The sequence below is a fragment of the Metapseudomonas cellulosilytica genome, from assembly GCF_049334135.1.
Classification (GTDB): Bacteria; Pseudomonadota; Gammaproteobacteria; order Pseudomonadales; family Pseudomonadaceae; genus Metapseudomonas.
In genome coordinates this window covers 57672-173014 of record NZ_JBHZGN010000002.1, presented here as the reverse complement: position 1 = coordinate 173014, position 115343 = coordinate 57672, and the positions used below count along the sequence as shown (strand labels likewise).

99 protein-coding genes (1 of these 99 only partly in view) are annotated in these 115343 nt (G+C 61.6%); 72 read left to right on the top strand and 27 right to left on the bottom strand.

Features of this window, described 5'->3' with window-relative positions; genetic code table 11:
• From ppc to ACFW0H_RS02895, 7 genes are all read left to right on the top strand, one after another.
• Nucleotides 1-601, top strand: the 3' end of a protein-coding gene (gene ppc, locus ACFW0H_RS02925; protein ID WP_422912399.1) for a phosphoenolpyruvate carboxylase. It extends 2036 nt beyond the left edge of the window; only the last 601 of its 2637 coding nucleotides appear in the window; its start codon lies beyond the left edge, outside the window; its stop codon occupies nt 599-601.
• 162 nt (nt 602-763) lie between these two features.
• Nucleotides 764-1411, top strand: a complete 648-nt coding sequence (gene adk, locus ACFW0H_RS02920) for an adenylate kinase (RefSeq protein ID WP_422912398.1) — start codon at nt 764-766, stop codon at nt 1409-1411.
• Nucleotides 1412-1497: 86 nt separating this feature from the next.
• Nucleotides 1498-2178, top strand: a complete 681-nt coding sequence (gene tsaB / locus ACFW0H_RS02915) for a tRNA (adenosine(37)-N6)-threonylcarbamoyltransferase complex dimerization subunit type 1 TsaB (RefSeq protein WP_422912397.1) — start codon at nt 1498-1500, stop codon at nt 2176-2178.
• Nucleotides 2179-2282: 104 nt separating this feature from the next.
• Complete coding sequence (locus ACFW0H_RS02910; RefSeq protein ID WP_422912396.1) at nt 2283-2624, top strand: hypothetical protein; 342 nt, start codon at nt 2283-2285, stop codon at nt 2622-2624.
• Nucleotides 2624-3478, top strand: a complete 855-nt coding sequence (locus ACFW0H_RS02905) for a DUF72 domain-containing protein (protein WP_422912395.1) — start codon at nt 2624-2626, stop codon at nt 3476-3478. Before ACFW0H_RS02910 ends, ACFW0H_RS02905 begins: the two co-directional genes overlap by 1 nt.
• Before the next feature lie 48 nt (nt 3479-3526).
• Nucleotides 3527-4354: an isocitrate lyase/PEP mutase family protein gene (locus tag ACFW0H_RS02900; protein ID WP_422912394.1), complete on the top strand. Its 828-nt coding sequence runs from the start codon at nt 3527-3529 to the stop codon at nt 4352-4354.
• Nucleotides 4355-4449: 95 nt separating this feature from the next.
• The gene (locus tag ACFW0H_RS02895) at nt 4450-5229 is read left to right on the top strand and encodes a class I SAM-dependent methyltransferase (RefSeq protein ID WP_422912393.1); all 780 of its coding nucleotides are present in this window, start codon (nt 4450-4452) and stop codon (nt 5227-5229) included.
• Nucleotides 5230-5271: 42 nt separating this feature from the next.
• Here ACFW0H_RS02895 and ACFW0H_RS02890 read toward each other — a convergent pair whose 3' ends face one another.
• A complete protein-coding gene (locus ACFW0H_RS02890; RefSeq protein ID WP_422912392.1) occupies nt 5272-5907 on the bottom strand; it encodes a TetR/AcrR family transcriptional regulator in 636 nt (211 codons plus the stop codon).
• Between the two features lie 92 nt (nt 5908-5999).
• Between ACFW0H_RS02890 and ACFW0H_RS02885 the strand changes: the two genes are divergently transcribed.
• The 3 genes from ACFW0H_RS02885 (at nt 6000) to ACFW0H_RS02875 (ending at nt 11538) form a co-directional block, all read left to right on the top strand.
• The gene (locus ACFW0H_RS02885) at nt 6000-7103 is read left to right on the top strand and encodes an efflux RND transporter periplasmic adaptor subunit (protein ID WP_422912391.1); all 1104 of its coding nucleotides are present in this window, start codon (nt 6000-6002) and stop codon (nt 7101-7103) included.
• Nucleotides 7104-7109: 6 nt separating this feature from the next.
• Nucleotides 7110-10226, top strand: a complete 3117-nt coding sequence (locus tag ACFW0H_RS02880) for an efflux RND transporter permease subunit (protein ID WP_422912390.1) — start codon at nt 7110-7112, stop codon at nt 10224-10226.
• A 154-nt stretch (nt 10227-10380) separates the two neighbouring features.
• A complete protein-coding gene (locus ACFW0H_RS02875) occupies nt 10381-11538 on the top strand; it encodes an aromatic ring-hydroxylating oxygenase subunit alpha (RefSeq protein ID WP_422912389.1) in 1158 nt (385 codons plus the stop codon).
• 582 nt (nt 11539-12120) lie between these two features.
• Here the strand turns inward: ACFW0H_RS02875 and ACFW0H_RS02870 are convergent.
• From ACFW0H_RS02870 to plsB, 5 genes are all read right to left on the bottom strand, one after another.
• Nucleotides 12121-12798, bottom strand: coding sequence for a DUF4197 domain-containing protein (locus ACFW0H_RS02870; protein WP_422912388.1), 678 nt, complete (start codon nt 12796-12798; stop codon nt 12121-12123).
• 29 nt (nt 12799-12827) lie between these two features.
• A complete protein-coding gene (locus tag ACFW0H_RS02865) occupies nt 12828-13226 on the bottom strand; it encodes a YbaY family lipoprotein (protein ID WP_422912387.1) in 399 nt (132 codons plus the stop codon).
• A 122-nt stretch (nt 13227-13348) separates the two neighbouring features.
• Nucleotides 13349-14704, bottom strand: coding sequence for a hypothetical protein (locus ACFW0H_RS02860; RefSeq protein WP_422912386.1), 1356 nt, complete (start codon nt 14702-14704; stop codon nt 13349-13351).
• The gene (locus ACFW0H_RS02855; protein ID WP_422912385.1) at nt 14701-14967 is read right to left on the bottom strand and encodes a hypothetical protein; all 267 of its coding nucleotides are present in this window, start codon (nt 14965-14967) and stop codon (nt 14701-14703) included. The genes ACFW0H_RS02860 and ACFW0H_RS02855 overlap by 4 nt, the downstream gene beginning before the upstream one ends.
• A 178-nt stretch (nt 14968-15145) precedes the next feature.
• Nucleotides 15146-17644, bottom strand: a complete 2499-nt coding sequence (gene plsB / locus ACFW0H_RS02850; RefSeq protein WP_422912384.1) for a glycerol-3-phosphate 1-O-acyltransferase PlsB — start codon at nt 17642-17644, stop codon at nt 15146-15148.
• A gap of 229 nt (nt 17645-17873) precedes the next feature.
• On the opposite strand from plsB, the gene ACFW0H_RS02845 reads away from it, so the two are divergent.
• From ACFW0H_RS02845 to ACFW0H_RS02825, 5 genes are all read left to right on the top strand, one after another.
• On the top strand, nt 17874-18797 hold the full coding sequence (locus tag ACFW0H_RS02845) for an ABC transporter ATP-binding protein (protein ID WP_422912383.1): 924 nt from the start codon (nt 17874-17876) through the stop codon (nt 18795-18797).
• Complete coding sequence (locus ACFW0H_RS02840; RefSeq protein ID WP_422912382.1) at nt 18794-19528, top strand: ABC transporter permease subunit; 735 nt, start codon at nt 18794-18796, stop codon at nt 19526-19528. Before ACFW0H_RS02845 ends, ACFW0H_RS02840 begins: the two co-directional genes overlap by 4 nt.
• A 2-nt stretch (nt 19529-19530) precedes the next feature.
• On the top strand, nt 19531-21366 hold the full coding sequence (locus ACFW0H_RS02835) for a GldG family protein (RefSeq protein ID WP_422912381.1): 1836 nt from the start codon (nt 19531-19533) through the stop codon (nt 21364-21366).
• Nucleotides 21367-21376: 10 nt separating this feature from the next.
• Nucleotides 21377-22366: a DUF4340 domain-containing protein gene (locus tag ACFW0H_RS02830; RefSeq protein WP_422912380.1), complete on the top strand. Its 990-nt coding sequence runs from the start codon at nt 21377-21379 to the stop codon at nt 22364-22366.
• A 328-nt stretch (nt 22367-22694) separates the two neighbouring features.
• Entirely contained in the window at nt 22695-22904 is a 210-nt protein-coding gene (locus ACFW0H_RS02825) for a cold-shock protein (protein ID WP_004421058.1), read from the top strand.
• Between the two features lie 90 nt (nt 22905-22994).
• Here the strand turns inward: ACFW0H_RS02825 and ACFW0H_RS02820 are convergent, their stop codons facing one another.
• From ACFW0H_RS02820 to ACFW0H_RS02800, 5 genes are all read right to left on the bottom strand, one after another.
• Nucleotides 22995-23366: a hypothetical protein gene (locus tag ACFW0H_RS02820; RefSeq protein WP_422912379.1), complete on the bottom strand. Its 372-nt coding sequence runs from the start codon at nt 23364-23366 to the stop codon at nt 22995-22997.
• 12 nt (nt 23367-23378) lie between these two features.
• The gene (locus ACFW0H_RS02815) at nt 23379-24185 is read right to left on the bottom strand and encodes a putative RNA methyltransferase (RefSeq protein ID WP_422912378.1); all 807 of its coding nucleotides are present in this window, start codon (nt 24183-24185) and stop codon (nt 23379-23381) included.
• The gene (dapE, locus tag ACFW0H_RS02810) at nt 24182-25324 is read right to left on the bottom strand and encodes a succinyl-diaminopimelate desuccinylase (protein ID WP_422912377.1); all 1143 of its coding nucleotides are present in this window, start codon (nt 25322-25324) and stop codon (nt 24182-24184) included. Before dapE ends, ACFW0H_RS02815 begins: the two co-directional genes overlap by 4 nt.
• 103 nt (nt 25325-25427) lie before the next feature.
• On the bottom strand, nt 25428-28022 hold the full coding sequence (locus ACFW0H_RS02805; RefSeq protein WP_422912376.1) for a glycosyltransferase: 2595 nt from the start codon (nt 28020-28022) through the stop codon (nt 25428-25430).
• Between the two features lie 208 nt (nt 28023-28230).
• Nucleotides 28231-29382 (bottom strand): iron-containing alcohol dehydrogenase, encoded by a 1152-nt coding sequence (locus ACFW0H_RS02800; RefSeq protein WP_422912375.1) that lies wholly within the window; start codon nt 29380-29382, stop codon nt 28231-28233.
• A gap of 152 nt (nt 29383-29534) precedes the next feature.
• On the opposite strand from ACFW0H_RS02800, the gene tcdA reads away from it, so the two are divergent.
• A complete protein-coding gene (tcdA, locus tag ACFW0H_RS02795; RefSeq protein ID WP_422912374.1) occupies nt 29535-30338 on the top strand; it encodes a tRNA cyclic N6-threonylcarbamoyladenosine(37) synthase TcdA in 804 nt (267 codons plus the stop codon).
• Nucleotides 30339-30532: 194 nt separating this feature from the next.
• Here the strand turns inward: tcdA and ACFW0H_RS02790 are convergent, their stop codons facing one another.
• The 8 genes from ACFW0H_RS02790 to map all read right to left on the bottom strand — a co-directional run bounded on the left by ACFW0H_RS02790 (nt 30533) and on the right by map (nt 39077).
• Entirely contained in the window at nt 30533-30940 is a 408-nt protein-coding gene (locus ACFW0H_RS02790) for a SufE family protein (RefSeq protein ID WP_422912373.1), read from the bottom strand.
• Complete coding sequence (locus ACFW0H_RS02785; RefSeq protein ID WP_422912372.1) at nt 30937-32142, bottom strand: aminotransferase class V-fold PLP-dependent enzyme; 1206 nt, start codon at nt 32140-32142, stop codon at nt 30937-30939. The genes ACFW0H_RS02790 and ACFW0H_RS02785 overlap by 4 nt, the downstream gene beginning before the upstream one ends.
• Before the next feature lie 90 nt (nt 32143-32232).
• Complete coding sequence (gene dapD, locus ACFW0H_RS02780) at nt 32233-33267, bottom strand: 2,3,4,5-tetrahydropyridine-2,6-dicarboxylate N-succinyltransferase (RefSeq protein WP_422912371.1); 1035 nt, start codon at nt 33265-33267, stop codon at nt 32233-32235.
• Between the two features lie 28 nt (nt 33268-33295).
• Nucleotides 33296-33919, bottom strand: coding sequence for a LysE family translocator (locus tag ACFW0H_RS02775; RefSeq protein ID WP_422912370.1), 624 nt, complete (start codon nt 33917-33919; stop codon nt 33296-33298).
• Nucleotides 33920-33921: 2 nt separating this feature from the next.
• The gene (locus ACFW0H_RS02770; RefSeq protein WP_422912369.1) at nt 33922-34269 is read right to left on the bottom strand and encodes an ArsC family reductase; all 348 of its coding nucleotides are present in this window, start codon (nt 34267-34269) and stop codon (nt 33922-33924) included.
• A gap of 20 nt (nt 34270-34289) precedes the next feature.
• Nucleotides 34290-35486: a succinyldiaminopimelate transaminase gene (dapC, locus tag ACFW0H_RS02765; RefSeq protein WP_422912368.1), complete on the bottom strand. Its 1197-nt coding sequence runs from the start codon at nt 35484-35486 to the stop codon at nt 34290-34292.
• A 76-nt stretch (nt 35487-35562) separates the two neighbouring features.
• On the bottom strand, nt 35563-38265 hold the full coding sequence (locus ACFW0H_RS02760) for a [protein-PII] uridylyltransferase (RefSeq protein WP_422912367.1): 2703 nt from the start codon (nt 38263-38265) through the stop codon (nt 35563-35565).
• Nucleotides 38266-38294: 29 nt separating this feature from the next.
• Nucleotides 38295-39077 (bottom strand): type I methionyl aminopeptidase, encoded by a 783-nt coding sequence (map, locus tag ACFW0H_RS02755; RefSeq protein ID WP_422912366.1) that lies wholly within the window; start codon nt 39075-39077, stop codon nt 38295-38297.
• Nucleotides 39078-39341: 264 nt separating this feature from the next.
• Here map and rpsB point away from each other — a divergent pair, with 264 nt between their 5' ends.
• The 23 genes from rpsB to ispD all read left to right on the top strand — a co-directional run bounded on the left by rpsB (nt 39342) and on the right by ispD (nt 65144).
• A complete protein-coding gene (rpsB, locus tag ACFW0H_RS02750; protein WP_422912365.1) occupies nt 39342-40082 on the top strand; it encodes a 30S ribosomal protein S2 in 741 nt (246 codons plus the stop codon).
• A gap of 126 nt (nt 40083-40208) precedes the next feature.
• Nucleotides 40209-41078, top strand: a complete 870-nt coding sequence (gene tsf / locus ACFW0H_RS02745; protein ID WP_422912364.1) for a translation elongation factor Ts — start codon at nt 40209-40211, stop codon at nt 41076-41078.
• A 201-nt stretch (nt 41079-41279) separates the two neighbouring features.
• Entirely contained in the window at nt 41280-42023 is a 744-nt protein-coding gene (gene pyrH / locus ACFW0H_RS02740; protein ID WP_271408919.1) for a UMP kinase, read from the top strand.
• Nucleotides 42020-42577 carry a ribosome recycling factor gene (gene frr, locus ACFW0H_RS02735; RefSeq protein ID WP_377695411.1) on the top strand — a complete coding sequence of 186 codons (558 nt, stop codon included), beginning with the start codon at nt 42020-42022 and terminating at the stop codon, nt 42575-42577. Before pyrH ends, frr begins: the two co-directional genes overlap by 4 nt.
• A gap of 14 nt (nt 42578-42591) precedes the next feature.
• On the top strand, nt 42592-43353 hold the full coding sequence (gene uppS / locus ACFW0H_RS02730) for a polyprenyl diphosphate synthase (protein ID WP_422912363.1): 762 nt from the start codon (nt 42592-42594) through the stop codon (nt 43351-43353).
• Entirely contained in the window at nt 43347-44162 is an 816-nt protein-coding gene (locus tag ACFW0H_RS02725; protein WP_422912362.1) for a phosphatidate cytidylyltransferase, read from the top strand. Before uppS ends, ACFW0H_RS02725 begins: the two co-directional genes overlap by 7 nt.
• Nucleotides 44159-45349: a 1-deoxy-D-xylulose-5-phosphate reductoisomerase gene (gene ispC / locus ACFW0H_RS02720; protein ID WP_422912361.1), complete on the top strand. Its 1191-nt coding sequence runs from the start codon at nt 44159-44161 to the stop codon at nt 45347-45349. Before ACFW0H_RS02725 ends, ispC begins: the two co-directional genes overlap by 4 nt.
• Before the next feature lie 15 nt (nt 45350-45364).
• Nucleotides 45365-46717, top strand: coding sequence for an RIP metalloprotease RseP (gene rseP, locus ACFW0H_RS02715; protein WP_422912360.1), 1353 nt, complete (start codon nt 45365-45367; stop codon nt 46715-46717).
• Between the two features lie 74 nt (nt 46718-46791).
• Nucleotides 46792-49143 carry an outer membrane protein assembly factor BamA gene (gene bamA, locus ACFW0H_RS02710; RefSeq protein WP_422912359.1) on the top strand — a complete coding sequence of 784 codons (2352 nt, stop codon included), beginning with the start codon at nt 46792-46794 and terminating at the stop codon, nt 49141-49143.
• A 42-nt stretch (nt 49144-49185) separates the two neighbouring features.
• Nucleotides 49186-49689, top strand: coding sequence for an OmpH/Skp family outer membrane protein (locus ACFW0H_RS02705; RefSeq protein ID WP_422912358.1), 504 nt, complete (start codon nt 49186-49188; stop codon nt 49687-49689).
• The gene (gene lpxD, locus ACFW0H_RS02700; RefSeq protein ID WP_422912357.1) at nt 49689-50750 is read left to right on the top strand and encodes a UDP-3-O-(3-hydroxymyristoyl)glucosamine N-acyltransferase; all 1062 of its coding nucleotides are present in this window, start codon (nt 49689-49691) and stop codon (nt 50748-50750) included. Before ACFW0H_RS02705 ends, lpxD begins: the two co-directional genes overlap by 1 nt.
• A gap of 48 nt (nt 50751-50798) precedes the next feature.
• Nucleotides 50799-51239 carry a 3-hydroxyacyl-ACP dehydratase FabZ gene (fabZ, locus tag ACFW0H_RS02695; RefSeq protein WP_422912356.1) on the top strand — a complete coding sequence of 147 codons (441 nt, stop codon included), beginning with the start codon at nt 50799-50801 and terminating at the stop codon, nt 51237-51239.
• Nucleotides 51236-52012: an acyl-ACP--UDP-N-acetylglucosamine O-acyltransferase gene (gene lpxA / locus ACFW0H_RS02690; RefSeq protein WP_422912355.1), complete on the top strand. Its 777-nt coding sequence runs from the start codon at nt 51236-51238 to the stop codon at nt 52010-52012. The genes fabZ and lpxA overlap by 4 nt, the downstream gene beginning before the upstream one ends.
• Nucleotides 52013-52016: 4 nt before the next feature.
• Nucleotides 52017-53150 (top strand): lipid-A-disaccharide synthase, encoded by a 1134-nt coding sequence (gene lpxB / locus ACFW0H_RS02685; RefSeq protein ID WP_422912354.1) that lies wholly within the window; start codon nt 52017-52019, stop codon nt 53148-53150.
• The gene (gene rnhB / locus ACFW0H_RS02680) at nt 53150-53752 is read left to right on the top strand and encodes a ribonuclease HII (protein WP_422912353.1); all 603 of its coding nucleotides are present in this window, start codon (nt 53150-53152) and stop codon (nt 53750-53752) included. Before lpxB ends, rnhB begins: the two co-directional genes overlap by 1 nt.
• A 107-nt stretch (nt 53753-53859) precedes the next feature.
• Nucleotides 53860-57384: a DNA polymerase III subunit alpha gene (gene dnaE, locus ACFW0H_RS02675; protein ID WP_422912352.1), complete on the top strand. Its 3525-nt coding sequence runs from the start codon at nt 53860-53862 to the stop codon at nt 57382-57384.
• A 127-nt stretch (nt 57385-57511) separates the two neighbouring features.
• Nucleotides 57512-58462 (top strand): acetyl-CoA carboxylase carboxyl transferase subunit alpha, encoded by a 951-nt coding sequence (accA, locus tag ACFW0H_RS02670; protein ID WP_422912351.1) that lies wholly within the window; start codon nt 57512-57514, stop codon nt 58460-58462.
• 69 nt (nt 58463-58531) lie between these two features.
• On the top strand, nt 58532-59848 hold the full coding sequence (gene tilS / locus ACFW0H_RS02665) for a tRNA lysidine(34) synthetase TilS (RefSeq protein ID WP_422912350.1): 1317 nt from the start codon (nt 58532-58534) through the stop codon (nt 59846-59848).
• A gap of 171 nt (nt 59849-60019) precedes the next feature.
• A complete protein-coding gene (locus ACFW0H_RS02660; protein WP_422912349.1) occupies nt 60020-61651 on the top strand; it encodes a CTP synthase in 1632 nt (543 codons plus the stop codon).
• 3 nt (nt 61652-61654) lie between these two features.
• Complete coding sequence (gene kdsA, locus ACFW0H_RS02655; protein WP_044873783.1) at nt 61655-62500, top strand: 3-deoxy-8-phosphooctulonate synthase; 846 nt, start codon at nt 61655-61657, stop codon at nt 62498-62500.
• A 144-nt stretch (nt 62501-62644) separates the two neighbouring features.
• On the top strand, nt 62645-63934 hold the full coding sequence (gene eno, locus ACFW0H_RS02650) for a phosphopyruvate hydratase (protein ID WP_422912348.1): 1290 nt from the start codon (nt 62645-62647) through the stop codon (nt 63932-63934).
• 218 nt (nt 63935-64152) lie between these two features.
• Nucleotides 64153-64437 carry a cell division protein FtsB gene (ftsB, locus tag ACFW0H_RS02645; protein ID WP_422912347.1) on the top strand — a complete coding sequence of 95 codons (285 nt, stop codon included), beginning with the start codon at nt 64153-64155 and terminating at the stop codon, nt 64435-64437.
• Nucleotides 64434-65144: a 2-C-methyl-D-erythritol 4-phosphate cytidylyltransferase gene (gene ispD / locus ACFW0H_RS02640; protein WP_422912346.1), complete on the top strand. Its 711-nt coding sequence runs from the start codon at nt 64434-64436 to the stop codon at nt 65142-65144. Before ftsB ends, ispD begins: the two co-directional genes overlap by 4 nt.
• On the opposite strand, the gene ACFW0H_RS02635 is transcribed toward ispD, so the two are convergent.
• Nucleotides 65120-66034, bottom strand: coding sequence for a LysR substrate-binding domain-containing protein (locus tag ACFW0H_RS02635; protein WP_422912345.1), 915 nt, complete (start codon nt 66032-66034; stop codon nt 65120-65122). The two genes, ispD and ACFW0H_RS02635, sit on opposite strands and share 25 nt — an antisense overlap.
• Before the next feature lie 103 nt (nt 66035-66137).
• Between ACFW0H_RS02635 and ACFW0H_RS02630 the strand changes: the two genes are divergently transcribed.
• The 8 genes from ACFW0H_RS02630 to rpoS all read left to right on the top strand — a co-directional run bounded on the left by ACFW0H_RS02630 (nt 66138) and on the right by rpoS (nt 73341).
• Complete coding sequence (locus ACFW0H_RS02630; protein ID WP_422912344.1) at nt 66138-67250, top strand: S-(hydroxymethyl)glutathione dehydrogenase/class III alcohol dehydrogenase; 1113 nt, start codon at nt 66138-66140, stop codon at nt 67248-67250.
• 107 nt (nt 67251-67357) lie between these two features.
• The gene (gene fghA / locus ACFW0H_RS02625; protein WP_422912343.1) at nt 67358-68203 is read left to right on the top strand and encodes an S-formylglutathione hydrolase; all 846 of its coding nucleotides are present in this window, start codon (nt 67358-67360) and stop codon (nt 68201-68203) included.
• A 55-nt stretch (nt 68204-68258) separates the two neighbouring features.
• The gene (ispF, locus tag ACFW0H_RS02620) at nt 68259-68732 is read left to right on the top strand and encodes a 2-C-methyl-D-erythritol 2,4-cyclodiphosphate synthase (protein WP_422912342.1); all 474 of its coding nucleotides are present in this window, start codon (nt 68259-68261) and stop codon (nt 68730-68732) included.
• Complete coding sequence (gene truD, locus ACFW0H_RS02615; protein ID WP_422912341.1) at nt 68729-69787, top strand: tRNA pseudouridine(13) synthase TruD; 1059 nt, start codon at nt 68729-68731, stop codon at nt 69785-69787. The genes ispF and truD overlap by 4 nt, the downstream gene beginning before the upstream one ends.
• On the top strand, nt 69775-70524 hold the full coding sequence (gene surE, locus ACFW0H_RS02610) for a 5'/3'-nucleotidase SurE (protein ID WP_422912340.1): 750 nt from the start codon (nt 69775-69777) through the stop codon (nt 70522-70524). Before truD ends, surE begins: the two co-directional genes overlap by 13 nt.
• A complete protein-coding gene (locus tag ACFW0H_RS02605; RefSeq protein ID WP_459077282.1) occupies nt 70524-71201 on the top strand; it encodes a protein-L-isoaspartate(D-aspartate) O-methyltransferase in 678 nt (225 codons plus the stop codon). Before surE ends, ACFW0H_RS02605 begins: the two co-directional genes overlap by 1 nt.
• A gap of 149 nt (nt 71202-71350) precedes the next feature.
• Nucleotides 71351-72229, top strand: coding sequence for a peptidoglycan DD-metalloendopeptidase family protein (locus ACFW0H_RS02600; protein ID WP_422912339.1), 879 nt, complete (start codon nt 71351-71353; stop codon nt 72227-72229).
• Nucleotides 72230-72336: 107 nt separating this feature from the next.
• Entirely contained in the window at nt 72337-73341 is a 1005-nt protein-coding gene (gene rpoS / locus ACFW0H_RS02595) for an RNA polymerase sigma factor RpoS (RefSeq protein ID WP_271408894.1), read from the top strand.
• Nucleotides 73342-73784: 443 nt separating this feature from the next.
• Here rpoS and fdxA read toward each other — a convergent pair whose 3' ends face one another.
• Together fdxA and mutS are read right to left on the bottom strand one after the other, a co-directional pair.
• Nucleotides 73785-74108 (bottom strand): ferredoxin FdxA, encoded by a 324-nt coding sequence (gene fdxA / locus ACFW0H_RS02590; RefSeq protein ID WP_077527701.1) that lies wholly within the window; start codon nt 74106-74108, stop codon nt 73785-73787.
• 142 nt (nt 74109-74250) lie between these two features.
• On the bottom strand, nt 74251-76791 hold the full coding sequence (gene mutS, locus ACFW0H_RS02585; protein ID WP_459077284.1) for a DNA mismatch repair protein MutS: 2541 nt from the start codon (nt 76789-76791) through the stop codon (nt 74251-74253).
• Between the two features lie 97 nt (nt 76792-76888).
• Between mutS and ACFW0H_RS02580 the strand changes: the two genes are divergently transcribed.
• From ACFW0H_RS02580 to ACFW0H_RS02525, 11 genes are all read left to right on the top strand, one after another.
• Nucleotides 76889-77401 (top strand): CinA family protein, encoded by a 513-nt coding sequence (locus tag ACFW0H_RS02580; RefSeq protein ID WP_422912337.1) that lies wholly within the window; start codon nt 76889-76891, stop codon nt 77399-77401.
• A gap of 87 nt (nt 77402-77488) precedes the next feature.
• Complete coding sequence (locus ACFW0H_RS02575; RefSeq protein ID WP_422912336.1) at nt 77489-77710, top strand: hypothetical protein; 222 nt, start codon at nt 77489-77491, stop codon at nt 77708-77710.
• Nucleotides 77711-77792: 82 nt separating this feature from the next.
• Nucleotides 77793-78839, top strand: coding sequence for a recombinase RecA (recA, locus tag ACFW0H_RS02570; protein ID WP_422912335.1), 1047 nt, complete (start codon nt 77793-77795; stop codon nt 78837-78839).
• A gap of 41 nt (nt 78840-78880) precedes the next feature.
• Nucleotides 78881-80983, top strand: a complete 2103-nt coding sequence (locus tag ACFW0H_RS02565; protein WP_422912334.1) for a hypothetical protein — start codon at nt 78881-78883, stop codon at nt 80981-80983.
• Nucleotides 80980-83238 carry a hypothetical protein gene (locus tag ACFW0H_RS02560; RefSeq protein ID WP_422912333.1) on the top strand — a complete coding sequence of 753 codons (2259 nt, stop codon included), beginning with the start codon at nt 80980-80982 and terminating at the stop codon, nt 83236-83238. The genes ACFW0H_RS02565 and ACFW0H_RS02560 overlap by 4 nt, the downstream gene beginning before the upstream one ends.
• Complete coding sequence (locus ACFW0H_RS02555) at nt 83231-83710, top strand: hypothetical protein (RefSeq protein ID WP_422912332.1); 480 nt, start codon at nt 83231-83233, stop codon at nt 83708-83710. Before ACFW0H_RS02560 ends, ACFW0H_RS02555 begins: the two co-directional genes overlap by 8 nt.
• Complete coding sequence (locus tag ACFW0H_RS02550; protein WP_422912331.1) at nt 83703-84911, top strand: tyrosine-type recombinase/integrase; 1209 nt, start codon at nt 83703-83705, stop codon at nt 84909-84911. Before ACFW0H_RS02555 ends, ACFW0H_RS02550 begins: the two co-directional genes overlap by 8 nt.
• Before the next feature lie 1116 nt (nt 84912-86027).
• Entirely contained in the window at nt 86028-86249 is a 222-nt protein-coding gene (locus ACFW0H_RS02540; protein ID WP_422912330.1) for a hypothetical protein, read from the top strand.
• Between the two features lie 151 nt (nt 86250-86400).
• The gene (locus ACFW0H_RS02535; RefSeq protein WP_422912329.1) at nt 86401-89070 is read left to right on the top strand and encodes a TrlF family AAA-like ATPase; all 2670 of its coding nucleotides are present in this window, start codon (nt 86401-86403) and stop codon (nt 89068-89070) included.
• On the top strand, nt 89052-90251 hold the full coding sequence (locus ACFW0H_RS02530) for an RNA-binding domain-containing protein (protein WP_422912328.1): 1200 nt from the start codon (nt 89052-89054) through the stop codon (nt 90249-90251). The genes ACFW0H_RS02535 and ACFW0H_RS02530 overlap by 19 nt, the downstream gene beginning before the upstream one ends.
• Before the next feature lie 470 nt (nt 90252-90721).
• Nucleotides 90722-91780 carry a LacI family DNA-binding transcriptional regulator gene (locus tag ACFW0H_RS02525; RefSeq protein ID WP_422912327.1) on the top strand — a complete coding sequence of 353 codons (1059 nt, stop codon included), beginning with the start codon at nt 90722-90724 and terminating at the stop codon, nt 91778-91780.
• Between the two features lie 42 nt (nt 91781-91822).
• Here the strand turns inward: ACFW0H_RS02525 and ACFW0H_RS02520 are convergent, their stop codons facing one another.
• The 3 genes from ACFW0H_RS02520 to ACFW0H_RS02510 are packed head-to-tail and all read right to left on the bottom strand — an operon-like array spanning nt 91823 to nt 94496.
• Nucleotides 91823-92644, bottom strand: coding sequence for an SDR family NAD(P)-dependent oxidoreductase (locus ACFW0H_RS02520; protein ID WP_422912326.1), 822 nt, complete (start codon nt 92642-92644; stop codon nt 91823-91825).
• The gene (locus ACFW0H_RS02515) at nt 92641-93609 is read right to left on the bottom strand and encodes a zinc-binding dehydrogenase (RefSeq protein ID WP_422912325.1); all 969 of its coding nucleotides are present in this window, start codon (nt 93607-93609) and stop codon (nt 92641-92643) included. The genes ACFW0H_RS02520 and ACFW0H_RS02515 overlap by 4 nt, the downstream gene beginning before the upstream one ends.
• On the bottom strand, nt 93606-94496 hold the full coding sequence (locus tag ACFW0H_RS02510) for an isocitrate lyase/PEP mutase family protein (RefSeq protein ID WP_422912324.1): 891 nt from the start codon (nt 94494-94496) through the stop codon (nt 93606-93608). The genes ACFW0H_RS02515 and ACFW0H_RS02510 overlap by 4 nt, the downstream gene beginning before the upstream one ends.
• A 291-nt stretch (nt 94497-94787) precedes the next feature.
• On the opposite strand from ACFW0H_RS02510, the gene ACFW0H_RS02505 reads away from it, so the two are divergent.
• From ACFW0H_RS02505 to ACFW0H_RS02445, 13 genes are all read left to right on the top strand, one after another.
• Entirely contained in the window at nt 94788-95378 is a 591-nt protein-coding gene (locus tag ACFW0H_RS02505) for a VOC family protein (protein WP_422912323.1), read from the top strand.
• Entirely contained in the window at nt 95371-96546 is a 1176-nt protein-coding gene (locus tag ACFW0H_RS02500) for an alpha/beta hydrolase (RefSeq protein WP_422912322.1), read from the top strand. The genes ACFW0H_RS02505 and ACFW0H_RS02500 overlap by 8 nt, the downstream gene beginning before the upstream one ends.
• 228 nt (nt 96547-96774) lie before the next feature.
• Nucleotides 96775-100254, top strand: a complete 3480-nt coding sequence (locus ACFW0H_RS02495) for an indolepyruvate ferredoxin oxidoreductase family protein (protein WP_422912321.1) — start codon at nt 96775-96777, stop codon at nt 100252-100254.
• Nucleotides 100255-100664: 410 nt separating this feature from the next.
• On the top strand, nt 100665-101186 hold the full coding sequence (locus ACFW0H_RS02490; protein ID WP_422912320.1) for a DUF1993 domain-containing protein: 522 nt from the start codon (nt 100665-100667) through the stop codon (nt 101184-101186).
• Nucleotides 101187-101232: 46 nt separating this feature from the next.
• On the top strand, nt 101233-102417 hold the full coding sequence (locus tag ACFW0H_RS02485; protein WP_422912319.1) for an acyl-CoA dehydrogenase family protein: 1185 nt from the start codon (nt 101233-101235) through the stop codon (nt 102415-102417).
• Nucleotides 102414-103184 carry an SDR family NAD(P)-dependent oxidoreductase gene (locus ACFW0H_RS02480; RefSeq protein WP_422912318.1) on the top strand — a complete coding sequence of 257 codons (771 nt, stop codon included), beginning with the start codon at nt 102414-102416 and terminating at the stop codon, nt 103182-103184. Before ACFW0H_RS02485 ends, ACFW0H_RS02480 begins: the two co-directional genes overlap by 4 nt.
• Nucleotides 103181-104209: a phosphotransferase gene (locus ACFW0H_RS02475; RefSeq protein ID WP_422912317.1), complete on the top strand. Its 1029-nt coding sequence runs from the start codon at nt 103181-103183 to the stop codon at nt 104207-104209. Before ACFW0H_RS02480 ends, ACFW0H_RS02475 begins: the two co-directional genes overlap by 4 nt.
• 630 nt (nt 104210-104839) lie before the next feature.
• Nucleotides 104840-105469, top strand: a complete 630-nt coding sequence (locus tag ACFW0H_RS02470; protein WP_422912316.1) for a hypothetical protein — start codon at nt 104840-104842, stop codon at nt 105467-105469.
• Between the two features lie 390 nt (nt 105470-105859).
• Nucleotides 105860-106825: a helix-turn-helix domain-containing protein gene (locus ACFW0H_RS02465; protein WP_422912315.1), complete on the top strand. Its 966-nt coding sequence runs from the start codon at nt 105860-105862 to the stop codon at nt 106823-106825.
• A gap of 81 nt (nt 106826-106906) precedes the next feature.
• Nucleotides 106907-107833, top strand: coding sequence for a SphA family protein (locus ACFW0H_RS02460; RefSeq protein WP_422912314.1), 927 nt, complete (start codon nt 106907-106909; stop codon nt 107831-107833).
• Between the two features lie 78 nt (nt 107834-107911).
• Nucleotides 107912-108301 (top strand): YybH family protein, encoded by a 390-nt coding sequence (locus ACFW0H_RS02455; RefSeq protein ID WP_422912313.1) that lies wholly within the window; start codon nt 107912-107914, stop codon nt 108299-108301.
• A 60-nt stretch (nt 108302-108361) separates the two neighbouring features.
• Nucleotides 108362-109816, top strand: a complete 1455-nt coding sequence (locus ACFW0H_RS02450) for an amidase (RefSeq protein ID WP_422912312.1) — start codon at nt 108362-108364, stop codon at nt 109814-109816.
• 320 nt (nt 109817-110136) lie between these two features.
• Complete coding sequence (locus tag ACFW0H_RS02445; RefSeq protein WP_422912311.1) at nt 110137-110283, top strand: hypothetical protein; 147 nt, start codon at nt 110137-110139, stop codon at nt 110281-110283.
• A 36-nt stretch (nt 110284-110319) separates the two neighbouring features.
• Here the strand turns inward: ACFW0H_RS02445 and ACFW0H_RS02440 are convergent, their stop codons facing one another.
• The gene (locus tag ACFW0H_RS02440; protein ID WP_422912310.1) at nt 110320-110676 is read right to left on the bottom strand and encodes a histone-like nucleoid-structuring protein, MvaT/MvaU family; all 357 of its coding nucleotides are present in this window, start codon (nt 110674-110676) and stop codon (nt 110320-110322) included.
• A 524-nt stretch (nt 110677-111200) separates the two neighbouring features.
• Between ACFW0H_RS02440 and ACFW0H_RS02435 the strand changes: the two genes are divergently transcribed.
• Nucleotides 111201-113033, top strand: coding sequence for an amidohydrolase (locus ACFW0H_RS02435; RefSeq protein WP_422912309.1), 1833 nt, complete (start codon nt 111201-111203; stop codon nt 113031-113033).
• A 490-nt stretch (nt 113034-113523) separates the two neighbouring features.
• Here the strand turns inward: ACFW0H_RS02435 and ACFW0H_RS02430 are convergent, their stop codons facing one another.
• The gene (locus ACFW0H_RS02430; protein ID WP_422912308.1) at nt 113524-114516 is read right to left on the bottom strand and encodes a helix-turn-helix domain-containing protein; all 993 of its coding nucleotides are present in this window, start codon (nt 114514-114516) and stop codon (nt 113524-113526) included.
• Nucleotides 114517-115343 lie beyond the last annotated feature (827 nt).

The window sequence follows — 115343 nt, the reverse complement described above, 5'->3', positions numbered from 1 at the left end:
GTACTTCCACCAGGCCACCCCGGAACAGGAACTGGGCCGGCTGCCCCTGGGCAGCCGCCCGGCCAAGCGCCGCGCGGGCGGGGTGGAGAGCTTGCGGGCGATCCCCTGGATCTTCGCCTGGACCCAGACCCGCCTGATGCTGCCGGCCTGGCTGGGTTGGGAGGCTGCCCTGGCCAACGCCCGGCAGCGCGGCGAAACCCCGCTGCTGGCGCGGATGCGAGAACGCTGGCCATTCTTCGCCACCCGCATCGACATGCTGGAGATGGTCCTGGCCAAGGCCGACAGCGATATCGCCGCGCTCTACGACGATCGGCTGGTGCCTCTGGAGCTGAAATCCCTGGGTGCGCAGTTACGCGACCTATTGTCGCAGGCCAGCACTTCGGTACTGGCCCTGACCGGCCAGTCCGAGCTCCTGGCGCAGAGTCCGGAGACCCGTGAAGCCATCAGTGTGCGCAACACCTACCTGGACCCGCTGCACCTGCTCCAGACCGAGCTCCTGGCCCGTTCCAGACGCTCTGAACAGCATGCCGAGGGTCCTCTGGAACAGGCCCTCCTGGTGAGCGTGGCGGGCATCGCGGCGGGGCTGAGGAACACCGGTTGAGGCCGGTTTTCCTCCAACTTCCGGCGTCTTGTGCGCTATAGGGGCGCTGTGTATCTTGAACGTCCTTTTGGCCCGTCAGCGACGCCGAAAACCCTATTCTGAGATTGGCCCCATGAGGCGAATCCGACCAATCTGAAAACAAAATCTTTGAGGAGCACATCGATGCGCGTGATTCTGCTGGGGGCCCCTGGTGCCGGCAAAGGTACTCAAGCCGGCTTCATCACCAAGAAGTTCGGCATTCCGCAAATTTCCACCGGCGACATGCTGCGCGCAGCGGTCAAGGCCGGTACCGAGCTGGGCCTGAAGGCCAAGAGCGTGATGGATGCCGGTGGCCTGGTTTCCGACGAGCTGATCATCAACCTGGTCAAGGAACGCATCGCCCAGCCCGACTGCGCCAATGGCTTCCTCTTCGACGGTTTCCCGCGCACCATCCCTCAGGCTGAAGCCATGAAGGAAGCCGGCGTGAGCATCGACCACGTGGTGGAAATCGCCGTGGACGACGAGGAAATCGTCAGCCGCATCGCCGGTCGCCGTGTGCACCCGGCTTCCGGCCGCGTCTACCACACCGAGCACAACCCGCCGAAGGTCGCCGGCAAGGACGACGAGACCGGTGAAGACCTGATCCAGCGCGATGACGACAAGGAAGAGACCGTACGCAAGCGTCTCGCCGTCTACCACTCCCAGACCAAGCCGCTGGTGGACTTCTACCAGCAGCTCTCCGCCGCCGAAGGCACCCCGAAGTACAGCGCCATCGCCGGCGTGGGTTCGGTGGATGAAATCACCGGCAAGGTCCTGGCTGCCCTCAGCTGAGTCGCAGCCCGTATCTGACCAACGGCCCGCTTGCGGGCCGTTGGCGTTTATAATGCCCGCCTTTTTTCTTGCGCCTGGACTTCTCGATGACCACTCTGCTGGCCCTGGATACCGCCACCGAAGCCTGCTCCGTCGCCCTGCTGCATGATGGCAAGGTGCTCAGCCACTACGAGGTGATCCCGCGCCTGCACGCCCAGCGCCTGCTGCCGATGATCCAGACGCTGCTGGGTGAGGCCGGTGTGCCGCTGGCGGCGGTGGACGCCATCGCCTTCGGCCGTGGTCCGGGGGCCTTCACCGGCGTGCGTATCGCCATCGGTGTGGTCCAGGGCCTGGCCTTCGCCCTGGATCGCCCGGTACTGCCGGTGTCCGACCTGGCGGTGCTGGCCCAGCGTGCCCACCGCGAACAAGGCGTCGACCAGGTCGCGTCCGCCATCGATGCGCGCATGGATGAGGTCTACTGGGGCTGCTATCGGCTGGAAGCCGGCGAGATGCGCCTGGCCGGGGTGGAAGCCGTGCTGCCACCGGAGCGCGCGGCGCTGCCGCGCGACGCCAGCGGCGAATGGTATGGCGCCGGCACCGGCTGGGGCACCTTCGCCCCGCGGATTCCCGTCGCTGTCACCGGCCAGAGCCCGGACCTGCTGCCCCATGCCGAGGACCTGCTGACCCTTGCCCGTTTCGCCTGGGCGCGGGGCGAAGGCCTGCCCGCCGACCAGGCGCAGCCGGTGTATCTGCGCGACAACGTCGCCACGCCCAAGGCGCCACAGTAGAATTGCGCCGATCCGCCCCATGCTTCGGATTGCCAAGCTGGAGCGGGGCGACTAGATTTCAGGGGCGATCATCTCAAAACGCCAGCATGGCCGAGCGGTAACCGATGCGCATCGATGGCTTCACCTCTTCCTATCCGCTGGAGCGCAGCCCCCGCCAGGGCAGCGCGGCCACGCCTTTTCGCGAAGTCCAGCGCGAGGAAGAGGTCCGTCGTGAGCAGCCAGCCACGCCGGCCTCGACCCAGGGCCATGAGCAGGCGGCCCAGGCCCGCCGCGTCCAGGCCGGCAACGCCCCGGGCGACAGCCTGCCGGTGCGGCCGCAGGACCTGATGCAGCAGCGCACCATCAGCAATCGTGCCGCCCAGGCTATCGCCAGCTACAGCAGCACCGCCCGCTTCGCCGTCGAAACCGACGCGCCCGAAGTCCTCGGCCTCGACCTCTACGCCTGATGTTGCCCTACCACCTGGGCTGCCCGTCCTGGAACGAGCTGGCCTGGCGCGGCAGCTTCTACCCCGCCGACCTGCGTCCTGCGGACACCCTGGGCCACTACTGCCAGGTATTCAACGCGGTGGAGGGCAATACCACCTTCTATGCGCGGCCATCGGCCGACACCCTGCAACGCTGGGCCCAGACCATGCCGGGGCATTTCCGCTTCTGCGCCAAGGTGCCACGGGACATCAGCCACGAAGGCGACTTGCGCGACCAGTTCGCCGCCACCCGGGACTTCCTCCAACTGCTCGCCCCCCTGGGGTCCCGCCTGGCGCCGCTCTGGCTGCAGCTGCCGGCGGCCTTCGGGCCGAACCGGTTGGGCGAACTGGCATGCTGGCTGGACGAGTTCAGCCAGCAGCCCATCGCGGTGGAAGTGCGCAACCCGGCTTTCTTCGACAAGGGCGATGCCGAACGGGCACTGAACCGCCTGCTGCACGAGCGCGGCGTCGAGCGCATCTGCCTGGATTCGCGGGCGCTGTTCAGCTGCCGTTCGCGGGACCCGGCGGTGCTCCACGCGCAAGCGAAGAAGCCGCGGGTGCCGGTGCGGCCCACAGCGTTCAGCGCCAGCCCGCAGCTACGCTTCATCGGCGGGCCGGACCTGGATGCCAACCAGCCCTTCCTCGAACCCTGGCTGGACAAGGTGGCAGGCTGGATCGAGCAGGGCCTGTCGCCCAACGTCTTCCTGCACACGCCGGACAACCACCTCGCCGCCGCCCAGGCCCTGCGCTTTCACGTCTGCCTGCGCGAGCGCCTGCCGGGGCTGCCGGAGCTGACCTTGCCGCAGCCGCCAGTCGAGCAACTCGGCCTTCTCTGAACCTTGGACTAGGCTATCGGACCCAGCCGATGGATTCCGGAGCCTGCCATGACCTCCCAAGCACAACGCGGTGAAGCCTTCGCCGCCCTGCACCGCACCCCTGGCCTGTTCGTCCTGCCGAACCCCTGGGATGCTGGCTCGGCGAAGATGCTCGCGCATCTGGGGTTCGCCGCCCTGGCCACCACCAGCGCCGGCCTGGCCTTCGCCCTGGGTCGGCGTGACGCCGAGGGCAATGTCAGCCGCGACGAGGCCCTGGCCAATGCACGCGCCATAGTCGAAGCCACGGCCCTGCCGGTGGCTGCGGACCTTGAGAATGGCTATGGCGACCGCCCCGAGGATTGCGCGGCGACCATCCGGGCGGCGGCCGGTGTCGGCCTGGTGGGCGGCTCCATCGAAGACGCCAGCGGCCGCGCGGCAGATCCCATCTACCCCCTGGAGCTGGCGGTGGAGCGCATTCGCGCCTCGGTGGAAGCGGCCCGGAGCCTCGGTTTCACCTTCACCCTGGCGGCGCGGGCGGAGAACTACCTCCATGGCCGTCCCGACCTGGATGACACCCTGCGCCGCCTGATGGCCTACGCCGAGGCGGGAGCCGATGTGCTGTATGCGCCGGGACTGACCACCCGGGAGCAGATTCGCGAAGTGGTGCACGCGGTGGCACCGCGACCGGTGAACGTGCTGGTGGGCTCGCCCAGCCTGAAGCTGGGACTCGACGAACTGGCCGAGCTCGGGGTCAAGCGGGTGAGCGTTGGTTCCACCCTGGCGCGGGTCGCCTACGGCGCCTTCTTCCATGCGGCCGAATCGCTGCGCCAGGGCGACCTGGCGGCCATGGGGCAGGCCATTGCGTTCGACCGCATCAACGACCTGTTCAGGACTTGAGCCGCGAAGGCGGTGATCTCCCCATGGGCCCAGGGGACGCTGGCTGACGGCTCTGGCAGAATGCGCGGGTTTTTTCCGGTCAGGCGTGTGCGTTCATGAGTGAAGAATCTGTCAGGGTGAGGGCCGAGGCACTGGAGCCGGCATTCGCCGAGGCGCTGGAGGGCTGGGCCACGCGCCTGGGGCTGGCGCGCGAGGGCGAGGCGGATTTCGCCCTGCAGCTGGGCAGCGAAGGCCTGCAGTTGCTGCAGCTGGGCCTCGACTCACCCGGGCCGGTGCGGGTGGATTTCGTCGAGGGCGCAGCCGCGCACCGGCGGAAGTTCGGCGGTGGCAGCGGGCAGATGATCGCCAAGGCGGTGGGTGTGCAGCCGGGTATCCGCCCGCAGGTGCTGGACGCCACCGCGGGTCTGGGGCGTGACGCTTTCGTGCTCGCCACCCTGGGCTGCGAGATGACCCTGATCGAGCGCCAGCCCCTGATCGCCGCATTGTTGGAGGATGGCCTGGCCCGCGCTGCCCGGGACCTGGAAACGGCCGCCATCGCCGCGCGCATGCACCTGCTGCAGGGCAATGCCATCGAGCTGATGCGCAGTTGGCAGGGCGAGGCGCCCCAGGTGATCTACCTCGACCCGATGTTTCCGCACCGCGACAAGAGCGCCCTGGTGAAGAAGGAGATGCGCCTGTTCCGTCCCCTGGTGGGCGACGACCAGGACGCCCCGGCGCTGCTGGAGGCCGCCCTGGCCCTGGCCAGCCACCGGGTCGTGGTCAAGCGCCCACGCAAGGCGCCGATCATCGCCGGCGCCAAGCCGAGCTTTGCGCTGGAAGGCAAGTCCAGCCGCTATGACATCTATCCGAAGAAGAAGCTGGAAGCCAAAAGCTAGAAGCCTGGCGTCCAGCTTCAGGATTCAGGCATCCGGCTGTCTTCAAGGCGCATAGGCTCTGACGAACAGCTCCACCACCTCACGCACATGCCGCTCGGCTTCCTCGCCTCCCAGTGGCGGGGTGTAGCCGATCAGCAGGCGGAAGTTGTGTCCGCCCTTGATCAGGCAGAAGAAGTGCTCGGCGGCGTTCACCGGCTCTTCGATGCGCAGCTTGCCGGCCTGCTTCGCCTGGGTCAGCAGTCCGGTCATTTCCCGCAGCACCTGCTGTGGTCCCGCCTCGTAGAACATCCGCGCCAGCTTCGGATTCTGGCTGGCCGCCGCCACCATCACGCGGTGCAGCTCCACCGACTCGCGGCTGTTGATCAACTCATGGAAGCTGCGGCCGATGGTCAGCAGCACACTCTCGATGCTGGCATCCGCCGGCAGTTCGAACAGCAGTTCCGGTAGCTGCTCCTCGCACTTGGCCTTCACCGCGGCGGAGAACAGCGTCTCCTTGTCGGTGAAGTGGCTGTACACGGTCAGTTTGGACACTCCGGCCTCGGCGGCGATGGCGTCCATGCTGCTGCCGTCGTAGCCGTTCCTCAGGAAGAGATTCTTGGCGGCTTCGAGAATCGCCTTGCGCTTCGCGGGATCTTTTGGGCGGCCCGGGCCGCTGGTCGGAAATGAATTGTCTGACATTTCTATCTAAATACTGGACTGGTGAGTTTGCTATTTTTACTATACCCAGCAGTATAAATATTCCAGCTGCTCTTCGCGAAAGGACATTCATCATGTTCCGCCATGCGTTGCCCCTCGTTCTGCCCCTGTCCCTTTCCCTCCTGATCACGGCCTGCGGCAACGGTGAACCGGTGCAGCAGGCGGTACGTCCGGCCATGGTGGTGCAGCCGGAGCCGGCGGCGGATGCGGTGGATACCTTCCCGGGCGAGGTGCGGGCGCGCTACGAACCGGAGCTGGCCTTCCGCATCGGCGGCAAGATCTCCCGACGGCTGGTGGAAATAGGCGCGCGGGTGAAGAAGGACCAGCCCCTGGCCGAGCTGGACCCGCAGGACGTGCGCCTGCAACTGGAAGCCACCCGTGCCCAGGTCGCCGCTGCCGAGGCCAATCTCAAGCTGGTGCAGGCCGAGCGCGACCGCTACCGCACCCTGCTGGAGCGCCAGATGATCAGCCGCTCCCAGTACGACACCGTGGAAAACCAGTACCGCGCCGGCGAGGCGCGGGTGAAGCAGATCAAGGCCGAGTTCAATGTCGCCAGCAACCAGGCCGCCTACACCGTGCTGCGGGCGTCCCAGGATGGCGTGATCGCCAGCCGTCGTGCCGAGGTGGGCCAGGTGGTGGCCGCCGGCCAGACTGTCTTCACCCTGGCCGCCGACGGCGAGCGTGAAGTGCTGATCAGCCTGCCGGAGCATGTCATCGACCGCTTCAAGGTCGGCCAGGAGGTGGCGGTGGAACTCTGGTCGCTGCCCGGCCAGCGCTTCCCGGCGCGCATCCGCGAGCTGGCGCCGGCGGCCGACCCGCAGTCGCGTACCTTCGCCGCGCGGGTCGCCTTCGCCGACGGTAAGGCGCCGGCGGAGCTGGGCCAGAGCGCCCGCGTATATATCCGCAACAACGGCGCAGTGCCGCTTTCCGTGCCGCTTTCGGCGCTGACCGCCGAGGCTGGCCAACCCTATGTCTGGGTGGTTGATCCCAGGGATTCGACCCTCCAGCGCCGTCCGGTACGCGTCGGCCCCTATGGCGAGGACCGGGTACCGGTCCTCGAAGGCCTGAAGCCGGAGGACTGGGTGGTGGCCGCCGGCGTCCAGGTATTGCGCGAGGGGCAGCCGGTGCGGCCGGTGGACCGAGCCAACCGCTCGGTGAAACTGGTGGCCAAGGAGTAAGGCGCCGTGAACTTCAACCTCTCCGCCTGGGCGCTGCAGAACCGCCAGATCGTCCTCTACATCATGCTGCTGCTGGGCATTGTCGGGGCCATTTCCTATACCAAGCTGGGCCAGAGCGAAGACCCGCCCTTCACCTTCAAGGCCATGGTGATCCGCACCAACTGGCCGGGGGCGAGCGCTGAGGAAGTGGCCCGCCAGGTCACCGAACGGATCGAGAAGAAACTGATGGAGACCGGCGAATACGACCGGATCGTCTCCTTCTCGCGACCCGGCGAATCCCAGGTGACCTTCCTGGCGCGTGATTCGATGCGTTCCGCCGAGATCCCCGAGCTCTGGTACCAGGTGCGCAAGAAGATCGGCGACATCCGCCATACCTTGCCGCAGGGCATCCAGGGACCTTTCTTCAACGACGAATTCGGCACCACCTTCGGCAACATCTACGCCCTGACCGGCGAGGGGTTCGACTACGCGGTGCTCAAGGACTACGCCGACCGCATCCAGTTGCAGCTGCAGCGGGTCAAGGACGTGGGCAAGGTCGAGCTGCTGGGCCTGCAGGACGAGAAGATCTGGATCGAACTGTCCAACACCAAGCTGGCCACGCTGGGGCTGCCCCTCGCGGCGGTGCAACAGGCCCTGGAGGAACAGAACGCGGTAGCCACCGCCGGCTTCTTCGAAACGCCAAGCGACCGTGTGCAGCTGCGAGTGTCCGGCCGCTTCGATTCGGTGAGGGAGATCCGCGACTTCCCCATCCGCGTGGGGGACCGCACCTTCCGCATTGGTGACGTGGCCGAGGTGCGCCGCGGCTTCAACGACCCGCCGGCGCCGCGCATGCGTTTCATGGGCGAGGATGCGATAGGCCTGGCGGTGTCCATGAAGGCCGGCGGCGACATCCTGGTCCTCGGCCAGGCGCTGGAAAGCGAATTCGCCCGCCTGCAGGAGAACCTGCCGGCCGGCATGCAGCTGCGCAAGGTGTCGGATCAGCCGGCGGCGGTAAAGACCGGGGTAGGGGAGTTCGTTCGCGTGCTCGCCGAAGCCTTGATTATCGTGCTGCTGGTGAGCTTCTTCTCCCTTGGCCTGCGCACCGGACTGGTGGTGGCGCTGTCCATTCCGCTGGTGCTGGCGATGACCTTCGCCCTGATGTACTACCTCGGCATCGGCCTGCACAAGATTTCCCTCGGCGCCCTGGTGCTGGCCCTGGGCCTGCTGGTGGACGACGCGATCATCGCGGTGGAGATGATGGCCATCAAGATGGAGCAGGGCTACGACCGCCTCAAGGCGGCCAGCTACGCCTGGAGCAGTACGGCCTTCCCGATGCTCACCGGCACCCTGATCACCGCCGCCGGCTTCCTGCCCATCGCCACCGCGCAATCCGGCACCGGCGAATACACCCGCTCGATCTTCCAGGTGGTGACCATCGCCCTGGTGGTGTCCTGGATCGCCGCGGTGATGTTCGTGCCCTACCTGGGCGACCGCCTGCTGCCGGACCTGGCCAGGCTCCACGCGCAGAAGCACGGTGGCAGCGGCCAGGGCCACGACCCCTATTCGACGCCCTTCTACCAGCGCGTCCGTCGCGTGGTGGAGTGGTGCGTGCGGCGGCGCAAGACGGTGATCCTGCTGACCCTGGTCGCTTTCATCGGCTCCATCGCGCTGTTCCGCTTCGTACCCCAGCAGTTCTTCCCGGCCTCCGGACGCCTGGAACTGATGGTGGACCTCAAGCTCGGCGAAGGCTCGTCCCTGGCCAATACCGAAGCCGAGGTCAAGCGCCTGGAGCAGATGCTGCGCGAGCACCCGGGTGTGGATAACTACGTGGCCTATGTCGGCACCGGCTCGCCGCGCTTCTACCTGCCGCTGGACCAGCAACTGCCGGCGGCCAGCTTCGCCCAGTTCGTGGTGCTGGCCAAATCCATCGAGGCCCGCGAGGAGATCCGCAGCTGGCTGATCCGGGTGCTGGATGAAGATTTCCCCACCCTGCGCAGCCGCATCTCGCGCCTGGAGAACGGCCCGCCGGTGGGCTATCCGGTGCAGTTCCGCGTCTCCGGCGAGCACATAGACGAAGTCCGCGCCCTGGCCCGCAAGGTGGCCGACAAGGTGCGCGAGAACCCCCATGTGGTGAACGTGCACCTGGACTGGGAAGAGCCGAGCAAGGTGGTGCGGCTGAATATCGACCAGGACCGGGCCCGCGCCATGGGCGTAAGCACCGCCGACCTGTCGCGCTTCCTGCAGAGCTCGCTGACCGGCGCGCCGGTTAGCCAGTACCGCGAGGACAACGAGCTGATCGAGATCCTCCTGCGCGGCACCATCCGCGAGCGCCAGGAGCTGGCCCTGCTGCCGAGCCTGGCGGTGCCCACGGACAACGGCCGCAGCGTGCCGCTGTCGCAGATCGCCACCCTGGAGTACGGCTTCGAGGAAGGCATCATCTGGCATCGCAACCGCCTGCCCACCGTCACCGTGCGCGCCGACATCTACGACAAGTCGTTGCCGGCCAGCCTGGTCAAGGAAATCTCGCCGAGCCTGGACCCGATCCGCGCCGAGTTGCCGGATGGCTACCTGCTCGAAGTGGGCGGCACCGTGGAAGACTCGGCCCGTGGGCAGAAGTCGGTGAACGCCGGCATGCCACTGTTCGTGGTGGTGGTGCTGACCCTGCTGATGCTGCAGCTCAGGAGCTTCTCGCGCTCGGCCATGGTGTTCCTCACCGCGCCCCTGGGGCTGATCGGCGTGACCCTGTTCCTGCTGGTATTCCGTCAGCCTTTCGGCTTCGTCGCGATGCTCGGCACCATCGCCCTGGCGGGGATGATCATGCGCAACTCGGTGATCCTGGTGGACCAGATCGAGCAGGACATCGCCGCCGGCCTGGATCGCTGGCACGCCATCATCGAAGCCACGGTGCGGCGCTTCCGCCCCATAGTGCTCACCGCCCTGGCGGCGGTGCTGGCGATGATCCCGCTGTCGCGCAGCGTGTTCTTCGGCCCCATGGCCGTGGCCATCATGGGCGGCCTGATAGTCGCCACCGCCCTGACCCTGCTGTTCCTGCCGGCGCTCTACGCCGCCTGGTTCCGGGTCAAGCCGGCGGAAGCGGAGCTGCCCCGAACGGTGGTGGCGCCGGACGTCCAGCCCAGCCACTGATAAAAAAAAGGCCCCTTCGGGGGCCTTTTTCATGGCCGTTCCGGTCGTTTCCGCCAATCACTAAGCCACTTCCTCCAGTCCCCTTGGCACTGTCCGCGTCCGGACGGAGACTGGCCGCACGCATCACCGAACGGCAGAAAAACAAGAGGTGACCATGCAGCACGCGACCCAGGTGGAATTGCTCAAGCGAACCCTGGCCCTGGTGGAGCGGGGCGTTTCTGATTGCGTCGAGACGCCTTCCTCCTTGCCGGTGGAGGCCTACCTCAACGAGCCCCGCTACCGCCGCGAACGGGATGAAGTACTGCGTCGCGAACCGCTGCTGGTGGCGCGCTCCGGCGAAATCTCCCCGGGCCATTTCATCACCCGTGACCTGCTGTCGCCGCTGCTGCTGACCCGTGATGAGCAGGGCCGGCTGCGGGGCTTCCTCAATGCCTGCAAACACCGGGGCACCCAACTGGTGGCCGAGGCCAGCGGGCGCAACCGGGTGTTCGTCTGTCCTTACCACGCCTGGGCCTACAACCCGGATGGGCAGTTGCGCGGCATTCCCCATGGCTATGGATTCGAGGGCATTGACCGGGCCTGCCTGAACCTTACCGAGGTGCCCGTGGCCGAGCGCTTCGGCGCCGTCTGGGCGCGCCACTCGCCCGGGCCTGCATTGGACATGGAGGCCTTCTTCGGCGAGCAGATCCTCGCCGACTTCGACAGCTTCGCCCTGGACGACCACGTGGTCTTCGATCCCCAGGACATTCGTCGGCCGGTGAACTGGAAGCTGACTATCGACACCTTCCTGGAAAACTACCATGTGGCCCGCGCCCACCAGGCCACCATCGACCACCTGTTCTGGCCCAACCTGGGCCTGTTCGAGCGCTTCGGCCGGCATATCCGCAACTACTACGTGAAGCGCAACCTGCGGGAAGTCCTCGACCAGCCCGAGCGCGACTGGAACCTGCGCCGCCACGGCAACCTGCTGTACTTCCTCTGGCCCAATACCCTGGTGCTGGTGGAGCCGGACCATATCGACTTTTCCACCGTGTTTCCCGATGGTCCGCTGGCCACCCGCGTGCTCGGTCATACCCTGTTGCCGGAGGAGCCGGCCACGGAGAAAGCGCTGCGCTATTTCGAGAAGAACAACGAGATCCTCTATTCGGCCCTGGAGGAGGATTTCGCCATGGCCGCGCGGGTGCAGGTGGGGATTCAGGCCGGTGCCAGCGACCTGCTCTGGCATGGGCGTTTCGAGCAGGCGCTGAGGTGGTTTCACCAGGGGCTGGATGAGGCGTTGGGGGATAGGTGGGTGGAGATTGTGGAGAGGTGAGGGCATAACGGATTGGCAATCCGGTGTGAGAGGGCTTCTTGTTCGTTAGTCCAGTTCCTTGTCGAGTGGGCTTTAAGTCTCTGTTTCGCCCTCCCGGGCGACTCCCTTTTGCAGTCGCCCAAAAGGAAGCAAAACGCTTGCCCCTACATCCGGCCCGGCTTCGCCGGGTTCCCTCGCTCAATCGCTGTTCCAGGGGCACGGCGCGAAGGGCCATCCATGGCCCTGCGCGCCTCTCGCGGCATCCATGCCGCTCATCCCCTTGACTCGCTACGCTCGCCCTTCGGGCCAGCCTGCGGCTGTTACTCCGCTGCACTTCGTTTCACAGCGATTTCACTCTGCCTCCTGACGGGGCGGGGTCCTTGCCTCACCTCTTCTGTTTCATTTCAGGCCGCTGGTTGCTTCAGGTTTGTTTGTCCATTGCAGGCGCGAGTCACCCCTCTACCTCTGGGAGAGGGGCCGGGGGTGAGGGAGGCCGCCAGCCGTGCGAAGCCAATCGAGCGCCATCACACAATCTTGCCAATCCGAGGCCAGTTCTCACAAAAAAGCCCGGCATCAAGCCGGGCCTTTTACAACGGGCGCCCCTCAAAGCGCCCCGAACACCTTCTTCGCCAGACCGGTGGCCGCACCCGCCGGGTTCTGGCGGATGTTGGCTTCCTGCTCGGCGATCAGCTTGAACAGGCCGTCGAGGGCTTCCTCGGTCACGTAGTTCTCGATATTGGCGCTCTTGGCATCCACCACGCCGAAGCTGGCGGCCTGGCCGGCGAAGCTGTTGTACTGCTGCGCCAGGCCCACCTTGTCAGTGGCCTGCTTGACGATAGGCAGGAACTTCGCGCGCAACTGCTCACGGCTGCTCTTGTTCAGGTACTGGGTGGCGGCGTCGTCCGGACCGGCGAGGATGCCCTTGGCGTCCTGCACCGTCATTTTCTTCACCGCATCCACCAGCAGTGCCTGGGCCTGGGGCACGGCGGCCTCGGCCGCTGCGTTCATGGTGGTTTCCAGCTGTTCGACCTGGGCACCCATGCCCATCATCTTCATGGTCTTGGCCGCCTTGCCGAGTTTGCCCGGCAGTTCGATGCGCACTTGCGGGTTGTCATTGAAGCCGCCGGGTTTGCCGAGTTGCTGCACGGCAACCTTGGCGCCCTGGGTCAGGGCGTCCTTCAGGCCACCGCTGGCGTCCTGCTGGCTGAGGTCGGCGATGGACAGGGCGAAGGCGCTGGCGGACAGGGCGAGGCCGGCAAAGAGGGCGGTGATTCGAAGCATGGCGGCATCCTTGTTGCGGTGGAGTTCGTCTAGCGAACGGGATCGACCCTGATACGCAGCGGCTGCGGGTCGGAGCCGTCGAGTTTAACCGAGTGCCGCTCGGTGCTGATGAACATCAACTTGCCGTCCAGTTCGATGCGGGCACTCACCGAGTAGCTGTGGTTCGGTCGCACCTTGGCCGGGTCATAGTCGAGGCGGAAGGTCAGCGGTATCTGCCCCTTGACCGGGCCTTGCTGACGGGCCAGTTCCACGGCCGGGGCGTCGGCCAGGGACACGTCCTGAAGGCTGACGCTGAGCGTGGCCGAGGGCGGCAGGGCGATGCGCTGCAGGTAGAAGACTTCGCCTTCCAGGGGGCGGATTTCGTTTGCAGGTTGGCTGGCGCAGGCGGCGAGCAGGCTGCTGGAGAGGATCAGGGGCAGGGCCTTCATCGGGACCTCGGACTCGTGATGGGGTGATCAGCCCCACTATAGAAGCCGGGCTCTTTGAAAGCCTGGCGCCAGGTCAAGCAAGGCGGTAAAAGACCGCGCCCCGGTATGGGGCGCGCGTGGGGTCAGCGCGCCGTGTCGTCCAGCGTGGTGCTGGAGATGGCGTTGAGGGTGTTGTTGAACTGCACCGTCTCGTTGAACGTCTTGACCAGGGCGCGGAAACGATCCTTGGCGCCGATCAGCTGCTTGAGTTTTTCCGCCAGTTCCTCGTCCTTGCGGTTCAGAGCGGCGTCGCGCTCATCCAGGGCCTCGGCGCGGCAGGCCAGGGTCTCGGTCAACTCGTCGTTGCGCTGCTTCTCCAGGCGCAGGGTCTCGGCGAACTTGGCGGTGCTGCGGTCGCGGGCCTCGACGCTCTCGGCCAGGGCCTTGAGAGCGGCGCTGCGCTCGGCCAGGGCGCGGGCATTGTCTTCGGCATTGCGCTCGAGGTTGGAGACTTCGCGGGTCAGGCGGGCTTCCAGCAGGCGCAGTTGTTCTTCCTTGTCGGCCAGCACCCGTTCCCTCTCGTGGAGCTGCAACTTGCGCTGGTCCAGGCTTTCCTGCTGTTTCACCGCTTCCAGTTTCTGCTGGGTCAGCCCCGTGGCCATGTCGGCCAGGGAGTTGAGGGTGCTCTGCACGTCGTTCAGGACATTGTCGGTATCACTGGCGAGGGAGGGGCCGAGGGAAGGTTGCGGCAGGTGCTGCTGCTCTGCCTCGGGGCCTTCCGCGAATTCCGGCACTGGCACTACCTCGGCTGCCTGGGGCTCAGGCCCCGCTGCACGGGTGAGGGCGCTCAGCTTCAAGACGTCCACGGGGTCCGGTTGGACCTCGCTTGCGGATTCCGTTGCAGGGGCTGCTTCATGGTTGCCGGCATCCACCGCGATCGCCTCAGTGGCTTCTTCCGGGATGCCCTGTGCGGGCTCGGGCACCCTGGCTTCCAGGGTTTCCACGTTCGGCGACGACGGCAGGCTGAAGTCCGCGCCCAGGGCCAGGCCACTGATGAAGGTGTGCGGCCCCTGCCAGGTTTGCGCCTGCTTCTCGGCGACGGTTACCGCCGGCGCTTCCTCCGCTCCGTTGGCCGACTCGGCCTCGTGCCGTTGCGAAACGTCGCCTGCCTCCTGCTCGCGGGTGGCCTCTCCGATTTCGGCGGCCAGGGCTTTCAGGTCAGGGGACGTGGGCTCGCTGGACTCCATGGCGCAAGCCTGGTCGTCGCTCGGGGGGAGCGCTTCCTCCCTCGTTGCGGGGTCGTCCGCCGGCAGTGACAGGGCGGCGGGCAGGGGGGCGCCGGTATTCTTGCTTTCACGGGTGGCGATCAGCTTGTTCACCGAGGCCCTGTTGATCGACAGGTTGTGGTGGTCGCTGGCCGCGGCAGGCTTCTCGCCCTGGCCGGTGATCTCGCCCTTGAGATCGATGAAGTGGAAGTCCAGCTTTTCCGATCCGCTCACTGTTCGTCCCCTTTGGTGATCTGTTTCAGCACCTGCACCGCGTACTGCCAGGCCTGCCTCGACTCCAGCCGCTCGAGCCGGTAGCCGGCCTCATGGGGAACCGCGCTGGCGACGTACACCTTGGAGGTGCCGTGGCGACCGTCTTCGTTGAGGGTGTAGACGAGGATATTGCGGTCGATGCGGGGGATGGCAAAGCTGCACAGGACAACGGCGTTGACCGCTTCCCGGGCTTCGTTCTCGACAGTGATGGTTCTCAGCAGCATGGATGGGTCTTCCGTGTTCGGGGCAGAAGTGCGCTCGGATGACCGAGGCAGTGCAACGGCGAATGGTACGGAGGGGGCCGGGGCAAACCTGTCGGGAGTTGTCCGGTAGTTTTGTGGGAACGGTCTTGAAAGGGGAGGAGGGAGACGCCAGGCCCGTCGGGGCCTGGCGGGGGATGGCTCAGCCGGCCTCCACCGGGTTTTCCGGTTCGGCCTCGGCCTGGCGGTCGAAGGCCACCTGACGGATGGACAGGCGGATTTCCGCAGGCAGCACGCGTTTGGCCGCGCCTTCGGCCAACTCGCCGAGCAGCTCGTGGTAGCCGAGCTTGCCGGTTTCGTTGCGGCGCAGCACGCGCAGGTCCAGCAAGGTCTGGATGAAGTGGCGGAACAGGCTCTTGTCGAAGAACTCCGGGGCGTTCAGGCCATGGAGGATCGACAGGCGCTGGGCCATCACGGTGCAAAGGTCTTCCAGCTCTTCCGCGCTCAGCTGGTGCTGCCCGGCGTTGAGCAGCAGGGCGATGGCCATGTAGAAGCGCTGCAGGGTCTGGACGATGGCGCGGGCCAGCAGGGTCAGCAATACGAATTGCCGCGAGCTGGGCGCCGGGCGCAGGTAGACGTCGCCCTCCACCTTCAGCAGGTCCTGCTCGACGAAGGCGGCCAGCCACTGATCGACCACGCCCTCCAGCTCGCTGGCGTCCCAGCGGATGAACAGCTCGGCCTGCAGGTACGGGTAGAGCGCGCGGGTATATCGCAGGATCTGCGCCCGGCTCATCCGCGAGCTGCTCTGGAAGAAGCAGGCCAGCAGGGCCGGCAGGGCGAACACATGGAGCACGTTGTTGCGGTAGTAGGTCATGAGGACGGCGTTCTGCTCGTCCAGGAAGAGGATCTTGCCCAGGGCGTCCTTCTGCTCGGCCAGCAGGCCCATGCTCTGCACGTACTGGATCAGTGCCTGGCCATCGCCTTCCGGCAGGGTGGCGTGGGGCGAGTAGGGCACGGCGCGGAGCAGGGCCAGGTAGAGGTCGAGCACGCGGGTCAGGGCGCGCTCGTCCAGGGCGAGGCGGCTGGTGGAAAGCAGCGCCAGGGCCACCAGGTTGACCGGGTTGATCGCCGCCGCGTCGTTGAGGTGGCGGGCGATGCGTACGGCCAGCCGGTTGGTGGCGTCGTTGAGCCAGGCCGGGCGGAATTGCGGGCCCAGATCCTCGGCGCGCCACTCCGGCTGCTGTTGGTCGAGGAACTCGGCCAGCTTGATCGGTTCGCCGAAGTTCACCGCCACCTGGCCGAAGCGCAGCTTCAGGGCACCGATGACCTTGAACAGGTCGAAGATTGATTCCTTCTTCTTGCTCGCCCCGCGCAGTTCGCCCAGGTAGGTGCGGCCTTCCAGCACGCGCTCGTAGCCGATGTACACCGGCACGAAGACGATGGGCAGGCGCGAGGAGCGCAGGAAGCTGCGCAGGGTGATGGCGAGCATGCCGGTTTTCGGATGGAGCATGCGCCCGGTGCGCGAGCGGCCACCCTCGACGAAGTACTCCACCGGGAAACCGCGGCTGAACAGGGTGTGCAGGTATTCGTTGAACACCGCCGTGTAGAGCGGATTGCCCTTGAAGGTGCGGCGCATGAAGAATGCGCCGCCACGGCGCAGCAGACCGCCGATCACCGGCATGTTGAGGTTGATGCCGGCAGCGATGTGCGGCGGCGTCAGGCCATTGCGAAACAGCAGGTAGGACAGCAGCAGGTAGTCGATATGGCTGCGGTGGCAGGGCACGTAGATGACCTCGTGACCATGGACGATCTCCTGCACGCCCTCGATATGGTTGACCTTGATGCCTTCATAGAGCTTGTTCCAGAACCAGGACAACACCACTTCGAGGAAACGGATGGCGGTGTAGGCATAGTCGGAGGCGATCTCGTTGCCGTACTTCAGCGCCTGGGCCTCGGCCGTGGCCAGGCTGACCTTTTCGCGCTCGGCTTCCTCGGCTATGGCCTGGCGCACCAGCGGGCCGCGTACCAGCCCTTTCACCAGATTGCGGCGGTGGGACAGGTCGGGGCCTATGACCGCGGTCTTCTGGTTGCGGAAGTGCACCCGCAGGATGCGGTTGACCATGCGCAGGGTGCGTTCCGGCCCCTTGTCCTGTTCCACCAGTGCACGCAGATGGATGGGGGCGGAAAACTGCACGCGGGTCTTGCGCCCGAGGATCAGGATGCTGACCAGCTTGCGCAGGCGACCGGTCACCGCCCAACTGTCGGCGAACAGCAGTTTCCAGGGACTGGTCTCGCGATCGGGCGACTGGCCCCAGAACACCGTCACCGGGATGATTTGCGCGTCCTCCACCGCGTGCTGCTGGAGGGCGTTCAATACCCGCACCAGGGTGGGCGATGCGCCGCGCTTGTCCTGGCCACCCAGCCAGCCGGGCTCCGGCGTCAGGTAGAAGAAGGCGGCCGGCTCCAGCAGGTCGCCCACCGCCACGGGAAGCACCGGGCGCGGCAGGGCGGCTTTGGTGCATTCCCGGTCGACCACCGCCAGGTCGCTGGCCGACGGTTGCTGCAGCACGTAGAACACCGGCTTGCTGCGGTCGAGCTTGAGGGTGAGGGCGGACTGGTTGATGGTTTCCGAACGTACCCACAGATAGAGCAGGCGGCGCAGGGTGCCGAAGGCAAGGCGGCGAAGGGGGGAGCGGGTCATGGTGCGGCAAGGCTGTGGAACGAGCGATTGCTCGGGGCGGCTAGTTTGCCGCATTCGCTTCCGGGTCGCAAAAAGGCTCGGGCTGTCACATTTGCGCGATTTATCCTGCAACCAGTCGCACAATTGGCCGTATTGCAATGCCGTCGGATGACTCCTTATAGTCCGCCAGCATTTTGCAAGGCCCCGGTGGCCAGCATGGCCAGGGGCTGTTCCCTTCGGAACTAAGGCCATGATCGAGATAACCAATCTGACCAAGCGCTTTGCGCAGCACACAGCCGTGGACAACCTGTCCTTCCGTGTCGCACCCGGGGAGGTGCTGGGGTTCCTCGGCCCCAACGGCGCGGGCAAATCCACCACCATGAAGATGCTCACCGGCTTCCTCGCGCCGACTTCTGGCAGCGCGAGCATTTTCGGTTTCGACATCCAGACCCAGACCCTCAAGGCCCAGCGGGAGATCGGCTACCTGCCGGAGGGCGCACCCTGCTACGGCGACATGACGGTTCGCAGCTTCCTCGAGTTCATTGCCGAGGTCCGTGGCTTTCGCGGCGCCGAGAAGAAACAGCGGGTGTCCCACGCGGTGGCGCAGGTGGAACTGGAGCATGTCCTCGGCCAGTCCATCGAGACGCTTTCCAAGGGCTTCAAGCGCCGGGTCGGCCTGGCTCAGGCGATCCTGCACGATCCCCGTGTGCTGATCCTCGACGAGCCCACCGACGGCCTCGACCCGAACCAGAAGCATCAGGTACGCCAGCTGATCCAGAGCCTGGCCCGCGACAAGATCGTGATCATCTCCACCCACATCCTCGAAGAGGTGACGGCGGTCTGCACCCGCGCCCTGGTGATCGCCTCCGGCAAGGTGGTGGCCGACGGCACGCCCTTCGAGCTGGAAAGCCGCTCGCGCTATCACCAGGCGGTGACCCTGGTGGCGGACGAGCCGCTGGACATGCTGGCCCTGGCGGTGCTGCCGGGCGTTGCCGGCATCGAGGAGAACGGCATTCAGGGTGGCCTGACCATCCTCGCCAAGCCGGGTGAGGTGATCTTCCCGCAGGTGAACCAGTTGATCCACGCCCGCGGCTGGAAAGTGAAGGAGCTGGACGTGGAGCGCGGCCGACTCGATGAAGTATTCCGCCGACTGACCCGGGGAGAAGCGGCATGAGGCAGTTGCCGGTGATTTTCAAACGCGAGCTGGCGAGCTACTTCGCCACTCCGCTGGCCTATGTGTTCATCGTGATCTTCCTGGTGCTATCCGGGGTGTTCACCTTCTACCTGGGCGGCTTCTATGAAAGCGGCCAGGCCAGCCTGGCCCCCTTCTTCAACTTCCATCCCTGGCTCTACCTCTTCCTGGTGCCGGCCATCGCCATGCGCCTCTGGGCCGAAGAGCGCAAGTCCGGCTCCATCGAGCTGCTGATGACCCTGCCCATCACCCGTTTCGAGGCGGTCACGGGCAAGTTCCTCGCCGCCTGGGCCTTCGCCGGGCTGGCGCTGCTGCTGACCTTTCCCATGGTGCTTACGGTCAACTACCTGGGCGAGCCGGACAACGGTGCCATCATCACCGGCTACATCGGCAGCTGGCTGTTGGCGGGGGCTTTCCTCGCCATAGGTTCGTGCATGTCGGCATTGGCCAAGAACCAGGTGATCGCCTTCATCCTCGCCGTCAGCGTGTGCTTCCTGTTCATCGTCAGCGGTTTCCCGCTGGTACTGGACGCCTTCAGCGCCTGGGCCCCGCAATGGCTGCTGGACGCCGTGGCGTCGCTGAGCTTCCTGACCCGTTTCGATGCCATCAGCAAGGGTGTGATCGACCTGCGTGACCTGCTCTATTTCGTCACCCTGATCGCCGCCTGGCTGGCCGCCACCGCCGTGGTGGTCGATCTGAAGAAGGCCGACTGAAGATGAAAAGACTGATGTATTCCGGTGCCGGGCTGCTGCTCATCGCCCTGGCATTCCTGGCGTTCAACATGCTCGCCGGACTGACCCTGACCAACGCCCGGGTCGACCTCACCGAGCAGAAGCTCTACACCATCTCCGGTGGGACGAAGAAAATCCTCGGCGAGATCGACGAGCCCATCAACCTCTACTTCTTCTACTCCGACAAGTCTGCCAAGGACCTGGTGGTATTGCGCAACTACGCGCGGCGTGTGGAAGAGATGCTGAAGGCCTACGAGCGCGCCGCCAGCGGCAAGATCAAGCTGCAGATCGTCGATCCCGAGCCCTTCTCCGAAGACGAGGACAAGGCCGCCGAGTTCGGCCTGCAGGCGATCCCGCTGGAGCAGGGCGGCGCCCAGGTCTACTTCGGCCTGGCCGGCACCAACAGTGTCGACGACACCCAGATCATCCCGTTCTTCCCGCTGGACCAGGAGGAGTTCCTCGAGTACGAGGTCAGCCGCCTGGTGCAGAGCCTGGCCAAGCCGGAGCGGCCGGTGGTGGGCGTGCTCTCCGGGCTGCAGCTCAATGGCGGGTTCGACATGGCCAGCCGGCAGCCGACGCCGCCCTGGATGGTCATGGAGGAAATCCGCCAGCTGTTCCAGATCGAGAGCCTGAAGGGCGATATCGACCAGATTCCCGAAAAGGTCTCGGTGCTGCTGCTGGTCCATCCGAAAAACCTGTCGCAGCAGACCCAGTACGCCATCGACCAGTTCGTCCTGCGCGGCGGCAAGCTGCTGGCTTTCGTCGACCCCTGGAGCGAAGCCGACAGCGGCATGGAAATGCCCGGCGAGCCGGGTGGTGACAGGTCCTCCGACCTGGACTCCCTGTTCAAGGCCTGGGGCCTGCAATTGCTGCCGGGCAAGGTGCTGGGCGATGGCGCCAATGCCATGTCGGTGAGCATGGGCCAGGATAAGCCGCCAGCGCGCCACGCGGCCTGGCTCAACCTGCCCCAGGGCAACCTCGACCAGAATGATGTGAGCACCGCCGGCCTGGAGAATATCACCCTGGCTACCGCCGGTATCCTCAAGCCGCTGGAAGGCGCCAGGACCCACTTCGTGCCGCTGATCCAGAGTTCCGAGTACGCCATGCCCTTCGACGTGCAGCGCTTTGGCATGCTTGCCGATCCCGAGGAGCTGATTCGTGAGCTCAAGCCCACCGGTACGCGCTATGCGGTCGCTGCGCGCATCAGTGGTCCGGCGCAATCGGCCTTTCCCGATGGCATCGAGGGCCGCAAGGACGGTCTCAAGTCAGCGGAGAGCATCAACGTGATAGCCGTCGCCGACACCGACATGCTGAGCGACCGCATGTGGGTGCAGGTGCAGGACTTCTTCGGCCAGCGCGTGCCGCAGCCTTGGGCCGACAACGCCGGCTTCGCCATCAACGCCCTGGACAATCTGGCCGGCTCCGATGCCCTGATCAGTGTCCGATCCCGTGGCCGCTTCAGCCGCCCCTTCGAGGTGGTGGAGAAGCTCCAGCGCGACGCCGAGGTGAAGTTCCGCGAGCAGGAACAGCTACTCCAGCAGCGCCTGACCGACACCGAGCAGAAGCTGGCAGCGCTGCAGCAGAGCGAAGACCCGGCCAAAGCCCTGGAACTGACGCCGGAACAGCAGGCCGCGCTGCAGCAGTTCGTCCAGGAGAAGCTACGCATCCGCAAGGAACTGCGCGAAGTGCGCTTCCAGCTCAACGCCAGCATCGAGGACCTGGGCCGCACCCTGAAATTCATCAATATCGCCCTGGTGCCGCTGGTGCTGACTCTGGGCGTACTGGTCCTGTGGCTCTGGCGCCGCCGGCGCCAGGCCTGAGGAAGCGACCATGGGACGCAAAGGTCTGATCATCCTCGCCTTGCTCGCACTCGGGCTGGGTACCGCCTACTACATCCAGCAGGGCGGCTCGCGGCCGCAACCCTCGGCAGTCGTCCGCGAGCCGCTGCTGCCCGGCCTGCAGGGCAGGCTGGCCGGCGTTACCGCACTGGACGTACGGCGCCCCGGCCAGCCGGCGCTGCGCCTGGAGCGCAAGGGCGAACTCTGGGTGCTGCCGGCCAAGGCCGACTACCCGGCCGCCGGCCAGTCGGTGGCGACGCTGCTGCGTGCACTGGCCGAGGCGCACAAGGTAGAGGCCAAGACCGCGAATCCAGAACTGCACGGTCGGGTCGGCCTGGCCGACAAGGGCAATGACGAGGAGCAGGGGGCGCGCATCAAGCTGGAGCGTGGTAGCGAACCACCGCTGGAGCTGCTGGTGGGCAAGCCGGCGCAGCAGGGCAAGGGCCAACTGGTGCGCCTGTACGGCGACAACCAGGTCTGGCTGATCGATCAGCCGCTGCCCATGCCGGCCACCGAGCTCAACTGGCTGGATCGCCGGGTAGCCGAGATCCCCTTTGCCAGCGTTCGGCAGGTGGAGGTGGCCTATCCCAATGGCAGCCAGCTGACCGTCTACCGGGATTCGGCGGAGGAGCCCAACCTCAAGCTCAAGCAGCTGCCCAAGGGGCGGAGATTGGCCTATGAAGCCGCCGCCAACGGCATGGCGACCCTCTTCGCCAGCCTGGAGTTCGCCGATAACGCGCCCCTGGCGCAGGTGCAGTTCAAGGGCAAGCCGATACTGACCTTCAGCCTCGCCACCTTCGACGGCGGCGAGTTGCGCGGCGAGGTCTACGAGCAGGGTGGACAGCCCTGGTTGGTGCTCAAGGGCAAGGACCGGCTCGCTGACGAGCTGGTGCCGGGCAAGCTGGACTGGGCCTATCGGCTCGAGCCGTTCCAGTATCAGGCACTGGCCAGGAAACTCGAGGACGTGCTCGCCGGGAAGTAGCGCACGCTGTTGCGGGAAGGCGGGATATCGGACAAAGGCCAGTCCATTCCCGCCTATCCTTATGCCCGATTTTGTACCTCCGAAGAGCCAAAAAAGGGCGTCCAGCCCGCGTGGGCCGGCCATTCCGTACTGTCATAAAAAAGTGCTTTTCAGTACGAACTCTTGTCGTATACTCCGGTCGCGGTCATAAAAAGAACGCTATTCGAAATACCCGCTCCAAGCTTGATTCGGCCGGGGTTGGATATAACAAGAAGAACGTCTTTGCCGCACCGTCGAAACCCCCAGCAAAGGGGGTAAACAACAAAATTGCGAGTTGGAGAGAGCAGTAATGGCTGATCGTGAGATCGGAACCGTCAAGTGGTTCAATGACGCCAAGGGCTATGGTTTCATTCAGCGCGAAAGCGGTCCTGACGTATTCGTTCACTACCGCGCTATCCGCGGCGAGGGCCACCGCTCTCTGCTGGAAGGCCAGAAAGTGGAGTTTTCCGTGATCCAGGGCCAGAAGGGCCTGCAAGCGGAAGACGTCGCCAAGGTCTGAGACTCAAAAACAAAAGGCCCGTCAGTGACGGGCCTTTTGCTTTCTGCGATTCCCGCATCCGCGTGATCATCGCCAGGGGCGCAGGCCCCGTCAGTCGGTGCGCCAGATGATTTCCTGCTCGCCTTCCGCGTTCACCTTGATCCAGCGGTCGGCGTCCTCTTCGCCCTGCGCTTCCTGCCAGCCACCTGGTGCGCAGCGGATTTCCACTCCGAGGGCCGCGAAGGCCGCGCGGGCACAACCCAGATCGTCCTCCCAGGGCGTGGCGTCGCTCTCCAGGTAGAGGCTGTGCCACTTGCCCACGGCCCTGGGCAGCCAGGTGACGGGAATGTCACCGGCCAGGCACTTGAGCGTCTGCCCCTTCTGCTGCCAGGGGGTGCAGGGACCGAGCGCCTCGTTGAGCCAGGCGGTGACCGCTTCCTGGTCGGCGTCCTTGAGGTAGATCTCGATATCGGGTTGGCGCATGGTGAGGGCTCTCTAGATTTTCTCGATCCAATCGTAGCGAATGGACACCGTCACTTCGAAGGCTTCGGCGATCACCGCCGCGCGACGCTCGGCGTTGGCGCGCCAGCCGTGCGGGGTCATGGCCAGGAGGTCGGTGCGGGCCTCGGCATCGGCCAGGTGCAGGCGATAGCTCAGGGTCTCGCTGTGGGCCAGGCGCATGCCCGCCGGAATCTGCGCCAGGTGCTTCTGGTCGTCGTAGTCGCGGACTTCGTCATAGAGCTTTTCGCGCAGTTCCAGCAGGTGTTCGCGGGTTGGCCCCATGCGCAGCAGGCCACCGCCGGGCGTCAGCAGGCGCAGCGCTTCCTGCCAGTCCAGGGGGCTGAAGACGCTGGCCAGCAGATCGCAGCTGGCATCTTCCAGGGGCACTCGCGCCATGCTCGCCACCAGCCAGTGCAGTTGTCCTGCACGACGGCAGGCGCGCTTTACCGCCTCGCGTGAAATATCCAGGGCATAGCCATCGGTAGCCGGTAACGCCATGGCCAGTTGGCCGGTGTAATAGCCTTCGCCGCAGCCGATATCCAGCCAGCGCTCCGGATCGCGCTCGGCGGCGAGGGCGGCCAAGCGCGCGGCGAGCGGGGCGTAATGCCCACCGTCGAGGAAGCGCCGGCGGGCCTCGACCATGGTGGCGTTGTCGCCCGGATCGCGGCTCTTCTTGTGCTGCACCGGCAGCAGGTTGTAGTAGCCCTGGCGCGCGCGGTCGAAGCTGTGGTTGGCCGGGCACACCAGGCCCTGGTCGCGGGCGCTCAGCGGGCCCTGGCAGAGGGGGCAGATGAGTTTCATTGGGCGAGCAGGCGGACCAGGGTCTGCTGGTAGATGTCGGTCAGCAGGTCGAGGTCGCTGGCCAGCACGCGCTCGTTCACCTGGTGGATGGTGGCGTTCACCGGACCCAGCTCGACCACCTGGGTGCCCATGGTGGCGATGAAGCGGCCATCGGACGTGCCGCCGCTGGTGGACGGGGTGGTGTCGCGGCCGGTGATGGCCTTGATGCTGGCGGAAACGGCGTCCAGCAGCTCACCCGGCTGGGTGAGGAAGGGCAGGCCCGACAGTGCCCATTCCAGGTGGTAATCCAGGCCGTGCTTGTCGAGGATGGCCTCGACCCGGCGCTGCAGGCCTTCCACCGTGGATTCGGTGGAAAAGCGGAAGTTGAATACGGCGACCAGTTCGCCGGGGATCACGTTGGTGGCGCCGGTGCCGGAATTGACGTTGGACACCTGGAAGCTGGTGGGTGGGAAGAAGGCGTTGCCGTTGTCCCAATGCTCGGCGGCGAGCTCCGCCAGGGCCGGTGCGGCCAGGTGGATCGGGTTCTTCGCCAGGTGCGGGTAGGCCACGTGGCCTTGTACGCCACGCACGGTGAGCTTGCAGCCGAGGGAACCACGGCGGCCGTTCTTCACCACATCGCCCACCAGGGAGGTGCTCGAGGGTTCGCCGACGATGCACCAGTCGAGGCGCTCGCCACGGGCGGCCAGGCGCTCGACCACGGCCTTGGTGCCGTGATGGGCCGGGCCTTCTTCGTCACTGGTGATGAGGAAGGCAATGGCGCCCTTGTGCTGCGGGTGTTCGGCGACGAAGCGCTCCACCGCAACGACCATGGCCGCCAGGCTGCCCTTCATGTCCGCCGCGCCACGGCCGCAGAGCATGCCCTGTTCGTCGATCAGGGCTTCGAACGGCTGGTGCTGCCAGGCCTGCACCGGGCCGGTGGGGACGACGTCCGTGTGGCCGGCGAAGCAGAGCACCGGACCTTCGCCGCCGCGAATGGCCCAGAAGTTTTCCACTTCCTCGATGCGCATGCGCTCGATGCGGAAGCCCGCGGCTTCCAGCCGGCGCATCATCAGGTCCTGGCAGCCTTCGTCGACCGGGGTGACCGAGGGACGACGGATGAGGTCGCAGGCGAGTTCGAGGGTGGGGGACAGGGCGGTCATGCAGGGCTCCGGAAAGCAGCGCGGAAACGGAATGGGTGAAAAGGCCGACATCTTAAAACAAGAACGGCGGCCATAGGCCGCCGTTTGAGGGTTTCGCTCGCCGTCAGGCGGTGGCGACTTCCTCCTGCTCCGCTTCCTGGCCCTTGGGCAGGGAGGAGAGCAGGGCCATGATCAGCGCCGCGAGGTAAGGCAGCGACTGCACCAGCAGCATGGCCACCCAGAACTTCACGTCCGCGCTGGGCAGGCCCTGGACGATGGCGATGCCGATGGCCGCGCCCCATAGCAGAAGCATCACGAAGACCTCTTCGCGGGCCTCGGCCAGGGCCATCATCAGGCCATGGTTGCTGCGCATCTTCGGCGTGCGGAAGAACGGAATGCTCTTGGTGAAGAAACCATAGAGCACCGCCTTGGCGATGGTGTGCGAGAGCGCGAGCCCTGCCACCGCGGCGCAGAAGGCGTCCTTCAGGTTGACCCCCACCGCACGCTGGTAGAGGAACACGATCTTGCCCACCTTGAAGAAGAACAGCGCCAGCGGCGGGATGGCGAAGATCAGCAGCGGCGGGTCGACCCGCTGCGGCACGATGATCATCGCCGCCGACCAGAGCAGGGCACCGATGGTGAAGAAGATATTCAGGCCATCGGCGACCCAGGGCAGCCAGCCGGCGATGAAGTGGTAGCGCTGGCCCTGCTTGAGCTTGGAATCCTTGCCCAGGAACAGGCTGCGGGCGTGACCCTTCATGATCTGGATGGCGCCGTAGGCCCAGCGGAAGCGCTGCTTCTTGTAGTCGATGAAGGTGTCAGGCATCAGCCCGCGACCAAAGCTCTCGTGCGCGTAAGCTGCTGCATAGCCGCTCTTGAACACGCGCAGACCCAGCTCGGCGTCTTCGCAGATGGTCCAGTCGGCCCACTTCAGCTCGTCCATCACGCTACGACGGATCATGGTCATGGTGCCGTGCTGGATGATGGCGTTGCGGTCGTTACGGGTGACCATGCCGATGTGGAAGAAGCCCTTGTACTCGGCGTAGCAGAGCTTCTTGAAGGTGTTCTCGTTGCCGTCGCGGTAATCCTGGGGCGACTGCACCACGGCGATTTCCGGGTCGGCGAAGTGCGGAACCATGTACTTCAACCAGTTGCGGTCGACGCAGTAGTCGGAGTCGATCACCGCCACCACTTCGGCATCCGCAGCGGTGTAGGGCAGGATGTAGTTCAGCGCGCCGCCCTTGAAGCCTTCCAGCGGGGCAACGTGGAAGAACTTGAAGCGCGGACCCAGCTGTTCGCAGTAGTCACGCACCGGTTCCCAGACGGCCGGGTCCTTGGTGTTGTTGTCGATGATCAGGACTTCGTAGTCCGGATAATCGAGGTTGGCCAGGGCGTCGAGGGTCTGTTTGACCATCTCCGGCGGCTCGTTGTAGCAGGGTACATGCACCGATACCTTCGGCCGGTACGCGCTGTCGGCCAGAACTGGCAGGAACGGACGGCGGCGCTTGCGCACCCAGACCGCCTCGGCCAGTTCGTGGGCTTCGGTCAGCAGCACGATGAACACGCCCAGGGCGCCGACGCCCAGCAGCATGCCCACGGTCAGGCTGAACCAGGTGCTGTACTGCTGGCTGTAGTCGTAGGCGATCCACACCAGGGCCGAGCCGCCGGCGAAGGCGACGAAGGTCAGGAAGGTGCGGCCACGCTGGCGCAGGGCGCTGCCGTCGATGAGCATCAGCGCCAGGGCGAGCAGGGCCATGACCACCGAGGCCACCGCCAGGATGCGCCATTGCGGAATGGCGATCACTGGACCTTCGAAGGCGAACTTGGGCTGGCGCTCGAGGTTGTAGACGCCCCAATAGGCGCCCACCGAACCCTCGTCGCTGGCCTTCCACGGCTGGTCGAAGGCTTCGATCACGAAATAGTTGTAGCCCTTGGCGTTGAGGGCATTGACCAGGGTGCGCAGGTAGATGGCCTGGTCCGCCTGGGAAGCGTCGGCGCCGCCGCGCATGCGGCCGTTGCTCGGCCAGCCCACTTCGGAGAGCAGCAGGGGCTTCTTCGGGAAGGCCTTCTTCAGATCCTTGGCGCGCTCCAGGACGAACTCGGTGGAGTCCTCCATGGGTACGAATTCCCAGTAGGGCAGCACGTGGGCGGCGATCAGGTCGACGTGCTTGGCCAGTTCCGGGTATTTGATCCAGATGTGCCACTGCTCGGAGGTGGTCACGGGCACCTTGACCGCAGCGCGGACCCGGTCCAGATAGCCCATCAGTTCCTTGCGGCTGATTTCTCGGCGGAACAGTGCTTCGTTGCCCACCACCACGCGCACCACGCTGCGGGAGGCGTTGGCGATCTCGATGGCCTTGGCGATCTCGCGCTCGTTGCGCTCTTCGTCCGGGCTGATCCAGATGCCCAGGGTCACCCGCAGGCCGAACTCTTCGGCCAGGCGCGGGATGTCGGCCAGGGTTCCGTCTACCGAGTAGGTCCGGATGCTGTCGGTCTGCTTGCTCAGCAGCTCGAGGTCCTGGCGGATCTGGTCGTCCGTCGGATAGCGGTTCTGCTGGGGGTTCTGGTCCGCGCGGAACGGCGAGAAGGAATAACCGGAGATCTGTTCCGGCCAGTCCGGCGCGGTGACCGGGCGGTTGTAAAGCGCCCAGATGCCGGTGAACAACGCGGCGACTGCCACGAAGACCACCAGGTTGAGTCCAAATTTACGCGATGGCATAGAGGTCAAGGGTTCCGAAGCATGGAACTAGGGTAGGGCCAGCGGCATGCTGGTCGGCGCGAATCCTACCCCGGCGCCCAACAGCTGTATAGATTGCAACCAGTCGGGGAGGCTGGATAGCCGTCCCCGCCAGATGGTTTGTTTGTCGGAGACGGCAGAAGTTCTGCTGATGTGGCAAAAAGCCGCTTCGGATTGCTCCGCGTCAGCCTCAGAGCGCCCTCAACAGGATGCGTTCGCTCACTCCCAGGTCCATGTCGCGGTGCTCGCTCAATGCGGTCATGCCGTGGCGTTCCAGCTGGGCCAGCACCTGGGGTATCACATCGGCGTCAAGGCCGTGTTCGGACAGACGGGTGGGCACGCCCATGCGCTTGAAGAAGTCGCGGGTGGCCTTGATGGCGGCGTCGATCCGCTGCTCCTCGTCCCCGTCCTTCAGGCCCCAGACGCGCGCGGCGTACTGCAGCAGCTTCTCGCGTTTGACCTGGCGGCGCTCGGCCAGCAGCGCCGGCAACACCACGGCCAGGGTCTGGGCATGGTCGATGTGGTAGAGGGCGGTCAGTTCGTGGCCGATCATGTGGGTCGACCAGTCCTGGGGCACGCCGCAGCCGAGCAGGCCGTTCAGCGCCTGGGTGGCGCACCACATGAGATTGGCACGCACCGTGTAATTCTCGGGATCGGCCAGTGCCTTCGGGCCTTCTTCTATAAGGGTCAGCAGCAGCCCCTCGGCATAGCGGTCCTGCAACGGCGCATCGGCCGGGTAGGTCAGGTACTGCTCGATGGTGTGGACGAAGGCGTCCACCACACCGTTGCCGATCTGCCTTGGCGGCAGGCTGAAGGTCGTGCGCGGGTCGAGGATGGCGAAGCGCGGGTAGAGCAGGGCGCTGGAGAAGGGCAGCTTCTCCTGGCGGGCGACATGGGTGACGACTCCGTGGGGATTGCTCTCGGAGCCGGTGGCGGCCAGGGTCAGCACGCAGCCCAGCGGCAGGGCGGCGGTGATGCGCGTGCCGCTGAGCAGGTCCAGCGGGTCGCCGTCGTAACAGGCGGCTGCGGCGATGAACTTGCTGCCATCGATCACCGAACCGCCGCCGACGGCGAGGATGAAGTCGCATCGCTCGGTCTTGGCGAGCTGGGACGCCTTGACCAGGGTGTCGAACTGCGGATTGGCCTCGATGCCGCCGAAGCGCGCCAGTTGATGGCCAGCCAGGGCCTCTTCCACCTGCTGCCAGACGCCGTTCTGGAAGATGCTGCCGCCACCGTGGGTCACCAGTACCCGGCTGCCGGCCGGAATATCCCGTGCCAGCTTGCTGATCTGGCCCTCGCCGAAATGGATGCGGGTGGGGTTGTAGAAGGTGAAGTTGCGCATGAGCGGCTCCCTTGTCGTTATCGGACGACTATAGCCCTGGCGGACCGTGCCCGAATCTATGGGCCACCATTCAGCGGCGATGGACTTGGGCCGAGGGATAGCGCTTCCTATAATGCGCGCCCGCCCGAAGGTTGGCGATGGGAGTGATTGGCATGAGTACAGACGAACGTTTCGGCGGCATCGCCCGGCTTTACGGCCTGGACGGACTGGCGCGATTGCAGGCGGCCCATGTGGCGGTGGTCGGCATCGGTGGCGTCGGGTCCTGGGCGGCCGAGGCGCTGGCGCGCTCTGGCGTGGGCGAGATTTCCCTGTTTGACCTGGACGATGTCTGCATCACCAATACCAACCGCCAGGTGCATGCCATCGAAGGCGCCGTGGGCAAGGCCAAGGTGGAGGTGATGGCCGAGCGCCTCCGTGCCATCAACCCGGCCTGCGTGGTCCACGCCGTGGCCGACTTCGTTACCCGCGAGACCATGGCTGAGTACATCACCCCCGAGCTGGATGCCGTGATCGATTGCATCGACAGCGTGGCGGCCAAGGCGGCGCTGATCGCCTGGTGCAAGCGGCGCAAGATCCAGATCGTCACCACCGGCGGTGCCGGCGGCCAGGTGGATCCGGCGCAGATCCAGGTGGCCGACCTGAACAAGACCTTCAACGACCCGCTGGCGGCCAAGGTGCGTTCGACGCTGCGCCGCGACTACAACTTCTCCCGCACCCCGGGGCGCACCTACAGCGTGCCCTGCGTGTTTTCCACCGAGCAGCTGCGCTACCCCAAGCCCGATGGCTCGGTGTGCCAGCAGAAGAGCTTCGTCGGCGAAGGGGTCAAGCTGGACTGCGCCGGTGGTTTCGGCGCGGTGATGATGGTTACCGCCACCTTCGGCATGGTGGCTGCGGCGCGGATTGTGGACAAGTTGGTGGCCGGGGCGCGGCGGCCGTCGGAGCGGGTGTCCGCCTAGGGCCGCATGCTCTTGTAGGGTGGGTCACGCTTCATCGACCCACCAGCGGTGGTGGGCCCGGCTCCGCAGGTGGATGTGAAAAGCGACATCCACCCTACGTCTGGGGCGAGATCGCAGGTTGGGCCGGGCGACGTTCCGCTGAGGGACGAAGCCCAACGCCCGATGCAGACCTAACCAATGAATTCGCCCCAGGATCAATCACCCGCCATCTCGCGCATTTTCTTCAGTACGGCATTCAGGCCATTGCTGCGTGACGGCGACAACTGCCGTCCCAGGCCCAGTTGATTGAACCAGTCGGCCAGGTCGATTCCGGCGAGTTCTTCGCCATTCAGCCCGTTGACCCGCGCCAGCAGCACGGCCAGCAGGCCGCGGATCAGCCGGGCGTCGCTGGCGGCGCGGAAATGCCAGTGTTCGCCCTGGCGTGTGCCCAGCAGCCAGACCTGGCTTTCGCAGCCGTGAACCCGATTGGCCTCGCTGCGTTCTGCGTCGTCCAGGGCTTCGAGTCTTTCACCCCACTGCATCAGCAGGCGCGCGCGTTGTTCCCAGCCACCGGCGGCGGTGAAGGCGTCCAGGGCGTCCTGCGCCTTGCTCGGCAGACTCATCGCAAGAGCTCCAGGGCCTTGTCCAGGGCGCCGAAGAAGCGTTGCAGATCGTCGCCGTCGTTATACAGGCCCAGGGAGACGCGGATGGCGCCCTGCAGGCCGAGCGTCTGCATCAGCGGCATGGCGCAGTGATGACCGGCGCGCACGGCGATGCCCTGCTCGGTGAGCAGGTGGGCGAGGTCCGCGTTATGCACACCCTCGACCGTGAAGCTGGCCAGGGCCAGTTCGGGTTCGCCGAGCAGGCGCACGCCATCCCTCGCGGTCAGCCCGGCCAGCAATTTGACGTGGAGCGCGGCCTCGTGGCCGGCCACGGCGGCGGCGTCCAGGCTGGCGAGGTAATCCAGCGCCGCGCCCAGGCCGATCACCGAGGCGATGGCCGGGGTGCCGGCCTCGAAGCCGAGCGGCGCGCCATGGAAGTCGGCCGTCTGGTAGGCGGCGGTATGCACCATCTCGCCGCCGAACTGCCAGTGCTTAAGAAGCGCCAACGCCTGGCTGCGGCCGTAGAGCACGCCGATGCCGTCCGGGCCATAGAGCTTGTGACTGGAGAAGGTGTAGAAGTCGCAGCCCATGGCCTGCACGTCATGGCGGCCGTGGACGGCGCCCTGGGCGCCGTCCACCACCGTCAGCGCGCCTTGGGCGCGGGCCAGGGGCAGCAGATCGGTGAGCGGCTGCCAGCGGCCGAGGACGTTGGACAGCTGACTCAGCGCCATGAGGCGGGTGCGTGGGCCGATCAGCCGGCGCGCCTGTTCCAGGTCGATCAGGCCGCGGTCGTCCAGCGGCAGCACCACCAGCTTGAGCTGCTTGCGCAGGGCCAGTTGTTGCCAGGGCAGCAGGTTGGCGTGGTGTTCCAGGGCGCTGATGACGATTTCGTCACCGGCCTGGAACAGGTGTTCCAGGCCATAGGCCAGCAGGTTGATGGCTTCGGTTGTGCCGCGGGTGAAGAGGATTTCCGCCGGGCTGGCGGCATTCAGCCAGTGCGCCGCCTGGGTGCGGGTGCCTTCGAAGGCGCGGGTGGCGCGCTCGCCGGGCAGGTGCTGGGCACGATGGACGTTGGCCGCGCCGCTGGCGTAGTAGCCGAGCAGGGCGTCCAGCACGGCCTGGGGCTTCTGCGAGGTGGCAGCGCTGTCGAGGTAGGTCTGCCCCTCCGCCGCGAGGGCGGAGAGGGCAGGGAAATCGGAGCGCCAGGGAGATACAAGAGCCATAAGCCTCAAGCCTCAAGCCTCAAGCCCCAAGCTGCAAGTTTCAAGCGGCTTCTCTTGCAGCTTGAGGCTTGCAGCTTGCGGCTGCTCCTATCAGTTGTGCGCGTGCAGGGCTTCATTCAGCTCGATCGCGGTCTTGTTGGTCTTGCACTCCACTGCGCCGTTCTGCGAATTGCGGCGGAACAGCAGATCCGGCTGGCCGGCCAGGTCGCGGGCCTTGACCACTTTCACCAACTGGTTCTTGTCGTCCAGCAGGGCCACCTTGGTGCCCGCGGTGATGTAGAGGCCGGCTTCGACGATGTTGCGGTCGCCCAGCGGGATGCCGATGCCGGCGTTGGCGCCGATCAGGCAGCCTTCACCCACGGAGATGACGATGTTGCCGCCGCCGGACAGGGTGCCCATGGTGGAGCAGCCGCCGCCCAGGTCCGAGCCCTTGCGGACGAAGACGCCGGCGGAAACACGGCCTTCGATCATGCCCGGGCCTTCGGTGCCGCCGTTGAAGTTGATGAAGCCTTCGTGCATCACGGTGGTGCCTTCACCCACATAGGCGCCCAGGCGCACGCGGGCGGTATCGGCGATACGTACGCCGGCCGGTACCACGTAGTCGGTCATCTTCGGGAACTTGTCCACGGAGAAGACTTCCAGCAGCTCGCCCTTCAGGCGGGCTTCCAGCTGGCGCTCGGCCAGTTCGGCCAGGTCGATGGCGCCCTGGCTGGTCCAGGCCACGTTCGGCAGCAGCGGGAAAATGCCGGTGAGGTTCAGGCCGTGGGGCTTGGCCAGGCGGTGGGACAACAGGTGCAGCTTGAGGTACGCCTCGGGGGTGGAGGTCAGGGCGGCGTCTTCGGCCAGCAGGGTGACCACCAGGGGCTTGTGGCTCTCGGCCAGGCGGGTCAGCAGGGCGGCCTGGGCGGCATCGATGTCCTTCAGGGCGACGGCCAGTTGGGCGGCCTGGGCATTGCTGATGGCGACGGCCTGGTTGCCGGCGCTGTAGCCGACCACCGGGGCGACGGCAGCCACCAGTTGCTCGGAGGGCTTGAGCAGGGGTTGGGCGTAGAAGACTTCCAGCCAGTTGCCCTGGCGGTTCTGGGTACCGACGCCGAAGGCGATGCTGAAGAGAGCGTTGGACATGGGGATTCCTCTTTCTGAAGGGGGTTGATCAGGTGGGGCGGCGGCTGAGCAGCAGGCCCAGCCCTGCGCTGCCCAGCAGGGCGGCACAGCCACGGTTGAACAGGCGCCGGGCGCGAGGGCCGGCGAGCAGACGGCCGAGGTGCAGGCCGGCCAGGGCGTAAAGCAGGATGGCCAGCCATTCCAGGACCAGGAAGGCGATACCGAGGGCCAGGAACTGCTGGCCTACCGCCTGCTGCGGGTTGACGAACTGTGGCAGGAAGGCGGTGAAGATCAGGATCGCCTTGGGATTGCCGGCGGCCACCCAGAATTCCTGGCGCGACAGCTTCCACAGCGATAGCCGTACACCTTCACCTTGTTCGGCGAAAGCGCTGCTCGGCGCGCGCCAGAGCTGGAAGGCCAGCCAGAACAGGTAGCCGGCGCCCAGCAACTTGATGGCCAGGAACAGCGTGGCCGAAGCCTGCAGGACCAGGGCCAGCCCGGAGGCGGCCAGCGCGATCATCCCGGCGAAGGCCAGCAGCCGGCCGGCGCCGGCCAGGCAGGCGTTGCGCACACCCTGGCGCGCCGCGTTATGCAGCGAGAGCAGGTTGTTCGGCCCCGGCGCCATGTTCAGCGCGAAGCAGGCCGGGATGAAGAGCGCCCAGGCGATGTCCATGGTTACTTGAACGCCGCGGCGTAGAGGTCCGGCTTGAAGCCGACCAGGGTGCGGCCGCCGAGGTCCAGCACGGGTCGCTTGATCATCGAGGGCTGGGCCAGCATCAGGGCGATGGCCTTGTCCTGGTCCAGGTCGGCTTTTTGTGCGTCGTCCAGTTTGCGGAAGGTGGTGCCGGCGCGGTTCAGGACGGTTTCCCAGCCGTGCTCGGCGCACCATTTCTCCAGGCTGGCGCGGTCGATGGCCGAGGCCTTGTAGTCATGGAAGCTGTAGGCCACGCCCTGCTCCTCGAGCCAGGTACGAGCCTTCTTCATGGTGTCACAGGCCTTGATGCCGTAGAGGGTGATGCTCATCGTCGCTTTTCCTTTGAGACTCACAGGCCCTTGATGAAGTCGCGGATACGCTCGCCGGCCTCGACGCACTCGGCCAGCGGGGCCACCAGGGCCATGCGCACGCGGCCGGCGCCGGGATTGAAGCCGTCGACGGCGCGCGACAGGTAGGAGCCCGGCACCACGGTGACGTGCTCGCGGGCGAACAGCTCACGGGTGAAGGTCTCGTCATCTACCGGGGTCTTCGGCCAGAGGTAGAAACCGCCGTCAGGGCGTTGTACGTCCAGCACCGGGCCGAGGATATCCAGAAGGGCGTCGAACTTCTCGCGGTACAGGGCGCGGTTCGCGCGCACGTGCACCTCGTCGTTCCAGGCGGCGACGCTGGCCAGCTGGGTCTGCACCGGCATGGCGCAGCCGTGGTAGGTGCGGTACAGCAGGAACGACTTGAGGATGCTGGCATCGCCGGCGACGAAGCCGGAGCGCAGGCCCGGCAGGTTGGAGCGCTTGGACAGGCTGTGGAAGACCACGCAGCGCTTGAAATCGGAGCGGCCCAGTTCGGCGCAGGCGGTGAGCAGGCCGGCCGGCGGGTTCTGCTCGTCGAAGTACAGCTCGCTGTAGCACTCGTCGGCGGCGATCACGAAGTCGTGCTCGTCGGCCAGGGCAATCAGCTTCTTCAGGGTCTCCAGCGGGATCAGCGCGCCGGTGGGGTTGCCCGGGGAGCAGAGGAAGAGGACCTGGCAACGCTGCCAGACGTCGGCCGGCACGGCGTCGAAGTCGGGATTGAAGCCGTTCTCCGCCAGGCACGGCAGGTAGTGGGGCTGGGCGCCGGCCAGCAGGGCCGCGCCTTCGTAGATCTGATAGAAGGGGTTCGGGCTGACCACCAGCCCGTTGTCGGCACGGTTGACCACTGCCTGGGTGAAGGCGAACAGCGCCTCGCGGGTGCCATTCACCGGCAGCACATGGCGGGCGGCGTCGAGCCAGCCGGCCGGCACCTTGAAGCGGCGCTCGCACCACTGCGCGATGGCTTCGCGCAGGGCCGGGATGCCCAGGGTGGTGGGGTAGACCGCCAGTTGGTCGAGACTGGCCGACAGGGCCTCGGCGACGAAGGCCGGAGAGCGGTGCTTGGGCTCGCCGATGGACAGGGCGATGGCTTTCTTGTCCGCGGGCGGCTGGGCGCCAGCCAGCAGGGCGCGGAGCTTCTCGAAGGGGTAGGGCTGCAGGTGGTTCAGGGCTTCGTTCATGGCTGTAGGGCGTCAACAGGGAGGTCGTGGGTGGAACGGTGCAATCCGGCCTGCGGCCTTACTGCACCCTACGGGTTCAGATGCGTATCCGTGTCGGGTCCGGGCTTTGTCCGTTGGCCTGGGACAGCTGGGAGACGATGGCCTCCTGCAGGCGCTGGCAGAACTCGGGGTCGGAAAGCGGCTGGTTGTTGGCGTCGGTGACGAAGAACACGTCTTCCACGCGCTCGCCCAGGGTGGCGATCTTGGCATTCTGCAGCGACAGGTCGAACTCCAGGAAGATGCGCCCGATGCGCGCCAGCAGGCCGGGGCGGTCAGGGGCGATCAGCTCGAGGATGGTCACCGGGCGCTGGGCATCGTTGGAGATGGTCACCTGCGGCGGGAAGGCGAAGTGCTTGAGTTGGCGCGGGACGCGGCGCTGGATGATGGCCGGGTACTCGTCCGGGTTCTTCAGGGCGTCGATCAGGCCTTCGCGGATCTCGCGGATGCGCGCGGGGTTCTCGCCGATCCGCCCGCCGTCGGCATCGAGCACGATGTAGGTGTCGAGGGTGAACTGGCTGGTGGAAGTGATGATCCGCGCATCGTGGATGTTCAGGTTGAGCTGGGACATCGCGGCCACGGTCACGGCGAAGAAATCGTGCTGGTCCGGCGCGTAGATGAAGATCTGGGTGGCGCCTTCGAACTCGCGCTGGGCGGTTTCCTTGATCAGCACCAGGGGGTCGTTGCCGGCCGGGTGCTGGAGGATGGCTTCGGTGTGCCAGGCCACGTCGCTGGCGGTGTGGCGCAGGAAGTAGTCGTCGCCCAGCTGCGACCAGAGCTGCTCGGCCTCGTCCTGGTCGATGCCGTTGCGCACCAGGATATCGATGGCGGCGGACTGGGTCTGGCGAATCTGTTCCTCGCGGTCCAGCGGGTTTTCCAGGCCCCGGCGCAGGGCGCGCTTGGTCTCGGTGTAGAGCTGGCGTAGCAGGCTGGCGCGCCAGGAGTTCCACAGGCTCGGGTTGGTGGCGTTGATGTCGGCCACGGTGAGCACGTAGAGGTAGTCCAGCCGGGTCTGGTCGCCCACCAGGCGGGCGAAGTCATAGATCACCTGCGGGTCCGAGAGGTCCTTGCGCTGGGCAGTGGTGGACATCACCAAGTGGTGCTGCACCAGCCAGGCCACCAGGCGCGAGTCCCACACCGGCAGTTGGTGACGGGCGCAGAAGACCTCGGCATCCACCGCGCCCAGCTCGGAGTGGTCGCCACCGCGGCCCTTGCCAATGTCGTGATAGAGGCCGGCGATGTAGATCAACTCAGGCTTGGGCAGCTTGTCGATGAGCTTGCTGGCCAGGGGGAATTTCTCCGCCAGTTCCGGCCATTTCAGCTTGCGCAGGTGCTTGATCAGGTTGAGGGTGTGGGCGTCCACCGTATAGATGTGGAACAGGTCGTGCTGCATCTGCCCGATGATCTGGCCGAACTCCGGCAGGTAGAGGCCGAGGATGCCGTAGCGGTTCATCCGCCGCAGGTTGCGATGGATGCCCTGGCTCGACTTGAACAGCTCGATGAACAGGCTGGTATTGCGAATGTCCTTGCGGAAATCGTCGTCGATCAGATGGCGGCTGTCGCGCAGCAGGCGGATGGTGTCGGCGCGCACGCCCTTGATCTCCGGGTGCTGGGCCATCAGCACGAAGATTTCCAGCATGGCGAAGGGGGTGCGCTTGAAGACGTTCGGGTGGGTCACCTCGATATAGCCGTCGCGCAGCTGGAAGCGGCTGTTCAGCGGCTGCGCCTGGCCGGTTTCGCCGGCGCGCAGGATGACTTCCTCGAAATGCTGGTTGATCAGGTCGCTGAGCTCGGAAACGCCCATCACCACCCGGTAATACTTCTGCATGAAGCGCTCGATGCCGAGCTTGCCGTCGCCGTCCTCGAAGCCGAGGAGGGCGGCGATCTTGCGCTGGTGGTCGAACAGCAGGCGGTCTTCGGCGCGGCCGGCGAGCATGTGCAGGGCGTAGCGCACCTTCCAGAGGAACTCCTGGCTGGAGGCCAGCATGCTGCACTCGCTTTCCACCAGGAAACCCTGCTGCACCAGGCCGTGCAGATTGAGGCTGCCGAACTGGCGGCGGGCGACCCAGAGAACGGTCTGGATATCGCGCAGGCCGCCGGGGGAACCCTTCACATTGGGTTCCAGGTTGTACTCGGTGTCGTTGTACTTGGCGTGGCGAGCCTTCTGCTCCTGGCGCTTGGCGAGGAAGAACTGCTTGCTCGGCCACATCAGCTCGGGGCTGGTGACCTCCAGCATGCGCTGGCGCAGGTGCTCGGGGCCGGCGATGGTGCGGCTTTCCATCAGGTTGGTGATCACCGTCAGGTCGGCGCGGGCCTCCTCGGCGCATTCTGCCACCGAGCGAACGCTCTGGCCGACTTCCAGCCCGATGTCCCAGAGCAGGGTGAGGAAGCCTTCTATGGGCTCGCGGAAGACTTCGTGATCGGCGCTGTCCAACAGGATCAGCAGGTCGATATCGGAGTAGGGGTGCAGTTCGCCCCGCCCGTAGCCGCCCACCGCCAACAGGGCGATGTCGGCGTCCTCGCTCCAGCCGAAGCGCTCCCAGGCCGCCCGCAGGACCTGGTCGACGAACCAGGCGCGGTCTTCTACCAGGCGACGGATGTCGCGGCCGTTGGCGAAACGGTTGTCGAGCACGTCGCGGGCCCGGCGAATGGCTTTCTTGAAGGCAGCGATGGGGCTGGACTTCAAGGCCAGTTCCGCCTGGAACTGCCCGCGGTCGAACAACTCGGGATCCACCTGCGGCATGGGGCGCCTTTCCTTATATGGGTCTGTGATCAGGACGAGGTGCGCGGCAGGGTGTCGTCGCTGCGCAGGGTGAAGATCTCGTAGCCGTCGGCCGTCACCAGCACCGTGTGTTCCCACTGGGCGGAGAGCTTGCGGTCCTTGGTGATGGCGGTCCAGCCGTCGCCGAGCAGGCGGGTTTCCGGGCGGCCCTGGTTGATCATCGGCTCGATGGTGAAGGTCATGCCTTCCTTGAGCTCCATGCCAGTGCCGGCACGGCCGTAGTGCAGGACCTGCGGCTCTTCGTGGAACACGGCGCCGATGCCGTGGCCGCAGTATTCGCGGACCACCGAATAGCCCAGCTTCTCGGCGTGCTTCTGGATCACTTCGCCGATGTCGCCCAGGCGCGCACCCGGGCGTACCAGCTGGATGCCCTTGTACATGCATTCCTGGGTCACGCGGCAGAGCTTGTCGGCCCATTCCGGGATCTTGCCCACGGCGAACATCTTGCTGGTGTCGCCGTGGTAGCCGTCCTTGATCACGGTCACGTCGATGTTGAGGATGTCGCCATCCTTCAGCGGCTTCTCGTTGGGAATGCCGTGGCACACCACGTGGTTGATCGAGGTGCAGATGGACTTGGGGAAGCCCTTGTAGTTGAGTGGCGCGGGAATGGCCTGCTGCACGTTGACGATGTAGTCGTGGCAGATGCGGTCCAGTTCCTCCGTGGTCACGCCGGGTTTGACATGCTCGCCGATCATCTCCAGCACTTCGGCGGCCAGGCGGCCGGCAACGCGCATTTTCTCGATTTCTGCGGGCGTCTTGATGGTGACGGTCATATAGGGTCTCGGGCGCAAACGGAAAAGGCCTGATATTAACAGCTTCAAGCCGCAAGCCATAAGCGGCAAGCAGGGGCGGGCCTGTTTCCGGGAGCGTCGTTGCAGTAGCTTGGGTTTCCTTTTTGTGCTATAAAACGCGCCGCTTTCCGGACCTGTGTCCGTAAAGCCCAAACCCACACACGTATCGACACGATATCCTGGGTGCCCGCAAGGGTTGGATATTGGGATGCGTGGAGGCCTAACCCGACTTATCGAGGAATAGAAATGTCCCAAGTCAACATGCGCGATATGCTGAAGGCCGGTGTGCACTTCGGCCACCAGACCCGTTACTGGAACCCGAAAATGGGCAAGTACATTTTCGGCGCGCGTAACAAGATCCACATCATCAACCTGGAAAAGACCCTGCCGATGTTCAACGAGGCCCTGTCCTTCGTTGAGAAACTGGCTGCAGGCAAGAACAAGGTCCTGTTCGTAGGCACCAAGCGTTCCGCTGGCAAGATCGTTCGCGAAGAAGCTGCTCGTTGCGGCTCCCCGTACGTCGATCACCGCTGGCTGGGCGGCATGCTGACCAACTACAAGACCATCCGTCAGTCCATCAAGCGCCTGCGCGAGCTGGAAACCCAGTCCCAGGACGGCACTTTCGCCAAGCTGACCAAGAAAGAAGCCCTGATGCGCTCCCGCGACCTCGAGAAGCTCGAGCGCAGCCTGGGCGGCATCAAGGACATGGGCGGCCTGCCGGACGCTCTGTTCGTGATCGACGTTGACCACGAGCGCATCGCCATCAGCGAAGCCAACAAGCTGGGCATCCCGGTCATCGGCGTTGTCGATACCAACAGCAGCCCTGAAGGCGTTGACTACGTCATCCCGGGTAACGACGACGCCATCCGCGCCGTTCAGCTGTACCTGGCCAGCGTTGCTGATGCTGTAATCCGCGGCCGTCAGAATGCCGTTGGTGGCCCTGACGAGTTCGTCGAAGAAGCTGCTTCCGAGGCCGCAGAAGGCTGAGTTACAGCCATCTAGCGTTACCCGGTGCGCAAGAAGGGGGCTAGGCCCCCTTTTTGCCACCTTCGAATTGTGAATGCCCGGATCACCGGGCTGAATGGTTGAAAACCTATTCAAGAGGATTGCGACATGGCAGAGATTACTGCAGCCCTGGTTAAAGAACTGCGCGAGCGTACCGGCCTCGGCATGATGGATTGCAAGAAGGCCCTGACCGCCGCCGACGGCGACATCGAGAAGGCCATCGACGACATGCGTGCCGCTGGTGCCATCAAGGCTGCCAAGAAGGCCGGCAACATCGCCGCCGAAGGTGCCGTCGCTGTCAAGGTTGCCGACGACAACAAGGTTGCCGTCATTATCGAAGTCAACTCCCAGACCGACTTCCTGGCCCTGCAGGACGACTTCAAGGGCTTCGTCGCCGCTTCCCTGGAACAGGCTTTCAACGAAAAGCTGACCGACGCCGCTCCGCTGGTCGAATCCCGCGAAGAAGCCCGCCTGGCGCTGGTTGCCAAGACTGGCGAGAACGTCAACATCCGCCGTCTGACCCGCGTTGAAGGTGACGTGGTCGGCGCTTACCTGCACGGCCACCGTATCGGCGTCGTGGTGAACCTGAAGGGCGGTAACCCGGAACTGGCCAAGGACATCGCCATGCACGTGGCTGCCAGCAACCCGCAGTTCCTGAACGCTTCCCAGGTTTCCGAAGAAGCCATCGCCAAGGAAAAGGAAATCTTCCTGGCCCTGAACGCCGACAAGATCGCCGGCAAGCCGGAAAACATCGTCGAGAACATGGTCAAGGGCCGTATCGCCAAGTTCCTCGCCGAAGCCAGCCTGGTCGAGCAGTCCTTCGTCAAGGATCCGGAAGTCAAGGTCGGTGACCTGGCCAAGAAAGCCGGCGCCGAAATCGTTTCCTTCGTTCGTTACGAAGTAGGCGAAGGCATCGAGAAGGCCGAAGTGGACTTCGCTGCCGAAGTAGCTGCCCAAGTCGCTGCTACCAAGCAGTAAGACGGCCTCGGCTGTCGCCCCGTAAGAGGCTGCCCGCTCACGCGCGCGGCCTCTTCGTCAAACTGGGGAACCGATTCGGGGCGGTTTCCGCGGCAGGCCCGGCAGCCGGGCACCAACTGCCGTTTGCGCAGTCTCAGGACTGGCCAGTACATCGGGCTGCAAGGCCCACGAATTCGAATAGCGCCGCAGGAGAGATACGCAATGGCTCAGCAGGTGAGTGGCCGCCAACCTCGCTACAAACGCATTCTGCTCAAACTCAGCGGTGAGGCCCTGATGGGCTCCGAGGAGTTCGGCATCGATCCGAAAGTCCTCGATCGCATGGCGCTGGAGATCGGCCAACTGGTCGGTATCGGCGTCCAGGTCGGCCTGGTGATCGGTGGTGGCAACCTGTTCCGCGGCGCGGCACTGAGCGCCGCCGGCATGGATCGGGTGACCGGCGACCACATGGGTATGCTTGCCACCGTGATGAACGCCCTGGCCATGCGCGACGCGCTGGAGCGCTCCAACATCCCCGCCATCGTGATGTCGGCCATTTCCATGGTCGGCGTGACCGACCACTACGACCGCCGCAAGGCCATGCGCCACCTGAGCTCGGGTGAAGTGGTGATCTTCTCCGCCGGTACCGGCAATCCCTTCTTCACCACCGACTCGGCCGCCTGCCTGCGCGCCATCGAAGTGGATGCGGATGTGGTACTGAAAGCCACCAAGGTCGACGGCGTGTACACTGCCGACCCGTTCAAGGATCCAAACGCCGAGAAGTTCGAGCACCTGACCTATGACGAGGTGCTGGATCGCAAGCTTGGGGTCATGGACCTCACGGCCATTTGTCTGTGCCGTGACCAGAAGATGCCGTTGCGGGTCTTCAATATGAATAAACCGGGTGCCTTGCTGAACATTGTGGTCGGCGGCGCCGAAGGGACTCTGATCGAGGAGGGTGAACAGTGATCAACGAGATCAAGCAAGAAGCGCAGGAGCGCATGAAGAAAACCCTGGAATCGCTGGATCATGCTTTCGCCAAGATCCGCACCGGGCGTGCGCACCCGAGCATCCTGGACAGCGTGATGGTGTCCTACTACGGCGCCGACACTCCGCTGCGCCAGGTCGCCAACGTCATCGCCGAGGACTCCCGTACCCTGGCCCTGACCGTGTTCGACAAGAGCATGATCCAGGCTGTGGAAAAGGCCATCATGACCTCCGACCTGGGCCTGAACCCGGCCACCGCCGGCACCACCATCCGCGTGCCGATGCCCGCCCTGACCGAGGAAACCCGCAAGGGCTTCACCAAGCAGGCGCGTGCCGAGGCCGAAAACGCCCGTGTCGCCGTGCGCAACATCCGCCGCGACGCCCTGGCCCAGTTGAAGGACTTGGTCAAAGAGAAGGAAATCAGCGAAGACGAGGAGCGTCGTGCCGCTGATGACGTCCAGAAGCTGACCGACAAGTTCGTGGGTGAAGTCGACAAGGCTCTGGAAACCAAAGAAAAAGACCTGATGGCGGTCTGACCTCAGGTAACGTCATGGAAAAGTCCCAGCAAGGCGTCAACCCTGCGGTGCCACGGCATGTGGCGATCATCATGGACGGTAACAACCGTTGGGCGAAGAAGCGCCTGCTGCCTGGCGTCGCCGGCCACAAGGCCGGCGTGGACGCGGTCAGAGCGGTGATAGAGGTGTGCGCCGACGCCGGTGTCGAGGTGCTCACCCTGTTCGCCTTCTCCAGCGAGAACTGGCAGCGCCCGGCCGACGAGGTCAGTGCGTTGATGGAGCTCTTCCTGGCGGCGCTGCGTCGCGAGGTCCGGCGTCTGCACCAGAACGACATCCGCCTGCGCATCATCGGTGACCGTTCCCGCTTCCATCCGGAATTGCAGGCCGCGATGCGCGAGGCCGAGCAACTGACCGTCGGCCACAAGAAGTTCATTCTCCAGGTCGCCGCCAACTACGGTGGCCAGTGGGACATCACTCAGGCCGCCCAGCGCCTGGCACGCGAGGTGCAGGCCGGTCACCTGCAGGCCGACGACATCACGCCGCAGTTGCTGCAGGGCTGCCTGGTCACCGGTGACCTGCCGTTGCCCGACCTGTGCATCCGTACCGGTGGCGACCACCGCATCAGCAACTTCCTCCTGTGGCAGCTGGCCTATGCCGAGCTGTACTTCTCCGATCTCTTCTGGCCTGACTTCAAGCATGAAGCCATGCGCAAGGCGCTGGCCGACTTTGCCAAGCGCCAGCGCCGCTTCGGCAAGACCAGTGATCAGCTAGAAGCCGAGGCCCGAGCCAAATGCTGAAACAACGCGTCATCACCGCACTGGTGTTGCTGCCCATCGCTCTCGCGGGCTTTTTCCTGCTGGACGGCGGCGCCTTCGCCCTGTTCATCGGTGCCGTGGTGAGCCTTGGTGGCTGGGAGTGGGCCCGTTTGGCGGGCCTTTCCGGGCAGCCGAGCCGCATCGCCTACGGGCTGCTGGTGGCGGCGCTGATCTACGGGCTCTACCTCGTGCCCACGCTGGCGCCTCTGGTGCTGGTGCTTGGGGTGCTCTGGTGGGGGGCTGCGACGGTCCTGGTGCTCGGTTACCCCGAGACCAGTCGCTATTGGGGGGGCACGCCCAGCAAGCTGGTCATCGGCCTCCTCATCCTGCTGCCGGCATGGCAGGGCCTGGTGCTGTTCAAGCAATGGCCGCTGGCCAACTGGCTGATCCTCGCGGTGATGGTGCTGGTCTGGGCGGCCGATATCGGTGCCTATTTCTCGGGCAAGGCTTTCGGCAAGCGCAAGCTGGCGCCGCAAGTCAGTCCCGGCAAGAGTTGGGAAGGTCTGGTGGGCGGCCTGCTGGCGAGCCTGCTGATCACCCTGGGCGTCGGGCTGTACCGGGGCTGGGTGGGCAGTGAGCTGTTCCTGGCACTGGCGGGCGCGGCCTTGGTGGTGCTGGTCTCGGTGGTGGGTGACCTGACCGAGAGCATGTTCAAGCGCCAGTCCGGTATCAAGGACAGCAGCAACCTGCTGCCTGGTCATGGCGGTGTGCTCGACCGTATCGATAGCCTGACCGCGGCGATCCCGCTGTTCGCGGCGCTGCTCTGGGCTGCCGGCTGGGGTGCCCTGTGAGCCAGCCACAACAAATTACCGTGCTGGGGGCCACCGGTTCCATCGGCCTCAGTACCCTGGATGTAGTTGCCCGTCACCCCGATCGCTACAAGGCGTTCGCCCTCAGCGGCTTCAGTCGCCTGGCTGAGCTGGAGGCGTTGTGCCTGCGTCATCGCCCGGAATTCGCCGTGGTGCCCGATGCCGAGTCCGCGCGCCTTCTGCAGGGCGGGCTGCTTTCCGCTGGCCTGCAGACCCGCGTGCTGGTGGGTGAGCAGGGCTTGTGCGAGGTCGCTGCGCATCCCCAGGTGGATGCGGTGATGGCGGCCATCGTCGGCGCAGCCGGCCTCAAGCCGACTCTGGCGGCGGTGGAGGCCGGCAAGCGCGTGTTGCTGGCCAACAAGGAGGCGCTGGTGATGTCCGGCGCCCTGTTCATGCAGGCGGTGCGCAAGAGCGGCGCCGTGCTGCTGCCCATCGACAGCGAACACAACGCGATCTTCCAGTGCCTGCCCCAGGATTACGCTCGGGGTCTGGCTCCTGTAGGTGTGCGCCGCATTCTGCTGACCGCCTCTGGCGGTCCCTTCCGTGAGATGCCGCTGGAGCGGCTGGCGGATGTTTCGCCGGAGCAGGCTTGCGCCCATCCCAACTGGTCCATGGGGCGCAAGATTTCCGTGGACTCGGCGAGCATGATGAACAAGGGATTGGAGCTGATTGAGGCTTGCTGGCTGTTCGATGCGCAGCCCGCCCAGGTGGAAGTGGTGATTCATCCGCAAAGCGTGATTCATTCCCTGGTGGATTACGTGGATGGATCGGTGCTGGCGCAGCTCGGCAATCCCGACATGCGTACGCCCATCGCACATGCACTGGCCTGGCCGGAGCGGATCGACTCCGGTGTATCGCCTCTGGACCTCTTTGCCGTGGCGCGCCTGGATTTCCAGGCTCCCGACGAGGAGCGCTTTCCCTGTCTGCGCCTGGCGCGCCTGGCAGCGGAGGAGGGGGGTAGTGCGCCGGCCATGCTCAACGCTGCCAACGAGGTGGCGGTGGCGGCCTTCCTGGACAGGCGCATCCGCTTTACCGAGATCGCGAGTATCATCGATGAAGTGCTGAACCGCGAGGCCGCCGCGGCGGTCGAATCCCTGGACGCTGTCCTGCATGCCGATGCCCGTGCCCGGGCGGCGGCGCAGCAGTGGCTGGTCCGTCAGGGGCGATAGCTCAGGAGGAAACCGATGAGCGCGCTTTACATGATTGTCGGCACCCTGGTGGCGCTCGGGGTGCTGGTGACCTTCCACGAGTTCGGCCACTTCTGGGTGGCTCGTCGTTGTGGGGTCAAGGTCCTGCGCTTCTCCGTGGGCTTCGGTACGCCGCTGCTGCGTTGGCATGATCGCCATGGCACCGAGTTCGTCGTGGCCGCCATTCCCCTTGGCGGCTACGTGAGGATGCTCGACGAGCGCGAGGCCGAGGTCCCGGCAGAGCTGCTCGGGCAATCCTTCAACCGCAAGCCGGTTGGCCAGCGCGTCGCCATAGTGGCCGCCGGGCCGATCGCCAACTTTCTTCTGGCCCTGTTCTTCTTCTGGGTACTGGCCATGCTGGGCAGCCAGCAGGTACGGCCGGTCATCGGCAGTGTCGCGCCGGACAGCATCGCCGCTCACGCGGGCCTGGAGTCCGGGCAGGAGATCGTTTCGGTCGATGGCGAGGCGGTCAACGGCTGGTCCCAGGTCAACCTGCAACTGGTGCGTCGCCTCGGTGAGAGCGGCACGCTGCTGGTCGGGGTGCGCGATCAGGGGGGCAGTACCGAGCAGCCTCGTGAACTGCACCTGAACGCCTGGCTGAAGGGCGCCGAAGAGCCTGATCCCATTGGCGCTCTCGGCATCACGCCGTGGCGCCCGGCCATTGCACCGATAATCGCCGAGCTGGACCCGAAGGGACCGGCCCAGGCGGCTGGCCTGAAGGTCGGCGACCGCCTGCAGGCGCTCGACGGCCAGGCCCTGGACGACTGGCAGCAGTTGGTGGAGCGGGTACGCAAGCTCCCGGCCGAACGCATCACCCTCAGCGTCGTGTCCGAGGGCCAGGTGCGTGAGGTCTCCCTGACCCTGGCCGCTCGCGGCGAAGGCGAAGCCCGCAGTGGCTACCTCGGAGCGGGGGTCAAGGCCGCCGAATGGCCGGCGGAAATGCTGCGGGAAGTCAGCTTCGGTCCCGTCGCAGCGGTGGGTGAGGCAGTTGCCCGGACATGGTCCATGAGCCTGCTAACTCTGGATTCCCTAAAGAAAATGGTGCTCGGTGAGCTCTCGGTAAAAAACTTGAGCGGGCCGATAACCATTGCTAAAGTGGCGGGCGCTTCGGCCCAGTCCGGGGTGGGGGATTTCCTTAACTTCCTCGCCTATTTGAGCATAAGCCTGGGGGTTCTCAATCTGTTGCCAATCCCTGTCCTGGATGGGGGGCACCTGCTGTTCTACCTGATCGAATTGGCGCGGGGTCGCCCATTGTCGGATCGGGTACAGGCTTGGGGGGTGCAGATCGGTATCAGTCTGGTCGTGGGGGTCATGTTGCTCGCCCTGGTAAACGATCTGAGCCGTCTGTAACGAGTCACTGAATGCCGAGTCTGCCGCCTTGCGCGGCAGATTCTTTATTACCGGTTGGAATAAAAAAGGACTTCATGAAACGCCTGCTGCTACCTGCGGTGCTTGCCGCACTCATGATCGCCGAGGTTCACGCCGAGTCCTTCACCATCTCCGACATCCGCGTCAACGGCCTGCAACGGGTATCCGCCGGCAGCGTGTTCGGCGCTCTGCCGCTCAACGTCGGCGAAGCGGCGGATGACCGCCGCCTGGTCGAGGCCACCCGCGCACTGTTCAAAACCGGTTTCTTCCAGGACATCCAGCTCGGCCGCGACGGCAACGTGCTGGTTATCACCGTAGTCGAGCGCCCGTCGATTTCCAGTATCGAGATCGAAGGCAACAAGGCCATCAGCACCGAAGACCTGCTCAAGGGCCTCAAGCAGTCCGGTCTGGCCGAAGGCGAGATCTTCCAGCGCGCCACCCTTGAAGGCGTGCGTAACGAGCTGCAGCGCCAGTACGTGGCCCAGGGGCGCTACTCCGCCGAGATCGAGGCCGAAGTGATCCCGCAGCCGCGCAACCGTGTGGCGCTGAAGATCAAGATCAATGAAGGCTCGGTCGCTGCCATCCAGCACATCAACATCGTCGGCAACACCGTCTTCCCCGATGAAGACCTGATCGACCTGTTCGAGCTGAAGACCAGCAACTGGCTGTCCTTCTTCAAGAACGACGACAAGTACGCCCGCGAGAAGCTCTCCGGTGACCTGGAACGCCTGCGCTCCTATTACCTGGACCGTGGCTACATCAACATGGATATCTCCTCCACCCAGGTATCCATCACGCCGGACAAGAAGCACGTCTACATCACCGTGAACGTGGATGAGGGCGAGAAGTACACCATCCGCGAAGTGAAGCTCTCCGGCGACCTCAAGGTGCCCGAGGAAGAAGTGAAGTCCCTGCTGCTGGTGCAGAAGGGCCAGGTCTTCTCGCGCAAGGTGATGACCACCACCTCCGAGCTGATCACCCGCCGTCTTGGCAACGAGGGCTACACCTTCGCCAACGTCAACGGCGTGCCGGAAGCCCACGACGAGGACAACACCGTTTCCGTCACCTTCGTGGTGGACCCGGGCAAGCGCGCCTACGTGAACCGCATCAACTTCCGCGGCAACACCAAGACCGAAGACGAAGTGCTGCGTCGCGAAATGCGCCAGATGGAAGGCGGCTGGGCCTCGACCTACCTGATCGACCAGTCCAAGACCCGCCTGGAGCGCCTCGGCTTCTTCAAGGAAGTGAACGTCGAAACCCCGCAGGTGCCGGGCACCGACGACCAGGTGGACGTCAACTACAGCGTGGAAGAGCAGCCCTCCGGCTCCATCACCGCCAGCGTCGGCTTCGCCCAGAGCGCCGGCCTGATCCTCGGCGGCTCCATCAGCCAGAACAACTTCCTCGGTACCGGTAACAAGGTCAGCATCGGCCTGACCCGTTCCGAGTACCAGACCCGCTACAACTTCGGCTTCGTCGACCCCTACTGGACTCCGGATGGCGTGAGCCTGGGCTACAACGCCTTCTACCGCAGCACCGACTACGACGACCTCGACACCGACGTGTCCAGTTATGCGGTGGACAGCTATGGCGCCGGCGTCAGCATCGGCTACCCGATCAGCGAAACCTCGCGCCTGACCTACGGCCTGACCGTACAGCAGGACAAGATCAACACCGGCGTATTCACCGTCGACGAGATCTTTGACTTCCTCCAGGAAGAAGGCGACAGCTACCTGAACTTCAAGGGTTCCGTCGGCTGGTCCGAATCGACCCTGAACAAGGGCGTGCTGGCGACCCGCGGCCATTCCCAGAGCCTGGTGCTGGAAAGCACCATCCCGGGCAGCGACCTGTCGTTCTTCAAGCTCGACTACCGTGGCCAGCTGTTTACTCCGCTGACCCAGAACACCGCGCTGCGCTGGCACACCGAGCTGGGTTATGGCGACAGCTATGGTTCCACCTCCGAGCTGCCGTTCTACGAGCACTACTTCGCGGGTGGTTTCAACTCGGTGCGTGGCTTCGAAGACAGCAGCCTCGGCCCGCGCAGTACGCCGAGTACCGGCAAGAATCCGGGTACTGCCGTCGACCCGGACCAGGATCCGCTGCCCTTCGGTGGTAACGTGTTGATCCAGGGCGGTGTCGAGTACCTGTTCCCGATACCCTTCGTGAAGGACCAGCGCCAGTTGCGTACCGTGCTGTTCTGGGATGTGGGTAACGTGTTCGACACCAGCTGTTCGTCCACCGCGACCAACTGCGACAGCATCAATGCGGGCGATCTGGCCAGCTCCGTGGGTGTGGGCGTGACCTGGATCACCGCGCTGGGCCCGTTGAGCTTCAGTCTGGGCATGCCGGTCAAGAAGCCGGACAATGCGGATACTCAAGTGTTCCAGTTCTCCTTGGGCCAGACTTTCTAAGTGTTTCATCAAGACAACAGTATTTGTTGCAGGAGTTCCATCGTGCGTAAGTTGACTCAATTCGTTCTGGTTGCCGCTGCCATGATGGCAACTCCGGCCTTTGCCGAAATGAAGATCGCGGTACTGAACTACCAGATGGCTCTGCTGGAATCCGACGCCGCCAAGAAGTACGCCGTCGACGCCGAGAAGAAGTTCGGTCCCCAGCTGAACAAGCTGAAGACCCTGGAAAGCGACGCCAAGCGCATCCAGGATCGTCTGGTGAAGGAAGGCGAGAAGATGCAGCAGGCCGAACGTGAGCGCCTGGAGCTCGAATTCAAGCAGAAGGCCCGTGACTTCCAGTTCCAGTCCAAGGAGCTGAACGAAGCCAAGGCCGTGGCCGACCGCGATATGCTCAAGCAGCTCAAGCCGAAGCTGGACAAGGCAGTCGAGGAAGTCCTGAAGAAAGGCAGCTATGACCTGGTGCTGGAGCGTGGTGCGGTGGTCGACGTCAAGCCGCAGTACGACATCACCCGCCAGGTCATCGAGCGCATGAACCAGCAGCGCTGATGATGGCGGCCCCGGTCTACACCCTCGGCCAATTGGCCGAACGCCTCGGCGCCACCGTGCGTGGCTCCGAGGACACAGCGATCAGCGGCCTGGCCACCCTGCAGGAGGCCGGTCCCGGCCAACTCAGCTTCCTGGCCAATCCGCAATACCGCAAATACCTCGTCGACACCAAGGCGGCCGCCGTACTGCTGACTGCGGCCGATGCCGAAGGTTACGCCGGCGATGCCGTGGTGGTGGCCAACCCCTACCTGGCCTACGCCGAACTCTCCCATCTGTTCGATACCAAGCCCAAGGCGCAACCCGGTATCCACCCGACTGCCGTGGTCGCCGCCGACGCCAAGGTCGACCCCAGCGCCAGCGTTGGCGCCTACGTGGTGATCGACTCGGGCGCCCGCATCGGCGCCGGCGTGACCCTGGGTGCCCATTGCGTGGTCGGTGCCCGTACCTCGATAGGCGAGGGCGGCTGGCTGGCGCCTCGCGTGACCCTTTATCACGACGTGAAGATCGGCAAGCGGGTGGTGATCCAGTCCGGCGCCGTCATCGGTGGCGAGGGCTTCGGGTTTGCCAATGAGAAGGGTGTGTGGCAGAAAATCGCGCAGATCGGCGGTGTCACCCTGGGAGATGATGTGGAAGTGGGGGCCAACACCACCATCGACCGCGGCGCCTTGTCCGACACCCTGATCGGCAATGGCGTGAAGCTGGATAACCAGATCATGATCGCCCACAACGTGCAGGTCGGTGACAACACCGCCATGGCTGGCTGCGTCGGGATCTCCGGCAGCACGAAAATTGGCCGTAACTGCATGATCGCCGGCGGCGTGGGCATGGTTGGCCATATCGAAGTGTGCGACAACGTGTTCGTCACCGGCATGACCATGGTGACCCGCAATATCACTGAGCCGGGCGCCTATTCCTCCGGTACCGCGATGCAGACCGCCGCGGATTGGAAGAAGAGCGCCGCCCGGATCCGCCAGTTGGACGACATGGCGCGTCGTCTGCAGCAACTGGAAAAACGCCTGGCGGCAGTGACCCCGGGCGGGGATGCTTCATCAGATGCGTGATCCACGCCGCGCCGTGCATCCCCAATCCTTTCAGAAGGCTCCAGGAACATGATGGACATCAACGAGATTCGCGAATATCTGCCGCACCGCTACCCTTTCCTCCTGGTGGATCGCGTGGTGGAGCTGGATGTTGAAGGCAAGCGCATTCGCGCCTACAAGAATGTCAGCATCAACGAGCCATTCTTCAACGGCCATTTCCCCCAGCATCCGATCATGCCGGGCGTGCTGATCATCGAAGCCATGGCCCAGGCCGCCGGCATCCTTGGCTTCAAGATGCTCGACGTGAAACCCGCCGACGGCACCCTCTACTACTTCGTGGGTTCCGACAAACTGCGCTTCCGCCAGCCGGTTCTGCCGGGCGATCAGTTGATCCTCGATGCGCAGTTCATCAGCGTGAAGCGCGGCATCTGGAAGTTCGACTGCCAGGCCACCGTTGATGGCAAGGAAGTCTGCTCGGCCGAGATCATCTGTGCGGAACGCAAACTATGAGTTTGATTGACCCTCGCGCCATTATCGATCCGTCGGCCAAGCTGGCGGATGGTGTTCAGGTCGGCCCCTGGTCGATCATTGGACCCGATGTGGAAATCGGCGAGGGGACCGTGGTCGGATCTCATGTGGTGGTCAAGGGACCGACCCGCATCGGCAAGCACAACCGCATCTACCAGTTCTCCACGGTAGGCGAGGACACGCCTGACCTGAAGTACAAGGGTGAGCCCACCCGCCTGGTGATCGGCGACCACAATGTGATCCGCGAGGGGGTGACCATCCACCGCGGTACGGTCCAGGACAGGGCCGAGACCACCATTGGCGACCACAACCTTCTGATGGCCTATGTGCATATCGGTCATGACAGCGTGATCGCCAATCATTGCATCCTGGTGAACAACACCGCACTGGCCGGCCACGTGCACGTGGACGATTGGGCCATCCTGTCCGGCTACACCCTGGTGCACCAGTTCTGCCGTATCGGCGCTCACAGTTTCTCGGGCATGGGCACCGCCATTGGCAAGGACGTACCGGCCTATGTCACCGTCTTCGGCAATCCAGCCGAGGCCCGCAGCATGAACTTCGAGGGCATGCGTCGCCGTGGTTTCAGCGCCGATGCCATTGCCGCCCTGCGCCGCGCCTACAAGATGGTGTACCGCCAGGGGCTGACCGTCGAGCAGGCACTGGCCGAGCTGGCCGAATCCTCCGCGCAGTTCCCCGAAGTCGCCGTGTTCCGTGACTCCATCCAGTCCTCGACCCGCGGCATAACCCGCTGAGCCCATGAATCGTCCCTTGCGCATCGCGCTGGTCGCCGGCGAGGCGTCCGGCGACATCCTCGGTTCCACCCTGATGCAGGCGCTCAAGGCGCGACATCCCGATGCCCGCTTCATTGGCGTTGGCGGCCCGCGTATGCAGGCCGAGGGGCTGGAGTCCTACTTTCCCATGGAGCGCCTGGCGGTCATGGGGCTGGTGGAAGTGCTGGGTCGCCTGCCCGAACTGCTGCGTCGGCGCAGGCGGCTGATCCAGACCCTGATCGACGAACGTCCCGACGTTTTCATCGGCATCGATGCGCCCGACTTCAACCTGGGTGTAGAGCTCAAGCTGCGCCGCGCCGGAATCAAGACCGTGCATTACGTCAGTCCCTCGGTCTGGGCCTGGCGGCAGAAGCGCGTGCTGAAGATCCGTGAAGGCTGCGACCTGATGCTTACGCTCTTCCCCTTCGAAGCGCGTTTCTACGAAGAGCATGGCGTGGCGGTGCGCTTCGTCGGCCATCCGCTTGCCGATGCCATCCCGCTCGAGGCCGATCGTCTGGCCGCTCGCGCGACGCTCGACCTGCCCGCTGGCGCACCGGTGGTGGCCCTGCTGCCAGGTAGCCGAGGGGGCGAGGTCGGCAAGCTCGGCGCCCTGTTCCTCGACGCCGCCGAGCGCATGCGTTCGGTTCGCCCGGGCACCCAGTTCGTCCTGCCTTGCGCGAGCCCAGAGCGGCGCGAGCAGCTCGAGGCGATGCTGGCTGGGCGTGATCTGTCGCTGAAATTGCTCGACGGCCGTTCCCACGAGGCGCTCGCCGCCTGCGATGCGGTCCTGATCGCCTCCGGCACCGCCACGCTGGAAGCGCTGCTCTACAAGCGCCCCATGGTCGTGGCCTACAAGGTGGCGCCGCTCACTTACCGAATTCTCAGGCGCCTGGTGAAGAGCCCCTACGTGTCCCTGCCCAACCTCCTGGCCCAGCGCCTGCTGGTGCCCGAGTTGCTGCAGGACGCCGCCACCGCCGACGCCCTCGCCCAGGCCGTGGTGCCACTGCTGGACGATGGCGAGGTACAGACCCACGGATTCGACGTCATCCATCGCGCCCTGCGCCAGGACGCCTCGCGCCAGGCAGCTGACGCCATCCTGCAACTGATCGGAGCCCCCTGATGCAACTCGGCCTGGATTTCAGCCTGGTGGAAGAACTGGTAGCCGGCGTCGACGAAGTCGGCCGCGGGCCCCTTTGCGGTCCGGTGGTCACCGCTGCGGTGATCCTTGACCCGGCACGACCGATCCTTGGTCTGAATGATTCGAAGAAGCTCTCCGAAGCGCGGCGTGATGCGCTGTTCGACGAGATTCGTGAAAAGGCCTTGGCCTGGTGCATTGCCCGCGCCGAAGTGGAAGAGATCGACCAATTGAACATCCTCCACGCCACCATGCTGGCCATGCAGCGCGCGGTGGAAGGACTGAGCGTCACGCCGAAACTGGCCCTGATCGACGGCAATCGCTGCCCCAAGCTCAAGGTGCCAAGTGCTCCCGTGATCAAGGGCGATAGCCAGGTGCCGGCCATCGCCGCGGCCTCCATCCTTGCCAAGGTCAGCCGCGACCGGGAGATGGCCGAGCTCGATGCCCTCTATCCCGGCTATGGCATCGCCGGCCACAAGGGTTATCCCACTGCCGTCCACCTGGAGGCCCTGCGCCGGTTGGGGCCGACACCGATCCATCGGCGCTCCTTCGGCCCGGTTCGGGAGCTCGTCGAAGGCGGTCGTTGAGGCGCTCCGGCGGTTCCCGTTCGCCGTCTCGCCCCAAGCCTGTAGCTTTATCCGAGGGCCCGGTACAATCCGGGCCTTGTCGTTTTCGCGTTTTGCATAGGACTTCCATGACCGCTTCCTTCGTCCATCTGCGTCTGCACTCCGAGTATTCCCTGGTCGACGGCCTGGTGCGGGTCAAGCCGCTGGTCAAGGCCGTGGCGGGGGCGGGCATGCCGGCGGTGGCGATCACCGACCAGAGCAACATGTGCTCCCTGGTGAAGTTCTACAAGACCGCCATGGGCGGCGGTATCAAACCCATCTGCGGCGCCGACATCTGGCTGGCCAGCCGCGATGAGGACGGCCCCCTGACCCGCATGACCCTGCTGGCCATGAGCGCCAAGGGTTATCGCAACCTGACCGAACTGGTTTCCCGCGGCTGGTCCGAAGGCCAGAGCAACGGCCTGGTGATCATCCAGCGCGACTGGGTGAAGGACGCCGCCGAAGGTCTGATCGCCCTGTCCGGCGCCAAGGAAGGGGAAATCGGCATGGCCCTGCTCAATGGCGACCAGGCTGGCGCCGAAGCCCTGTTGGCCGAATGGCAGGCCGTATTCCCCGACCGCTTCTACCTCGAGCTGCAGCGCACCGCGCGGGTCAACGACGAAGAGCATGTGCACGCCGCCGTCGCACTGGCTGACCGCTGTGGCGCGGCGCTGGTGGCGACCAACGATGTGCGCTTCATCAAGCCGGGCGACTTCGAGGCCCACGAGACCCGCGTGTGCATCGGTGAGGGCCGTGTTCTGGATGACCCGCGCCGGCCGCGCAATTTCTCCGACCAGCAATACCTCAAGTCCCCCGAGGAAATGGCTGAGCTGTTCGCCGACATCCCCGAGGCGCTGGAGAACACCGTCGAGATCGCCAAGCGCTGCAATATCGAGGTGCAACTGGGCAAGCACTTCCTGCCCGACTTCCCGACGCCCAACGGCATGGGCATCGACGACTACCTGCGCCATGCCTCCTACGAGGGCCTGGAAGAACGCCTGGCGGTGCTCTTGCCGAAGGACACCACCCCCGACTACGAAGCGAAGCGGCAGGTCTACATCGACCGCCTGGAGTTCGAGCTCGGCACCATCATCCAGATGGGCTTCCCCGGCTACTTCCTGATCGTTGCCGACTTCATCCAGTGGGCGAAGAACAACGACGTCCCCGTGGGCCCTGGGCGGGGCTCGGGTGCCGGCTCCCTGGTGGCCTACGTGCTGAAGATCACCGATCTCGACCCGCTGGCCTATGACCTGCTGTTCGAGCGCTTCCTCAACCCAGAGCGGGTCTCCATGCCCGACTTCGACGTCGACTTCTGCATGGACGGCCGCGATCGGGTGATCGACTACGTGGCGGAGAAGTACGGCCGTAACGCGGTGAGCCAGATCATCACCTTCGGTTCGATGGCAGCCAAGGCGGTGGTGCGCGACGTGGCGCGGGTGCAGGGCAAGTCCTACGGCCTGGCCGATCGCCTGTCGAAGATGATCCCCTTCGAAGTGGGCATGACCCTGGAGGCCGCCTACAACCAGGAAGAGGTGCTGCGCGACTTCCTCAAGGCCGACGAGGAAGCCCAGGAAATCTGGGACATGGCCCTGAAGCTTGAAGGCATCACCCGCGGTACCGGCAAGCACGCCGGTGGCGTGGTGATCGCGCCGACCAAGCTGACCGACTTCTCGCCCATCGCCTGTGACGAGGAGGGCGCCGGCCTGGTGACGCAGTTCGACAAGGACGACGTGGAAGCCGCCGGTCTGGTGAAGTTCGACTTCCTCGGCCTGCGCACCCTGACGATCATCAAGTGGGCCATGGAGATGATCAACCGGGAGCAGGAGAAGCTGGGCAAGCCCCCGGTGGACATCGACCGCATCCCGCTGGACGACAAGAAAACCTACGACATGCTGCAGAAGGCGGAGACCACTGCGGTCTTCCAGCTCGAATCCCGCGGCATGAAAGAGCTGATCAAGAAGCTCAAGCCCGACTGCCTGGAAGACATGATCGCTCTCGTGGCGCTGTTCCGCCCGGGCCCGCTGCAGTCGGGCATGGTGGACGACTTCATCAACCGCAAGCACGGCCGCGCCGAGCTGTCCTATCCGCACCCGGACTACCAGTACGCCGGCCTGGAACCCGTGCTCAAGCCCACCTACGGCATCATCCTGTACCAGGAACAGGTGATGCAGATCGCCCAGGTGATGGCGGGCTACACCCTCGGCGGCGCCGACATGCTGCGCCGCGCCATGGGCAAGAAGAAGCCCGAGGAAATGGCCAAGCAGCGCGGCGGCTTCATCGAGGGCTGCTCCAGCAACGGCATCGATCCGACTCTGTCGGGCAACATCTTCGACCTGGTGGAAAAGTTCGCCGGCTACGGCTTCAACAAATCCCACTCGGCCGCCTACGGTTGGGTGTCCTACCAGACTGCCTGGCTCAAGGCACACTTCCCCGCGCCCTTCATGGCCGCGGTACTTACGGCGGATATGCACAACACCGACAAGGTGGTGACGCTTATCGAAGAATGCCGGCACATGAAGCTGCGCATCGTCGCCCCCGATGTGAATAACTCCGAGTACCGCTTCACCGTCGACGAGGACGGCCAGATCGTCTACGGCTTGGGCGCCATCAAGGGCGTGGGCGAAGGCCCGGTGGAAGCCATCACCGAATGCCGCGCCGAAGGCGGTCCGTTCAAGGACCTGTTCGACTTCTGCAACCGGGTCGACCTCAAACGCATCAACAAGCGCACCCTGGAAGCCCTGATCCGCGGTGGCGCCCTCGACCGCCTGGGGCCCTTCTTCAGCAACGAGCCGAAGGCCTACCAGGCGGGCATCGACCGCAACCGCGCGGTGCTGCTGACCGCAATGGAAGAAGCCATCCAGGCCGCCGAACAGACCGCGCGCAGCCACGACAGCGGCCACATGGACCTCTTCGGCGGGCTGTTCGCCGAGCCCGAGGCGGACATGTACGCCAACCACCGCAACGCCAAGGAGCTGTCCCTCAAGGAGCGCCTCAAAGGCGAGAAGGACACCCTGGGCCTGTACCTGACCGGCCACCCCATCGATGAGTACGAGGGCGAGGTTCGCCGCTTCGCCCGCCAGCGCATCGTCGAGCTGAAGCCGGCGCGGGATACCCAGATCATCGCCGGCCTGATCGTCAACCTGCGGGTGATGAAGAACAAGAAGGGCGACAAGATGGGCTTCATCACCCTGGACGACCGCTCCGGCCGTATCGAGGCCTCGCTCTTCGCCGATGCTTTCAATGCCGCACACGGGCTGTTGCAGACCGATGCCCTGGTGGTGGTGGAAGGTGAGGTCAGCCATGACGATTTCTCCGGCGGCCTGCGCCTGCGTGCCAAGCGCGTGCTGAGCCTGGAAGAAGCCCGTACGGGCCTCGCGGAAAGCCTGCGCATGAAGGTGGACTTCAGCGCCCTGCAAGGCGATCGCCTGCGCTGGCTGGCCGACCTCTGCGGCCGCCATCGCGGCTCCTGCCCCCTGACCCTGGACTACGCCGGACACGACGCGAAGGCCGTTCTGCAGTTCGGCGATGACTGGCGGATCGCCCCGGCCGATGCATTGATTCAGGCATTGCGTGACCAGTTCGGCCGCGACAACGTCTTTCTGCACTACCGCTGATGCGAACGTGGCAACACGCCCGCTTCGGCCCGATTTCGATTTGATCTCGACCCGAACGCGCCCGATCCCTTAAGGTAGGGCGCCAAATGGAACCAGCCGCCTGGCCCCAAGCGCACGACGGAAGCCTATGAACCCGAACTTTCTGGATTTCGAACAGCCCATCGCCGATCTGCAAGCCAAGATCGAGGAGCTGCGTCTGGTCGGTAACGACAACGCCCTGAACATCACCGACGAGATCTCGCGCCTGCAGGACAAGAGCAGCGCGCTTACCGAGAGCATCTTCGGCAACCTCTCCAGCTGGCAGATCGCCCAGCTGGCGCGGCACCCCCGCCGTCCCTACACCCTCGACTACATCGAGCACATCTTCACCGAGTTCGACGAACTGCACGGCGACCGCCATTTCTCTGACGATGCCGCCATCGTCGGCGGTGTTGCCCGCCTGAACGACGCCCCGGTCATGGTCATCGGCCACCAGAAGGGCCGCGAGGTACGCGAGAAGGTCCGCCGCAACTTCGGCATGCCGCGCCCCGAAGGCTACCGCAAGGCCTGCCGCCTGATGGAGATGGCCGAGCGCTTCAAGATGCCGATCCTCACCTTCATCGACACCCCCGGTGCCTACCCGGGCATCGATGCCGAGGAGCGTGGCCAGAGCGAGGCCATCGCCTGGAACCTGCGCGTCATGGCACGCCTGAAGACCCCGATCATCGCCACCGTGATCGGCGAAGGCGGTTCCGGCGGTGCGCTGGCCATCGGTGTCTGCGACCGCCTGAACATGCTGCAGTACTCCACCTACTCGGTGATCTCGCCGGAAGGCTGCGCCTCCATCCTGTGGAAAACCGCCGAGAAGGCGCCGGACGCGGCCGAGGCCATGGGCATCACCGCCGAGCGCCTGAAGGGCCTGGGTATCGTCGACAAGGTGATCGCCGAGCCCCTGGGCGGCGCCCATCGCGACCCGGCCACCGCCGCCGAGTCCATCCGCAAGGAGCTCTCCGAGCAGCTGAAGTCGCTGCAGAAGCTCAGCAATGACGATCTGCTGGCGCGTCGTTACGAGCGCCTGATGAGCTACGGCGTAGCCTGACCCTACCCAAGGCTGTAAAGATCGGGCCCCGGCTTTATGCTTGGGGCCCGATTGTTTTCCGAGCCGCCCATGTCCCTCGAATCCCGCCTACTGTCCGCCCTGGCCCCTTGGCGCCAGGCGCCGGCCTGGCGCGTCGCCTTTTCCGGCGGGCTCGATTCCACCGTTCTGCTGCATCTGCTGGCGCGACTCGCTCGGCACGAAGCCTTGCCGCCGCTTTCCGCCATCCATGTGCACCATGGCCTGCAGGCTGCGGCCGATGCCTGGCCAAAGCATTGCCGGCGAGTCTGTGAACCGCTTGGTGTGCCCCTCGAGGTCGTGCGGGTGACGGTCGATTCCGGGCCCAGCCTGGAGCGTGCCGCGCGCGATGCGCGCTACGCCGCCTTCATCGACCGATTGGGTGTCGGCGAGGTATTGCTCAGTGCCCAGCATCGTGATGATCAGGCCGAGACCCTGCTCTTCCGCCTGCTTCGTGGTACCGGGGTGCGTGGCCTGGCAGGCATGCCGGAAAGCCGTCCGCTCGGGCGTGGAAGCCTGGTGCGACCCTTGTTGCAGGTGTCCCGCGCCGAACTGGAAGCCTACGCCCGCGCCGAGGGGCTCGACTGGGTCGACGACCCGAGCAATACCGACACGGCGCTGGCGCGTAACTTCCTCCGTCACGACATCTTCCCGATCCTGCGGGCCCGCTGGCCACGAGTCGCGGAAACCCTGGTGCGCAGCGCCGGGCACATGAGCGAGGCCGATGAGCTGCTGGCCGAGTTGGCCAGGATCGATCTCCAGGACGCCCAGGGCGGTTGCGACTTCCCCTGGCTGACCTTGCCGTCCCTCGATCTGCAGGCGCTGGCCGCACTCACACCCGCCCGGCAGCGCAATGCCCTGCGCCATTGGCTGTCGCCGTTGACACCACTGCCGGATAGCGACCACTGGGCAGGCTGGGCGGATCTGAGGGATGCGGCCGCCGACGCCAGGCCCGTCTGGCGCCTGGCGACGGGGGAGCTGCACCGCGCCGACGGGCGGTTGTGGTGGTTGGCGGGGGAATGGCTGATCGCCCCGCTGTCGAACCTGACCTGGACCGATCCCCGCAGGCCGCTGGAGTTGCCCGGCAACGGCCGTGTCGAGTTGCTCGGCGCGCCTCCCGCCGGACGGCTCGAAGTACGCTACCGGCTGGGTGGGGAAGTGTTGCAGCTGCCGGGGCGTGGACATCGCGACCTCAAACGTCTGCTCAACGAGTCCCGCCTGCCGGCATTCGTCCGCGGCCGATTGCCGCTGCTGATGGTGGATGGAGTGTTAGTCGGGGTCGCCAATCTGCCGGACCTCGATGGCTCGCGGCAGGGCGGCTGGCAGCTGCGCTGGACGCCACCGACGAATGACCAAGGTTTGAGCTGGTAGGGTCTTTCCGGTAGACTACGCTCCCGTCTTACATAGCTTCCGCTGATTCCTTCGGAATCGGCGGTTGTTGCTTTTGAAGCAGCGCCCATTGGCGCTCCATGGTTGAAGGCCATAGCCCTTCATCGCTTTCCCCGGCGGCTTTCGCCTAAACGCAGACTTCTAGGGTTTTTCATGACGCGCTACATCTTCGTCACGGGTGGTGTTGTTTCTTCTTTGGGGAAAGGCATCGCCTCGGCATCCTTGGCCGCCATTCTGGAAGCGCGGGGCCTGAAGGTCACCATGCTCAAGCTCGATCCGTACATCAACGTCGATCCGGGCACCATGAGTCCCTTCCAGCACGGTGAAGTCTTCGTGACCGAGGACGGCGCCGAGACCGACCTCGACCTGGGCCACTACGAGCGCTTCGTGCGCACCACCATGACCCAGAACAACAACTTCACCACCGGCCGCGTCTATGCCGACGTGCTGCGCAAGGAGCGCCGTGGTGACTATCTGGGCGCCACCATCCAGGTGATCCCGCACATCACCGACGAGATCAAGCACCGCATCATCAAGGGCGCCGCTGGTGCGGACGTGGCCCTGGTGGAAATCGGCGGCACCGTCGGCGACATCGAATCCCAGCCTTTCCTCGAAGCCATCCGCCAGCTGCGCGTGGAAGTGGGCGCCAAGCGCGCCATGCTGATGCACCTGACCCTGGTGCCCTACATCGCCACCGCCGGCGAGACCAAGACCAAGCCGACCCAGCACTCGGTGAAGGAGCTGCGCTCCATCGGCCTGCAGCCGGACGTGCTGATCTGCCGCTCCGACCACGAAGTCGACCTGTCCTCGCGCCGCAAGATCGCCCTCTTCACCAACGTGGAAGAGCGCGCAGTGATCGCCCTGCAGGACGTCGACACCATCTACCGGATTCCTTCCGTGCTGCACGCCCAGGGCCTGGACGACTTCGTCGTCGAGCGCTTCGGCCTGCAGTGCAATGGCGCCGACCTCTCCGAATGGGACCGCGTGGTGGATGCCAAGCTGAACCCGGAAAAGGAAGTCACCATCGCCATGGTCGGCAAGTACATGGAGCTGCTGGACGCCTACAAGTCGCTGATCGAAGCGATGAGCCACGCCGGCATTCAGAACCGCACCAAGGTCAACCTGCGCTACATCGACTCCGAAGACATCGAGACCCAGGGCACCGGCCTGCTGGAAGGCGTCGACGCCATCCTGGTACCGGGCGGCTTCGGCCTGCGCGGCGTGGAAGGCAAGATCACCACCGTACGCTACGCTCGCGAGAACAAGATCCCTTACCTCGGCATCTGCCTCGGCATGCAGGTGGCGGTGATCGAGTACGCCCGTAACGTGCTCGGCTGGTCCGACGCCAACTCCACCGAGTTCGACAAGTCCAGCGGCCACCCGGTCGTGGGCCTGATCACCGAGTGGCAGGATTCCACCGGCGCCACGGAAATCCGTACCGAAGCCTCCGACCTGGGCGGCACCATGCGCCTCGGCGCCCAGGCCTGCCAGCTGGAAAACGGCTCGCTGGTTCGCGGCTGCTACGGCAAGGACGAGATTGTCGAGCGTCATCGCCATCGCTACGAAGTGAACAACAACCTGCTGCCGCAATTGCGGGAAGCCGGCCTGAAAGTCACCGGCCGCTCCGGCGACGGCGCCCTGGTGGAAGTGGTGGAAGCTCCGGACCATCCCTGGTTCGTCGCCTGCCAGTTCCACCCGGAGTTCACCTCCACTCCGCGTGATGGTCATCCGCTGTTCAGCGGCTTCGTCAACGCCGCCCTGGCGCAGAAAGCGAAGAAGGCCTGACCCATGGCGCAGAAGATCGTCCGCGTCGGCAACATCGAGATCGCCAACGACAAGCCCTTCGTGCTGTTCGGCGGCATGAACGTGCTGGAGTCCCGCGACCTGGCCCTGAAGGTCTGCGAAGAGTATGTGCGGGTCACCGAGAAACTCGGCATCCCGTATGTGTTCAAGGCCAGCTTCGACAAGGCCAATCGCTCCTCGATCAACTCCTTCCGTGGCCCGGGCCTGGAAGAGGGCATGAAGATTTTCGAGGAAGTGAAGAAAACCTTCGGCGTGCCGGTCATCACCGACGTCCACGAGCCCTACCAGGCGGCTCCCGTGGCCGAGGTCTGCGACATCATCCAGCTGCCGGCCTTCCTCTCCCGCCAGACCGACCTGGTGGTGGCGATGGCGAAGACCGGCGCGGTGATCAACATCAAGAAGGCCCAGTTCCTCGCACCCCAGGAGATGAAGCACATCCTCACCAAGTGCGAGGAAGCCGGCAACGATCGCCTGATCCTCTGCGAGCGTGGCTCCTCCTTCGGCTACAACAACCTGGTCGTGGACATGCTCGGCTTCGGCATCATGAAGCAGTTCGAGTACCCGGTATTCTTCGACGTCACCCACGCCCTGCAGATGCCGGGTGGCCGTGCCGACTCCGCTGGCGGCCGCCGCGCCCAGGTCACCGACCTGGCCAAGGCCGGCATGAGCCAGGGCCTGGCCGGGTTGTTCCTGGAAGCCCATCCGGACCCCGACAACGCCAAGTGCGACGGTCCTTGCGCCCTGCGCCTGAACAAACTCGAGCCGTTCCTGTCCCAGCTCAAGCAGCTGGATGACCTGGTCAAGAGTTTTCCGCCAATCGAGACTGCCTGAACGGGCCGTTCTCCGGTAAAGTGCCGCGTGGGCACAATCTGACCGATTGGTCAGAACTTTCGCCGGGTCTGCCGACCCTGAGGCCCGGCGAGCAGCCTCACTTTCTGCTGAGCGTTTTCGTCAACTTTTGGAGTGCTAACAACAATGGCAAAGATCGTCGACATCAAGGGCCGCGAGGTTCTGGACTCCCGTGGCAACCCCACCGTGGAAGCCGATGTGATCCTCGAGAACGGCATCGTCGGCAGCGCTTGCGCGCCGTCCGGTGCCTCCACCGGTTCCCGCGAGGCACTGGAACTGCGTGATGGCGACAAGAGCCGTTACCTGGGCAAGGGCGTACTGAAAGCCGTAGCCAACATCAACGGCCCGATCCGCGACCTGCTGCTGGGCAAAGATGCTGCCGACCAGAAAGCCCTGGACCGCGCCATGATCGAACTGGACGGTACCGAGAACAAGGGCAAGCTGGGCGCCAACGCCATCCTCGCCGTGTCCCTGGCTGCCGCCAAGGCCGCTGCCCAGGCCAAGGGCATTCCGCTGTACGCCCACATCGCCGAGCTGAACGGCACCCCGGGTCAGTACTCCATGCCGGTTCCGATGATGAACATCATCAACGGTGGCGAGCACGCCGATAACAACGTCGACATCCAGGAGTTCATGGTTCAGCCGGTTGGCGCCAAGAACTTTGCCGATGCCCTGCGCATGGGCGCCGAGATCTTCCATCACCTGAAAGCTGTGCTGAAGGCCCGTGGCCTGAACACCGCCGTGGGTGACGAAGGCGGCTTCGCCCCGAACCTGGCCTCCAACGAAGACGCCCTGGCCGCCATCGCCGAAGCCGTTGCCAACGCCGGCTACAAGCTGGGCACCGACGTGACCCTGGCCCTGGACTGCGCTTCCAGTGAATTCTTCAAGGATGGCAAGTACGACCTGTCCGGCGAAGGCAAGACCTTCGACGCCGCCGGCTTCGCCGACTACCTGGCCGGCCTGACCCAGCGCTACCCGATCATCTCCATCGAAGACGGCATGGACGAGTCCGACTGGGCTGGCTGGAAAGGCCTGACCGAGAAGATCGGCGCTAAGGTACAGCTGGTCGGTGACGACCTGTTCGTGACCAACACCAAGATCCTCAAGGAAGGCATCGAGAAGAGCATCGCCAACTCGATCCTGATCAAGTTCAACCAGATCGGTTCCCTGACCGAGACCCTGGAAGCCATCCAGATGGCCAAGGCCGCCGGCTACACCGCGGTGATCTCCCACCGTTCCGGTGAAACCGAGGACAGCACCATCGCCGACCTGGCCGTAGGCACCGCTGCCGGCCAGATCAAGACCGGCTCCCTGTGCCGTTCCGACCGCGTGTCCAAGTACAACCAGCTGCTGCGCATCGAAGAGCAACTGGGCGAAAAGGCTCCCTACCGCGGCCGTGCCGAGTTCCGCGGCTAAGAGACTGGCCACGATCGGTTCGCGCGATCGTGAACAAGTCTCGGTCGGTCCATGTTGAAATCAGGCGGGGATTGCATCTTTACTTCATGTAAACTTCGCAGCTTCACCTGATTTCACCTGACCGGTCGTCTCCCGCCGCACGGCAGCGACGCAACCGGTTGAGGAATGGTAAAAGGGCAGCGCAAGCTGCCCTTTTCGCATGGATACTCCCAGGCAAAATGACTCGCCCTAACACTTACTGGTTGTTCGTCGTCCTGATCCTGCTGCTGTCTGGCCTGCAGTATCGCCTCTGGGTGGGCGACGGCAGCCTGGCGCAGGTCAAGGAACTGCAGCAGCAGATCGCCGAGCAGAAAGGCGAGAACGAACGCCTGCTGGAGCGCAACCGCATCCTCGAGGCGGAAGTGCTGGAGCTGAAGAAGGGCATGGAAACCGTGGAAGAACGTGCCCGTCATGAGCTGGGCATGGTCAAGGACGGCGAAACCCTCTACCAGATTGCCGAATGAGCCAGTCCGATACTCCCTTCTTCTGGGCAGTGATTCCCGCCGCCGGCGTCGGTGCCCGCATGCGCGCCGACCGCCCCAAGCAATACCTGGAACTGGCCGGGCGCACCATCCTCGAGCACAGCCTCGACTGCTTCCTCGACCACCCGCAGCTCAAGCGGCTGGTCATCAGCCTGTCGGTGGACGACCCTTACTGGCCGGCGCTGCCCTGCGCCGGCGACGACCGCATCATTCGTGCCGACGGTGGCAAGGAGCGCGCCGACTCGGTGCTGAGCGCATTGCTGCGCCTGGCCGAGCACGGTGCCCGGCCCCACGACTGGGTGCTGGTGCACGATGCGGCGCGGCCGAACCTGTCGCGTTTCGACCTTGACCGACTGCTCGCCGAACTGGCCGATGACAGCGTGGGCGGTCTGCTCGCGGTGCCGGCCCGCGATACCCTCAAGCGTGTCGGCGCCGATGGGCGGGTGGTGGAAACCGTCGATCGCAGCCTCATCTGGCAGGCCTACACGCCGCAGATGTTCCGTTTCGGTGCCTTGCACCGTGCCTTGGCCGATGCCCTGGTGGCCGGCGTCGCCATCACCGATGAAGCCTCCGCAATGGAGTGGGCGGGGTACGCGCCGAAGCTGGTGGAAGGGCGTGCCGACAACCTCAAGGTCACCCGTCCCGAGGACCTCGACTGGTTGCGTCAGCGCTGGTCGATGCGCGGCTGAACCTCGGCGTACTCCGGCCGTCCGGCCAACCCCTCTTTCAACAGGTTCACCAGCTGTCGCACCTTGGGCGAGAGGTGCCGCTGCTGTGGATAAAGCGCCCAGACCGCTGTATTCGGTGGTCGGTGCTGTTCCAGCAGCGATACCAGGGCACCGCTGCGCAGGTGTTCCAGAACGTAGTAGTCCGGCAACTGGCACAGGCCGAAACCCCGCAGGGCCGCGTCCAGCACCGCCTGCCCGCTGTTGCAGCGCCAATTGCCCTGGACCCGGACGGCATGCTCGCGCCCCTGCTGGAGGAAGTCCCAGTGGTCGGTGCTGCCGATCAGGCAGTTGTGCCGCGCCAGTTCCGACAGGCTGTGGGGCCGACCGTAGCGCTCCAGGTAGGCGGGGGCCGCGCACAGGTACATGACCCTGGGCGCCAGGCGCGTGGCCACCAGCCTCGAATCCTGCAGGCGACCCAGGCGGATCGCCAGGTCCAGGCCTTCATGCACCAGGTCCAGGGTGCGGTTGCTCAGCTCGATGTCCACCCGCAGCTGCGGGTGCCGCGCCATGAAGTCGTTGACCAGTGGCACGATGAAGCGCTCGCCGTAGGCCACCGCGCAGGTCATGCGCAGCAGGCCCTTGGGTTCGCTGGTCAGGTCGCTCACCGCCCGCAGCGCTTCCTCACGCGCGTCCAGCAGGCGCTGGCAGTGCTGCAGGAACGTCTGGCCGGCCTCGGTCAGCGCTACCTTGCGCGTGCTGCGGTAGAACAGTCGGGTCTGCAGGCGTTCTTCCAGGCGGGCGATCTGCCGGCTGACGTGGGAGGAGGACACCCCCAGGCGATCGGCAGCGGCGGTGAACTGGCCCGATTCGGCGACGGCGACGAACTCGTCCAGGCCTTCCCAGCGGCTCATTGATTATCCCTCAATAGCAATAATGTTTTTCATTGTGATGGATTATTTACCATCAGCGGCTCAACTACACTCCTTGGCCATTTCAATCAGCTGGAGAGTCACCATGATCAAGTCCCGCGCCGCCGTGGCCTTCGCGCCCAACCAGCCGCTGCAGATCGTCGAAGTGGATGTAGCGCCGCCCAAGGCCGGCGAAGTCCTGGTGCGGATCGTGGCCACCGGCGTCTGCCACACCGATGCCTATACCCTGTCCGGCGCCGACTCCGAAGGTGTGTTCCCCTGCATCCTCGGCCATGAAGGCGGCGGCATCGTCGAAGCCGTCGGCGAGGGCGTCACCTCGGTGGCGGTGGGTGACCACGTGATCCCGCTCTATACCCCCGAATGCGGCGAGTGCAAGTTCTGCAAGTCCGGCAAGACCAACCTCTGCCAGAAGATCCGCGCCACCCAGGGCAAGGGCCTGATGCCCGACGGCACCACCCGCTTCTCCTACCAGGGCCAGCCGATCTACCACTACATGGGCACTTCGACTTTCTCCGAGTACACCGTGCTGCCGGAAATCTCCCTGGCCAAGGTGCCCAAGGACGCGCCCCTGGAAAAGGTCTGCCTGCTCGGCTGCGGCGTGACCACCGGTATCGGCGCGGTACTCAATACCGCCAAGGTGGAGGAGGGCGCCACAGTCGCCATCTTCGGCCTGGGCGGCATCGGCCTGGCGGCGATCATCGGCGCCAAGATGGCCAAGGCCAGCCGTATCATCGCCATTGACATCAACCCGGCCAAGTTCGAGATCGCCAAGCAACTGGGCGCCACTGACTTCGTCAATCCCAAGGAGCACAGCAAGCCTATCCAGGAGGTCATCGTCGAGCTGACCGATGGCGGAGTGGACTATTCCTTCGAGTGCGTCGGCAACGTTCAGCTGATGCGCGCGGCCCTGGAATGTGCACACAAGGGTTGGGGCGAGTCGGTGATCATCGGCGTGGCCGGCGCCGGCCAGGAGATCAGCACCCGTCCGTTCCAGCTGGTGACCGGCCGCGTCTGGCGCGGCTCTGCCTTCGGTGGCGTCAAGGGCCGCAGCGAGCTGCCGAGCTACGTGGACAAGGCGCAGAAGGGCGAAATCCCACTGGATACCTTCATCACCCATACCATGGGGCTGGACAAGATCAACGAAGCGTTCGACCTGATGCACGAAGGCAAGAGCATCCGTTCGGTCATCCACTACTGATAGCGGCTAGCTTCAAGCTGCAAGCAACAAGTCAGAGCCCAGCCCCGGCGCGCGGAGGGGGCTCTTGACCGCTTGCAGCTTGTGGCTTGCGGCTTGGAGCTGCACCTATGACCCTCGAAATCGTTTCCAGCAACAAGAGCTTCGGCGGCTGGCACAAGCGTTATCGCCATCGCTCCAGCAGCCTCAACTGCGACATGGTGTTCGCCGTCTACCTGCCGCCCCAGGCTGAGCAGGGCGCGAAGCTGCCGGTGCTCTACTGGCTGTCAGGCCTGACCTGCACCGACGAGAACTTCATGCAGAAGGCCGGCGCGCAGCGCCTCGCTGCCGAGCTGGGATTGATCATCGTCGCTCCCGACACCAGCCCGCGCGGCGCGGATGTTCCGGGCGACCCCGATGGCGCCTGGGACTTCGGCCTGGGCGCCGGTTTCTACCTGAATGCGACCCAGGAACCCTATGCCCGGCACTACCGCATGCATGACTACGTGGTGCACGAGCTGCCGACGCTGATCGAGGCCAATTTCCCGGTTTCCGATAAGCGTGGCATCAGTGGCCATTCCATGGGCGGTCACGGGGCACTGGTCTGCGCCCTGCGCAACCCCGGGCGTTACCAATCGCTATCGGCATTCGCCCCCATCAGCAATCCCATGGCTTGCCCCTGGGGCGAGAAAGCCTTCAGTCGCTACCTGGGTGAAGACCGCGCCCGCTGGCGCGATTGGGATGCCAGCGTGCTGCTGGCCGAGGCACGTGAACGCCTGCCGATACTGGTCGACCAGGGCGACCGCGACGACTTCCTCGTCAACCAGCTCAAGCCCGAAGCCCTGCAAGCCGCGGCCAAGGCAGCCGGTCACCCGCTGACTCTGCGCCTGCAGCCGGGCTATGACCACAGCTACTATTTCATCGCCAGTTTCATCGATGACCACCTGCGGCATCACGCCGAAGCCCTTAAGGGCTAACTCCCGTCAAAGCGGGTAGAATCGCGCCCTGACTTTTCAGGGCGTACTTCTGACTATGCGAATTGGCCACGGTTACGACGTACACCGCTTCGGCGAGGGCGATTTCATCACCCTGGGCGGTGTGCGCATTCCCCACAAGTTCGGGCTCATCGCCCATTCCGATGGCGACGTGCTGCTGCACGCCCTCAGCGATGCGCTGCTGGGTGCAGCCGCGCTGGGCGACATCGGCAAGCACTTTCCGGATACCGACCCGCAGTTCAAGGGGGCCGACAGCCGTGCGCTGCTGCGCCATGTGCTGGCCCTGGTGAAGGCCAAGGGCTGGAAGGTCGGCAATGTCGACGGGACCATAGTTGCCCAGGCGCCGAAGATGGCGCCGCACATCGAGGCCATGCGCGCCAACATCGCCGCCGACCTCGAGGTCGAGTTGGACCAGGTCAACGTCAAGGCCACCACCACCGAGAAGCTCGGCTTCACTGGCCGCGAGGAGGGCATCGCCGTGCATGCGGTGGCCCTGTTGCTGCAGGCATGATCGAACTCGAATTGCTGGGCCCGCGTGCCCATGGCGAGGCCCTGGGGCAGGCGCAGTTGAAGGCGACGGCGGAGGACTTCCAGGTCGATGAGGTGCTGGATATCCCCCTGGCCGGCGAAGGCGAGCATCTCTGGCTCTGGGTCGAAAAGCGCGAGCTGAATACCGAGGAGGCGGCGCGGCGTATCGCCCGCGCGGCCGGTGTGCCATTGCGGGTGGTCAGCTACGCCGGGCTCAAGGACCGTCAGGCCCTGACTCGCCAGTGGTTCAGCCTGCACCTGCCGGGCAAGGCCGATCCGGACTTGTCCGCCGCCGAGAATGCCAACCTGCGCATCCTCAAGAGCGAACGCCACAAGCGCAAGCTGCAACGCGGCGCCCATTCGGCCAATGGCTTCACCCTTCGCCTGACTCGCCTTGCGGCCGATCGCCAGGCGCTGGACGTACGTCTGAAGCGCCTCGCGGAAGCCGGCGTGCCCAATTACTTCGGCCTGCAGCGCTTCGGCCATGGCGGCGGCAATGTCGTCGATGCCCGCGACTTTGCCGAACGCAAGGAACTGCCGGTGCAGCGCAACCTGCGTTCGCGGCTTCTCTCGGCGGGACGCAGTTTCCTGTTCAACCGGGTGTTGGCCGAGCGGGTCGCCGCCGGCACCTGGAACCAGGCCCAGGTCGGCGACCTGCTGGCGTTCACCGACAGCCGCAGCTTCTTTGCGGCCGGCGAGGCGGAATGTGTCGATCCGCGTCTGGCGCAACTCGACCTGCACCCGACCGGCCCGCTCTGGGGCGCCGGTCCGTCCCCCGCAGCGGGAGGCACTCAGGCCCTGGAGCACGGCGTGGCGCAAGCTGAGCAGGCACTTTGCCACTGGCTCGCCGAAGCGGGACTGGCGCACGAACGGCGCATCCTCCGCCTCCCCATTGGCGGCCTGACGTGGCATTATCCCGAGCCTGACGTTCTGCAACTGGAATTCGTCCTGCCGGCTGGATGCTTCGCCACCGCAGTGGTGCGTGAGCTCGTCGATCTGCTGCCGGCAGGGCAGACGGAAAACCCATGCGCATTCTGATTTCCAACGACGACGGGGTGAATGCCCCCGGTCTCGCCGCTCTGCATGGTGCGCTCAAGGATTACGCGGACTGCGTGGTCATCGCACCTGACCAGGACAAGAGTGGCGCAAGCAGTTCCCTGACCCTGGACCGCCCGCTGCATCCCAGCACGCTGGACAACGGCTTCATCAGTCTCAATGGCACGCCGACCGACTGCGTCCACCTGGGGCTGAACGGCATGCTCGAGCAGTTGCCGGACATGGTGGTGTCGGGCATCAATCTCGGCGCCAACCTGGGCGACGACGTCCTCTATTCCGGCACCGTGGCGGCCGCACTCGAAGGGCGTTTCCTGGCCCTGCCCGCATTTGCCTTCTCGCTGCTGTCGCGCCAAGTGGACAACCTGCCCACCGCCGCCCATGTTGCCCGCCGACTGGTGGCGGCCCATGACCGGCTCGACCTGCCGCCGCGCACTGTGCTCAACGTGAACATCCCCAACCTGCCGCTGGAGCGCATCCGTGGTATTCAACTGACCCGGCTCGGACATCGGGCGCGCGCTGCGGCGCCGGTGAAGGTGGTCAACCCACGGGGGAAAGAGGGATACTGGATTTCCGCGGCCGGCGATGCCGAAGATGGCGGGCCGGGCACGGATTTCCATGCAGTGATGCAAGGCTACGTTTCCATCACGCCCTTGCAGCTCGATCGGACGTTCAACGAGGCCTTCAAGGGTCTCGACAGCTGGTTGGAGGGCCTGCTCTGATGCCCCGGGAACAGGACGACCTGATGCGCCGCGGGATCGGCATGACTTCCCAGCGTACCCGCGAGCGCCTTATCCAGCGGTTGTACGAGGAAGGGCTGTCCAACGCCCGAGTGCTCGAGGCCATTCGCCGGACACCGCGTCACCTGTTCGTCGACGAAGCATTGGCCCATCGCGCCTACGAAGACACTGCGCTGCCAATCGGCCACAACCAGACCATCTCCCAGCCTTACATGGTTGCGCGGATGACCGAGCTGCTGCTGGCAGCCGGTCCGCTGGACAAGGTGCTGGAGATCGGTACCGGTTCGGGCTACCAGACCGCGATCCTCGCGCAGCTGGTGGAGCGTGTGTTTTCCGTGGAACGTATCCAGGTCCTGCAGGACAAGGCCAAGGAGCGCTTGGCGGTGCTCAACCTGCGCAATGTGGTGTTCCGCTGGGGTGATGGCTGGGAAGGCTGGACCGCGCTGGCGCCGTACAACGGCATCATAGTGACCGCCGCCGCGGCCGAGGTGCCGCAAGCACTGCTCGATCAACTGGCCCCGGGCGGGCGCCTGGTGATTCCGGTCGGGGCCGGCGACGTCCAACAGCTGATGCTGATCATCCGTGAGGAGCAGGGGTTCGCTCGTCATGTGCTCGATGCGGTGCGTTTCGTGCCGCTGCTCCACGGCCCCCTGGCCTGAGTCCGCACCGAGGGAACCAGCGTCGCGGGCAATTTTCTGATGCATCGCAAGCTGCTCGCCTGCTGCACTTTGTGCCGCAGGCGACTGGCTCGTCCGGATATTTCCGGCACAATAACTAACACCTAGGAACGTTGGGAAAGGGGACAAGAGTGAGCCTGATGGCCATTCGGCAGAGGATCAGCATGGGGAAAGGGCTTACCTGGTTGCCCGCTATGGCCGTCGGCATCTTGCTGGCGGGCTGCTCCAGTACCCAGAAGGACGGTTTCAGCGTAGTAGACCGCAGTCAGTCGGGGACCGCCGCCCCGCAGCGCAAACCCGTCACCAGCGGCCAGTACCGGGTCCAGCGCGGCGATACCCTCTATTCCATTGCTTTCCGCTTCGGCTGGGACTGGAAGGCCCTGGCTGCACGCAATGGCATTCCAGCGCCCTACGTGATTCGCCCGGGTCAGATCATTCGCTTCGACGTTCAACCCGGCCAGTCGCGACCTGCGGTGGTTGCGACAGCTCCTGTGGCTGCCAATCCCAGGACGGGAAGCAGTGTTTCCAACCTGCCGCCTGTGCAGGCACAACAGCCGGCTGTCCGTCCGCAGACCCCGGCGCAGCAGCCAGTGGCAATCGCGCCGACGACCGCGCCGAAAGCGTCTGGAACGGGCTCTTCAGCGGGTTGGGTATGGCCGGCGAGCGGCCCTCTGATCGGGCGTTTTTCGTCAAACGGCAGTTTGAATAAAGGGATTGATATCGCTGGGGAATTAGGCCAGCCTGTCTTGGCTGCGTCAGATGGTTCTGTTGTATACGCCGGAAGTGGATTACGGGGCTACGGCGAATTGGTCATCATCAAGCACAGCGATACCTACGTAAGCGCCTACGGTCATAACCGCAGGTTGCTAGTGCGGGAGGGGCAGCAGGTCAAGGTCGGGCAGACAATTGCCGAGATGGGCTCAACGGGTACTGACCGGGTGAAGCTTCATTTTGAAATTCGCCGTCAAGGTAAGCCTGTAGATCCCCTGCAATACCTGCCACGTCGTTGATCCGTTATTCAGCCCGTTCCACCACGTGGTAAGGACGGGCTCAGGCGGCGCCAGGGATAGAAGGCTTCGCCGGGGCTTGTTGTCGAACTCAGCAAGGGACAACAACAATGGCACTCAATAAAGAAGCGCCGGAGTTTGACGTCGATGACGAACTGCTCCTTCTGGAGCCGGGGGTCATTTTGGATGATGCGTTGAGCGAGGAGAACGACGCGCCTCTGCCTACCGCCAAATCCCGACACTCAACCTCACCCAAGCAGCACAAGTACATCGACTACACCCGGGCGCTCGACGCGACCCAGTTGTACCTCAATGAAATCGGTTTCTCCCCCCTGCTAACCCCGGAAGAAGAAGTGCACTTCGCGCGCCTTGCACAGCGCGGAGATCCTGCCGGGCGCAAGCGCATGATCGAAAGCAACCTCCGCCTCGTGGTAAAGATCGCGCGACGCTACGTCAACCGCGGCCTGTCGCTGCTCGACCTGATCGAAGAGGGTAACCTCGGACTGATCCGGGCGGTGGAGAAGTTCGATCCGGAACGGGGCTTCCGCTTCTCGACCTATGCGACCTGGTGGATCCGTCAGACCATCGAACGGGCCATCATGAATCAGACGCGGACCATCCGCCTGCCCATCCATGTGGTCAAGGAGCTCAATGTCTACCTGCGGGCTGCGCGTGAGTTGACCCACAAACTGGACCACGAACCGTCGCCGGAAGAGATCGCCAACCTGTTGGAGAAGCCGGTTGATGAGGTCAAGCGCATGCTTGGGCTCAACGAGCGGGTGACTTCCGTGGACGTTTCCCTCGGACCGGATTCCGACAAGACCCTGCTGGACACCCTGACCGACGAGCGTCCGACCGACCCTTGCGAGCTGCTGCAGGACGACGACCTCTCGCAGAGCATCGACCAGTGGCTATCGGAGCTGACTGACAAGCAGCGTGAAGTGGTGGTGCGGCGCTTTGGTCTGCGTGGCCACGAAAGCTGCACGCTGGAGGAAGTGGGCCAGGAAATCGGCCTGACCCGCGAACGGGTGCGGCAGATCCAGGTCGAGGCGCTCAAGCGCCTGCGGGAAATCCTGGAGAAGAATGGCCTGTCCAGTGACGCATTGTTCCAGTAGTGCTTTCCCGATCTGCAAGAGCCCGGCTTCGGCCGGGCTTTTTTGTGGCTGGCCATGTAAGTGATTGCTTACAAAGCGCGTACGTGATTGCTGGAAGTTGCTGCTGGTGAATAGCCTGATTTGAATGAGTTGTTTCTGTAACTAGTTGATAGATAAAGAATTAATTTTGATGCTTAAGTGCTTTTCAGCCCGTCGATAGTCATTTTGGCAACTTGCTCCGGGCCTCTGGATCGTTAATATCAAACCTGCGTACAGGATGTACGCGGGTCAAAAAGGACTTTGACCAGGACATCGCCGGATGCGATTCATCAGGATGATGAGCAAGGACTACAGGGAATAGGGACAAAAGAGTGGGCGGGTACCCCCCGCCCCTTTTTTTCGTCCATAGGAAAGCAAAAGGCCCGCATATGCGGGCCTTGTTGCGTCTGGGCTGCTGAATTGGATCAGCGCTCCAGCTGCTCCAGCTTGCCTTTGACGCCATCCCATTCTTCGGCGTCGGCCAGGGCGTCCTTCTTCTCGGTGATGTTCGGCCAGACTTCGGCCAGATCACGGTTCAGCTCGATGAACTCCTGCATGTCTTCAGGCACCTCATCCTCGGAGAAGATGGCTTGCGCCGGGCATTCAGGCTCGCAGAGCGCGCAGTCGATGCACTCGTCCGGGTGAATGACCAGGAAGTTCGGGCCTTCGTAGAAGCAGTCCACCGGACAGACTTCCACACAGTCGGTGTATTTGCATTTGATGCAGTTGTCGGTGACGACGAAGGTCATTTCTATTCTTCTCCTCAAGCGGCGGCTCGGAAGCCCTCTGCATCGGGCTTCTCAGCTCTGGAACTCACGGTATCGGGGCAGGCTGTTTCCCCCGACGTGTTCCAGAGCGCGCGGGATTCTAGCAGCTTGTGCGGTCCAAGGGTTAGATGCGTGACTTCAGTGTATATAACAGCTCCAGCGCCTGCCGGGGCGTCAGATCATCCGGTTTGATCTTTGCCAATTCGTCCAGCACCGGGTGCGGCAGGCTGGCGAAGAGGTCGCTCTGCATCGGCATGCTCGGTTGTCCTGGACTTTGGCGTGGGGCCTCATGGGGCAGGCTGGTGGTTTCCAGGCGCGCCAGGTGCTCGCGAGCGCGCTGGATCACGCCGCCCGGAACCCCGGCCAATTGCGCGACCGCCAGGCCATAGCTCTGGCTGGCCGGGCCGGGCAGCACGTGGTGCAGGAACACGATGCGCTCGTTGTGCTCGGTGGCGTTCAGGTGGACGTTGGCCACCACCGGTTCGCTTTCCGGCAGCACGGTCAGCTCGAAGTAGTGGGTGGCGAAGAGGGTGAAGGCGCGCAGGCGTGCCAGGTGCTCGGCAGCCGCCCAGGCCAGCGACAGGCCGTCGAAGGTGCTGGTGCCGCGGCCCACCTCGTCCATCAGCACCAGGCTGCTGGCACTGGCGTTGTGCAGGATGTTGGCGGTCTCGCTCATTTCCACCATGAAGGTGGAGCGGCCACCGGCCAGGTCGTCGCTGGAGCCGATGCGGGTGAAGATGCGGTCCACCAGTGACAGTTCGCAGCTGGCCGCCGGCACGAAGCAGCCGATATGGGCGAGCAGCACGATCAGTGCCGTCTGGCGCATGTAGGTCGATTTACCGCCCATGTTCGGGCCGGTGATGATCAGCATGCGGGTGGCGTCGTCGAGGTCCAGGTCGTTGGCCACGAAGGGCGTATCCAGCACCTGTTCCACCACCGGGTGGCGGCCCTGGTTGATGCGCATGCAGGGCTCATCGACGAAGCGCGGGCGGTTCAGGTCGAGGTTCAGCGCGCGCTCGGCGAAGTTGCTCAGCACGTCCAGTTCGGCCAGGGCGGCGGCGGTGTCCTGCAGCGGCGCCAGTTGCTCGATCAGCAGTTCCAGCAGTTCGTCGTAGAGCAGCTTTTCCCGCGCGAGGGCGCGGCTTTTCGCGGACAGAGCCTTGTCCTCGAACGCTTTCAGTTCCGGGGTGATGAAGCGCTCGGCGCCTTTCAAGGTCTGGCGGCGGATGTAGTCCGCCGGCGCCTGCTCGGCCTGTACCCGCGGCAGTTCGATGTAGTAACCATGGATACGGTTGTAACCGACCTTGAGGTTGGGCAGGCCGGTGCGAGCTTTTTCCCGGGTTTCCAGGTCCATCAGGTATTGGCCGGCGTTCTCGCTGAGGGCTTGGAGTTCGTCGAGCTCGGCGTCGTAGCCGGTTTTGATCACGCCGCCATCGCGGATCACCGCTGGCGGGTTGTCGATGATGGCGCGGGCCAGCAGGTCGGCCAGTTCCGGATAGGTGCGGATGCTGCCGGCCAGGGTCTGCAGGTGCGGCGCTTCCAGCTCGGTCATGGCGCCTTGCAGTTCGGGCAGGGCGGCGAGGGCGTCGCGCAGGCGCGCCAGGTCACGTGGTCGTGCATTGCGCAGGCCGATACGGGCGAGGATGCGCTCAACGTCGCCGATTTCCTTCAGCTGCGGCTGCAGGGTTTCGAAGCGATAGCGATCCAGCAGGCAGTCGATGGCGTCTTGCCGAGCCTCCAGCACGGAGCGGTCGCGCAGCGGGCGGTTCAGCCAGCGGCTCAGCAAGCGGCTGCCCATGGCGGTCTGGCAGCGGTCGATCACCGACTGCAGGGTGTTGTCGCGGCCGCCGGAGAGATTGACGTCCAACTCCAGGTTGCGGCGGCTGGCGGCATCCAGGATCACGGTGTCGTCGATGCGCTCATGACGCAGGCTGCGCAGGTGGGGCAGGGCGGTGCGCTGGGTTTCTTTGGCATAGCCCAGCAGGCATCCGGCAGAGCCGATGGCCAGGGTCAGGGTTTCGCAACCGAAGCCCTTGAGGTCCTGCACACCGAACTGCTGGCAGAGGCTCTTCTTCGCGGAGTCTCGATCGAAGTCCCACGGCGCGCGGCGACGTACGCCACGGCGCTTCTCCGCGGGAAGGCCCTGGGGCCAGTCGTCCGGAATCAGCAACTCGGCCGGGTTGAGGCGTTCCAGTTCGGCCAGGAGGTTTTCCCAGCCCTTGATCTCCTGGACGCTGAAGCGGCCGCTGGTGATGTCCAGCACTGCCAGGCCGAACAGGCGTTCATCACCGAGCACGGCGGCCAGCAGGTTGTCGCGGCGTTCGTCCAGCAGCGCTTCGTCGCTGATGGTGCCGGGGGTGATGATGCGCACCACCTGGCGCTCCACCGGGCCCTTGCTGGTGGCCGGGTCGCCGATCTGCTCGCAGATCACCACCGACTCGCCGAGCTTCACCAGCTTGGCCAGGTAGCCTTCCACCGAATGGAAGGGGATGCCGGCCATGGGAATGGCCTTGCCCGCCGATTGGCCCCGAGAGGTCAGGGTGATGTCGAGCAGCTTGGCAGCCTTCTTGGCGTCCTCGTAGAAGATCTCGTAGAAGTCGCCCATGCGGTAGAACATCAGCTGGTCCGGATGCTGGTTCTTCAGCCTCCAGTACTGCGCCATCATGGGTGTGTGTTCGCTGAGATCGCTCATTGCCTGGCCTTGCGTGCAAAAGGCGCTAGTGTACGGTATCCCGCTGGCCCGCTTTAACCCCGGAGTGCACATGACCGTTACCGAAGATGAGCTGACTTTGCTGGCCGCCCGGCTGGGCGAGGAACTGAAGGCGCGCGGCGAACTGGTGAGTACTGCGGAGTCCTGCACGGGCGGCGGTATCGCCGAAGCCATCACCCGTATTCCCGGCAGCTCGGCCTGGTTCGAGGCGGGCTACGTCACCTATTCCAATGTGCAGAAAACCGAGCAGCTCGCAGTGCCGGCCGAGTTGTTTCCGCAGGTGGGAGCGGTCAGTCGCGAGGTGGTCGAGGCGATGGTGCGTGGTGCCCAGCAGCGCAGCGGGGCGCGTTTCGCGGTGGCTGTCAGCGGCGTCGCCGGACCCGATGGCGGCTCCCCGGAGAAACCCGTCGGCACCGTCTGGCTGGCCTGGGGCGATGGCGCCGAGATCGAGGCCGTGCGCCGCCAGTTCCCGGGTGATCGCCTGGCGGTTCGCCAGCAAGCGGTGACCGAGGCCCTCAAGGGGCTGATCCGACTAGCTGCAGGAGAAAAAGCCGCCCAGGGGTAGGCGAGCGACTTGCCCTATGGAATAATACTGTCTACTTATACAGTTGTTGGTGGCCGCCAGGCCCTCTTGATTTTAGTGAGGACTTCAATGGACGAGAACAAGAAGCGCGCCTTGGCTGCTGCCCTGGGCCAGATCGAGAAGCAGTTCGGCAAAGGCGCGGTCATGCGCATGGGCGACCACGATCGTCAGGCCATTCCGGCCATTTCCACCGGCTCCCTGGGCCTGGACATCGCCCTCGGCATCGGCGGCCTGCCGAAAGGCCGTATCGTCGAGATCTACTATTCACGTCCAGAAAATCGGTTCATATGATCGATTGAATGATTTAGAGTGATCTGCAGGTCGGTCACAGCACCCAAACCAGTTCAGGTAAAAGCTTAAGCGAGGGCGGACGATGGAAGCCAACAAAAAGAAGGCGCTAGATGCGGCTTTGTCGCAAATCGAGAAGCAGTTCGGTAAAGGCGCAGTGATGCGAATGGGCGAAGAGCCAAGAGAACCTATTCCGGCTGTTTCAACTGGCTCTCTCGGACTTGATATTGCGCTTGGTATTGGTGGAGTACCCGAGGGGCGTATAATAGAGATTTACGGACCCGAAAGTTCTGGTAAGTCCACTTTATGTTTGCAAATTGTCGCGCAAGCACAAAAGCTAGGAAAGACCTGTGCATTTATAGATGCCGAGCATGCGCTTGATCCACTGTATGCGGAAAAGCTGGGAGTAGATCTTGATAGCTTGTTGGTATCGCAACCGGATACGGGCGAACAAGCATTGGAAATTACCGATATGCTCGTGCGATCCGGCTCTGTCGGAGTCATTATCGTCGACTCGGTAGCTGCATTGGTACCGAAGGCTGAAATCGAAGGCGAAATGGGCGACTCGCACGTAGGACTCCAAGCGCGCTTGATGTCTCAAGCGTTGCGCAAACTGACTGCAAGTGTGAAACAGACCAATACCATCCTAGTCTTTATTAACCAGATTCGCATGAAGATCGGTGTGATGTTCGGCAACCCCGAAACTACAACCGGGGGAAATGCACTTAAGTTTTATTCTTCTGTTCGAATTGATATTCGCCGCACCGGTGCCGTTAAGGATGGCGAGACCGTGATCGGTAGCGAAACGCGCGTTAAGATCGTAAAAAATAAGGTGGCCCCGCCGTTTAGACAGGCAGAATTCCAGATCATGTATGGTGCTGGAATCTACAAGATGGGCGAGCTTATCGATCTAGGTGTGCAAGAGAAGCTGATTGAAAAGTCAGGTGCTTGGTACAGCTATCAGGGCAACAAAATCGGCCAGGGTAAGGCAAACGCTGCGCAATGGCTGCAAGATAATGAGTCGACTGCACAAGAAGTTGAGAAGCTGATCCGAGATAGACTGCTTAGTGTCACTCCAGCAGCCAAGCCAATTGGTAGCTCAATTTCTGAAGTTCCAGAAGTCGAATATTGATCGACGCGTAAGGCAGCACCATTTGGTGCTGCCTACAAAATATGAATGATGCCGGAGGCATTATACTCACGGTGAAGAGGGGTTACACCGAGCGCAATTTCGGTAAGTATACTGAAAGCCTCGGTCATTCCTTTTGCTATGCCCTCGCATCTGCATACGAAACCTTCTGGCCAGATAATAATTCAACTGAAAGAACATATTATTATCACATTAGTACGCTTCTTGATTTCTTGGCCGAAGATTGTTCGCAAGAAGAGCTCAGGGATTTTTTGAAAACTGGAGACGTCTCAGGCGCAGGCGAATCCTACATTGTTGTGCTTTTCCATAATTTGATCAGTTCTTACCGCAGTTATCTTAGTGAATTAGGTGTTGTAAATCGAACTAAGAATAACTATGCGGCAGGCGTGCGCGCGTTCGTTCACCATCTTGCAAGTCGGGGGGTCGTGCCGCATGGCTTGGACATCAAAGGTTTCAAGTTTGAGCGTGGAATAGGCCCCACACTGCTTGATGTGACTATTCATAAAGAGATTGATATCCAGGCGCTGATTGCTCAGCATCAGGATACCCTTATTGACGAAGGGCTTGATGATCTCGAGGGTATAGAAAGCCTTCTTTCAAATATCTTCGACGAGGCAGTTGCTGGTGGTTCAAGTGAGGCGGCGCTTGATATCGTTGAGGCATCTACTCGCGTCTTAGATAATCGCCTGGACACATTGAAAAGCGCCAGTGCTGATTTGGTAATACAGCACTATAAACTACTTCAAGAGGCGCGGCAGTGGGCGAGTAATCAAGCATATCAACGGAAAGCGAAAAGCTTGAAGGATATGTTTCGTCAGAATACCGATGGGGTGACTGATCGCCTGGCGTCAAAAGTCATGGGTGCGGAATACGCTATCTTGCTGGATGGCTGTGCTCTGCAGGTGATAGTTACATATTGCTATCTCTATCATGGCGGAGTTTATCCTTTGGACGAGGATGCTTCCTACGCACTCTTAGCTAATCGCATACAAAAAAGCGGTATCTCTATATCCGACGTTCGAAACGCCCTCGGTTATTCGCGTGAAGCACGTGTGGCTGCGTTTGTATGGCTCTCGATTAAGTACGCAATCAATCCCGATGCTTTATTAAATCTCGCAACGAACTGTCTTATTCCCATTGGCAATGATGGGCAATATCAGCTTGTCTGGAATAAATTGCGTAAAGGGGCCGAGAATCAGGAGTCAGTAGTTGTAAGTTCTCGTATGGATGGAGTTGCGCTTACTTGTGAGACCTTGACAGCTATTGATGTCGTTGAGTATCTGCGGATATGTACCGAACATATTCGCGATTTTGCGCGTAATGAAGATCGCGATAGTTTGTTTATTGGATTCTACAAAAACTTCACAAAGGGAACTGGCGGTGAGCGAGTGTACGTGCCGTCAAGGCTCGCGCTTAGAACAATAAATATTGCCTTTAGATCACTCTGTCTAGAACTCTCCGGAGAGCGTTGGTCAAGTACACTGAAAGCACTGCGCGGCAGTGTTCTTTTGTTGACTGGACTTGTAACGCGAGATGCTATGCAAGTAATGCAGGTCGGCCGTCACAGTGACTTAAAGATGGCGGCTAAGTACACTTACCACCTGCCTGAGATTTTGCGTCGTGAAAAGAAGATTCGAGAGTTTTTAGAGTGGTTTGAAACGGTATTAACCGTCAGTATTGATCAGTTTGCAGAGAAGGTCGGTATTGACCCCGAGGCTTACGAGAGGCGTAAGCAGAGCATACTCAATCAGCAGTTCGGTGGCATACATTGTTCAGATCCCACGGCCGGCATTCAGCCCGGCACGATAGAGGGGGAAGTCTGCCATCGCATCGATAAGTGCGTCAGTTGCGCGAATCGCCGTAGTTTGTTTCTCGCCACAAAAGAAAACATTGCTAATGTAATCCACTGGCGCGAGATACTGACTAAAGCCGAAGTGCGCCTAAGGGGGGAGGAGTTTACAAGGTGGCATCTGTGGAAGCTGTTCGTGAACTCAATTCTCGATAAGCTCTACAGTATACGGGAACACCGCAGATTGCTTACTCAGGCAGAAGAGTATTGCAATAGCCATAGTAATCCTTATATTAACATTATCCCTATTCACGTCATCGAAGAGGCTAATGCATGAGTGTAGTTGACATGAGTGCCTACAGGAGTTACTTCGATGATGAATACGGCCTAGATAAGCTTAAATCTTATTCCGCCTCCTGGTTTGTCGGAGCATCGTCTTTTACTGATAATCAATGGGTTGTCGAGGATGGGCCGGGTCGACAGATTATCCGATTTGATGTTGCTGTGGCGCCAAATGAGTTGCTTACGGATAATCAAGATCTCTGTCATGCGATTAAACTTTCGGCATACCTCGTGCGCACTATTAGTCATGATAAAAATATGGGTGGTGCTTTATCTGGTATCTCTCAATATAAACATGTAAATGACATCGTTAACCACGTTCGTTGGCTCAGGCTGCAAGGTGTTAATTATCTTTCCAGTGTGAATGATGGCGTATTTACTATTTTTAGGGATTCAATTGGCAAGCCGTTGTATGCACGCCTGAGTCTTGAGGATCGCTTGCGAGAAAAGCTTGAAGAATTACAGGGTAATCCCGCAGATCTTGATAAGTACAAGATATTTCGCAACAGACTTGGTCATGTAGAGTTTAATGTAAATAAACTAAGCGAGGCTCTCGGTGTTAGTGATCGAATACTAGGGAGTCGCGAAGCGCCGATGCTGGTAATGCTAACCAACTTCCGCCTGCATAATGGATTTTACATTAAAGATAGTATTAAGGATCGTTATGCAGGGGGAGGTGTCAAAAAAAACTTAGAGATTTGCAGTCAAGATTCTATCCGCAAAGAATTGACGTCCATTTCAAAGCTCTATCGTCAGTGTCAGATATTCAAAGACCTTTTCCCTGCTAGTCATCAAATACCCAGCGATTACTTCCAAAAAAATAATATAAAGCCTACGCAAGTATCCAGGGAAAAGGGGCGGCCTGGCGAGCGCACGCGCGATATTCCGCAGCCCATTTTCTTTGAGTTGATGGATCGAGCAATTCGCTGGGTCGTCGATTTTGCGCCGCTATTGCTTGATCTCAAGTCTCGGGCTCTCGTGCAGCACGAAGAATACTTGAGTGACGCAGGGCGCGGAGGGAAAGCAGACCATAGGATGCAGTATGCGTCGAAAAGGATGCGAGCATGGCTAAGTAAGCAACTTGCCCAACTGGATGGCCATCCAGGGAGTCCATATCCTATATGCGGGTTTGCAAAGGACTATTCTGAAAAGAAAATTGAAACGGTCTTGGCTACACAAGTTCAGGAGGGGCACGCACTTCGTGCTCAAGGGTTGACATATAGGGCGGTCGGCGAGTGCTTGGGTGTAAGCAAGGCGACAGCGCATCGCCTTATTACTAAGGGGCGTGCCGAGAGCGGTGCATCGCTGAATAAATGTCTGCACCATTTACTCCCCACCGCTTGCTTGCTGGTTATTTATTGCTTCACAGCCCGGAGGGAGTGCGAAGTCGAATCGCTCACAGCAGGTTGCTGTGTGGATACGCAGAGTGGACCAGTTATTGGCATGTACTCTGCCAAGGTTTATCAGGAACGCAAGTATTTTCCTGTCACGAAACTTGTTGCTAAAGCGGTTCAAGTGCTTGAGGCTCTGACTGAACCGGTTCGTAATGAAGGGAATCAATCGCTACTTATTTTTCCAGCCCTCAGTGGTGGGGTTGTTAATTATTGGTCCAGCGGAAAAATAAACGAATTCTCCGAGTATGTTGGTGTTCCAGATAATGAAGGAACTCCTTGGAAGTTTAGCGAGCATCAGTTTCGTCGATTCTTTGCAATGATGTTTTTCTACAAGTTTGAGTCTGGAGATCTCGCAACGCTGTCCTGGCACTTGCGTCACACAGATTTTGAAATGACTGCCAAGTACATAACGGATAAGGACTTCCGCAGTGCTTTTGAAGAGGTGAGGTCAGAGCGCATTTTGTCATTTGCACAGTCCGCTGCTAATGAAAAAGCTGAAGTGCTGTTTGGAAATATGCAGAAAGAGTTGGGTGAATTTTTTAGATCGTTTGATGCTGTTTCAGAGCGGCGAGCTGAAAAGATGATTGAGAAGGTTGAGGATATTGGCTACGTTCTTAACTTTGTACCTGACGGGGCATGTTTCGGCCAGACACCGACTTTGTTACAGCGCAGCAAGTGCATCATGGATGATACTGTTCAACAGTCTTCGGCTTGCCGAGGGTCGTGTGTTGGTTGCCCTAATTTGCTGGGCTTTGAGACTGGCATAACTGCAGAGGATGTTGGCCTGGTTCTTGATCCCATGTCGTCACCAATGCTGAAAGCTTTTGCCGACAGGCAGGAGGCTAACAATGCCTAAGCATATTAGTGAAACGAACCGACAAAGGAGCGAGCAGAAGATTCAGCGCAAGCTCGACGGTCTCAAGCACTACATCGAGAACGGAGTTGCCGATTTTCCAGTTCCGAAGAAGTTCACCCTCAACTGGTTTGCTGCCTTGGCTTTTGAGCCCTATGAGAGCGTATCTAAGGCCAGCGATCAACTTAGGACGGGGTCAGCTACGCACGAGCGTGTGATTGCGTCACTTGCGAGCGCACAGGTGGTTCTGGAGAACGGCAGGGCTGAACAGGGTATTTGTCTCAAGTCAAAGCGAATTAGCGAGCTTGAAACCAAGGTTAAAAAATATGAAACGATGATGCCGGGCTTGTCGCAAACTATCGTTGATTTGCTTGATCAAGTGCGTGAACTTGAACAGCGTATTTCCTTGCAACAAGCCCAATGGACTGACAATCGTTTCAGTGCCAGCAAGATCACGGGTCGCTCAAATGTTTGATCTGTTGCCGACGAAGAATGGCCAGCACATCGTTGTTGATGAATCGGGCGCGCTTCAGCGTCACGTAACGCAATATTTGCTTGATCTTGAAATAGTTCAGTGTCATGAAAAAACCTATATTCGTCAGATCGCATATCGACTTAAGGCGTGGTTGAACTGGCTTGGTGAACGCGATATTTACGATGTCACAGACAGGCTTTTGTGCAAGTATCGTGATGAACTAAAAAACTCTGGCGACCTTGAAGCCAAAACTATCAATTACAGAATTTCATCTGTCTGCGCCTTCTATTGGTATGCCGAAAACACAGGCTTGTGTCGTGGAATTATCGGATCTAACGACATGCTAAGCGGCCGTGTGTTTCGTATCGTCGTAAATCGGCCTAGGCAAGGGAATAGTGTTAACTATGAAATACCATTTTTGCTTGGAACTGTTCAGCAAGCAAGAAAGCGTATTCCGTCCGCAGACGAAATTGCTGCGCTGAAAGACGGCATTGCTGATAAAACTTTGGAAAGCGGTCTGCCGCTCGCCGAAGAAATCAATGTGCGCAATCAATTGATGCTTCGCTGGATGGCGGAAGCAGGGCTGAGGCGCTTGGAGGTTGTATCACTACCCGTGAATGCAATTCCGACCAAGTTCCTGCCCAATACCATGGTGATGGTCACTTTGACCAAAGGTACAAAGTTTAAAAAGGTACGCGACGTTGAGGTCGAGTCCTCGCTGATTCAAGAGACCCTTGATTACATTGAGTTTGAACGTCCAGAGATAGTTAGAAAGTGCCATGCTGGTCATGATCCAGGCGTTGTATTTGTAAGCACTCACAATGCTAATGGCGGCATTTTTACTGCGCAAGCGATTACTGATCTGCTTGACTCTGTAGATAGTGATATTTCGCCGCACGCGCTTCGGCGCTATGGGTTGACACGTTATGCTGGTTATCTTTACCGCATTCAGCAGTCGCTTTACAAAGCCGGTGAGATTGCTGAAATCGACAGGCGCAGCATCGAGTTACGACTAACCCAGCAAGCGGGTCATGAGAAAATTTCGACAACATTCAGATCTTATGTCGATGTGGCTATAGCAATGTCTTTGTCTGATTCTGGAATCAGCTCTCTGGAAGAGAGTCGTATCCTGCTTCAATCACAACTTGCGATGATCACGTCTCAGATTGAAGCGGCGAGATCGCTAACAAGAAAAATTTAGCGGTGTCCTGGAGGAAAAGATCGTTTAGATAGCCGTGGTGAAGATACTGAAAGCGATCTACGAGGAAGACTTCCTGGGATTCTTATATGGGTTTCGCCCTGGTCGAGGGGAGCATTATGCATTGGACGCGCTGACGGTGGGGATACGAAGTCGACCCAATAGATGGGTACTGGAAATAGTGGCTGCTCTCTTCAAAGGCACATCTCCAGCCTTCCAAGACATTAAGGGGAAGATCCACCTCCATCATTGAAAAAATCTCGCGCGCAACACGCCCGAAATTCCTTAAGTCTTCGTCGCCGTCTCTAAACATACTGTTCACCATCCGCTCGCGCTGCAGGCCTGCAAGTGTCGTAAAAAACAGGGTTCGCACAAATGGACCTCATGATACTCACCATCATGGGGCGAGCCGCACATGCCAGGATCGTCAATGGGGGGACGCCCATTACAGAGGCAAGATCATGCGTCTTTTCAAGGGCAAGGCCCGTTGCGCCGGTCTCCAACTGGCTCAGGTATGTTTGGTTGCTGACGTTCCCGAAGAGGTAAGCGTCGCTGAGGATGAAGAGGGTAACCAAGCGGGTAGATGATGAGAGCAACTACAGCACTCACCCCGTAAGTAGTAGGGGCAATCTTCGAGCATCTGAGGTTATCTTTTCCGCAGGACGTCACCTTTGACCCTTGCCATTCAAGCTCCCAGGGGGGGGCGGCGCTGGCTAAGTAGTATCCTCTCAACTCGGTATAAACTAGGGTCTTTTCTGCGGCTCGTGGATGGTAGGGATCTCGTCATTCGCGGCGAGGTCGGCTTCCTTTTGGCGGAGACCCGCAAGCATCGTGGCCCGGTCAGATTGTTACGGCAGACAGTCCAACATCACATCGTCATCGATCAGCGATACACAGCGCGGTCAAGGCTGGACGCGGAAGTCGATCTCACAGACATGGAGCGCGATGCGCTGGCCCACGCAGTGTCTAGAGATGCCTGGCGGAGAACGGTTGGAAGGTGGATCGCCGGGGCGCCTTGGTCGAAGCTACGAGCAGTCTCGAGTGATCAAGAACGGCTTCATCACGGCATTGCGTAAGAAACTGGCGCAGAAAAAGAGTTGATTCGAATTCGGGGGAAGCATGGGTATTTCGTATTACCTTGCATGTTTGGAGACCCGGCAATATGTCTGGGTTGGTAGGCTTGCCCCACAGGGGGCGGTGCCGGTGGCGGACGTCGACGGCTCCGTCGCCATGTTCGCGCTGGAGAATCGGAACAAGCCGTTGATCGTCGTGAGCGAAAGCCATCCGATTCTCGAAGAGGGCATAGAGTGGTCGCCGCCGACAGTGCAGGGACAACCATGACAAATCAACGCGAACCGAATCCACTGGACCTGGGCTGGACAGCGCACACGCAAAAAGAATTAGCTCTGGTGGAAGGCATAACGCCGCTTCTACACAAGCTTGCCCAGGGGCGCGAGATTGCGGGGCTATCTGCGTATAAGGAGGGACGGTAATGGAAGATCTGCTGCCAAAGCACCCAGGGTCACGAGTCCCCGTTTTCGCAAAAGGGGCACAGTGGATACGTGCGGATTTTCATCTGCATACCCGTGCAGACCGCGAGTTCAAATACGCTGCCGATGACGACTTTTACAACAGCAGCTACGTGGATGCGTTGGAAAAGGCCCAAATTCGACTGGGTGTGATTACCAATCACAACAAGTTTGATTGCTCTGAATTCAAGGCATTGCGCGCTACTGCCCAGAAAAAAGGGATTGCACTGCTGCCGGGCGTAGAGCTATCCGTCAATGATGGGGCCAATGGCATCCATACGTTGGTCGTGTTTTCCAACGACTGGCTTGCCGATGGCCATGATTACATCAATCCATTTTTGACTAGCGCTTTCGAGGGCAAAACACCTGCACAATACGAACAGGAGAACGGACGCACCTCATGGTCGCTCCTGGAGACAATCAAGAAGCTAGAAAGCTATCACCGCGACTTTTTTCTCGTATTTGCCCATGTTGAAGCCAACAGCGGACTTTGGGCTGAGCTGGATGGTGGCCGTCTGGCCGAGCTTGGTCAAAACGAGTTCTTCCGCCGCAGAACCTTGGGTTTTCAGAAGGTTCGCACCCATGATGGTGCAGGCAAAGACAAGCCCAGCCGAACCAAGGTTCAAAGCTGGCTGCAGAACTGGTACCCAGCCGAGCTAGAAGGCAGTGACCCCAAGTGCCTCGACGAAATCGGTCGGGGGAAAACCTGCTATCTCAAGCTTGGCGAATTGTCCTACGAAGCGGCCAAGTTCGCCTTGAGCGACGCCCCTTCACGTGTAGCTTTGGATCCCCCAAAGCACCAGGCTTCGCATATTCGTAGCATCCACTTCGATGGCGGAATCCTCGACGGGCAGACGCTGCATTTTTCCCCCGAACTCAATACGCTCATCGGCATCCGTGGCAGCGGCAAGTCTTCTATTCTGGAGGCAGTGCGCTTTGCTCTCGATATCCCTCGGGGCGAGAAAGCACAGGACACCAAGTACAAAGATGAGCTGATCCGTCACACCCTGGGCAGTGGCGGCAAAGTGACGCTGACGGCCTGCGATGTGTACGGGCAAGAGTTCACGATTTCCCGCATCTTCCGCGAAGCCCCGAACGTCTATCTGGACGGCAAATTGCAGCCCGGCGTGTCAATTCGGGAAACCGTTCTGCGCCGCCCGATTTACTTTGGGCAGAAAGACCTCTCCAGCACGGGCGAAGGGTTCGAGACTGATCTGGTGGAAAAGCTGGTCGGTGATAAGCTCCGTGTGCTGCGCGATGACATCGAAACCCAACGCCAGCGTGTGCGGGAAGCCGCCCAGCGTTGGCTCAAACTCAGCGACGCTGCCGAACTCAAACGCGACTACGAGCAGCAGCTCACCGATTCCAACTTCCGCCTGAAGAAGTTTGAGGAGTACGGAGTAGCCGACAAGCTTCAGAAACGCCTAGGGTTTCAACAGGATGCCGCTGCGCTCACGCGCCTGCGCGAGCGGGCAGACGACTTCACCCTTGCCCTGGGCAGCCTGATCGCCGAGCACGAGGACGAACTTCGCAATGCGATGAGCTACGTGTCCCGGCAAAACCCAGAGTTTTTCGCCGCTTATTACGCTGAGTTTTCGCATCTCATTGGTAGGGTCGAGCAACTCAAGCAGATCGAACAAGACGCACGTGCCATTGCAAGCCGCCTCAACGCTCAACAGGGCGAGTTCGAAGGCGCACGCAAGAGCCTTCAGGAAGAGTTCGCGCAAGTCGAACGACAACTGGCCCAGGAACTCAAGCAAACCGGCATGACCGCCATCCAGCCGGATGACTTTCTGGCCCAGCAACAGCGCAAGACTAAGGCGGAGCAGATGCTGGAGGCACTTGCCAAGCAGGAGTCCCTGCAGACCAGCATCCGCGATGCGCTGTTTGCCGAGATCGACAAGCTCAATGAACTTTGGCTGCACGAATACAGCACCATCAAAGGGGAGCTGGACCGTGTGAATGCCAGCCACACCGCCCTTCAGATCGAAGCCGAATTCAAAGACGATAAAGAGTCTGCCATCAGCTTCATGCAGCAGCTCTTCAAAGGCAGCAACATCCGCGAAACCACCCTCCGGGCGGTCATGGAGGACTACGCCGATTTCGGTGGACTCCTGCGTGCACTGCCGGGTGCCTTGGTCAAGGCGGGCAGCACACCTGAGGTCTTTGAAAAGACCTTCATGCAGAATCTGGCCGAATTCGTTACCTGGCAAGTTCCGAACCGCTTCGTGATCCGTTACCGTGGCAAGGAGCTGAAGCACCACTCGCTCGGGCAGCGTGCTTCAGCCCTGCTGCTCTATGTCCTCAGCCAGCGGCAGAACGACGCCATCATCATCGACCAGCCCGAAGACGATCTGGACAACCAGACCATCTACGACGATGTGATCAAGCTGCTCCGCGAGATGAAGCCTCACGCCCAATTCATCTTCGCCACCCACAACGCCAATTTCCCGGTGCTGGGTGATGCCGAGCAGGTGCACGCTTGCCAGTACCAGGATGAAAAAGTCGCCACTCGAAGCGGCAGCATCGACGCCCGCCCGGTGCAAGAAGCCATCATCAACATCATGGAAGGAGGCCAAGAAGCCTTCAACCGTCGTAAAGAGGTTTACAACCTATGGAAACCACAGAGCTGATCGACATCCTCAGCCGAGGTGAGGACAGTCGCCATCAGTTCAAGGCGGACATCACCAATGCCGATGCCTTAGCGGCAGAGATCGTTGCCTTCAGCAACACCTCTGGCGGGCGGATCTTCATCGGCGTGAGCGACGATGGTTCGGTGCGCGGTCTGTCCAGCGCCGATGTGGCCCGTCTCAACCAGCTCATCGCCAACGCGGCCTCCCAGAATGTACGCCCCGCCGTGAACCCGCTCACAGACAACGTGGCACACCCTGCGGGCACGGTGCTGGTTGTCTCCATCGCCGAGGGGATCAACAAACCCTATATGGATAAAAACGGGGTGATCTGGGTGAAAAACGGCTCCGACAAGCGCCGTGCCACCTCGCGCGAGGAAATCCAGCGCTTGTTCCAACAGGCAGGCTTGGTGCATGCCGACGAAACTCCGGTCGCGGGTCTGGGGGGCGGCGATGTGGACATGCCTTATTTCGAAGCCTTCTTCGAGCAGCAATTCGGCGAGCCGCCCGCCCAGCACCAACAGCCGCTACCTCAGTTGCTGACCAACATGAACCTGATGAACCAGGGGCAGCTCAATGTTGCTGGCGCGCTGCTGTTCGCCAAGGCGCCGCACTATGCGCTGCCCGCTTTCATCGTCAAGGCGGTGGCCTTTGTCGGCAATGAGATTGAGGACGATCGCTACCTCGACAGCCGCGACATCATCGGCAAGCTCGCCGATGTGTTCCAGCAAACGCTGGGCTTCATCAGTGCCAACACCCGTGCCCTGCAAGGGGATCAGGGCATCAACTCCGTGGGCCGCCCAGAAGTGCCCCGTATCGTCTGGGAAGAGCTGGTCGCCAACGCGCTCATCCACCGCGACTACTTCATCAGCGCCCCGGTGCGGGTGCTGGTATTTGCGGATCGGGTCGAGATCATCAGCCCCGGCCACCTGCCCAATAACCTGACCATCGAAAACATCAAGGCCGGCAACTCCAACATGCGCAACCCCATCCTCGCCTCCTTCGCTACCAAGCTCCTCCCTTATCGCGGGCTGGGTAGCGGCCTGCTGCGCGCCCTGCGGGCCTGGCCTGCAATTGAACTCATCGATGACCGCGCCGGCAATCTCTTCAAGGCCATCGTGACACGGCCCCAGACGCTGCTAGCGGTGGAATCGTCTGCTCTCGACGAGGGGCGCACCGTATGAGCGGAAACGACAAGCGCCCATTGGTGCCACTGTTGCGTTTTTTGTAGGTTCGGAATGCGAAGGGGTTGAAGGAGGTTGGCAAATGGGCTGTGCACGGCACTAATTCAGGGGAGGCGGGAGATATCCTCATAGCTGTAAACCTATCTCCGGACCAGATAAGATTCACTCGACCCTTTCCTATTTACGGGCTTCGTTGGCATGTTGGGCAAGCCAGTTCTCGCACTGGGCCAGCATGTCGCCGCCTACCACGGCTTCCCGCGTTTAGCCTGCCCGCCGCGCCCATGCGGTGGTACATGAGCCTTCTTGAATCATTTGCTCAATGGTGACTCGCTCACTCGTGGCTATTTCCTCGATTAGATGCTTGACCATTACATTCGTCGATCAAACGCATCAGAACATGGGTAAAATTGAGTCTCACGTTATGGTGCTTCACGCGTGATACCATTCCCCCATCTACTACGTGCAATCTGATGAAAACAGCCAAAGAGCTCGCCAAGCATTTGAATTTGTCCGTGTCGACGGTGGGGCGTGCGCTTGCCAATGATTCGCGGATCAGCGTGAAGACTCGGCAGCTAGTCATGAAGGAGGCTGAACGATTTGGCTATGTCGCCAATCGAGCGGCTCAGATGATGCGCGGCGGGTCAAGCAAGCTCGTTGGCCTCGTGCTCTCTGATCTCGGCAACAGCCAGTACAGCATTGGCGCGCATGCCCTTTCGAAAACGTTGGAGGCAGAAGGCTATCAGCTGGTCCTCTCAGAAACCAACGATGATCCCGATGCCGAATTACGACAATTGCGCGAATTGATCAGCGCTAGCGCCGCCGGTATTGTGATTACCCCAACCAAAAATCCACGTCCAGAAACCATCCGACTTCTTAAGTCCACGCCACATGTTCAGTGGATTAGACGACATCCGTCTCTGGGCGAACAGTGGTTTTGCTTCGACAACGTCAAAGCGTTTGAGGCTGGCACAAGGCATCTTATCGCCTTGGGGCACCAACGGATTGGCTACATTGGACCACCCCCATCAACCTTTGTTGGCGAAGAGCGCCTCAATGGGTTTCGTATGGCGCAAATGAGCGCGGCCATCGACGAGGAGCTAATGGTGTTCGGCCCTGGCGCATCGTCGGAGTTCGGGCGCGCGGCTTTGCGCCAGCTCCTTGCATTGACGGAGCCGCCGACGGGTATTGTGCTCGGCTCATTGCAAATCACCCGAGGCATATTGGATGAGGTGATCGATCAGGGCCTAAAAATCCCCGAACAGTTTTCGGTCGTGGGATTTGGTGACGAGCCGGGATTCCGTTGGTGGCAGCCTGGGTTAACAACGATTTCTGTTCCAAACTCCGAGATTGCCACAGCCTGCGGTCTCTGGCTCCTGCATCAAATGAAGAAGGGCAGTGCGGCGTCTAGCGCTCCCTTTGGGTCGGTCACGCCCGGGGAGTTGGTCGTGAGGGGCAGTTCAGGCCCGCCCCCCGGCAGGATCTCCTTGCCTCGTCCCGCAGTCCCATGCAAAGCGCAAGGGATGAGTTGAACCCATCCTAAGAACTACCACCAAGTAGTATTGCGTGGGAACTTACCGAAAAGCGCGCCCGCCGTCGGCGATAAAATTGCTGCCAATGACGCAGGAGGCTTCGCTGCTCAAAAGGAACGTGACAACGTTTGCTACCTCTGCCGGTTGTGACAGGCGACCCAGCGTGTAGCGGGAAATGAATCCGTCGCGGTCCACGCCGTCCCTGGAAAGAAAACCGTCGGTCATAGGGGTTTCGACGGCACCAGGGCAGACGCTGTTTACACGAATTTCCGGCCCCAATTCTTTGGCAATGGTTCGGCTGTATTGGACCAAACCTGCCTTGGCTGCGGAGTAGGCTGCGCTGCTGACCCCTGGCATGAGTGCCGCGAGCGCGGCGATGTTCACGATGGCTGCGCTCTTTCCATCTCTGGCTGCCTCGCGAAGATATGGAAGCGCCGCGCGGCAAGCCAAAAACGGAGCCGTCAGATTGGTAAGGATGCTTTCATTCCAGCGCTCCAGGTCGCACTCTTCCAGGGTACAGACGTCAAGGACCCCTATCGCATTCACAAGACCGTCCAGTCCGCCCATAGACGCGGCAGATTCGTGAATGGCGCAGGTGGTCGCGTCTTCGTCGCGCAGATCCGCACAGAATGAATAGCCACCAGTGACAGCCTGCACTTCGGACAGTCGCTCTTGCCGCCGCCCGATGATGGAGACAACGGCGCCTTCTTGACTGCATCGCTCGGCTATCGCGCGGCCAATTCCGGTACCGCCGCCGGTGATAACAATGCGTCGCCCCAAAAGACGGCCGTCACGTTGCGATGGCTGGCCAGTCCCCTCAGGTTTCATCGAGAGCGTGTCTGTGTTGATTTGTGCTGAGTTCATGCGATTACCAATAATACCTTCCCAAAGTGTTTGTTGTGCCGCATCAGCTCTTGTGCCAAACCTGCCTCGGCAAGAGGAACCACTCGGTCGATCCGCGGCTTGAGTTTGCCCTCCACGACCAGTGGAAGAACGTCCGAGGCAAAGGCTCGGGCGATGGCGGCTTTTTCTTCCATGTTTCGGGTGCGGAAGGTCACCCCGGTGATTTGCGCGCGCTTAAACGCAAGCATGCCGATATCCAGTGTGTCGCTAGCGCCCCCGAGGCGGCCTACCGCAACAATGCGCCCGCAAATGGCGAGGCTATGCAGGTTCCCGGTCAGAGCGCCGCCGCCAACCATATCGATGACAAGGTCTACGCCTTGCCCGCCTGTTGCCTCGCGTACCGCTTCGGACCAGCCGTCCTTCATTACAAAGGTGTGGTCTACTTCCGTGCCCGTCAGTTGATCCAGTTTGTCCTGCGAACGCGCGACCCCGATCACCGTCTTCGCACCGCTTAACTTGGCAAGTTGCGCAGCCGCTTGGCCTACACCAGAGGTGACTCCTTGTATGAGGACCGTTTCACCAGTGCGCAGTTTGCCTTGCGTAATCAAAGCGTCATGTGCAGTCATGAACCAGGCGGGTAATGAGGCGGCCGCTTGCCAATCGATCCCATCCGGCAGTTTCACCGCGATCCTATGGTCGACATTTGCAAATTCCGCGTGCGAGCCGCGCGAAACCGCCATTATCCGATCGCCTACGGAAAACCCAGTGCAACCTGGGCCCACTTCAACGATTTCCCCGGCCAATTCGCTGCCTGCAACGGTGTTCGGTGCGTAGTGATCGGAAGTAAGCGCCAGATCGGCACGGTTAAGGCCTGAAATCTTCACCCGAACGAGGAGTTCCCCTTCGCCGATCGTCGGCTGTGGTACCTCCGCCAGGGTGAGCCGGGGTTGATCCGGCTTGGTGTTATCAACGATAAGCCCCTTCATTCCAAAACCTCGCCAGTGACCTTTTCCAGTGACAGCCAATTCTCGGCATTCACCGCTTTTCCAAGCAGGAAGCGCGCACGTTTTTCGTCCTCAGGCAAAGGCGGCGGTGCGCCGTTTGTCGCTGCCAAGCGGAGCCCCTTGAGAACGTCTTCAAATAGAGTGCACATAGGCAAGAGCAGGGCGAGCGGATACAAAATTTGTGTATAGCCCATGGCATGAAGCTCGCTGACAGGCGGTGAAGGACAATCCTGGCCCCCATAAACGACGACTGTGAGCGGCGTTCCACGGAACGCTTGGCCGATACGCTCAAGCTCTTCGGGTCTGCGTACCCCGGCAAGGAAAAGCCCATCCACCCCACATTTCAGATACATCTCCGCACGGCGGATTGCGGCGTCCAAACCTTGCGCACCGTAGGCGTCGGTGCGCCCGATGATCCACATATCTTTGTTGTCACGAGTATCGAGGGCGACCTTCAGTTTTGCCGCGATTTCCTCGTCACTCACCACGCTCACAGCTGCGCTTTGACCAGGCCGCTTTACAGCGCGCATTTGATCTTCAAGCACGAGAGCGCCAACGCCGAGGGATTCGTTGACGCGGACGGTCCGAGCGACTGATTTCACATCCCCGTAACCGTCATCCCCGTCGACCATGCAGGCAATCGACGTTGCATCAAGAACATCCCGAGTTATTGCTGACATGTCGGTCAGGCCCGCGAGTCCCAAATCGGGCAGTGCATAGCGTGCCGCAAGTGCACCAGACCCACTGATTGCCATCGCCGGGAAACCGGCCATTTCAATCAGTCGCGCCGAGAGCGAATCATGAGCGCACGGCATGACAAGCGGTACGCCTGGGGTTGCCAGTTCACTGAAAGTCTGGCGCTTTGCCATCTCGCTCGGTCTCCTCTCCTGGTCGTGGTTTGGCTTGCTCAACTCTGCATTGTGCAATCGTTATACTGTCTTTTGGTGGTCTGCTCAAACTCGCTAAGCTCAGGTAGCTTTGCCGACATTTCTTGACGTGTAAAGGGTTTTTTCGGATCTCGTGCCGGGCTGGGTAATGCCGATTCTTGGTTGTTTTTGCTTTACTGGTGCGCACAAAAAAGCTAACGTTAGCACCAAGGATCGAATCCGCACATCACAAAGCGCCCTGATGGCCGGCGCGAACATTGGAGGAGACAAGCGATGACCAGGCGTCCAATCGACCCCAAGTTGCCTGAGGTTTTTGGTTTGGATCACGCCGCATACCGATGCCGGGATGCGCAGGAGACATGTGATTTTTACGAGGGGGTGCTTGGCTTCCCGCTTGAGGTTGCAATGATCAACTATCGGCACCCGACCACCGGCGAGGTGATGCGCTATTTGCACCTGTTTTTCGACATTGGGAGCAACGTGCCCGGAGAGCCGTCCTACTTGGCGTTCTTTGACGTTGCGGATGTTCCTGACGGATCCGTCTTCGACTTTAAGCGTCAGTGGGGCATGGACCTGCACTTCGCCATGAAGGTGAAGAATCTCGACGCCATTCACGAGTGGCGCGTACACCTCGAAGAGCGTGGCGTGGCGTGTGACGGCCCAGTGGATCACGGAGTATGCACATCCCTGTATTTCCACGACCCGAACGGTTACCGCTTAGAGTTCATTACCTACTCCGAGGAGAATGCCGAGGCGTGGGAGCTGCACAAGCGCGAAGCTTATGAGTCTTTGGAGGCCTGGAACAAAATTAAGTCCCAGCCGGCGGAAGCAGCATCCGGCAGAGGGGAACCACGTAATGGCTAACCAAGATCGTGAGGTGTCTTACGAGTGGGTGCATATTTCTTATGAGGAGCGTTCGCGTTTCGCTGAGACCTATGGCTATTCAGGGACACAGGGGAAGACCAATTTAGAGGGCATGCTCCTGCGTCCGAAGGGCTTGTCATCCAAGACCCTCATTATCTTGATGCACCCAAGCTCCACGCTGCATTTGTTACCTGTGCCGCAAGCCTTTGCGCGGTCAGGGATGCATGTTCTGTGCGCGGGTAGCCGCTATCCAAAGAACGACACCGCACTCATCATGGAGAAGGTCGTTCTCGATCTCGGTGCCTACATCCGCCATGCAAAGGAAGAGTGGGGTTACGAGACAATCATTCTTCTAGGTTGGAGTGGTGGCGGATCACTATCGCTGCTTTACCAATCGCAAGCCGAGACGCCAACGATCGTCGATACCCCAGCGGGCGACCCTGTTGATATTGCTGGGGCCAAGCTGATTCCCGCAGACGCAGTTGTGTTTCAGTCGGCTCACGCAGGCAGGGCCTTGCATCTTGCTGAGGTGATTGATCCATCCGTGCGTGATGAGGCCAACCCGGATGACCGCGATGTGGAGCTCGACATCTACGACCCCCGCAACCCGAACCAGCCGCCCTACACAGCCGAATATATCGCGCGTTACCGCGCGGCTCAGCGGGCGCGTATTCATAAAATCACTAGTTGGGTTAAGGACACGCTTGAGGATTTGAAAAGCCGTAGTACTGGTGAGCTCGAGCGTGGCTTTGTCGTGCACCGAACATGGGCTGACCTTCGATTCCTGGATCGGTCGCTGGACCCAAATGACCGTGAGCCCGGTGGCAAGCTTTTGGGTGACCCCGAAACCGTGAACTCTGGACCGATTGGTTTGGCGCGATTCTCGACGTTGCGCGCTTGGCTCTCGCAATGGTCTCCGGAGGATTCCCGCGCCAATGGTTTTGAATGTGCCGCCAGAATTAGCGCACCGCTTCTGGTGATCGAAGGTAGCGCGGATGATGGTGTTCCGCAGCCTGATTCCAGGCGGATTTTTGAGTCGGCCGCATCCGAGGACAAAGAGATGCACGTCATCAAGGGCGCGACGCACTACTACGCGAATCAGCCTGAGCAAATCGCCGAGGCGACAAGCCTTGTCCGAACCTGGTTAGAAGCACGTCAGTTGCTTTGAGCCAAGCTGAGCGCCTCGCGTCCTCACAAGTGCCCACCTATATCGTGCCGGGCATGCCCAGGGTGACGCAGGTGTTGCGAAAGCCGCATACACCCAAGCGGTTGGTCATTCTGGAGTGTTCGGGTATGTCGCGGTTTCGACATCCGCCAACGCCACTTGCCTAGGCGCGCTCCGTGATGGCGTCGCCAGCGAAATACTCAAAGCCGTACCCCTGTTCTGGAGTCAGAAATGGCAGAAGTAATAGATAAACCGCGCCAAACCAAGCTTGAAGATCGCTATGAGCTGCGTGAGGGGTTCGTCGCTCTGTCTGGCACGCAGGCTCTCACCCGTTTACCGCTTGAGCAGCGTTGGCGCGACCTTGACGCTGGCCTTAACACGGGGGGCTTTATCTCTGGCTATCGCGGTTCTCCCCTGGGCTCCTATGACATGGAGCTGCAGAGGATCAAGTCCAAGTTAACCATGCTAAACGTCGAGTTCCAGCCGGGGGTTAACGAGGACCTCGCCGCAACCGCGGTTTGGGGCACGCAATATGTGAACCTCTATCCAGGAGCCAAAGTTGATGGAGTCTTTGGCATTTGGTATGGCAAAAGTCCAGGAGTTGATCGCAGCGGCGACGCCTTTCAGCACGCCAACACCGCAGGCACAGCGCCCAACGGCGGAGTGATTGCACTGGTCGGCGATGACCACGCTGCCAAGTCTTCGTCCCGTTCGGCACAGTCTGACATGCAGCTGAAGGCCTGCGGTATGCCAATACTTTATCCGTCGAACACTCAGGAAATCCTCGATTACGGTTTGCACGGGATTGCGATGAGTCGATTTGCCGGTCTCTGGGTAGCGATAAAGCTGGTGACGGATGTGGTTGAGACGACCTCGACCGTCGAGGTTGGCCCGCATCGCGCACTTCCTGTGTTCCCTGACAAGCCGACAGTAGCGCCGAATGGTGTGCACATCCGCGCCAATGAGCCGCCTCTAGAAATGGAAGCGCGCCTTTACGAGCATCGAATCCCCGCTGCCATCGCCTATGCGCGCGCCAACAGGCTCAACCGGATAGTCCTTGCCCCACAAGTGCCGAAACTGGGCATCGTGTCCGCAGGAAAAAGCTGGACGGACATGCGCAGCGCCCTGTCCGACCTGGGCCTGACCGAGGAAGCTGCTGAGCAGCAAGGTATTCGCCTTTTGAAGTTGGGCATGACCTATCCCCTCGATCCGCAGATCATTGAAGAGTTCGTCAAAGACCTGGATCAAGTTCTGGTCGTCGAAGAAAAGCGCTCGTTTATCGAGGAGCAAATTCGCGCCATCTTACAAGCCAGCGGCGAGAATATAAGAGTTTGGGGGAAGGCCGATCCGGCTGGCATGCGCCAGACGCCCGAGGGAGTACCTTTACTACCAATATCGGGCGAGCTGTCACCCAAGATCGTCGCGCGCACCATCGCCGGACTTGCTGGTCTGAAAGCCCCGTCATCGAGCGACGAAGGGGCTGTACCGACCCTCGAAGTGCCGGGTCTCTTGCGCGCCCCGAACTTCTGCTCAGGCTGTCCGCATAACCGGTCCACCGTGGTACCCGATGGCAGCCGGACAATGGCCGGGATCGGCTGTCACGGCATGGCAATGTGGATCCGTCCCGAGACTACCGGCACCGTGACCCACATGGGTGCTGAAGGCATGTTCTGGGTGGGGCAATCACGTTTCACCAGTGAAAAGCATGTCTTTGTGAACCTTGGGGATGGCACCTTTTTCCACTCTGGCAGCATGGCGATCCGGCAGGCCGTTGCAGCCAAGGTGAGAGTGACCTACAAGCTGCTCTACAACGGCTACGTATCGATGACCGGTGGGCAGCATGTGGACGGAGATCTCACGGTCCCGCGCGCAATTGATTTGGTGCGCGCCGAGGGGGTGAGGCGGATCGCGCTCGTGACGGATGACGTGTCCCGCTACGAGGGTATTAGTCTGGGGCAAGGTGTCGATCTACGTCCGCGCAATGATCTGGATGCGGTGCAGCGCGAGCTTCGTGAATACGACGGGGTGTCGGTGCTGATCTATGACCAAGCCTGCGCGACTGAGCTGCGCCGCCAGCGCAAGCGCAACCCCAACATAGACGTGGCGAGGCGTGTATTGATCAACGCCGAAGTCTGCGAGGGCTGCGGTGACTGTGGCGTTAAATCCAATTGTATGTCGATTGAGCCATTCGAAACGGAACTGGGCCGCAAGCGCAAAATCAATCAGTCGAGCTGCAACAAGGACCTGACCTGCGTTGAGGGTTTCTGTCCCAGCTTCGTGACTGTGCGCGGTGGAAAGCTGAAACGCCAAGTGGGTGTCAGTGCGGAGGCATCTGACAAATGGGGCGATTTGCCAGAGCCGGATCTGCCCGATACCAAGGGCGGATATGGGGTTCTTGTTGCCGGGATCGGAGGCACGGGGATTGTGACCATCGGGGCGATCCTGAATATGGCTGCAACCCTTGAGGGGCGCGAGAGCAGTGTTCTTGACGTGACGGGCATCGCTCAAAAGTACGGGGCTGTGATGTCGCATCTGCGCTTCGCGCCATCAGGCGAGACGCTACGTAGCTCCCGGCTTGGTCTGGGCGAGGCAGATCTTATTATCGGATGCGATCTCATTGTTGCGTCCGGTGATGAGGCGGTCAGCAAGCTGGACGTCAGCCGCAGTTACGCCGTTGTCAATTCGGTTGTAACACCAACTTCGGACTTCCCTAAACGACCTGATTGGCAGGTCAATGTTGACGGGCTTATAGAGCGTCTACGAGTGATGACGGGAGAGAAGGTCCTTGCATTGGAGGCCAGCGAAATTGCGACAGGCCTTATGGGGGATGCCATTGCAGTAAACATGTTTATGTTGGGCTTCGCATGGCAGCAGGGGCGCGTCCCCGTCGGACTCAAGTCGCTTTACCGTGCAATAGAGCTCAACGGCGTGAAGGTCGATTTTAACATCCAGAGCTTTGAGTGGGGGCGCCGAATGGCCGTCGATCCCGAAGCTGTGCGAGGCGAGTTGGCGAATGAAACCAGGTCGGGCGTTGAACAGGTTGTACCTTCCCTTAAACCTAAGTCTGATCGCGTGGAAGACATCGTTGCAGAGCGTAGCCAACGCCTTATTGCTTATCAGGGTAAGGCTTTAGCCAAGCGATATGCGTACGTTGTGAGGCATGCGCAGGAAAAAGATGATGAGATCGGCGCAGAGGGTGCCTTGGCCGGAGCGGTTGCACGGTATTACTACAAGTTGCTTGCTCACAAGGACGAGTATGAGGTGGCGCGCATTTACTCCTCGACCGCATTCCGCGAAGAGATCGAAAGCAATTTCGAAGGTGACTACCGGGTGCACCTCAATCTTGGAGCGTGGCCTTTCTCAAAAATCGATCCCGTCACAGGAAATCGTCAAAAACGCGAAGTAGGCGATTGGATTTTTCCGGCAATGCGGGTTCTCAAATCTATGCGAGTAATACGCGGGACGCTAATTGATCCGTTCCGTAACAACGCGGAGAACAAATTCGCTCGTGAACTTCTCAGAAACTACGAGGACGATCTGGCTCTGATCCTTGAATGCGTCGGCAAGCAACTATGCGTGTCCGATGCCGTTGCCCTGGCTTCACTGCCTGAGAAAATTCGCGGCTACGGACATGTGCGCGTCGAGCATGCCGCGAAGGCTGCCAACGAACGCGCGGCGCTTCGCGCGGCGCTTCGCGAGGCACGCGTGTAAGGCCTGGCTAATTAGAGCACTGCCACGGTATGACGAGAGAAAGCGCCCGCGGGGAGTAATTAGTCGCTGCTGGGTGTTCTTTGATGAAGATGCCCAAGTTCTGGTGTTGGACAAACCAAAGCTTGGGTCTGCCTCCATGATCTGGCGGAGAAGCCGCAGGCCATCACACAATTGAGTGCGCGCGGGATTTCTGCACTCCTTATTTAGCAGGACGCACGCTAGGTACTTCGCATTGCTAATGCATATTTGTGTGCAGGAAAACGGCCAAGCCACTCCGCCAGGTAAGTTTTCTGAAATCGCCGTACCGCGTTTTGTCCAAAGTTGCTTGGTTTATGTTGCGAGCCTGATGCCGAAGCTATGGAGATGACCATCAGGTACGGCTTGCCAAACTACAAGGATACGAAGAGCCAATGACCATTTCACTTTTCGATGCACTGGTTCCTTCTTGGATACAGGTTTTGGGATCAGTAACCACGCTCTTAGACAAGGCCGAGAGTCATTGCGTGGCGCACAGCGTGGAACCCGAAGTGCTGATGAACGCCCGCCTGGCGCTTGATATGCGCCCGCTGAGTTATCAGATTAAAGCCACTGCGATCCATTCTATCGGGGCTATCAATGCGGCGCGTCAGGGAAAATTCACTCCTGACCAGTCGCAGTGGCCCGAAAGCTTCATCCTCATGAAGGAGCGCGTGGAATCGGTAATAGAAGAGTTGTGGGATCTGGACAAGGACGAGGTCAATGACCTCGCCGGCCAAAACCTACTGTTTGAAGCCGGAACCTTCCGAGCGGAGTTCTTGGCCGAAGAGTTCCTGCTCTCCTTCTCGTTGCCAAATTTTTATTTCCACGTCTCTACGGGCTACGGAATTCTGCGCGCCCAGGGGCTCGACATTGGCAAGACTGACTACCTGGGCAGGCTTCGTCATAAGTCCTGATGCCTGCTCGCCAAACCACCATCGCATGACGTAGACGGATGACACAATGAATTTTGACCTTTCGCCAGAACTTGAGCGCTTGCGTGACCGGACGCGGCGATTCATTGCCGAAAAAATCATTCCCTTCGAAAACGATCCTCGTCAAAGCGCGCACGGTCCAAGCGAAGAGTTGCGCCGTGATCTGGTCGCGCTAGCGCGGGCAGAAGGGCTTTTAACGCCGCATGCGTCCAAAGAGCTGGGTGGTCTTGGCCTCAGCCACATTGAAAAGGCGGTGGTGTTTGAAGAGGCAGGTTATTCATGGCTTGGACCAACGGCGATGAACATTCACGCACCGGATGAGGGCAACATTCACCTGATGGAGGCAGTTGCCACCGACGGGCAAAAGGATCGCTGGTTGCGCCCGCAAGTCGAGGGGCGCATTCGTTCCTGCTTTGCGATGACCGAGCCTGCGCCTGGCGCGGGTGCAGATCCCAGCATGCTTCGGACCAGCGCAGTGCGTGATGGTGACGATTTCATCATCAACGGTTTGAAGTGGCTGATCACCGGCGCGGATGGGGCCGACTACGTCATCATCATGGCGCGTACGGAAGACGGTGACGCCACAATGTTTCTGAGTGACATGGACGCTGACGGCATCACTCTCGAGCGCAGCATGGATGCAATGGATCGCTGTTTCACCGGTGGTCATGGCGTACTGCGGTTCGAAAACCTGCGCGTGCCCGCAACAAACGTCCTCGGCGAAGTTGGCAAGGGATTTCGCTATGCCCAAGTTCGTCTGGCCCCCGCGCGCTTAACCCATTGCATGCGCTGGCTCGGTCAGGCGCGCCGAGCGCATGAACTGGCGGTGGAATACGCAAGCCGCCGCGAAGCCTTTGGCAGGCAGCTCGGCAAACATGAAGGCGTCGGCTTCATGCTCGCCGACAATGATATGGACCTACAAACCGCCCGGCTTCACATCTGGCACACCGCCTGGATGATGGACCAAGGTCACCAATGCAATTTTGAATCCAGCCGGGCCAAGGTCGTCTGCTCCGAGGCAGAATGGCGCGTGGTGGATCGTGCGGTGCAAATTCTGGGCGGTCAGGGCATGACCGGTGAAACTGCCGCCATGCGCATCTTCACCGATATGCGTGCATTCCGAGTCTATGACGGGCCGAATGAAGTGCACCGCTGGAGCATGGCTCGCAAGATTATCAAGGCATTTGAGGATGCAACGGGGGCGACACAATGAGCGTATTTGGTCGCTTTTCCCTGCTAGGCAAACTCGCCATAGTAACGGGCGCATCGAGTGGTCTGGGCGAACATTTCGCTCGGCTTCTTGCAGCCCAGGGCGCGCGAGTGGTTGTCGCCGCACGTAGGGTGGATAAGCTCAAAGCATTAGTCGATGAAATCGTCAAAGATGGAGGCGAGGCCCGGGCGGTGGCACTGGATGTAACCGATCCGGCCAGCGTCAGTCAGTGCTTTGATGGGATTGCCGACTGGGGGGCGCCGAACGTTGTGGTGAACAGCGCGGGCGTCACTGTGACCGAGTCCGCTCTAAAACAAACGCCCGCGGACTATGACATGGTGATGGACACCAACCTCAAAGGGGCTTGGCTCGTCGCCACGGAGGCTGCGCGACGCATGGAGGCTGCCGGGCAAGGTGGCAGCATCGTCAATATCGCGTCGATTCTGGGTGAGCGAGTGGCGGGCGGCGTTGCGCCTTATGCGATTTCCAAGGCGGGCATGGTTCAGGCCACCAAGGCGCTGGCCTTAGAGCTCGCGCGGTATGACATTCGAGTCAATGCGCTCCTGCCCGGTTATGTGATCACCGCCCTCAATCGTGACTTCTTGCTTGGGGAAAAGGGCGACAAACTCCGCTCGCGTATTCCGAGCCGCCGTTTCGTGGAACTGGATGATCTGGATGGCCCGCTTTTGCTGCTTGCCAGTGATGCAGGTGCCTCGATGACGGGGGCGACGCTCGCGGTGGATGCAGGTCATTTGGTGAACACGCTATGATCAAGACTCTCGATATCCCCGCATTGCAGACCTACCTTTCGGAGCAGGGGCTCCCGTCTGATGGTTTGGTCGCCATTCCGCTCGCAGGCGGACAGTCCAATCCGACCTTCCGCCTTGAAACCAGAGACCGGCAATACGTCCTCCGCAAAAAACCCGAAGGCAAACTGTTGCCGGGGGCGCACGCCGTCGACCGCGAACATCGTGTTATGCACGCTCTTGCCGCGACGGACATTCCGGTGCCGGAGATGCTGGCCTTTTGTGAGGATGAAACTGTCCTTGGAACACCGTTTTACGTGATGGAGTTCCTTGCTGGACGGGTCATCACCGACCAGTCGTTGCCTGGTATGCACCCCGAGGATCGCGCAGCTATTTATAGCGAGATGAACCGCGTGATTGCGGGCCTTCACGCGGTGGATTTTCGCGCGGTTGGGCTTGAGAGTTTCGGCAAGGTTGGTAACTACATCGAACGGCAAGTCCGCCGTTGGTCGCGTCAGTGCAGCGAGGCTACCGTACCGATTACAGCGGACATGCGGCGACTCATGGAGTGGCTGCCGGGGCGAATCCCCACTAATGATGAAACAACATTGGTTCATGGTGATTTTCGCCTGGACAATCTGGTCCTGCATGCGACGGAGCCACGTGCGATTGGCGTGCTGGACTGGGAGCTATCCACCTTGGGAGACCCGCTGGCGGATTTTTCGTATCACTGCATGAGCTGGCACATTCCCGCCACACTTTGGCGCGGTATCGCTGGGCTGAACCTTGCCCAGCTGGGAATTCCTGAGGAACCCGACTACGTGCGCAACTACGTTTTGGCGACGGGCCGCCAGCATGCACTCGAGCACTGGGATTTCTATATGGCGTACAACTTGTTTCGGATGGCAGCAATCCTACATGGGATTGCCCAGCGCGCCGCGGATGGAACAGCTGCTGCAGAAGATGCCATCGAGACCGGGGCGAAAGCGGGTCCGCTTGCTGCGATCGGTTGGCAATGTGCATTGCGCTATGAAGCATCGCGCAAATAGTTAGCCCTTTTGGTTTGGTCGATGCATGGAGCATGCTCGCCCCAATCTCTCGTGTTTTTGCGTCGGCCAAACCTTTTTTTTGCAGCGTTTCAGAATGTCTTCGGGTTCATCCTCCGCGGAATGAAGTTCCGGGTCTCCAATGGGATTGCCCAACGTGCTGCGGATGGAACAACTACCGCGGAGGTTGCCATTGAGACCGGGGCAAAAGCTGGTCTAGTTGCCGCGATCGGTTAGCGACGTGCGTTGCGCTATGAAGCATCGCGCAAATAGTTTGCCTTTTGGGTTTGGTCGATGCATGAAGCATGTTTGCCACGACCTCTCATGTTTCTGCGTCGGCCAAACCCTCTTTTTTCGCAGCACCTCAAAATGTCTGCATTGCTGATCTTGGTCCTGCGAAGTGACCTGCCACCAAGCCGGCGTCTCGAAAAACCAAGCGAATCTCGCAAGTTCCCGCTTCGGTGGGGACTTTTCTTGCCCTCCGAAGAGGTCACCAATATCATCCCCTCAAGGCACCCGGTAGGTGCCGGCCGTCCACACAGGCAAAGCACACGCACTATCGTGACCGCACCACAATCGCCCATTTTTTGGGTTCCTCGTAGTGGACACTAGGCCCAGCCTTGGAGGCTGAGGATGCAACACACCCTCTCTTTCGCTGCGGTGCAGCAAGCTAAGCGTCACGCCAAAGCTCTCAAGAACACCTTCCCTAACCTGGCCCACACCCAGCGCCTGGACAAGGCCGCGGTGGAGTTGTTCGGCGTCCGTGACTACCACGAGCTGAACAAGCGCTACGAGCAGTTCATCAACCGGGACGTGGATACGCCTGGCGGCCCGAACAGCATCAGCCATTGCCGTTTCTGCGATTACCGCTTCGCGGCGGATGTGAAAGAAGATCAGAGGCTTCACCGTGAGCGCCATGAGCGCTTCCTGGCGGCGGTTGAAACGCTTGGGTACCGTCCCGGTAGCCACATGGAGCGCAAGCGCTTGAAGCAGGATGGGCACCACCAGGCCAGCCACAGCCAAGTGCTGGCAGATCAGGTTGCCGGCGTCCTGATGGTCACCCGTGGATGGTTCGATCGCTCGCTTAGCTCCGCAATCTCGGGGGGCTACTGGAAGAAGCATCCGAACTTTGACGCCTACGTGGCGATGATAGTCCCGCACCTTGAGACTATTTTTCAGCGTCAAGTGGCGGAGATCATTTCCCAGTACGGTCGCACCGACGGTGTAATCCCGAAAGATGATACTTACTGGTCGCCTCGGTAATCGGTGGCCCCGGTGCAATGGTGTTGCCATTGCACCGGGATATCACCGTTTGGCTAGCGCCTGCTCCATCGCCAGATCGCTGTAGCCAAACCAGTTCTGCATCAGATGCACGCGCCGGAGCGCCATCGGCGAGGAGAGGCGATAGCAATGGAATCGGGGGTTTCCTTAGGTAGCAATCAGGAGCATACGACGCTACCTACTAGACAAAGCGTGGATACTGGACGCCACATCTGCCTAGCAGCTGAAACTATCTAGCGCAAGACGGGCACGCGCAGCTAGGGCTGAATCGCCCCCAATTGCCCATCAGTTCAAGGAAAGCCCTAGATTAGGAATGAAATTTGCCTATAGCTTCACCGTAAAGCTCTAGTTGTGTCCTCAGGCCTGTGCATTATGAGCAACACCCTCCACGCCCAACCGTCCAGCGAGTACACGACGCACCTACACCGTGTACAAACTCACGACTCTTCTGAGCATGCTCAACACCTGAGCGGATGGCGGCTCGCCTACGACCAGCTGAGCCCTGGTCCATTTGTGGGCGAGCTGATCGAATTTCGCTTGGGAGAGGTGCAATTGGTGCGCGATCGCTCTAATCAGGCGATGAAAAAATCAGGCGCTGCCGTGGAGGGCAACATCGCGTTTTGTGTGAACTTGAAATACCAAGGCGACGTATATTGCTCTGGACATATGATCAGCGGACCCTCCTTGCTAGTAGCACATGGCGACAACATGCCGGAGTTGAAAGTACCGGAGATCGTCGACATCCTGCTCGTATCCATTCATCAGGATACTCTACGACATACCTTAGAGCGCCAAGGGAGCAGCTTTCAGCTTATTGATCATCCCATGTGTTACCAAATCGGCGATGCTTCAGCTTGGTACGAACTAAAAAATGTAATTGATGAGCTAGTAAACGCCAGGTTTGGTGGAGAGGCTCTTCAACATGCGTCGATTCGTGAAGACCTTCGCGCCGCAGTGACTTTACGCCTGCTCGACATCATGACTTGTGATGAGCCCCTATCGCTGAAACCCACAGCACGCAAGCGCATGGTAGATCGCGCCTGCGAGTACGCCATGAACCACCTGAACGAGCCCTTCACGATCCTTGATCTTTGCAACAGCATTGGTGCGAGCAGGCGGAAGTTGCAGTACTGCTTCCAGGAGGCGTTTGGGATCAATCCAGTTGCCTATCTACGCGCTCTGCGTCTCAACTCGGTACGGCGTGAACTGCGCGAGAAGACCTCTGCCAGCTCGATCCAAGACGTGGCTGCACGTTGGGGTTTCTGGCATATGGGCCGATTTTCCGTTGAGTACCGCGCGCTGTTCGGTGAAAGCCCAACGCACACGTTGCGCCGCTGAAACTGTGCTGAAATCGGATAGGAGCCTCTTCTGTAGAGCCATAGCATGTCCCTGCACCACTAATCTGGACGGGCACATGCGATGCATAACAATAAGATCACCGCGAACCTCTTGGCACTCACCGTCGGTCTCCTGACTGCCTCCATGGCGGCAGAAGCAACCGAAAATGGCAGGCCGACCACAACCTTTGGTGTCTATGACTTCGGCGCGGGCATCACGCCTCCACCATCGAAATACGGCACCTTGTCCCTGCGTACAGGCTACTACTCGGCGGACATCCTCAAAGACAGCCACGGCAACCGATCTAAGAACGATTTCTCGCTGGACTTGTGGAGCATATCCGCCGCCTACTTCCGGATGACAGAGCACCAGTTGTTCGGCGCTCGATACGGGTTTGGCGGTGTGCTGCCGTTCTTCAAGATGGATGCTGAATTGGACATTCAAACGCCAATCGGCACGCAGACGCTCAAAGCAGATCCCTTCCGAATGGCCGATGCAGTGTTCATCCCATTGATCTTGCAGTGGGACGTATCACCTAATCTGTTCGTCAACACCTCCTTTGCCATCACCGCACCGACCGGTGACTATGATAAGAACCGCCTAGTCTCCCCCGGTACAAATTACTGGACTTACTCGCCTGCGGCGAACTTCACCTATATCAGCAATACAGGCTTCGAGGTCTCCTCTAGCTTTCAGCTCGACTTCAATACCCGCAATCACGCCACCGACTACAAAAGTGGCGTCGAATACAAACATGAGTTTGCCGTGGGCCAACACGTTGGCCCTTGGACCGTTGGCTTAGGCGGGTTTTATTACCGTCAGCTGACCGATGACGATGCCCCTAACTTGGACACCGGCAACCGCTCGCAGGCAGTGGCCATAGGTCCAGCGTTGGCCTTTTTCAAACCGGGCAAGCCGGTGGTCAATATGCATCTCTACAAGGAATTCGATGCGCGCAACCGCACCGAAGGCTACACCTTCGCCTTGCGTGTCTCTCAGAGTTTCTAACCCCCCAAGGCTATCCCTACCGCCGCCGATTGCTTCTTCGCTCCTAGGAGCAGTCCCACCTCTCGCAAGGAAAACACCATGTCTTTGAAAGACCAGATTCAAGCCGCAGAACATAAATTGGCAGAGGCAATTGCCAGCCAGGAGATCCAGAACGTGATCGCGCTATACACCGAGGATGCGTGCTTCCTGCCTGATGGTGCCCCAACGCTCACCGGGAAGGCGCAGATCGGCGCCTTCTTCGAAAGCCTTTTCATGAGCGGCATCGTCGGCGGCCGGTTCACTACGGTGGATGTTGATGGCGACGACAATGCGGCGACCGAAATTGGTGCTTATGAGCTCTATGTTCAAGCTCCCGACGGCTTGCGCATGACCGCTGCAGCGGGCCGTTATCTTGTGACCTGGAAACGAATCGACGGCGAATGGCGACTGCACCGGGATGTCGTCAGCCGCGACAGAATCAGTGGCTGATACGGCGAGCAATTCGCTCACGCGCATAAGCATCCTTCTTTAATAGTGAGTACGCCCCGAATGAAAAACGCATCAACTGGCACCACGAATGCGCCTCTCTCGTCCAACGAGCCCTGGACCTGGAGCGCCGTAGACCTGGCCAAGGCAATCAGAACCCGGAAACTCTCTTCTCGTGAGGCAGTGGAAAGCTGCTTGACACGCATTGATGCAATCAACCCACAGATTAACGCTTTCACTGAAGTCAACCACGAGGAAGCGTTGGCTTCAGCAGATGCCGCTGACCGCGCGCTAGCCGCAGGTGAACCGCTGGGCCCACTGCATGGCGTCCCCTTGTCAACCAAGGTCAACATCGATCAGCGTGGTCGTGCAACAACCAATGGGGTGACCCTGTTCGCCAACCATGTAGCCAGTGAGGACTCGCCATCGGTGGCCCGGGTGCGCCAGGCCGGAGCGATATTGAGCGCCCGCAGCAATGTGCCAGCGTTCTCGCTACGATGGTTCTCCAGCAACGTGCTGCATGGTGTCACTCTTAACCCCTGGGATAAGGGCCACACACCCGGAGGTTCGAGTGGTGGCGCCGCCGCTGCCGTGGCGACCGGCATGATGCCGCTGGCCATTGGCAACGATATTGGCGGTTCGATCCGTCACCCCGCATTCTGTTGCGGGGTGACGGGTATTCGCCCAACCGTAGGACGCATACCGCGCTGGTTCGGCCCAACCAACATGGACCAACCACTCTGCGTGCAAGCCATGGCTACAGATGGGCCAATCGCTCGCAGTGTCGGCGACCTGCGTCTGGCGCTTTCGGTAATGAGCGGTTTCGACCCCCGTGACCCTCTGTCCGTACCACTGCCTTATACCCTCGAGCCAGCCGTACGACCTATCCGTGTCGGCGTGCTGCGCAATACGGGAACCCCCGCGACGGCGGCGCTCGAAGCAGCACTCAAGGACGCTGCACGCTACTTAGCTGACGCAGGTTACAGCGTAGAAGAGGTCGAGTTGCCAATTCTTGAAGAAGCCTATCGCCTCTGGTATTTGCTGGCCTTGCAGGAGCTGCAAGAAATCACCCCGCTGATCGAACAGTCAGGTGACCAAGGGGCGCTGCGGGCTATGCAATACACCTGCGAGGTGGCTAGAGATTGGTGGGGGGCTGAGCCGAGCCTGAGTGACTTCATGCACGGTTATGCCCGCCGCGGCACTCTGATTGTGCAGTTGCAAGCGTTTTTAGAGACCTATCCAATTCTGCTGCTGCCGGTCAGTGCCGAGCAGGCGTTCCCACAAGATATCGACATCGAAAATATCAACGGCATGCGCCGGGCTGTCGAAGCCAACTGGTCGATGATGGCAATTGCCAACCTGGGATTCCCGGCGATGTCAGTGCCGGTCGGCGTCGCAAGTGGCCTGCCCTGTGGGGTGCAACTCCTCGGTCGGCGCTTCCGCGAAGAGGAACTACTGGACGCGGCCGAAGTCATCGAAGCTCGCGCGGGCAATTTAACGCCCATCAATCCACGCTGATGAAAAATGCCCAGATACACCAGCCATAGATGGTGTATCTGGTGAAATTAAGGAATAAAGTCTGTCTCGCCTTGCCGAGGCGAGGCTAAGTGCCCCGTGGGGCTGAATGTGCGCTCAGGAAATCGAAAGTCTGTCGCGCGCCCCGAAAAGACGCGGGATCAGATAATCGCGTAGGAATAAAATCTGTCGCGAGTAGCCTCACCTCAATCATCCTAGATGAGATCGCCACCTGTCTGGACGATGCGATCCTGAAGCAGGGCGAACGGTCGGACGATGCTGTCGAAACGCTCCGGGGAGAAATGAAGGCTGAACGAGAGGACTTGAGCCGTCACTTCGAGGTGATGAGAAGCGAATTGCGCCAGGATTGTGCGGATACAACCAATAAGTTCATGGAAATCGAAGAGCGGATGGGGCAGTTAAAGCCAGCCCTCCAGCCTACCGAAAATGAAAAAAGCCGCTCTCAATGAGCGGCTTTGTCTTAGCGGCGTCTGCCAAGGTGCTAGTTATTGCAGCCAACCCTCAACAACCTTCGCCCCGAACTCGGCCTTCCATGCCTTGAGCACTCTGTGGTTGCCCCCCTTGGTCTGGACGGATTCGCCGGTGTGCGGATTCTTGTAGGTTTTCACTTGGCGCTCGCGGCGACTGCTGGTCGCCTTTTGTTCAGCTCTAGAAGCTCGTTGCGGGTCAAGCAGAGTGATGATGCCGCGCAGGCTCATGCCGTATTGTGCCATCAGCGCACGTAGCTTGCTTTCGAATTCGATTTCGCGCTTAAGCCCTTCATCGTTTTTCAGTACGTCCAGTTGCTTCAGCTGTTCTGCTAGTTGGGCTTCAAGAGCTTTAAATTCTGCGAGTTTTGACATGTAAAGACGACCTCTTCGTTTGAGAAGTTATTCGTGTAGATGCATAGCATTGCACGAAATCAATTTCCAATGTAGGGAATCGAATTCTTTCCTCGGGTGCCTCAAAAGTAGGGGGTACCCCAGTAGTTATTACTCTGCCGGTTCTGGCCCTATCTGACGCGGTGCGACCAGGGCAGTTGCTCTGGCAGATCGCGATCATTGACTCTGCTCTCGATTTCTGAACAAGAATCCTGAATCAAGGCGCCCTCAGCCCAGTGTTTCTCGCTGTGCCAAAGTCGGCTAACGCCAGGCGTTCATCACGATTAACTTTGCATCATCGTTAGTCAATCTGAGCCCCAGAAACCAAAGTGTCTGCACGTGCACTTCGTGGTCGGCTTGTCTGCGATCTCCCTGCACCTTCTTCGGCTCGCAAGGCCGCGCCGACATATCAACCATCGCGCTTGGGAAATGGCTTCAGCAGGGGGGCTATAAAACCTGGGGTCTCGAGCCCCGAACAAAGAACGATTACTCAAAGAGGCAGTAGCATGTCCCAATCGTTGCAACGTACCCTGATTTTCGGCGGTTCTGTTCTAACCCAGAACGAGCGGCGTGAAACACATGAGGCCTTGGTCCTCGAAGGCGATACCGTGCTGGCCACTGGTTCGCTCGAAGATATGCGGGCACTAGCAGGTTCTTCGTCGAGGAAAATCGATGTTGATGGGGCCTGCGTGATGCCCGGGTTGATCGACAATCACCCGCACTTTCTGCATTTCGGCAGCTTCGATGTGTCGTGCGTCAAGCTGTACGATGCTCGCGACCACGACGACATTAGAACTCGCATCCGCGAGCGTGCTGCTGTCACTCCGCGTGGCGAATGGATTGTCGCCACGCCGGTAGGCGAGCCGCATTATTTTATCCGCCGCTCCTGGCGTGATCTGCCTGAAGGCCGCCTGCCTAACCGCTATGAACTGGACGCCGCTGCCCCGGATCACCCCGTCTGGATTCAGGCCTTCGCGCCGACATTGCCCAATGTCTGTGCCATGAATTCGAAGGCGCTACAGGTGCTAGGGTTTACGCGCGATCTGCCGGATTACATCGACGATGTGTTCGTCGAAAAAGACGCGAACGGCGAACTGACGGGCATCTTCAGTGGCTACGTGACCAATTACTACAACAGCAGCCGATTCTGGCTGACGCGCGTGCTTGCGCAGGTGATGCGTCCGAGCGACGACCTCTGGTACCAGGGGGCGATGGCGGGGCAGTTATCAGCCGCGCAGCGAGGCATTACCGCCGCATACGAGGGCCACGCGATGGAGCCGGAACACATCGCCGCCTATCAACGCGCGCGGGATGAAGGAAGCCTGAACATGCGTGTCCTGGCGGCGCTGGAGGTAGAGTCTGTCGCGTTCGATTTCGGTATGGGGCTGACCGACGATGGTCTTCGGGCCCGGTTTGCGCTGGCAGCGGGTTTGACACAGACCGTCGATCCGCTGTTTCGTGTCAACGGCATGACGCTCGGTGTCGGCGGGCCCGGCTGGACGGGCCACATGCCGACCGACCGCACCTACAGCGACCCCTTTGGGCGGCCAACGCGCGGACACTCGTTTATTTCAGGGGATATTGAGCGTGAAGCGATCGACTATTGCCTGCGCAATGATCTCCGCTTGAATCTCATGCCGACGAGCGGTCGCGATCATCGTCGGTTCCTCGAGAATCTCCAGCCATTCCTCGCCGACTGGAATGTAGGTGCCAGGGAATGGGTTATGCAGCACAACATTTTTATTGACGACGCCACGATCGAGCGCTTTGCCGAGCTGCAATTCCATTTTTCCGGCACCATGAGCTTCTGCTTCGGAAAGGGCGATATGTACCGGCAGCGCATGGGAGAGCAAGTACTCAAGGAACTCTCTCCCATCGGAAAGATCTTCGCTTCAGGCGCCAACATCGGTTTGGGCAGCGACTGGGGACCTGCAAGCGTATTCGAGCACCTGGCGCTCGCGGAGACACGCGAGTTTGCGGGCTCCGGATACCGGCACGACGGCCCGGGCTATTCCATCACTAGACAACAGGCGCTAGACGGGTGGACGACCAATAACGCCAAGTTGATGCAGTGGGCCGGTATTGGAGCGTTGAGACCTGGGTATAAGGCGGACTTGGTCATTGTCGATCAGAATCCGCTCACCTGTACCCTTGATGCGTTGCCCAAGACGCAAGTACTACGAACCGTGCTGGGAGGGAAGGATGTATTTGATAGGAGCATTCTTCCTCGTCTAGACGAGGTCGAGCTGCCTCCTGAGCGCTTGCAATCCCTAAAGAGGTCCACGACCCTCCGCTCAGCGGATCACGAGTGCGGCCCGCACTGCAATCACCCGAAATAGATAGCTTCTCGGCGGCATCGCCACGCGGGGGACCAGCTGGCAAGCTAGTTCGCAGCACGGTGTCGCCGCCGAGCGTTAGCAGGCAGTCAACGGACTTTCAGTTTGCCGTCTTTTTCGGATACGCCAGGCGCATCCTTGCGGTAATGAGGAAACAGCTGCGAGTTTGGCAAGCCACCTTGATTGGTGCGGACGTATTAAGCTCGAAACGACGATGGTTAATTCATCTATACGAGTGCGCGGCTGAGTGAAGGCGGCCTCATATTCATGTATGCGCAGCGAAAGTTTCCGCGGCTGTGCGATATTCTGAAATTTTAATGGATGTTCCGATCTGTGACGGGAACTGTTGCCGCAGAAGGTGTGCGGCAGCGGATAAAGGCCTTGATCAAGGTCAAGACCGTTAGTGCCAAGTATGGTGGGCTCTGCAGGCAATGCTGTACTGCAGTGTGGTCACTAGATAACCTGGGCGCAGGAGTTGGATTGGTTGTTAACCCTACACGCTCCTGGCTAGCTGGTTCACATGACGCAGAGTTTCCGAAGGAAGCTCATTGAATATTTGCTTGTACTCGGAACTGAAACGGCTCAAGTGCCAGAATCCCCAGCGGGCAACGACATCCTTAACCTGTACCGGTTTTTCACCGGCGTTGATTAGATCTCGCCGAGCGCCATTGAGTCTTAGTAGTCGCAGATAAGTGACTGGATTTATATTCAAAAGATCTTGGAAGCTGTACTGCAGTGCACGCCTGGAGACGCCGATTTCTCGGCAGACATCGATTATCTGCATTGGCTCTGTAATGTTGTCGAGCAAGAACTCACGTGCTCGGCGGACAATCTGTACGTGATTAAATTCTCTGTAGACAATTGGTGGAAGATTGAGGTTCTGGAGAATAATGGGGGCAATAATCTCCATCGTCGCTTGCTTCACTGCTGAGCGAGCCTGTCGGTGGGAAAGCAGACTGGAATCCGCGCAACAACCGTCGAGTACGCCCGAGAAAGCTTCGACCATCCGAGCTCTGTAAGCCGGGTCCTCAACCAGCAGCATCCCACGTTTTAGCCAATCCTTGACTGATACATGCTCCACTGTCTCCATATACTCGGCAACCGAATCTCGAGAAACTGCAACGATAAGTAACTTCATGGGCGGAACGAGTGCGTCGTACTCGTTATCGCCTCGAAAGGCAATAAGTTCTCGATCCCAGCGTCGTCCGTTTATCCGACCTTCATGCTCCATGCTACAAGGCAGTGCAAAAACGTAAGAGTTGCACCAAGCTGTGCCAAGCTGATTGCTTGTTACATTTCCCGCCTCAGTGTAAATCTGGAGTCCAGGGATCCACATTTCCCTTGTCTCGCACTGATACTGTCCTGAAGAAAGCTGGGTATACTCCAAGTCCCAGCCGTCGAATGCCGCAGAATTGGTGAACGGATTTGAATGGAGGGCTTCCTGCACGTAGTAGACTTGCTCGTTGCCGCGTTCATCTCGGATCATGCTGCTGTCTCATGCCTGGGGAGCAGGCGGTAATGCTGACGAGTCACCGGTTGGTGTATTGGTAAAGCAAGATCTGTTCCATTTGACAGGACACTAAATGGGGCAGTGGCTCTTCAGCAGAAGTTGCTAAAATCTACCGCTTACCTGGGGCTGGTGGACGGATGGCATTAAAATCGGCGTCTTACTCCGGTTTTCACCCATTCCAAAGGCCTTGGCTGGTGTAAATATTGCTTGTTTTAGAGCTTTGTACATGATGGCGGTAATGTAAAAAACGTTACCAATGGCGCAGTGTTACCTTTGTGTAATCGAAGTGCCACTTAAGGGAACTCGCACAAAATCCCAGCTAAGTCTGCTGGAGTGGCTCCTTTAATGCATCGGAGTCTTGCCGCGCGGCTAACATGAGTTTTTCAGGCGTCGAGTATGTCGGCTAACGTAAAGAGATCCGGCGCGAACGCTTTCTGACGGAGATGGGGCGGGTGGTGCTGTTGGAGTGGAGCGATTCGTTCTGCTCTAAGGCTGACATCGGTCTTCTGCCGTGTCTGCTGGAAACTATGTTGCGCATCGCGCCTGCTGCAAAACTGGTTCGGCGCCGATGCCAAGTTTCTGCTTGGTTCGCGGCGTCGCAGATTGGTTTGCCAGCCTTGCCGATGTCTCCTCATGGATACGGCGCAGTTGGGCAATGCTGCTCGCGCTGTCGAGCCCTTGGATGGCTCGCCGACATTTGCTGGGCAGCGGGGGAGGTGCGCCCGTAACGTGGGAAAATCCTCAGGCAAAGTGTCGGAACAGCGGCGGAGCTTGAAAATTTACCCCACCGCCTGCTTCGCAGT

Bases quoted from the DNA above. Each gene is read 5' to 3' on its own strand.
- adk (WP_422912398.1), top strand. From the start codon at position 764: ATGCGCGTGATTCTGCTGGGGGCCCCTGGTGCCGGCAAAGGTACTCAA.
- tsaB (WP_422912397.1), top strand. From the start codon at position 1,498: ATGACCACTCTGCTGGCCCTGGATACCGCCACCGAAGCCTGCTCCGTC.
- ACFW0H_RS02910 (WP_422912396.1), top strand. From the start codon at position 2,283: ATGCGCATCGATGGCTTCACCTCTTCCTATCCGCTGGAGCGCAGCCCC.
- ACFW0H_RS02905 (WP_422912395.1), top strand. From the start codon at position 2,624: ATGTTGCCCTACCACCTGGGCTGCCCGTCCTGGAACGAGCTGGCCTGG.
- ACFW0H_RS02900 (WP_422912394.1), top strand. From the start codon at position 3,527: ATGACCTCCCAAGCACAACGCGGTGAAGCCTTCGCCGCCCTGCACCGC.
- ACFW0H_RS02895 (WP_422912393.1), top strand. From the start codon at position 4,450: ATGAGTGAAGAATCTGTCAGGGTGAGGGCCGAGGCACTGGAGCCGGCA.
- ACFW0H_RS02890 (WP_422912392.1), bottom strand. From the start codon at position 5,907: ATGTCAGACAATTCATTTCCGACCAGCGGCCCGGGCCGCCCAAAAGAT.
- ACFW0H_RS02885 (WP_422912391.1), top strand. From the start codon at position 6,000: ATGTTCCGCCATGCGTTGCCCCTCGTTCTGCCCCTGTCCCTTTCCCTC.
- ACFW0H_RS02875 (WP_422912389.1), top strand. From the start codon at position 10,381: ATGCAGCACGCGACCCAGGTGGAATTGCTCAAGCGAACCCTGGCCCTG.
- ACFW0H_RS02870 (WP_422912388.1), bottom strand. From the start codon at position 12,798: ATGCTTCGAATCACCGCCCTCTTTGCCGGCCTCGCCCTGTCCGCCAGC.
- ACFW0H_RS02865 (WP_422912387.1), bottom strand. From the start codon at position 13,226: ATGAAGGCCCTGCCCCTGATCCTCTCCAGCAGCCTGCTCGCCGCCTGC.
- ACFW0H_RS02855 (WP_422912385.1), bottom strand. From the start codon at position 14,967: ATGCTGCTGAGAACCATCACTGTCGAGAACGAAGCCCGGGAAGCGGTC.
- plsB (WP_422912384.1), bottom strand. From the start codon at position 17,644: ATGACCCGCTCCCCCCTTCGCCGCCTTGCCTTCGGCACCCTGCGCCGC.
- ACFW0H_RS02845 (WP_422912383.1), top strand. From the start codon at position 17,874: ATGATCGAGATAACCAATCTGACCAAGCGCTTTGCGCAGCACACAGCC.
- ACFW0H_RS02840 (WP_422912382.1), top strand. From the start codon at position 18,794: ATGAGGCAGTTGCCGGTGATTTTCAAACGCGAGCTGGCGAGCTACTTC.
- ACFW0H_RS02835 (WP_422912381.1), top strand. From the start codon at position 19,531: ATGAAAAGACTGATGTATTCCGGTGCCGGGCTGCTGCTCATCGCCCTG.
- ACFW0H_RS02830 (WP_422912380.1), top strand. From the start codon at position 21,377: ATGGGACGCAAAGGTCTGATCATCCTCGCCTTGCTCGCACTCGGGCTG.
- ACFW0H_RS02825 (WP_004421058.1), top strand. From the start codon at position 22,695: ATGGCTGATCGTGAGATCGGAACCGTCAAGTGGTTCAATGACGCCAAG.
- ACFW0H_RS02820 (WP_422912379.1), bottom strand. From the start codon at position 23,366: ATGCGCCAACCCGATATCGAGATCTACCTCAAGGACGCCGACCAGGAA.
- ACFW0H_RS02815 (WP_422912378.1), bottom strand. From the start codon at position 24,185: ATGAAACTCATCTGCCCCCTCTGCCAGGGCCCGCTGAGCGCCCGCGAC.
- dapE (WP_422912377.1), bottom strand. From the start codon at position 25,324: ATGACCGCCCTGTCCCCCACCCTCGAACTCGCCTGCGACCTCATCCGT.
- ACFW0H_RS02805 (WP_422912376.1), bottom strand. From the start codon at position 28,022: ATGCCATCGCGTAAATTTGGACTCAACCTGGTGGTCTTCGTGGCAGTC.
- ACFW0H_RS02800 (WP_422912375.1), bottom strand. From the start codon at position 29,382: ATGCGCAACTTCACCTTCTACAACCCCACCCGCATCCATTTCGGCGAG.
- tcdA (WP_422912374.1), top strand. From the start codon at position 29,535: ATGAGTACAGACGAACGTTTCGGCGGCATCGCCCGGCTTTACGGCCTG.
- ACFW0H_RS02790 (WP_422912373.1), bottom strand. From the start codon at position 30,940: ATGAGTCTGCCGAGCAAGGCGCAGGACGCCCTGGACGCCTTCACCGCC.
- ACFW0H_RS02785 (WP_422912372.1), bottom strand. From the start codon at position 32,142: ATGGCTCTTGTATCTCCCTGGCGCTCCGATTTCCCTGCCCTCTCCGCC.
- dapD (WP_422912371.1), bottom strand. From the start codon at position 33,267: ATGTCCAACGCTCTCTTCAGCATCGCCTTCGGCGTCGGTACCCAGAAC.
- ACFW0H_RS02775 (WP_422912370.1), bottom strand. From the start codon at position 33,919: ATGGACATCGCCTGGGCGCTCTTCATCCCGGCCTGCTTCGCGCTGAAC.
- ACFW0H_RS02770 (WP_422912369.1), bottom strand. From the start codon at position 34,269: ATGAGCATCACCCTCTACGGCATCAAGGCCTGTGACACCATGAAGAAG.
- dapC (WP_422912368.1), bottom strand. From the start codon at position 35,486: ATGAACGAAGCCCTGAACCACCTGCAGCCCTACCCCTTCGAGAAGCTC.
- ACFW0H_RS02760 (WP_422912367.1), bottom strand. From the start codon at position 38,265: ATGCCGCAGGTGGATCCCGAGTTGTTCGACCGCGGGCAGTTCCAGGCG.
- map (WP_422912366.1), bottom strand. From the start codon at position 39,077: ATGACCGTCACCATCAAGACGCCCGCAGAAATCGAGAAAATGCGCGTT.
- rpsB (WP_422912365.1), top strand. From the start codon at position 39,342: ATGTCCCAAGTCAACATGCGCGATATGCTGAAGGCCGGTGTGCACTTC.
- tsf (WP_422912364.1), top strand. From the start codon at position 40,209: ATGGCAGAGATTACTGCAGCCCTGGTTAAAGAACTGCGCGAGCGTACC.
- pyrH (WP_271408919.1), top strand. From the start codon at position 41,280: ATGGCTCAGCAGGTGAGTGGCCGCCAACCTCGCTACAAACGCATTCTG.
- uppS (WP_422912363.1), top strand. From the start codon at position 42,592: ATGGAAAAGTCCCAGCAAGGCGTCAACCCTGCGGTGCCACGGCATGTG.
- ACFW0H_RS02725 (WP_422912362.1), top strand. From the start codon at position 43,347: ATGCTGAAACAACGCGTCATCACCGCACTGGTGTTGCTGCCCATCGCT.
- rseP (WP_422912360.1), top strand. From the start codon at position 45,365: ATGAGCGCGCTTTACATGATTGTCGGCACCCTGGTGGCGCTCGGGGTG.
- bamA (WP_422912359.1), top strand. From the start codon at position 46,792: ATGAAACGCCTGCTGCTACCTGCGGTGCTTGCCGCACTCATGATCGCC.
- lpxD (WP_422912357.1), top strand. From the start codon at position 49,689: ATGATGGCGGCCCCGGTCTACACCCTCGGCCAATTGGCCGAACGCCTC.
- fabZ (WP_422912356.1), top strand. From the start codon at position 50,799: ATGATGGACATCAACGAGATTCGCGAATATCTGCCGCACCGCTACCCT.
- lpxA (WP_422912355.1), top strand. From the start codon at position 51,236: ATGAGTTTGATTGACCCTCGCGCCATTATCGATCCGTCGGCCAAGCTG.
- lpxB (WP_422912354.1), top strand. From the start codon at position 52,017: ATGAATCGTCCCTTGCGCATCGCGCTGGTCGCCGGCGAGGCGTCCGGC.
- rnhB (WP_422912353.1), top strand. From the start codon at position 53,150: ATGCAACTCGGCCTGGATTTCAGCCTGGTGGAAGAACTGGTAGCCGGC.
- dnaE (WP_422912352.1), top strand. From the start codon at position 53,860: ATGACCGCTTCCTTCGTCCATCTGCGTCTGCACTCCGAGTATTCCCTG.
- accA (WP_422912351.1), top strand. From the start codon at position 57,512: ATGAACCCGAACTTTCTGGATTTCGAACAGCCCATCGCCGATCTGCAA.
- tilS (WP_422912350.1), top strand. From the start codon at position 58,532: ATGTCCCTCGAATCCCGCCTACTGTCCGCCCTGGCCCCTTGGCGCCAG.
- ACFW0H_RS02660 (WP_422912349.1), top strand. From the start codon at position 60,020: ATGACGCGCTACATCTTCGTCACGGGTGGTGTTGTTTCTTCTTTGGGG.
- kdsA (WP_044873783.1), top strand. From the start codon at position 61,655: ATGGCGCAGAAGATCGTCCGCGTCGGCAACATCGAGATCGCCAACGAC.
- eno (WP_422912348.1), top strand. From the start codon at position 62,645: ATGGCAAAGATCGTCGACATCAAGGGCCGCGAGGTTCTGGACTCCCGT.
- ftsB (WP_422912347.1), top strand. From the start codon at position 64,153: ATGACTCGCCCTAACACTTACTGGTTGTTCGTCGTCCTGATCCTGCTG.
- ispD (WP_422912346.1), top strand. From the start codon at position 64,434: ATGAGCCAGTCCGATACTCCCTTCTTCTGGGCAGTGATTCCCGCCGCC.
- ACFW0H_RS02635 (WP_422912345.1), bottom strand. From the start codon at position 66,034: ATGAGCCGCTGGGAAGGCCTGGACGAGTTCGTCGCCGTCGCCGAATCG.
- ACFW0H_RS02630 (WP_422912344.1), top strand. From the start codon at position 66,138: ATGATCAAGTCCCGCGCCGCCGTGGCCTTCGCGCCCAACCAGCCGCTG.
- fghA (WP_422912343.1), top strand. From the start codon at position 67,358: ATGACCCTCGAAATCGTTTCCAGCAACAAGAGCTTCGGCGGCTGGCAC.
- ispF (WP_422912342.1), top strand. From the start codon at position 68,259: ATGCGAATTGGCCACGGTTACGACGTACACCGCTTCGGCGAGGGCGAT.
- truD (WP_422912341.1), top strand. From the start codon at position 68,729: ATGATCGAACTCGAATTGCTGGGCCCGCGTGCCCATGGCGAGGCCCTG.
- surE (WP_422912340.1), top strand. From the start codon at position 69,775: ATGCGCATTCTGATTTCCAACGACGACGGGGTGAATGCCCCCGGTCTC.
- ACFW0H_RS02605 (WP_459077282.1), top strand. From the start codon at position 70,524: ATGCCCCGGGAACAGGACGACCTGATGCGCCGCGGGATCGGCATGACT.
- rpoS (WP_271408894.1), top strand. From the start codon at position 72,337: ATGGCACTCAATAAAGAAGCGCCGGAGTTTGACGTCGATGACGAACTG.
- fdxA (WP_077527701.1), bottom strand. From the start codon at position 74,108: ATGACCTTCGTCGTCACCGACAACTGCATCAAATGCAAATACACCGAC.
- mutS (WP_459077284.1), bottom strand. From the start codon at position 76,791: ATGATGGCGCAGTACTGGAGGCTGAAGAACCAGCATCCGGACCAGCTG.
- ACFW0H_RS02580 (WP_422912337.1), top strand. From the start codon at position 76,889: ATGACCGTTACCGAAGATGAGCTGACTTTGCTGGCCGCCCGGCTGGGC.
- ACFW0H_RS02575 (WP_422912336.1), top strand. From the start codon at position 77,489: ATGGACGAGAACAAGAAGCGCGCCTTGGCTGCTGCCCTGGGCCAGATC.
- recA (WP_422912335.1), top strand. From the start codon at position 77,793: ATGGAAGCCAACAAAAAGAAGGCGCTAGATGCGGCTTTGTCGCAAATC.
- ACFW0H_RS02565 (WP_422912334.1), top strand. From the start codon at position 78,881: ATGAATGATGCCGGAGGCATTATACTCACGGTGAAGAGGGGTTACACC.
- ACFW0H_RS02560 (WP_422912333.1), top strand. From the start codon at position 80,980: ATGAGTGTAGTTGACATGAGTGCCTACAGGAGTTACTTCGATGATGAA.
- ACFW0H_RS02555 (WP_422912332.1), top strand. From the start codon at position 83,231: ATGCCTAAGCATATTAGTGAAACGAACCGACAAAGGAGCGAGCAGAAG.
- ACFW0H_RS02550 (WP_422912331.1), top strand. From the start codon at position 83,703: ATGTTTGATCTGTTGCCGACGAAGAATGGCCAGCACATCGTTGTTGAT.
- ACFW0H_RS02540 (WP_422912330.1), top strand. From the start codon at position 86,028: ATGGGTATTTCGTATTACCTTGCATGTTTGGAGACCCGGCAATATGTC.
- ACFW0H_RS02535 (WP_422912329.1), top strand. From the start codon at position 86,401: ATGGAAGATCTGCTGCCAAAGCACCCAGGGTCACGAGTCCCCGTTTTC.
- ACFW0H_RS02530 (WP_422912328.1), top strand. From the start codon at position 89,052: ATGGAAACCACAGAGCTGATCGACATCCTCAGCCGAGGTGAGGACAGT.
- ACFW0H_RS02525 (WP_422912327.1), top strand. From the start codon at position 90,722: ATGAAAACAGCCAAAGAGCTCGCCAAGCATTTGAATTTGTCCGTGTCG.
- ACFW0H_RS02520 (WP_422912326.1), bottom strand. From the start codon at position 92,644: ATGAACTCAGCACAAATCAACACAGACACGCTCTCGATGAAACCTGAG.
- ACFW0H_RS02515 (WP_422912325.1), bottom strand. From the start codon at position 93,609: ATGAAGGGGCTTATCGTTGATAACACCAAGCCGGATCAACCCCGGCTC.
- ACFW0H_RS02510 (WP_422912324.1), bottom strand. From the start codon at position 94,496: ATGGCAAAGCGCCAGACTTTCAGTGAACTGGCAACCCCAGGCGTACCG.
- ACFW0H_RS02505 (WP_422912323.1), top strand. From the start codon at position 94,788: ATGACCAGGCGTCCAATCGACCCCAAGTTGCCTGAGGTTTTTGGTTTG.
- ACFW0H_RS02500 (WP_422912322.1), top strand. From the start codon at position 95,371: ATGGCTAACCAAGATCGTGAGGTGTCTTACGAGTGGGTGCATATTTCT.
- ACFW0H_RS02495 (WP_422912321.1), top strand. From the start codon at position 96,775: ATGGCAGAAGTAATAGATAAACCGCGCCAAACCAAGCTTGAAGATCGC.
- ACFW0H_RS02490 (WP_422912320.1), top strand. From the start codon at position 100,665: ATGACCATTTCACTTTTCGATGCACTGGTTCCTTCTTGGATACAGGTT.
- ACFW0H_RS02485 (WP_422912319.1), top strand. From the start codon at position 101,233: ATGAATTTTGACCTTTCGCCAGAACTTGAGCGCTTGCGTGACCGGACG.
- ACFW0H_RS02480 (WP_422912318.1), top strand. From the start codon at position 102,414: ATGAGCGTATTTGGTCGCTTTTCCCTGCTAGGCAAACTCGCCATAGTA.
- ACFW0H_RS02475 (WP_422912317.1), top strand. From the start codon at position 103,181: ATGATCAAGACTCTCGATATCCCCGCATTGCAGACCTACCTTTCGGAG.
- ACFW0H_RS02470 (WP_422912316.1), top strand. From the start codon at position 104,840: ATGCAACACACCCTCTCTTTCGCTGCGGTGCAGCAAGCTAAGCGTCAC.
- ACFW0H_RS02465 (WP_422912315.1), top strand. From the start codon at position 105,860: ATGAGCAACACCCTCCACGCCCAACCGTCCAGCGAGTACACGACGCAC.
- ACFW0H_RS02460 (WP_422912314.1), top strand. From the start codon at position 106,907: ATGCATAACAATAAGATCACCGCGAACCTCTTGGCACTCACCGTCGGT.
- ACFW0H_RS02455 (WP_422912313.1), top strand. From the start codon at position 107,912: ATGTCTTTGAAAGACCAGATTCAAGCCGCAGAACATAAATTGGCAGAG.
- ACFW0H_RS02450 (WP_422912312.1), top strand. From the start codon at position 108,362: ATGAAAAACGCATCAACTGGCACCACGAATGCGCCTCTCTCGTCCAAC.
- ACFW0H_RS02440 (WP_422912310.1), bottom strand. From the start codon at position 110,676: ATGTCAAAACTCGCAGAATTTAAAGCTCTTGAAGCCCAACTAGCAGAA.
- ACFW0H_RS02435 (WP_422912309.1), top strand. From the start codon at position 111,201: ATGTCCCAATCGTTGCAACGTACCCTGATTTTCGGCGGTTCTGTTCTA.
- ACFW0H_RS02430 (WP_422912308.1), bottom strand. From the start codon at position 114,516: ATGATCCGAGATGAACGCGGCAACGAGCAAGTCTACTACGTGCAGGAA.